This is a genomic window from Dyadobacter sp. 3J3 (assembly GCF_009801115.1).
Classification (GTDB): domain Bacteria; phylum Bacteroidota; class Bacteroidia; order Cytophagales; family Spirosomataceae; genus Dyadobacter.
In genome coordinates, this window is record NZ_VTOL01000011.1 from 1 (window position 1) to 115,343 (window position 115,343).

Sequence of the window (115,343 nt, forward strand, 5' to 3'; positions counted from 1 at the left end):
GGTAAGTGCTCTAAATTTGTCGCAGGTCGCCCGGGCTTTTTCGTTTATTTGTTTCACAGCTACAAACTTAAAAACATGGGCGGCTTTTTTTTATGCCCTTACAAATCTATTCGTGATATTGTCTATTATTAATCTCTTTAATCTTTGTACCGTGTCCGGAGATATTTCGTGAAGCTTTGCCACTTTTCTAATACTAAGACCAAGTTCTATGTCTTTGACTGCTTTTGAATATTTTCTCAATAGTTGAGCATCCGTATATAGGCGGCCGTGTCTTCTACCGAATTTCTGACCATTTCTTTTGGCCAGCTCCATTCCGCTAATTATTCTCTCAATGTGAGTTTCTCTTTCTTGTCTGGCCAGATCGGCAGTGATTGAGAAAATCATGGAAGCTGCCGGATTCAACTTCCCATTAGGTAATAATGTTTCGATATTGAACTGATGTATGTATAATGAGATTTTTAGATTAGTTAGCTCTTCAAGAACTTGATGTGTTTGGGATGGTCTACGTCCTAAACGGGATACTTCGGAGACCAGGACCTTTTGTATTTCTCCTTTCTTTGCTGCTGCCAGAAGCTCACCAATTCCTTCACGGTCATCATTGCTTTTACTTCCGGAAATTTTTTCTGCAATGATCCTCGATATTGTCCAACCTTGTTTTTCAGCATATGCTTTTAGGTCATCAATTTGACGCTGGTAGTTTTGCACATTTTTTGATACACGTGAAAAAATAACTGCGGAAGTTGATTGTTGGAGATCCAATTTCTGTTTGTTGTTAATTAGCATATAAAGTAAAGTTAATCAGGTGTACTGAAATAAACTAATGTTTAAATCAGTACGCTTTCTGCTCCTTGCTCTACATGCTGGTTTGCTAGAAACATACATTTTACTACAACAACTTTAAATCGGCACAGTTTGCTGTTAATTATGAGATTGCCAAGCAATCAATTTATAACAAATGGGAAGAAAACTTCTATATTAACCTTTCTTGTATATTAATAGCGTAGTATCGTTTTGTTTACTACATTTGTATAGATCAAATCACCAACAGTAGTATGACTCTAGGGTTAGATTAAAAGAAAGTACAAAAAGCGCCACGGGTTGTATATACCAAAATAATCTGTTCGACACTCCGTCTACCTGATTCTCACCCTTATCTGTGAGGATATTTCGAGAATAGTTTGGTAAGGTGAATAAGGATTATCTTCTATCTTTTGATTTTGGACGAATATATTGTTTCCCAAGGTGATCAATTCCGTTATAACGTAGGTATAATGCCTTAGGATTGAATATACCGGTCTAGTGGAGAAGAGAAATGTTACATTAAAGTCGTGACGGTTTTTCTCCTTTCTTTTAGTTTAACCTATTTTCCGTCTTTTAATCTAAATGACTTTATGCCTGATGTTGGTATCAGGAAAGTGAAAATAATTATAACGGCACGATAGGGGAATCACTTCAATCCTATTCTAAAATTTTTGTTAGAGATTGGAGTAATATAAATAAGGCCGTCTCACAATTTTATGAGGCGGCCTCTTTATTTACTGTACTTGTCTGCTTTACGGTATTAAGTTTTCAAACCGCAACTTCTCAAACAGATTGAAAAAAGAGTCACGTGTATCCTGATATCCGGTGAAACCAAGCTTGCGGCTTTTGGACATATCGGTCATTACTTCCATGGGCCGGCCCAGATCAAGATCGGTATGCCAGGCAGAAGCCAAACGGTTAATATGCGTTTCTTTTAATTTGTATTTGACAGCTATTTCTTTCCAGGTCGTAGCGTCATCAGCCATTTCTTTTTCTAATGAATGTATATCACCATCAAAACCCGCAGGCTCAACTTCAAACCATCCTGCTATTTGTTTCCATAACCAGTTCCAACGGAAAACGTCTCCATTGGCAACATTGAAAGCCTCATTATAGGCCGCTGGCGTTGTAGAAGCCCATATCATGTGCTCAGCCAGCAGTTTTGCATCGGTCACATCTGACAAGCCATTCCACTGCGGGCCAGAACCCGGAAAGCGAAATGGTCTTCCTGTTTCTTTACAAATGGCTGCATAAACCGCCAACGTAGTGCCCACATTCATTAAATTCCCAACCGCTTTTCCAATAACCGAATGCGGCCTGTGGATACTCCATGTAAAACCATCCCGGTCTGCGCCGGCGTACACCTCATCTTCCTGAGCATAATAGAAATTTTCCAGATCCAGTCTTGGATGCTCTTCGCGGACAGGCGTTTCAGGTAAAGTACCCGCCTGTGCATATGCCTCGAAAGGCCCAAGATAATGTTTCAGTCCCGTTACGAGCGTAACATGCTGTACCGATTTTTTGGCAGACAGGCTGTTTAATATATTACGGACCATGGCGCTGTTAACACGGATATTTTCAGCCTCTGTATCATTGCGCATCCATGTTGTAATAAAAACGTGGGTTGGTGCAATGCCGGCAAGCTTGGTTTTAAGGTCTTCTTCATTCAGTAAATCCGCTGAAATGGGTTTCAAGCCTGCAATTTCTGTATTAGGATTTCGTGCAAGACCATAAGTTGTCCAGCCTTTTTCAATCAGTTTTTCTGCGAGGTTGCTTCCAGTCATGCCGGTTGCTCCCACCACCAATGCTATTTTTTCCATGTTTGTACTTTATATTAATTTACTGTCAGGATAAAATGAGATTGGCAAAATATGTAATCAATCTGCCATGTTATCTTTAAATACTTATCCTGCGTCTGATACAAAGGTACCTGCACTAAAATGGCTGGGAAATGACCTGGAGCAAGAAGTTGGCTTGATGTGGATCAATCGGTTTTGCCTTGGGTGGCAATATTCTTTTTGATTCGGCTAATGGTTTCAGGGGCAAGGCCAAGGTAAGAGGCAATCATGTTTTGCGGAATGCGTTCAATGATCTGCGGATTTGATTCAGCCAGCTGAAGGTACCGTTCTTCGGCAGTATGGGTTATGGTACTCATCAACCGGCGGTCTTTTGTAACAATATTGTTTTGGTAAAGAATACGGAAATACCGGTCCATAATTGGAACAGCCAGGGTTAGTGTTTCGTAATTTGCCCGTGAAATCATCAATAGCTCCGAATCTTCAATCGCATCGATATTAAATACAGCAGGTACAGCCGATAAAAAGCTATTGAAATCAGATAACCACCATCCTTCCCAGCCAAAAGCGCTCATGTGTTCACCGCCTTTGTCATCCACATTGTAAATACGAAGCAGACCTTTGGCAACAAAGGCCATATTTTTGCAAACATCCCCTTCCTGTAACAAATACTGCCGTTTTCTTAACCTCTTCGAAATAAAGAAGGTTTTAATTTTTTCTTTATCAATATCCGTAAGCGAAACTTTTTCCTGAATGTGGTTGAAAAGGACATCAATCATGGTAATTTTCGATTACAAAAGCCTTTAATTCTGCCATCTTACCATTACGGAACCGCCACACGTCGCAGTAGGAATAATGAATCATTTTCCCGTCTTTGTCCATCATACTGATTTTACCAATTGCAGTAACAAACTTTCCTTCCGCGATCAGGTTTTCCACCATAAATTTTGGCGGCTCCTGGTACGCCAATGCCATATACTGTCTGACAGCTACCTTGCCTCCCAATATCTGATCACCTACAAATGTCCATTTCAAATCATCGGTGCAGAAGGACAGAAATCCCTCATAATCGCCTTCTGTGACAGCTGCATTTGCTTTTTCCAGTATTGCTTTATTATTTGATTCCATGTGATATTTCTGCTTATATCGTTACAAGGGTATAATTTTGAATTTAGTTTAGAGAAGATCCCCCTATTTACAATCACAAGTTTTTAACGGGAGATTTATGCTAATCTCCCGTTTTTTCTAATGACCTTCATTATCTGGAAAATGAATTTAAGCTTTGATAACGTACACCTGCAATCTTTGTTAGGTTTGATTCATTCTGAACGTTTTGGCTAATAGCCGATCATCTTTTGAATTAGTTTGCCCAAGCGAAGTTTATGTCAGGCAATTTAGCTTTTCTTCCAAATCACCCAGAGACATTCTACCACGAGCAAATTCAATCTCAAATAATGCACCCTGTTCTTTTTTCGTTAAAGGCCTGTCCTGAATGATCCCGATTAATTCATTCTCGAAGTCAAGTGGCGCCAAAATATTTTTCCTGGTGAAGTATGATTCGAAATACCGGATTCCAAACCTGCGCTGAGATACCGCGTCAAAATGCAGTCCGTCTTCGTTAGCCGTTAATCCATTTGCCGTTACAAAATAGCAGTTAGGCTTTGTTTCAGAGAATTTCAAAAGGGCATCATTAACTTGGTTATATTCATTAAAGTACTTACCATACCTGCCAGCGCCTAAAAAATTGCCAAGACCACCTGTAATAAATGGAATATCCAGTACTTTCAACGCACTCCGAAATGCATCAACGATAATACTCAGCTTATCGCAATACAGTGCAGAAAGGCCACCAAAACTGTCATTTTCTCCCTGGTGCCATAATATGCCATCCAACCTGCTGGTCCGCAGGGCAAGCTTTGCCTGGAACACTGCATTTTCAAAGAGTACTCCGTCAACCGCCCAGTTATCCAGGCTGGTACCACCGTCAGCACATGGGATCAAGCCGATCTCTTCCTGCTCATTTTTTAATCTCCACGCACCTGCGAAGGATGCTGCAAGTCCTATACCGGATGTAGGCCTGTCAAAATTAATGGGTTCTGTCATTGCCTGCCAGCGGCCGTTTACCAGCATTTTGATCTTATCGTCATAGATCTGCTTAACATCACTCAGGTATCCACGACCAGCCATATTTGACTGGCCCACCATCAAAAAGGAACTTACCATGATATAAATGGGTCAAATTAAAAGATTGTGCGGCAGCGGTCTGGTCGACTCTGCCACCGAAATGCCGGCTCAGTGCCAAAAGTACCCTATTATGCTGATACGGAAAAAATTGCATTGTTTATGAGTCTGAATCAGGTTAAGAAACTATACAACCAGCATAATCTTCAATATTCATTGTATTCATTTCGCACGTTATCGGCTGAGCTAGAACGGAGGCTGAGCGCTGGCAGCGGTGCTAATCAGACATCCAACTATTACGCTGCGTTTATACCGTTCCTTGAGCGTATAGCCCAACTGATTTTTAAAAGCACAAGAAAAATGTAACAGATTCTCAACCTTCGACGGAAGGACTCTTTTTTCTCTTTTCCATGGCTTAAATCTACGAAAAGGAAGTAACCAACCAAAGTCAATTGTTATGCTAATTTTAGTTTTTGCCTTTTGTAAGGTCCCCAATCTGAAAAGCTTCATAGAGTTTTTTGTTAGCCTTTGCCAATTGTTTGTTCAATGGTGCCAAGAGATCCCGCATAAACGTCTGGTCCACTTCTGTCCGCATCGGGCACTTGCCGTGTAGCATTTTTATGAGCTCAATAACAGTTTTGTAGACCAGGTCCAGACTTTGATCAGGATAGGTCTTGAATACACTTTCTATTGATGATAGTAATTCTCCTGGCAGATCTTTGATGGGCCCATAATCCGACGAGCGCTGCTTTTCGCTTGGCTGGAGCAAATAACCTATAAGTTGGGTAGGAAATGCACCAGGCTCAACAATACAACTTTCAATTGTTTATTATTTATTAAGATCAGGATACAAAAATAGATGACCTGTGTTTGTTAATCATTGTTTAAACGTCCTAATTTACTTTGTTTTAACAGCTACTTAATAAGGTTTTTGCAGCAAATGAGGCTGCCTATTTTAGACAACCTCGTTTGCTTAATTTTATATTTTCAATCAAAAAATGGCAAGTCCCAATGTTGCCTGAAAGAGGTTGCTCTTTTTGCCAAATTGTGACGCAGTTGTAGCATTAGCAAACTGAATTTTCGAGATATCTGTGAAATTGCCTTCATAACGCACATCCAGACTCAATCTTCCAAAGTCAACGCCAACACCCGCCTGATAGCCGAATGCCAACCGGTTTTTAAATTCAGCTCCTGAATTCTCGCCCGTTACTGCTTCAAATGAATCACCAATCTTACCATTATTAGACAATCTGAGAGATGCCATCGGGCCAACATTCACGCGAAAAAACTTAGCAATGCGCACTCCGAAAAGCACAGGCACATCAAAGTTGGAAAACCGTACGTCCACTTTTCCATCATTCAACACACCGTCCTCATATACATTGAACTTTCCTCCTTTTTGAGACAACAAAAGCTCTGGCTGGATATACAACGTTTTACCAAAGCGGAAGAAAACACCACCGGCAAAGCCAAGTGAACGGTTATCGTTGTCCCTGAAATCGAACGCGTTACCGCCTGGTGATAGGCTTAGATCCTTGCTGCCATTGATATTGGATAAGTTAGCACCTGCTTTAATCCCGAATCGGAAAGCTGGGTCGTACTGGGCATTTGCTGCGTAGCTAATTGTGAGCATACATAGGGCAATCATCATGTTTTTCATGTGGATATTGGTTTTAAGTAAATTGTAATTAATAAAAACTTTAAGGAACGGTGCGCTGAGGCTACTTTTTGATAATATCATTTAAGACGGCATCAAACAGGCTCGCAAATTCCCGGCTGCCGATAATATGGTCTTTATTGTCGGCGTTTCTGGCCAGGTTGTATCCCCACTCGGTGGCTGCCTTTCTTTGTGTAGGTGTACCGTGGTGCCCGTCAATAGTGAACTCGCAGTCACCTGTATTAAAAAACACTTCTGCGACTTGTTGCAACTCATTTAACTGCATCGCGGCTCCCCTTGTGTGCGCCAAAAAGTAGGCTGCGTATGCATCGGCCATTAATTCGAAGCGGCGGGAGGTTTTTGGTGTCAGTTTCATACCCGGTTTTAAAATACCTAAATCATATTGAATTAGATGCCCAACCTCATGGGCCAGAATAGACTGCGGAGCTGTCTTTCCATAACCAAGTGTGTCGAAACCCTGCAAGCTGCCATCACCAATGATAATTTTAGCCGGAACTTGACCGACATTGGCAAAAAGTGTGTCCGGTATGGCAAGTTGATTAAAAGTAAAAGCGGGATGGTCTCCGTTGCTATACTGCGGATAGATTTTGAATAAAGTGGCTAACGAGTCGGCATATTTATTAGCCTTTTCATTACTGTATCCATATATTTTTGTATACATTTTGATGACCTTACCCCTGTCTTGCAGCATGGAACCATGCGCTGCAACCGTCACGATGTTTTTCGCCTCGATATCCCAAAAGTTTTTCAGATCCTTTAAGCTCTTATTAATCTGGTCGGTATATTCACCTTTAACACCATAGTATTGGTTTTCAGAACTGTTTTCAAAGTATAAAGCGTGAAAGATAGCCAGGTTTGACAGTTGCAGCTCCTCACTCGCGTAGATGAGCGTCGGCCCTTGGCCCCAGATAGCAAATTGCGCAAAAAGCCAGGAACGTATGGGAGGATTGGTACAAGAAGTTGGTACCACTTCTGCTAAATCCGGATTGACCGGATTGACCGGATGATCAACTACGTCTTTACAGCCCGCAAACAGCATTAAGGACAAGGCAGTGAATGCCATAAAAAAACGGAGACTTTTCATAAGACCTATTATTGTTGGATAAAATTTATTATTGATAAAGTGTTTATTGGTGAGACGGCATTATTCTCCCCGGACAAAAGGATGGATGTTTATCCTCAGGATTTCATTCAACGGCGAATAGTTACGAAGAGAGCAGCCTATTTTATCGGTTCTTGGACCCGAAAGGAGTGCGCTTGATGAGGTAATCCAATGTACTTACGTATGAATCGATCTGGCTACCAAAAGAACTTCTGGATTTATTATAATAGGTGCTGCCCTGGTCCGTATAAATATCGAGTGTGACCTTCGTCGCGTAATTGGTGGTCGTGATCGCGTTATTACTCGTTATGGCCGTTCCGGACGCTTTTGTGTTTTTGCTGTTTTTGTCCTTGTCTTGTTTTTCCTTGTCCTTGTAAGTGGTTACGTTACTGCCCGTGCTGGTGGCCCCTTTGTTTACTACGTCTATGGCACCAAATACCAGATACTCCACACCGAGCATCACGGCAAGTTCCTGAGGGTCAACTGCCGCTGCGTCATTGACATCAATTTTGTTTTTTGCCAATAACCGGTTCGTAGTCATCGGGTCTTGAATGAGAACGTTGGACGTATTCTTGCGTAAGGAGCTGGCGCAATTAGCCTGCATCCGTTTGCTCATTTGACCTGGCTCATAGCCAGGATCATTGCTTAGAAATTGGAAAGGCATCACGGCAATCTTGTTCTTACGATCTGCCGGGGCTGCTTCTTTTCTTTCTCCGTCCGGCGTAATGACCTCGTCAGTTTTGCCTTGCGCAAAACAATTGGTCATTAGGCCACTAAATAGTATTGACATCAGCGTTAAAGCTGATATAAGGCAAGTACGTTTCATGATTTAAACTAAATGGTAAGGTAAAATTGGCTTTATCAGTGGTTGGATATTTACTATAAAACATCCATGAAGAGATAAATGATTATTCGTTTGAACTTGTTGGATTATTCGGAGGCATAGAAAGCAATTTGGCATTGATCATTTCAAAAAACTCTTTGCGATAAGCTTCACCTATGGTGATGGGTTGTGCTTCGTCCACGATCCGGACCATATTGCCTTCTACTGCGGTTAAGTGGCTCAGCGAAATAATAAACGACTTGTGTATGCGCACAAAACCCATTGAGGAAAGATGTTCGGCCAGTTCTTTTAATTTTAAATAGGCGGTAATTTTACGCTGATCATTCATGTGGATTGTCGCATAATTGCCTTGCCCTTCAATATAAGTTATTCTGCGGGAATCAATTTTTAAAAGCTTTCCCTTTTGTTCTGTTTTTACAAAAACATAATGATCCTGGTCATTAATCGGGCGAACATTATTCTGAATGGTCCATAACCGATTGACGGCTTTTAAGAACCTTAAAAAAGGGATCGGTTTCAATAGATAATCTACTACTGCATGCTCAAATCCGTCAAGGGCATATTCCTTGTAAGCCGTAGTCATAATCACATGGCAATCATTGCTGATAAGCTTCAAAATTTCTATTCCGGTCAGATTAGGCATTTGAACATCCAGGAACACAAGCCCTGGTTTGAGATCACCGATCATTGCCAAACCTTTTATAGGATTTGTCTCTGAACCTACTAGTCTCAAAAAATGCACATGGCTTATATGTTCTTTCAATAAATCGATGGCATGCTGCTCATCGTCAATTATAACGCAATCAATCATACCGTAAATGTTATCTTTAATGATACACTAAAATGGGTTTCACTTTCATCTATAAAGAACTCAGACCGGTTACCGTAAGTTAAATTCAGCTGCTGCCTGATATTTTGAAGGCCAATTCCATTGGAGAGTTCTTTCAATCCTTTTCCCTTTTTATTACTGATATCAAAGGTTAGTTCATCCACGCATGTATTAATTCTGATCCGCAAGGGATAGGCAGGATCATGCAGGTCACCGTGCTTGAAAGCATTCTCAACCAGCGTAATCAATACCAGTGGGACAATGCTGGTAGATTGATCATCAATCTGTTCGTCATAACCTATATTTAACTGATGATTATGACGACGCTGGTTAATCTCAACTACATTTTTCATGTGCTCCAATTCGTCCATAATATTGACTGTCCCGTCGACGCGGGTGTTCTTTCCCAAAGCATACCGCATGATGTTGGCCAGCATCAGGATAGAATCCGCAGTTTCTTTATCAACTTTGATCACCTTTCCATAAATAAAGCTCAATGAGTTAAACAGGAAATGAGGGTTAATCTGGTGCTTTAAGGCTTTCAGTTCCGCTTCCGTCTTATCCTTTTCAAGCATAATGCGCTCTCTGCCTTTGTGGACCCATTCAATCAATAATGCTACTGAAAAACTTGCAATCAGGATAAATACATAAGACATAATCAACACCCACTTCATCTTGTCTTCCGGCAAAGCAGCCGGGGTAGAATCAGCCATTTCCCGCGCCTGCGCTGCTCTTTCCATTAAGAAAAAAGTGTGATCATATGCAAACTTGACTATAAAGAACAGTAGCCCGATAATTACAGCGCTGCGAAAACTACGTTGCTTACGCATCACCGGGAGTATCAAAACAAAAATCAGAATGTAATGCGTAATGACAGACTCAACAACGAATATCAGGGTGTTGAATAAAAAGCCCGTCCGGCCAGCAAAAATGCGAGCAGTCTGCGCCGGATTTGTCACGTACGAAAGCAAAAGAAACGAACCATAAATCACCAAAGAGAATAAGGCTAATAGCGCTAATCGCTTGTAATTTGCTCTAAAAAAGTTTAAAGTCGCTTTTAGCATTGTACTGTCTTTGTGAGCTTATTTAATTATCCCGAAAAACGTTTTACTTTCCTCTTTCCTACATTGTGATATAAAAGTAGGTCAGCAGTCAACGGTGAAAAAATAAATTATGCAAACAGGTGTTTTGTAGATGCAAATAGCGCAAACATCTGTCAACTTTCGATGACGAATGCTTTTAGCTCGGCCATCTTGTCATCTTGAAAACGCCAGACGTCGCAGTAGGAATAATGGATCATTTTTCCGCTTTTCGGGTTAAATTTAAAGATTATACAAAAAAGCGCCACGACTGATTTTGTCTATGGAGATACCTTTGGGGATCAGCTTAATTTCGGAAACAACTATCCATTTTTTTAAGTTTAGTATCAGCTCTTTGGAGTCTGAGCGAGCGGGCAAGTCCTGTTTATGTTGTTAAAACCGGAATTTATAAAGATTATTGGTCATTAATTTTCGATAATCCATCATGAACAAAATTTTTGTCTGTTTAGTCGCAGTTTTTTTTGACAAGTTGTAAAACAGAAATAGAGGAGAGCTTATATCATAAACTCTGGACCGGAACCATGAGTGCTTCTGGCCAGGACGTTACCTTAAATTTTGGATTCGAAAAGCCTTTCATTGGAAATTAAAATGTAACGTTTCAATACCACAACAGCAAGTTTTTGAATTATCAGCATCTGAGTTCCAGATTATTGATGATAGCTTTTATCTGGAATTTTCCAACGGGATGGCCCCAAAGTATAAAGCAAAAATCGGTAATGGACAGATTTTGGGTAAGTGGATTCAAGGCAATTATATATTTCCGTTATTTCTGAAAAAATCTGAAAGAACGTTATTACAGCTTTATGCAGAGAATGCGGTAGATACTGCAGAGAAAAATGCACTGAATAGTAAGGACGTGGATTTTGTAAAGCTCAAAAAAATGGCTCTATTGATGAGTGATGCAGTTACAAGTGTAGACCAACTTATTCCAACTTTACAACTTGTTCTTCGAAATTTAAGGGATAAACATGGATTTGTATTTTCAACAGCAAAAGCATTTGTTATGAAACTGATGACTTTAAAAATGTAAGTCAAGCATTAGGACAGGCCGCTTATGGGAATGACAAGAATGTTGTATCCAGGCAGCTACTGTACCATTTTCATATTTTCTCTTTTGTTCTGCTCGACGGCCTGGCTGCGCTTTTTGGCTTGTTTCTCCTTGTAGCTCCGGTCGGCCCCAACATATCGGCGCGCTTCATCGCTGTTCCGTTGAGCATCACCCTTCGGTATTGGAAGGTTTCAGTTAGCTCACGTTCATATCCAAATGTTTGCTCAAAAGCTTTTTCTCAGCACGCTGTGAATCCAAGCCGATCCCGCGCCTCAATTTCTGGCTATGGCCAGCACTGTTTCCTAACCGGCCTGACAAAGGCGCGCAGGCATTATTTCAGGCACAATTTCAAAAGAAAAAAATATCTCGCTATTAAGAAGTTTCAGTTATTGGAAAAGGCGGGCTTCAATGCAGAGATCACATTTAAGCCAGCAAGTGACATTATTGTGGTAAAATGAAGGCGAACTACTATTTTAAAACCTGGATGCCAAGTTTTTCATTTTTAAACTCTTCTCCCGCGAACGAACGACAGGTATGGAGAATTCGGAACTATTGATCATCCTAATTCGGAAATTAAGCACAGGTCGTTTCGGTTGAAATTGACCAATTTAAGTACATGATTGATAATTATTTAGCATGTGCAAGGAAATAGCCTGTTACTGGTCAATCGGCCACGGAATCACATGGTCAATGAGTCCGAATTCTCCATTGCAAGCTTTGTTAAATCTTCATAAAAGTGGTTCGGGATTTGTACCTTATGGGCCACTTTATGACACCTCCATTCGGGAAGTTTGTACTTTTTGGGTAAGTCATAATTTGATCCAATTGTAGAAAGGCTTTATTTTTGAAAGCGATTTAAATTTTTGTATTTTTACAAAGTCGATGACTTGCTAACGCATTGCAAATCTGTCTATTAGTTTATTTGATTTTAATGATTTAGATATATCGCGTCATTCGTGGCGTTCAGCAAATGGGTGAGATTTAAGTGCTTGATTATATGTTAGTTATATATTAAGTTCGAATCCCTCTCTCTCTGCAACATGCCCTTCCTGCTTGCAGGAGGGGCTTTTTTGTTATTCGGGACAATTACCGGGACAAACACACACAAAAAAAATGATAAAAGACCATAATGCGACAATCCTTTCAATCGCGTTATACTGCTTGATCAGAAAGGTGACTTAACCAAAGAGTGGTATGTTGAATACTACACCTGGCACGAAGTTCTCGATGGACTGGTCAGAAAGAGAATAAAAATTCCAATGTCTTTCCAGACAAAAAAGACGCAGTAACTATGTTAGCGGAAACCTTCCAAGTGGGATTGGATCCCTAGAAATGGAAGGATTGCCGCTGGACGCGGGAATGGGATTAAATAGGACGTTAGAATCCTTAATGCTAACTTCGATAAGCTTCAGTCTAAGATTTATGAATTACATCGTAGGCTGGTGGAGGTCGATGAAGAGATAACAACCAAGATTATTCGTAACCATATAAACGGAACGGCAGCCAAATTAATACTTTTTATAGCGCTTTTTCGTGAAATTACCGTGTAGCAAAACTTGCTAATAAGGACGACCAGGCAAAAGTATAATTGAAGTTTGGGCCAGGGTGAGAATTTACTGTTGGTTCCGTTCAAAGCAATCAAGAAACCTGGTACAAGAATTATACTTGCCACCTTTAGTAATAAGGGCGAAAACTCTTTCTCAATTTCCTTACCAGGAAGCCCATAGATTGCTTCCAGTTGTTTTTCATCCCAACCCTGATCCAGAGTGTATTTTTTGAATTGCTTGTATTGCCATTCAAAAATTAAGCAGCTTTTCACCCTTCTTTTCGGCTGAAATTGTTCAGGAAAATACTGTTTTACGAATTTGCTTCTGATTTTATCTATGATGTATAATCCAGTAAGAAAGAAGATTATTGCAGCGAATAAGTAAAAGAGTACATTAAATGATTCGCTATGAAGTTAGGATTGTCTGCAACAGAAGAAAATTGACTATCCGGTTATGGCAACTATCGTAATTCCTGTCTGCAATAGTGAATATTTTTCGCCAAGGAGATTATTTAAATTTATTTTTCTTGATAAAAAAGTAAAAGCTCGCGTTTCATAAGTAAAAGCAGTAGTTTATTTTGTGAAGACTGAGTAGCATATGTGCTTTTGATTCAGAAAAGGACTTATTGAAATAAATTGCCAGTTATGGAATGTGCAGAGTGTCTTAGTCTGGAATTGACATAAGTTTAACCAAGTCTCCTTTACATGGGTCGATTATAGGTCTGCCTTCAGCACCCCTGAACAAAACAACCGGTCACGATAGGTTGGAATTCAATTTCTGTGCAACCTCCCTGGTGTAGGTGCTTCCGATAGGGATAGCGTCTTTCCCGATATAAATTTCAGTGGCTGAAAACGAATCAATATGTAACATCGCAACAATAAAGGACCTATGTACCCTCATGAACAGATCAGCAGGCAGATTTTCGGTGAAATAAGTCAGAGTTTTAAGTGTGACCACAGGACCATTTAAGGTATATATTTTTATATAATCTTTGAGGCCTTCCATGTATAAAATATCCTTGAGCAGTATTTTAATCATTTTCTTTTCTGCTTTTACATAAATAAAAGGATCGATTCGGTGCACACTTCCGTGGGTTGCCCCATGGTGGTAGTTACTACTGCCTGGATTCAACCATGTTTCGTATTTGTCCACAGCTTTTAGAAACCGCTCGAAAGAAATTGGTTTTAATAGATAATCTATCACATTCAGTTCATACCCTTCCAGCGCAAACTCAGGAAAGGCCGTCGTTATGATGGTTGCCGGAGGATTTTTTATTGTTCGCAGCAGGTCTGTACCTGTTAACTGGGGCATTTGTATATCCAGGAAAACCAAGTCAGGCCGGGTGTTTTTTATCGCCGTGAACACTTCAAGTCCATTTGTACATACAGCAACGATTTCCAGTCGGTCCAGCTGTTTGATGTGCATTTTAATGACATCCCGGGCAAGGGCTTCATCATCCGCAATAATACAAGTGATTTTTTTCAAAACTGTAATTTTAAATCTACCGAATAAATATTGGCTTTTTGTGTGATGCTTAACTCATACTGTCCAGGATAGGCCAGCTCAATACGTTTCTTCACATTTGCCAGTCCCAGTCCCGTCTCTTTTTCTTTGACCGGTAGGCTATAACTATTTTCAACTTTCAGGGTCAGAAAATTACTATCAAGCCTAAGGTCGATGGTAATCCAGCCCGAGCTTTCTTGAATGCCGTGTTTAAAAGCATTTTCAATAAAGGGAAGCAACAATAACGGTGATATTGATTTACCTGATGTATCACCTGAATATTGAAACGAAAGGTCTAACCTGTCTGCGAACCGCATTTGTTCAATACTGATATAATTTTCCAAATATGCTATTTCATCGGTTAACGAAACTGTATTTGCGCTCGCCTCATAAAGCATATAACGCATCAGGTCCGATAAACGGAGCACCATTTCTGCTGATTTTTCAGATCGCGCCAAAGTGAGGGAATATAAACTGTTCAAAGTATTGAATAAAAAGTGCGGGTTGATTTGCGCTTTGAGCAGGCTCATTTCTGCAATAAACTTTTCCTTTTCGGTTTCCCGTAGTTTTTTTTCTCGTGCATTGGCATCGACCATCATTTTTATCAGTACGGTAACAGCCAATACGGGGAAATAGCTGGAGGCGTCACTGATAATCCGGACCCAAATCCAGTAATGGGTCCCGTCGCCGCTATGACGATACGTTATAGGCCCCATTGGTAGCCAAATATGCCACCATAAAAACCGGCTAATAAGTCCTCCTGCTATTAATACCAGTAAAAGGGCAGTGAAATACAAAAAGTGTTTTTGTTTGGCATAAAAGAACGGAATGAGGATATAAAGGTTAACGTACACCACAAACATGGCAATGAGAATATCACAAATATCATCAGGATCCAGACCGAACGACCAGTTGTCATGGTGATAATATCCGTCGTCCAGGCCAGAATAAAATATAAAGACCAGCCAAAATGCGACATGAACCGCAGCAGTTTTAGAGTAATTATTTCTCAGAAAATCCATGTACCAATAAAAGCACTTATCATTAACGATTATACCTATTTATTCGCCAAATCGCACCTTTGGCCTAGATGCAAGTTTTATTTATTTGTCAAAGCTTTAACTTTTTGGCGGCCCGCTCACATCGTCATTCTTAATTTTCTTTCGCTCTCGCTGACTAAACATACTTCCAAATTCCCAGTTCAAGGTCAGCTTAACTGCCAGCGAGTAATATCGATTCGACTCGGACGATTCGAATGATCTGGAATTTAAAACCACCTTTTGTGAAATATAGGTAGAGAAGGGATTTATAAACGCCAGGGTAATGTTGATTTTTTTGTCAGGTATTTCTTTTTTCACTGCAAGACTATGAAAGTACTGACCGGATTTGTATCCCTGCAATGTAACTTTTCGACCATTATATTGACCAAATACTTGTAGAGAATAATGGGACGGCAACTTCATTGTGGTATTCAAATTAATGTCCGCAGCCCAGCCAGTGTTTACAATCTGCAATGCATCGCTATTGAAATTCAGGTAACTGACATTTAAATTTCCATTGACAGTCCAGTTCTTTGTAATTGATCCGGAAGAAGAAAGGTTTAATCCTGCCATCTTATTAGATGCCAGGTTCCTCTCCTGTGTTATAGAGATCCCGTTAGCATCTGTTTGGGTGAAACTCATGATGGCATTATTTGTCTGCTTCACGTAAAGCGAAGTGTTCAGAAAAAATCCAGATACTCTATTAAGTCCGTAAACCAATTCGGCCTGCTGTGCTATTTCCGGTTTAAGCCGCGGATTGCCGGTAGTAATATTCTTGGGATCACTCGCGTTGGCGTTGGGATTCAGATCCCAGATACTGGGTCTTGTCAGGCGCTGGGTATAGCTTAAAGTAATGGTGTGCGCATCGTTGATTTTACGGGATACCGTCGCAGTAGGAATCAAATTGATGAAATGATTACTGAACTTTGTTCCGGATTGTAAAAGATCACCTTGAATTTGCGTTTCCTCTGCACGAACTCCCGCTTCCGCATACCAATTGTTTGGGAGATTCGCCTTACCCATCATATAAGCCGACCAGACATTCTGCTTATAGCTAAACCTGTCCGAGCGAGCTGCATCGATTTGTGCTATTCCTTCCAGGTCGGGGTCAGCGACAGATACCTGATAATTATTGTCAGCGTTGCGAAGGATAGCTTTAAGCCCTGATTCGATAGAATACTTTCCTGTGCTGGAAAAAGGATGAATGTAATCAGCCTGGAAAGTCCATTCCCGGTTTTTTATCTCATTCGTGTTGTATTCCTGGTACTGTGGTTGACTGGTCATGTATGAAATGAGCGTGTAATAGGGAGCTTCGCTTTTTCTGGGGGCCATCTGTGCGAGTATGTTGAGTTGTTGTCCCGACTTTTTAAATTTTCTGAAGTAGCCTATATTAAAGTCGCCACTCAGATACCTTTCGCTCGCATCAATATGCTGTGAATATTGTTCTAAAATACCGCCGGTAGCAGAACGGGTAATTGTTTTTATGTCTTTATCACCTGGCCAGTTGCCTATACTGCTATTTATGGCGAGATTAAATTCACTGGAAGAGTCGGGGGAGAATGTAACTTGAAAATCACCTGAGCCGTGGGGCGCTGTATTATCCTGTTCCACTTGCTGTTCCAGTTGCGCCACATCAGACCCATTCCCGGGTTGTGTTCTCAAATAGGTTGAGCCTTCTTTACTTCGAAGCTGATGAAGATGACCATGAAAGGAAAAATTCCATTTGCCTATTGTGAAGGCAACGCGCGGGTTAAAAGCTTGTTCCAAATTACTAGCCGTCAGTTCCAAGGCACCATCCAGGTTCTTTCTGCCCTTCCTGGTTATGATATTAATCACACCGGCAGCACCTTCGGCGTCATACTTAGCGGATGGCGTTGTGATGACTTCAACAGATTTAATTGCATCGGCAGGCATCATATTCAGTGCATCAGCAGCATTGCGTGCCATTTGACCTGAATATTTACCATCGATTAAGATCTTTAAATTGGTACTTCCGCGCATACTTACATTACCTTGGGGGTCCACATTAAGTATGGGGGCCTTACGTAGTACATCGGCCGCAGTACCTCCTTTATTTGTCAGATCATTTGCCGCGTTATAGACAAGCATGCCAGGATGTACTTCTATGATATTCTTTTGAGCAGACACGGTAACTTCTTTGAGATTGGTTGCTACCGGGTTTAATAAAATAATCGGGATTGACAGATTAAGCGTGTTTGATAGAACCCTGACTGGCAATATCCTGGTAGCGTATCCGATGAACGATATCTGGATAGAATAATCTCCTGGTTTATCAGCCATAAGATTAAAGGTTCCGTTTTCGTCGGAAAGCGTGGAAGTTATGACATTATTCTGATTATCAATAAGTCCTATTGTAGCATAAGAAACGGGCTGCGCCGACGATGAATCCCTGACAATTCCCCCGATCATATATTTTGTCTGGGCGTGAAGAGAGGCACTCAAAAATGCAAATACCGTGATGAGCGCTGCAAGTTTAATTTTACTTATAATATACACTTGTCGCAGGTTAAAAATTCGAAAGTCCACTTTCCTTGAGTTCATACAATTTTATATGTCCAAAGGAATAAAGGATTTTATTGACGTTTTTGAATTTTAGACGACTGAGGCTAATCGTAATGTGAAGAGCACTATGTGCGGGATGAAGGTGGTTCAGCGAAGATTTACCTGCTTTTAGGCCCTTAAAATGACTGTTGATCGAAAATATCCAAAGATTAAGATAGTTGGCGGCTTTTTAGGGTTGAGACAGTGGGGATTCAATTTGCGGGAACGCTCTTCATGTAGGTAGTTCCATTAGGGCTAGCGTATTTTCCAATATTAATTTTAGTAGGGTTGAGCAACTTAATAGTTTGAGGTAAACGATTTATAGCAGATGTTGGTCGGGTAGGAGCGACGCCTGGTGGAAACCATACAATCTTCGGCAGAAAGTTCTTGTCTGTGTTCCAATGGTCCTGACTATATGCTTGTAACCTTCAACACGATCTGATAGTTTAAATTCAACCGTTGAGGTAATGCCTGCCATAATAAATTATACAATTCAAGAGTAGCAAGAACCTGTTTACGGATTTATTGACAAGGCGCAAAGCTCATCAGTAGCAAAACCAGATCTCATAGGCCCTTCAAAACAAACCTGGAATTAGGATAAAAGCTTTTTTGCTAAAAAACCGTTAGAACTCATTCTGGCTATCAGAATCATTTAAATTCAGTTTTAAGTAATGAAAAAACCATCGAATCTTCTGCCCGATTATTTTTCACATAATGTTGCCTTAATTGGCCTTCTGCCCTAAAATTCATTTTTTTTATAAGATTTAATGAAGGGAAATTGTCAGGGCCAATAAATGCTTCTATTCTGTTTAGGTTCATTTGCTCAAAACCATATTCAATTATTGGAGTAATAGCCTCCGACATGATTCCCATTCCTTTGTAATCATCATCGCTCAAAGCATATCCTATTTCAGCCCTATGATGGTCAACATACCAAGTATGAAAACCACACCAACCGATAATCTTTCCCGTAGTTTTATCAATCAATTGAAAATACAGGAACTTCCGATTGTGTGTTGAAAGTCCATTTTGGTATTTTTCTTTTTCTAGTATAAATTCTTGATTAGAATTCAGTCCTAAAAACTCAATTATCTGATGATCAGAAAACGTTTCAAATATATAATCATAGGTTTCCTGAGTGATTTTTCTTAAGATTAGCCTATCAGTTCTCAATTCTTCAAATATCATTTCTTGGGGTTTCTTTTTAAATTACTGTATTATGCAGTTGGATATGAATTTTATATTTATTTTAAAACATAAATGACCAGCCTGGTAAAATTCATGCAGGTCATTTGTAGAATTAACAAACTAATCAACCAAAAGATGGTGCAATAGTTATTTCCTTTTCTGATTATTCAATGCAATTTACAGTTCAATTTTGTCAATTGGCCTGTCATTTCCAAAATTAAAAGATAAGTTTTAACCTCTTTACTGAGTTAACTGTACATCAACTCCCCGTTATGTCCTAAAATATCTTCTACCGGCTGATAACACCAAATGAGTACTTAATTGTCAGATTTTATCTATTTGGCAAAGCTTAACAATCGATAGGGGCAGGATATTTCTTCTTACAAATTGGGTTAAATGAAGTGCTTGTTTAAATTTTATTCATATATGTTTCATGGCTTATTATTTGATCATTTTTTCGGCGGTTTTCGCGAAATTGTCCATCAGCCGGAAAAAATTTAATTCCATATATTTTTCTTTGACAATCTGCATAAGTAATGGTGCCGTTTCACCATTTATAAATGCTGGTCTGGCATTACCTGGAAAGCCCTAAAAAAGACTCAAACGAATCCAAATATCACCCAACAAAATAAACCTGCCCGGTCTGTCCGCCCATTACGCTCTTGTAATAAGCCTGTGCAACCCTATGCATTTCCACAGGAATATCGCCCGGGAAATAAGGGAAATAGGCCGGTGATTCTTCAACAACACCCGGAGCGATTGCATTAATACGAACCCCGTTTTCAAGTTCAAGCGCAGCTCCTTTGACGAAGCCGTTCAATGCGCCGTTTATGGCGCTTACCGCGGCACCATAAACGATCGGATCTTCAGCAAGACTTCCCGATGTGAGGGTGAAAGAACCTTTGGGATTGATATACTTCTGGCCAATCAGCACCAGATTGACCTGTCCCATAAGTTTGCTGTCAATACCTTTTCTGAAATCTACATCCGTCATTTGCGGAAGCGGACCAAAATGTGCGTCGCCTGCTGCGGAGATCAATGCGTCAAATGGACCCACTTGTGTGAACAGGAATTCAATAGATTCGAGGCTTGAAATTTCGACCTGAAAGTCGCCGCTTTTTGAGCCCACTTTAATAATTTCATGCGCAGATTCCAGCGCTTTTACAACGTGTTTTCCAATGGTACCTGTGGCACCGACAATGATGATTTTCATTTGATATAGTTGTTTTTGTCAAAGCTGATTCAATACCAATCTTTTAAGAGGCAGTTGCCTTTTTGTTAATTAATCTTCTGATTTAATAAACTCTCTAAAAGCTGCCTAAGGTAGTAATAAGGTTGTGTCATGGCAACTGAAAGAACTTGAAGCTGACGGAATTGTATTTCAAAAGGCTAATAATGCAGTTCAACTGAAAGTAGAATAAACATGACTAAAAAGGAATGGCTGGCAGATATTATGTTTCTGCTTTTGAATTAAATCTGGAAAATCTAATTTACTTTGAATCGTTAAAACATAAAAAACCGTCCCGAATATTTTCGGAACGGCCTTTTTATTTATTATCCGGTTAACTTTTACAAATCAAATCTGCCCAGATTCGTTACTTTGGTCCAGGCCGCAACAAAATCTTTTACAAATTTGTCTTGGGCATCAAAGCTTCCGTATACTTCTGCAATCGCTCTTAGTTCTGCATTAGAACCGAATACAAGATCGGCGCGTGAGGCCGTCCATTTTGGCTGACCAGTTGTGCGGTCGCTTCCTAAATACACATCCTTATCTTCCGAAATCGCTTTCCACGCTGTACGCATATCAAGCAGATTTACAAAGAAATCATTGGTTAGATGACCAGGGCGTGCAGTGAAAACACCATTTTTTGAGCCGTCGAAATTGATGTCCAAGACGCGCAAACCACCTACTAATACGGCTAATTCAGGCCCGGTTAGTGTTAATAATTGTGCTTTGTCAATCAGTAATTCTTCTGTTGAAGCAGAGAACTTTGCTTTCTGATAGTTACGGAAACCATCAGCAATCGGTTCAAGATAACCTACCGACTCAATGTCAGTCTGCTCCTGAGATGCATCCATGCGGCCGGGAATGAATGGAACAGTAAGGGTATTTCCTGCTGCCTTTTCAACACCGGCATTACCTGCCAGAATGATCAAATCGGCCAGGGATATTTTTTTGCCCGCTGACTGGTTGCTATTAAATTCCTCCTGAATACTTTCAAGCGTACTTAATACTTTTTTTAGTTGAGACGGATTGTTTACTTTCCAGTCTTTCTGAGGAGCCAGACGAACACGTGCGCCATTGGCACCACCACGCTTGTCTGAACCACGGTAGGTACTCGCAGAAGCCCATGCGGTAGAAACCAGTTCTGAGATGCTCAATCCGGATGCAAGTATATTTGCTTTCAATGCCGAAATGTCGCTTTCATCAACCAGTGCATGGTTAACGACAGGAATAGGATCCTGCCAGATCAGGTCCTCCTGAGGTACATCCGGACCCAGATATCTTTCACGTGGACCCATATCGCGGTGCGTCAACTTGAACCACGCACGGGCAAAAACATCTGCAAATTCATCCGGGTTCTCTAAAAAGCGTCTTGATATCTTTTCATATGCAGGATCAAGTCTTAGCGCAAGATCGCTTGTAAGCATGGTTGGTGCATGTTTTTTGCTGCTATCAAATGCATCTGGAATAATTGCCTCGGCATTTTTGGCAACCCATTGATGCGCACCTCCAGGACTTTTGGTCAATTCCCAGTCAAATGCAAACAGGTTTTCGAAAAAATTGTTGCTCCATTGCGTCGGTGTTTTCGTCCAAATGACTTCAAGTCCGCTGGTAATAGCGTCAGCACCACTGCCAGAGCCATAGCTGTTGCTCCAGCCAAATCCTTGTGATTCCAAACCAGCCGCTTCGGGTTCTTTTCCAACATGGTCAGACGTAGCTGCTCCATGGGTTTTTCCAAAACTATGTCCGCCTGCTATCAGCGCAACCGTTTCTTCGTCGTTCATTGCCATACGGGCAAATGTTTCACGAATATCTCTCGCAGAACCGATCGGATCAGGATTTCCATCAGGGCCTTCCGGATTCACATAAATAAGCCCCATGTGAGCGGCACCAAGCGGATTTTCCAGATCGCGTGAATGGATATTGCGTCCCGGATCTTCATCTGATGATACCACACCGTGCCCTGCAACACCTGCCGAACCTTGACCATAACGGTGGTCATTACCCAGCCAGGTAGATTCAGAACCCCAGTATATATCTTCATCCGGCTCCCATACGTCTGCACGACCGCCTGCAAAACCGAATGTTTTGAAGCCCATTGATTCCAGGGCAACATTACCCGTAAGAATCAGCAAATCGGCCCATGATATTTTACGACCATATTTTTGTTTGATTGGCCAAAGCAATCTGCGCGCTTTATCAAGACTTACGTTATCCGGCCAGCTATTCAGCGGAGCGAAACGCTGTTGTCCTGCACCTGCGCCGCCACGGCCATCACCCACGCGGTAGGTTCCAGCACTGTGCCAGGCCATCCGTATGAACAAAGGACCGTAATGGCCAAAATCTGCTGGCCACCAATCCTGAGAGTCGGTCATGAGCGCATGAAGATCTTGTTTAACGGCTTCGAGATCCAGACTTTTAAACGCTTCAGCATAGTTGAAATCTTCCTGCATCGGGTTTGACAAGGAAGAATGCTGCCGCAGAATACTCAATTTTAACTGATTTGGCCACCAGTCACGATTTCTGGTTCCGGCACCGCCAACCTTTTGCACGTCGTCTTTTAGGTTCAGAGTGCCATTATGAAAAGGGCATTTACTGATGTCGTCTGATTCTTTTTCCATTTTAATTAGTTCATGTATTAAGTCAACACTTACGAGCACCTTGTATTTGTGCAGAACAATAAAGTTATAATATCATAAGTAATAATCACAATCGATTAATTCTATGATTCAATAGTTAAAATCTATTAACTTGCTGTAAGGTCATAATTGAACGGATACCGAATAAAATTAGTGAAGGCAAGATACGCCTTCACCATTCTCTACTGGGCCAAGTTAAAGTCCATACATCTTTCCAGTTTGTATTAGAATTGTAACTTTTTAAGCCAAATAAGAAATCTTAGCACACAGAAACTAATGAAAATTCGTACAATCTTTAATTATTTAGTCTTGGTACTAACCGGGTAAAGCATTCTCAGCGCATTAAAAATTGCCTGATGTGTGATTGTTCCATGATCTTCCTGAGGTAAATAATCAAAGTGAACCGTCACATTTTTACTTTTGGTTTTAACTAATTTCTCAGTTAATAAATTTGCATCGACTTCCATAACGCGGGGAGTCTCACCAGGAGTCAATCCCTCTTTTCCAACGCCGATGTAAATATCCGTTTTTTGAGAAAAATCATCCTGTAAAATAGCGGAAGATTGATTTAACAATGAACCATTATCCCACCAAAGGCTGGGGCTGATGATTATGTATTTTGAAAACAATGTTGGTTTTTTAAGTAAAATTTCAGTGGCGAAAAGTCCGGCCAGTGATTGTCCTATCAGCATTTTGGATGCATTCGTTTTATACTTTTTTTCAATAAAAGGCAGTAATTCTTTTTCCAAAAAGTTTGTGAATTTGTCGGAATGACCAGCGGTTGGATATCTTTTTTTATCTGAGTCAAGGGTGGTAGGGTAGGTGAAATCTCTTTTTCGGTCAACATTGGCAATTCCGACAATAATTGATTTTGGAACACGGTCGATCCAGGAGAAATTATTGAATTGGAAAAGCCCGCTTACATGGATAAAATCTTCATCCGCTGAGCCGTCAAGAAGATATACCACTGCATATTTGGTAGTATCATTTTTATTGTAACCTTCCGGAAGATAAATATTTAATATTCGCTTTTCGGATAATATCGTTGACTGGATTTCATCAATAACACCCAAAACAAAAGGTTTACTGTCATCTTTTTGTGAAGGTTTATTTAGTTGGGCAAAAGTCAGCGTAGTTGAAATTGTAAATAAGAAAATGGTGGTTAGAAGTTTCATGAAATTATTTTAAGGTTCGTTAGCCGTTTTTGGAAGGATGAAAAATGCTTAGTTTTTAATTCGTCTAAATTACGATTTTATTATACATCGATAATCAACCGTCCATTAACAAAACTGCCGCTATTCTAACGAACAGAGGCAGTTTTGTTAATTGATGTAAGTCCAATTTGGATAAAGAACCTCTACTTGATTCCTTTCCCCGTCGCAGCCCAATAAATCCCACCATATAAGTGATCCAGAAATGACTGGTCGGAATATACAAGTCCTATGTGGCCAAGACCGGTATAAAATGCGCGGCCACCATCATATTTGTGATACCATGACATCGGATGAAAATCGCCCATTCCTTTGCCTTCATTATCACCCCATTTTGTTTTTGGGTCGTAGGTTTTTTCGTCAAGTCCGATCAGGAATTTTAGATCGTTTGATTTGTATGGTTTTTGATATTCATACCATTCGTCAGTCCAAAGCATTCTTTTTGGAAAGCGTTCAAGTCCCGGAAAATTACTATCCACAACATCCAGATAAGCAGTCTGTTGTGAAGGGTGGATTTTGAACATCATACCCACCATTTTGGTATACCAAGGCCATTCATACTCTGTATCAGCAGCAGCGTGGATGCCCACCCAGCCTTTACCCGACTGAATGAATTTTTCAAAAGCAACCTGCTGCTCTTCATTCAGAATGTCGCCGGTAGTGTTGAGGAAAATAACGGCAGCGTAATCTTTTAGTTGCTTTTCGTTGAAAACGGAAGCATTTTCCTGCCAGTCCACAGTGAAATTATGTCTTGCCGCAATTTTTCTTACGCCATCAACACCTTCATGAATGGACTCGTGATGGAATCCTGCTGTTTTCGTAAATAGCAATACTTTGAACTGCTGAGCCTGGGCGGAAACTGCACCTGCGATGACAAGCAGAAGTACCAGTGATTTTTTTAGCATTGTGAATAAAAATTAGTATGGTTTAATATGTCCCGGAATCTGAATTTTTTAACCTGACCGTTTACACGTAACATAAAGACAGAATCTAGGCTGAATATACTTTTGTGTTCAGCCGTTTATATTTTCAATCTTCTGATTTGTTATATTTAAACGGACAAATTTTCCGGAACCAACAAATTAATACCAAATCGGAATGCTAAAAATCTGCCCTATTTTTTTAATAAAGACAGATTTATCGTTTTTGCTAATTTAGATGAAGCGTTTGCGGGCCAAATTCTTCAAAATGAATGGATTGCGCCTGAATTCCTTTGGCAATAAGTTCTGTATAATGTTTTGTAATAAAAGGTCCGGGGCCGCAGATATAGTATTCTGTATTTGGTGTTAACAATTCATCTCCTAAAATATTAAGGTCTACCCAGCCTTTATATTGATTTTCTGATTCGGATTCCTGATCGGTCTCGTTATAGAAAATATGCTTTTTTACTGCCTTTTTTTCACCAGACCAGTATTCAATTGTTTCCTTAAAAGCATGTGCTTTTTTATTCCGGCAGCCATGAATCCATGTAGCAGGTTTTTTGCTTCCGCTTTTGATCAGTTCTTCCAGCATACTGATCAATGGTGTCTGGCCAACCCCGCCGCTAATGAAAACCACAGGGTGATCATTGTCGGCGGTTAGTGTAAAACTTCCAGCCGGTGCAGTAACTTCCAGTATGTCGCCGATATTTACAAAATCATGCAAACGGTTGCTGATCAGCCCGTCAGGGTTCAGGTTAAGAGCGGTTTCCTTTTTTACTGAAATCCGGTAGTATAAACCATTGGGAGCACTTGAAATACTATATTGTCTTGGCTGAAGCAAATTTAATTCAGGGATAAAAAGACGGATGCTCAGATACTGACCCGGCGCAAAACCAGCCACCGGCCCCTGATCTGAGGGGTATAAATGGAAAGATGTAATTTCGGAGGATTCGATTACTTTTTCTTTGACAACAAAAGGTTTCCAACCACTCCAACCTCCTTTTATTTTGACTTTTTCACTATACAATCTATTTTCATGACCAGACATGATCTGCGCCAACTGGTTGTAAGCGACTTCCCATGCATCCAGAATTTCTGGTGTGGCGGCTTCTCCCAAAACTTCGCTGATGGATGCGATGAGATGTTTTCCAACGATAATATAATGCTCCGGCCGAATATCCAGGCTCACATGTTTTTGTCCGATCCCATGGACCGCCGGCATCAAAACAGCAGGATTTTCAATGTTCTCTGCATAAGCAAGAATCGCCATTGCGAGGGCAGTTTGCTGTCTGTTATTTTGCTGATTGCTCAGGTTAAATACGTTTTTCAGTTCAGGATTGTGAACAAACATCCGTTTGTAAAAATGGTCAGTTAGTAAAACACCATTTTCTTTTAAAACAGGCACAGTTGCCTTAATAATGTTTTTTTGATCTGTGGTAATCATATAAGTTAATTTAAAATTAAGTATCGAAATCGGCTTTTAAATATATTAACACCTTTTTATCTTTTATATATTTAATTCCATTTCTGATTTACGATGTAAAGGTAATGCATAAATTAAATAATAAAAGATGTTTTACTCTTTTATTATTTAATTTATTTTTCATAATCAAGCACACAATATTTAAAAAAAGAGTTTTATATCTTTTACTTGTTCGATATTAAGTATCTTTGTTCTATAAATAATGGAAAAATGGTTTTTTCAAAAACATGTGAGTATGCGATAAGGGCGGTGATTTTTATTGCTCAGAAATCCGAAAACGGTGATAAGGTTGGCATCAGGGAAATTGCTGCCGGGATAGATTCTCCTGTACATTTTATTGCCAAGATATTACAGGATCTCAGCAAACGAGGACTTGTACAATCTAATAAAGGCCCTAACGGTGGTTTCTATATTGATCAGAATTCCAAGAAAAAAACCTTGGCGGATATTGTCAGGGCGGTGGATGGAGATAATATTTTTGTAGGATGCGGACTGGGTCTTAAAAATTGTTCAGAAACCAAACCGTGCCCATTGCATAACGAATTTAAAATTATTCGCAATAAAATCCAGGCCACGTTGGAATCCGCTACGATTGTTGATTTTAATAAAAGTCTTAACCTTGGTTTGAGTTTTATCAAAGAGAGGTGAGGATTCAAAATAAAAACGATGGTCTTGTGAGCCTAACACAGCCTATTTTTTATTTGTATAAAATTTAATCAACTATCGCCAACTTTGCGGCTAGCCAGCTTGAAATCCGTACTAATTTCCCTGGTAGAAGAAGAAAGAATAACCGGGTCGGTCAGAAGTTTTTTCACTTCCTGGTGAATATCCTGCCAGCACGAAACTTTTTTGATATATCTTCCCAGATTTTGTCTGCAATTAATTCCCTGTTTTAGAAGCCAGTCATTGGTTTCATAGGAAAAAACAAGAATCGGTAATTCAGGTTTATTACGGATCACATATTGAATAAATGAAATTACGTCATCCTCTTGTTTATTTACTGAAACAATGAATAAATCATAGCCGTCTTTTTGTTCACTAGCCATGAAAAGCGACTTTTGGAAGACTTTACTAATGCTTTCAGCGGTCTCAATAGTGATGTGTTTGTTTTCTTTTTCTAACCGGTGTGCTATTCCAATCTTAAAAATGGAATCACTTTCAAAAATCAAAAGATTGTACATAACAAGCTTATGTTTGAGGGGTTTTTACAGGGTTTTCGCTTGTAACAAATATAAGGTTGCAAAAGTTAATTATGCCTATAAAGACTAAAATTAATTCTATGTTTTTAAATAAAAATCGGCTTTTTTAGACGATAGGGCGCCTTCTCATGAAAATTTATTCTACTTTATCATTGATCAGTTTTGCTTTGTGCCTTTATGTCAAAGCAAAGATGTTAAGCCATCATCGATCAAAATGGAAGCGATTTCGCCACTTACCGATTCTAGTTTTGACTTTCAGTATCTGGACCTGGTTTGTGTGGGTGAGTAACCTTAATTGATCAATAATTCTTTTGTTTCTTTTTACCCCAATTTTTTTTCATCCCGGAGTAGGCTTTTTTGCTTACCGTTTTCTTTGTTTTAGGTTTTGAAATTCCCTTTTTCTTCCGCGCGTTGATGTTATTGACAAGTGAATTTTTTACACCCAGTTTATTCCTTTTGGTGTTTCTACCCTTTTCTTTTGAAATCTTTTTCATGGTAATGAAATTTGGTTTTGTACCACAGTCAATTTTCATGCCTGAAAAAAACTTATACAAGGTGTGTAAGGCCTAAATCATATTTTTGTGAAATAGGGAAGCGAAATTCATTTTCTGATAAATGTATTTCGAGCCGCCCGTCCGACGGCTTTTTCCGCCGTCGACGGGTATTAAAAAGCGATGATTACAACCAAAATATAAATAACTAAAATACCAAACCATGAAAATAGACTGACTTGACTATTTGGCTTTAACGGCAACAGATTTTTATAGCCATTGAATAAACCATTCAGAAGCCAGTTTTAAATGCTGAGGAAGAAAACGGTGCGGCTCATCAGGAGACACGTTGATTTTTAATTTTTCAGTTGCATTTTTTAATTGATAAGAATCCCGTGCAGATTTGAAAGCAATTTCAGCACCTGGCAAAGGACAATTCTGATCTTCTGCATTACTTAACAAAAGCAGTGGCCGTGGTGCAAAAAGACGGATCATGGAAGGGCAATCAAATTCATCCAGAATGCCTGGCAGTATTTTATGCCAGAGTTCTGCCACATTTTTAGCATTCACAACCGTATCTCCGAGATCTTTTGCTGCTTTTTCATGCGCAGCCCAAATGGTTCCGGCGCGTCCCTGCCAGCGATTATTTTCCAACGACCATTTGAAACTTTGTGCGGCAATTATAGGCACGGCTACTTTTATTCTCTTATCAACAGAAGCAGCCATCCAGGTCTGGATACCGCCCATGGAAATTCCTGTCATTCCAATTCTTGTGGAGTCAACGTCACTTCTGGTGATCAGATAATCTGTGAGTTTCCAGAGATCATAAACGGTATCATAGAAAAATGGATAAGTCTGCTTTTTTGGATCATTATTTTCCCAGGCTGCCATAATAGCATCCGTATAACGCTGGTTATTTTTGTTATTAATTCCTGCTCTTTCGCCATGAAAACGGGCGTCAATAGCCATTGCCATAAAACCCAGTTTTGAGAAGTGGTATAATAAATCTTTTATATCCTTATCATCCTTACTTCCGCCAGTACCATGCAGGATGATAATAACGGGCAGTTTTTTGAGCTTAGAAGAAACAGGTTTATTAATCAGAAATGGCACTTTTTCTGTTTTCTCAGAATAGAAGTATCCGTTTTCTATCAATACAGAATCAGTAATTGAAGTGACTGAATAATGGCTAATTGTTGTGGCTGGCCTTGCCAACAAAGTCCTGAAATCCAGCTCGACTTTACATTCCGGAACATATACCGGCGCCTGCCCGTATAAAAGGTTTAACTGAAATACCAGAAGCAGGCTTATAAACAAAAGAACCTGTTTCGTATGAAAGCCGGATTTTACAAACATGATTTTTAGCCAATTTTTGTAGCACTCGCATATAGAGTACCGGAGGTAAGTATAATCTAATTTGGAATAAATATTACGTAGAAGTATATCTACGAAATCTTAAATTTAATGCTACAAACAATTTTCTGGACTGATATTACATTTGGCAATAGGATGAATCAAAAACATTTTAGAATGAGCTTTGAATTTTTCCACGTATTACACACACACTTGTTCAATTATCATTAAATATGCCACCCTCTTCACATTTCAAACATACACTATTACGTAGTTAATAAAGGTATTACTTTCTGCTTTGTTATCAGTTTTTGACCTGGCAGATTTTTTTAATCATTATCTCATGTTTATTATAAACGGTTAAGGAAACATTTTTAAAATAGTAAACAGCTGTATTACAACATTTTTCTGAAATTAGGGACCCGAATCTTATAAATGCCCTCCTGACTTAGGAGGGCATAATCTGAAATAAGAAGGGTAAACAGTTATTTTAAAAACCTTACCATACGCTGACAAATCTTTTAATTATAAAGCGTAGTCACATTTTTTGCTGTGCGTTGCAAGTCAGTTTTTGTCAAGAAATAGCGTTGGCGGCTACATATTTTTATTGAGAGGGATATTAGATATGTGCATAGAGCCATGAAGCTGCGGAAACAGGTACTTTATATTGTGTTTCAAAAGTAAGCTGGAAAAACAAATTATACCGTAGCAATACTTTGATTTTTTTGTAGTAAAAATTTTGTAATTGCTTAAACTGTTAAGTTAAAAAGAATAGCGCTCTAAAACAACGGATGATCCGGTAAATAAAAATGCCCTCGGTTTTTTATGAGGCACTTAAATGTATTTAAGTTTGAGGATTAACAAAACGAGCAGGATACCTCGGGTATCCTGCTCGTTTTGTTAATTTTTTGGTAAATTCAAAAGATTAATATTGTCGGCTACTTTTTCAATGATATAAAAATCTTTCCGGCAGCCTTTTCGATAATATGTATTTTGTTGATATTCTATTTCTTACCGTACAAATTAAAAAGCCTCAATATCTTTTCATAAATCTCTGTATTTTCATATACCCCTCTAAAATCCATAGAATGCGGGCCATAGGCAAAAACCGGGACCATGACAGAAGTATGATCATTGGTGCTAAAATGTCCGTCCACATATCCTTTTTTCAAATCGCCGTCGAGTAAAGTCATACCGCCCGTTTCGTGATCTGCTGTAACGATAACAAGGGTTTCACCGTTACTATCCGCAAAACGCATCGCTTCTCCGATCAATTGATCAAAATCCAGCATTTCGGTTACTACATATGGCACTTTATTGGCGTGTCCGCCGTAATCGATCTGGGCTCCTTCAGCCATAATGAAAAATCCTTTTTTATTTTTTACAAGCGATTCCTGCGTTTTTTTAAAAGCCTCTGCCAGGAAATTACCACGCCCATTTAGTATTGAAACGGTTTTAGCGTCATTTAAAAGTACAAACGGAGTTTTTAACGTATTTAAATCCTGCCACTGATTTGAATATTGAATCCCTTTTAACTGGAGTGAATCGGAAATCTTTTCTTTATTGAAAAGTGCTGATCCGCCTCCGATCAAAATATCGACGGGTGATTTCAGGTAATCGTGAGCAATCAAAGCTTCCATGCTTCTGTCGGACCGATGTGCAAAAAAGGCAGCAGGAGTTGCATCAACAATATTCCCGGCAGATATCAGGCCTGTTTTGATACCAAGAGGTTTAATTTTGTCCGGTAAGTTAAGAAGCGGAATATTGTTTGTGTCTACCCCAATAGCTCTGTTTCTGGCTTTTTTTCCGGTAGCCATCGCCGTAGCTCCGGCGGCAGAATCAGTAATGTAACTATCTGCGGCATTGGTTTTGGAAAAGCCGATATTCAAAAACCTGGTAAGGTTTAGTTCCCCTCGATTGGCCGTTACGCCAGAATAAATCTGCGCCAATCCCATGCCGTCACCTATCAATAAAATTATATTTCTGACTTTTGATTCTTTGTCATTATTACGATACGTAGGCTGGTAAACTGGCTGAATGTTTTGGGCGGTATATTCTGCATCGGGACGGTTTCTCAGATAAGGGCCCAGTTCTTCTACCTTATCAGTATTAAGATAATCAAGCCCCATGTTCATAAGCATTTTCCAGGCGTTGACATTATCCGGAGTGGCCCAAAAACGCACTTTTTTACCTTTTTCATGTACCTTCTTGATTACAGCTTCAATGGCATTTTTATCACTTTTAACCAAAATTCCTTTTCCATTCCAGTGCGTATATTTTGTAAAATCCTGACTGATTAAACCTATTTTTTCAAGCTGTCCTTTGGTATACTGAATGTCCGGTCTGCCGTCGAAAAACAGGTAATCAGGGTATTGTTCAAATTCCTCAGGAGAAGGTACTTCACCGCTCAAAACAATTTTAACAGTTCCTTTTGGATAAAAAATATTGGTATGTGGTTTCAATTCTTTTATCAGGGCCGCGATGGTTTCCTTGCCTGGTGTTTTTAAATCGATTAGTAACTGCAAACTAAGATTCTTGTCAGGATATATACTTCCTTTATTCTTTTCAATCTGATCAAGGATCGGTTTTAAATAGAGCGCGTTGAAAGTATTTTTCGAGGTAATATATTTTTGATCGTGCGCTACAAAAATACTGTCGTTTTTCAGGAAGATATCGGCCTCAATAGAACCGAATTGCTGATAGTAAGCACGCAGGAAAGGAATGTTCTGTGCGTAGTCGTTGTGTGAATGTGCCTGTGCAGCGGTGTATTTAACCGGACTTTGTGCATCAACCGTATTAACAAAAAGAAAAGCGGAAAGGAAAGCAGGGATGATAAACTTCATAAATGGCAAGGACGTTCTGTATGAACGAAAATTAAATAAATATTAGTTTGGAATAAAAGTAGTGTGCGAAGTAAATTACCCTTATTGTAATTATAAAAATAATTGAAAAAAAATAATCAGGTAGGTTAAATGTTCCTTCAAATGTTGTCTCAAAATCCGGAGCGCCTTTGTAATATGTTGTTCGACAGTTTTTTCAGAAATAATTAATTCGGCGGCAATTTCACGGTTGGACAGTCCCTGACGGCTTCTGATGAAGACTTCCCGGCATTTGGTAGGTAACATTTCCAGTGCCCGTTCATATTTATTTTGCAAATCAGCAGTAAGAATTGTCTGGTCTGTCAGGTCGGAAATGGCGGATGCCTGGATTTCCCATTGATTGTAATGGTGTTTTCGGGTAAATTCTTTTCTGTAAAAATTGATAACAGATTTTTTTGCTACTGCAAACAAAAATGGACGGCACGCCTGTATCTGATTTTTCTGACGCTGCTGCCAGATATTTACAAATAATTCCTGGACAATTTCCTGTGCAGAAAACTGATCCCCAACTTTGGAAAAGACATAATTGAACAAAACTTTGAAATACCGTTCATAAAGCTCTTCAAACGCAAGTTCGTCGTCCTGACCAATCAGCTCGAGAATATTTTCATCAGAATAGGTAATGTACAGCTGGCTCATAAGTTTCAACGCCTCAATCTTTTCAGATTAAAGTAAGAAATTTTTAACAAAAATCAGTCTAAATTTGCTCATTCCCTTTACTTGAAAGTTAAGTAATCCGGTTGTCTTTTATTTTTTGATAATAATAAGTTAATAAACTTTAAAATGTCGTAGAGTTTAGTACTAAGCTTGTGAGAATTTGTATTTTGCCCACCTAATCTGTCAGAAGTAATACGCTTAAATTTTTATGTATAGGTACCCCGTCACTTCGCGCATTTTGCTTGCTATTGATTGTATCGTTTTCGGTTTTGACGGAAAAGATATAAAATTACTTCTTGTGAAACGAAATCTTGAACCGGAAAAGGGGAAATGGTCGCTGATGGGTGGATTTCTAAGAGAAGAAGAAGATCTGGAAGTAGGGGCGGCAAGAATTATATTTGATCTTACGGGATTGAACAATATATATGTCGAACAGCTTGAAACATTTGGTAAAGTAAACCGTGATCCGGCGGAGAGAACTGTTTCAGTCGTTTTTTTTGCTTTAATACAAATTGAAGAGCATGATTCCGAAGCCGTAAAAAATCATAATGCTTCATGGATAAGTCTTGATCAACGTCCAGGGCTAATTTTTGACCATGACGAAATGGTTAGCCAGGCTATTGAACATCTACGTTATAAGGCTGCATTGCACCCGATCGGATTTGAACTCTTACCCGAACTTTTTACAATTCCTCAATTACAGAAATTGTACGAAGCCATTTATAATACACCACTGGACAGACGAAATTTTAGTAGAAAATTGCTATCAACGGGCTTACTTATTGATACTGGGAGTAAAAACAACAATTCTGCTACAAAAAAGGCAACATTGTATAAACTGGATACGATCCGGTACAAGGAGAAATTTCATGCATTTTGGAATTTTATGCCGGATTCGATGAAGCCAGTTAAGCTATAACATTGCTTTAAAATCCTGATTAAACAATAATATTTTTTTCACTATTTCAATTGTGTCATATATACACTAAAAATAAATTTTATTATATTTACAAGCTGATTAATCACAATTGCAAAATGGATTATGATATTGTTGGTATGCGGACCCTGTATGATCGTCAGCTTTTGTAATCATTTATTTCCCGAATTTGTCCGGAATTTATAAGTATACGGTCTTATACCCTATGAAAAACAAGTACGTAATAGGCATTGATTATGGTACCGATTCGGTTCGGGCGCTGATCGTAAATGCGAATACAGGAGAAACAGCTGGGACTGCTGTGCATGAATATAAAAGATGGAAAGAAGGGAAATATTGTGATCCATCCATTTCGCGTTTCAGGCAACATCCATTGGATTATCTTGAAGGTCTGGAATCCTGCGTGACCGGCGCCTTAAAAAATGCGGGTGCTGATGTTCGTGAAAATATTACGGGAATTTCTATTGACACAACCGGGTCCACTCCTGTGGCTGTGGATAGAAACGGAACTCCGCTGGCACTTCTGCCCGAATTTGCGGACAATCCGAACGGAATGTTTATCCTTTGGAAAGATCATACCGCGAACGCAGAAGCAGAGGAGATAAATCAGCTTGCGCATCATTGGGATACAGATTATACAAAATACGTTGGCGGAATTTATTCATCCGAATGGTTCTGGGCAAAAATATTAAAAACGCTTCGGATTGATGAAAAGGTAAGGGAATCCGCATTTTCATGGGTAGAACATTGTGACTGGATTTCAGCGGAACTGACTGGTATTACCAATCCATTGACCATGCTCAGATCTCGTTGTGCAGCAGGTCACAAAGCGTTATGGCATAATGAATTTGACGGGCTCCCTTCTGAGGAATTTTTTGTCGCGCTGGATCCGCTTTTAGCCGGAATACGTGATCGTCTTTTTTCAAAAACAGACACTTCTGACAAACCTATGGGAACTATTTCGGCTCAATGGGCTGAGAAACTGGGTATCCCCTCAGATGTAATCATAGGAGTCGGGGCATTTGATTGTCACATGGGTGCTGTGGGAGCATTAATAGAGCCTTATGCGCTTTGCAAAGTGATCGGAACATCAACCTGTGATATGCTGGTCGCTCCAAATGAAGAAATCGGCCATTTGTTGATACAGGGGATTTGCGGTCAGGTTGATGGCTCAATAGTGCCTGGTATGTTGGGTATGGAAGCCGGTCAGTCGGGTTTTGGAGATATTTATGCATGGTTTGCCAAACTGATTGTTACACCGGTCTCTGAGATTTTGGGAGAAAATGCCGCCAAAGAACTTTCTGAAAAACTGCTGCCGCATTTATCGGCACAAGCCGCACTTTTGCCTGTCACTGAAAATGATGTTGTTGCCATAGATTGGCTCAACGGGCGGCGCACTCCTGATGCAAATCACACTTTGAAAGGAGCCATTTTCGGGCTTAACCTTGCCAGTGACGGGGCGAGGATCTTTAAAGCACTTGTTGAATCAACAGCGTTTGGTTCCAAGAGTATAGCCGATCGTTTTATCAGAGAAGGAGTACCGATCCGAGAAGTTATCGCTATTGGCGGCGTGGCAAAAAAATCAGGTTTTGTGATGCAAACGCTTGCTGATGTCATGAATATGCCTATTAAAGTTGCATCGTCGGATCAGGCCTGCGCGCTTGGAGCGGCAATGTTCGCTGCGGTCGCATCCGGAATTCATCAAACACTTCCAGAGGCTCAGCAGGCTATGAACTCAGGATTTGATAAAGAATATCATCCAAGGCCTGAAATGGTGCAGATTTATGAAAAACTGTACCAACGCTATCTAAAAGCAGGGGAATTCGTAGAATTTGGTACAAGGGAGAATAAGTTTGAAGATTTGAAAGTAGTTTAATACAGCAATAATTATCCAAAATATTTTAGACAGTCAGCCACAATGTTGGATTTAAAGCAATTTGAAATATGGTTTGTTACCGGTAGCCAGGATTTATATGGGGACGAAACGCTTCGCAAGGTGGATGAACATTCCCAAATAATAAGCAATTTTTTTGATAAAAATTCTGAAATACCAGTTCGTGTTGTTTTTAAGCCTGTTGTAAAATCTCCGGAAGAAATATACCGTATTTGTCAGGATGCCAATATTTCAGAAAGTTGCGTTGGTATTGTAGCCTGGATGCATACTTTCTCTCCTGCTAAAATGTGGATTCGTGGTTTGCAGATTTTACAAAAACCGTTGCTCCATCTTCATACGCAGTTTAACCGCGATATTCCATGGAAAGATATTGATATGGATTTTATGAACCTGAACCAGTCAGCTCATGGTGATCGTGAATTTGGTTATATTATGACACGGATGCGGATAAACCGAAAGGTAATCGTTGGGCATTGGCAGCAAAAGGATGTGATTGATGGTCTTGCATCATGGGCAAGGGTTGCTGCTGCCAAAAATGACTTGAACGGGGCTAGATTTGCGCGCTTTGGGGATAATATGCGCCAGGTAGCCGTAACGGATGGTGATAAAGTTGCCGCTGAGATGACATTTGGATTCTCGGTGAATACCTATGCCGTCGGTGATCTGGTAAAAGTAATTAACCAGGTTTCTGACGAGGCGGTTGATAAATTAATTACCGAGTATCTGGAACAATACCAACTGGCTACATCTCTGCATAAAGGGAAAGAAAAATATACGGCCTTACAAGATGCTGCCAGAATAGAGCTGGGATTGAAATATTTTCTAAAAGATGGGAATTTTAAAGGATATACCAATACTTTCGAAGATCTATACGGAATGAAGCAGTTGCCGGGCATTGGTTCACAACGTATGATGGCGGCTGGTTACGGTTATGCGGGTGAGGGCGACTGGAAAACTTCGGCGATGGTTCGTGCGCTCAAAGTCATGGGAAGTGGTTTACCGGGAGGGAATTCATTTATGGAAGATTATACCTATCATTTCAATCCGGATAGAAATCTGGTTTTGGGCTCCCACATGCTTGAAATTTGTCCTACCATTGCAGCTGGCAAGCCTTCCTGTGAAATCCATCCTCTGGGAATAGGAGGCAAAGAAGATCCGGTTCGGTTGGTTTTCAATGCTCCTGCCGGTCCTGCAATCAATGTATCACTTATTGATATGGGCAACAGGTTTCGATTGCTTGTGAATGAAGTAGAAGCCGTTGCAGTTGAAGAGGATTTACCAAAACTTCCCGTAGCGCGTGCGCTCTGGAAACCGGCTCCTGATATGAAAACCGGTTGCGCAGCCTGGATTTATGCCGGTGGTGCGCATCACACGGTTTTTAGTCAAAATATTGGCACGGAACAAATCGAAATGTTTGCAGAAATGGTAGGCGTTGAACTGGTCGTTATTGATAAAAATACAACACTACGTCAGTTGAAAAATGAATTGAGATGGAGCGAAGCTTACTATAAGTGACACGGCATAATACAATTTTTTCCGTATGTTAATATTGAAATCAACTGGTAAAGTACTCGGTTTTTTCCGTGTTTTAGATTAATAAAATGGTATATAAATATTTAAAAGAAGAGGTTTACGAAGCCAACATGGAAATTCCGAAGGAAGAGCTGGCTATTGTTACTTTTGGAAATGTAAGCGGAATTGACCGTGCAGCGGGTGTTATTGCCATCAAACCAAGCGGTGTACCTTATCGTAAGTTAAAGATTGATGACATAGTAATCGTTGATCTTGATAATGTTCTGGTGGAAGGAAATATGCGTCCATCGTCTGATACTAAAACGCATACTTTGCTGTACAGGAATTTCCCATCCATTGGTGGTGTTTGTCATACGCACTCAACCTATGCAGTAGCCTGGGCGCAGGCGGGAATGTCTATACCGAATCTTGGCACCACCCATGCTGATCATTTAGTCGCACCGGTTCCAGTTACCGAAGTAATGACAGATCTTATGATTCAAGGAGATTATGAACATGAAACTGGCAACCAAATTCTTGATCTGTTTAATCAGTTGGGCCTAAGTCCGGAAGAAGTTGAAATGGTATTGGTTGCTTGCCATGGACCTTTTACATGGGGTAAGGATCCTGGAAAAGCGGTTTATAACGCAGTAGTTTTAGAAGAAATTGCAAAAATGGCCTATTTAACTTTGCAAATTAACCCAAATGTAGCATCAATAAAACAAAGCCTGATCGATAAACACTTTTTCAGAAAACACGGGAAAGATGCTTATTACGGGCAAAGTAATTATTAATGGTTAAGGGTTAATTGTTAATGTGTGGAAAGCGGAGCCTGTTTATAGACAAGAATTAACAGATAATGGATGGCTAGGTGGGAATACCAAAAGATGATACCCCAAAGCTGATTTCGAAGAAATAGAGTTCTAATGACTTGTAATTAACCATTAACCATTAATAACTATTTTTTGCCTGATTTCTTAGCCAGTTCTCTCATTTGCTGAAATGCTTCCTGGCGTGTCATACGTTTCTCGCTTGACTTAGCTGCCTCAATTGAATCTTTATCAAAACGACCTTTAAAAAAATTAAGCAGTGCAATAATCATAATCTTGTTGTTAAATAATACTTTTACGCAAAACCAGAGAATGAAGAACCTCGTCTCAAAGCTAAATAAAGAAATCGATTTATTCTACTGGCAGCAGAAGCTTATCCAGAGATCTTTCAGGAAAAATGAATGTATTATATCTATACCGTTTGATTGTGTTCTTTAAGTAAATTGTCTTCGAGAATTTTTTTTAATTTTCCGCCTGGAACAAAATCTCCGTCAATCCACCTAACAAAGTTTTTGGAATGAGATTTGTATATTTCTATAGACAAAGGTTTAATTCCGCTAAATTCCACTTCTTTTACATATTCGTCGTGTAGTCTTTTAATTTCACGCAGGGTGTTACTGTCTGTTTTCATTTCCTGGGGTAGGCTGTTTAGGTCTGAGTTAAATAATTATTAACTTTAATAAAAACATACCTAAAATGTAACCAAATTTGGTAATATAAAAACAATTATATAGAAACTGTATATTGTTAAAAAAAAATCAACATTAGAAAACCTTTGATCCGTTTTTTTCTGTCAGCAGACTGATACTTAATTTGTTGCAGACCTTTTTATTTTCTGAGTAGCGATATCCTTTATCGAAGCTGACATCTTAAAATAACAAAAGGAATATAATTCTTCAATCAGGATGTCAGAATAGTTTTTAGCACACCAATTTCTAAGGGTTTTGATAACAAATCAATAATAGAAATGCTGGCTTTGGCTTTGTCGATATCCCGCGTATCGATGGTAGACGATAACATGTATATACGGATTTTATCCTTAATCTGTTCGGGAAGCAGATCAAACTCGTCAATAAATTCAAATCCATTCATGCCCGGCATTTGCAAATCCAGTAAAATGACGGTTTGGGGAATTGTTTCACCCTCTTTTGACAAATATTCAAGAGCATCCTGCGCGGAATTGAATGGTAGTACCGAATTGCCGATACCACTTTTAATTATTAGTTTTTCATAAATAAATAAATCAAAGGCGCTATCATCAATTAAGATAAAATCAAATTGAGCAGTCATAATTTCTATTTATTTATTGAAGGAATTTCTATTTCAAAAATACTCCCTTCGCCCAAAGTTGATGTTACCTTGATTTTTCCTTCCAGCTTAGTAATCGCCTCATGCACAATATAAAGACCTATTCCAGAGCCACTATTGCTTGCCCCGGCACGATAAAACATTTTAAATATTTTTTCAAGGTCATCTTCTTTTATTCCCAGACCATTGTCTTCAAAAGTAATTAAAGTACCGGCCGGTGTAGCGCGAATACTCAGTTTTATAAACGATTTCTCCTTTTTAGGATCCTGGAATTTTACAGCGTTGGTAATAAGGTTATTAAATATGATTCTCATCTTCATTACATCCGACTCAAAAACACCGGTTTGTGTAATGTTTGTGATCATTTCGATATTTTCAAATTCAGGCAGGTATTTAATAGCTTCGGTAACATCATAAACAAGTTCTTCGAAATTAATCGGAGCCATGGTGGCAACACCTCGGGCATTCTTGTAATAATCTATGATGTTGATAATAAAGGTGTCCAGTTTTTTTATGGATTGCTTGATCAGATCCAGATATTCATTTTGAGACTCGACATTCTCCTCCATCAATGCCAGATTAACAATGCCCAAAACAGACATCAATGGGGCACGCAGATCATGAGAAGCACTATAAACAAATTTATCGAGCTCTTCGTAAGCTTTTTCCAGATCAAGATTTCTCTGTTTTAATTCAGCCCGGGTATTAAAAATCTCAAATGCATGGGCTATTGCATTTTCTACATACGTATAATCCCATGGTTTATCAATAAACCTGAAAACTTCTCCTTTGTTAATAGCATCAATTGCCGCGCTGATATCCGTATGTCCGGTGATTAAAATCCTGATCGGCTCGGGAAACCGTACTCTTATTTTTTCAAAAAACTGTGTTCCGGTCATGCCCGGCATTCTTTGATCGGCCAGTACTACATGGAAATTATTCTGTTCCATAAACTCCTCAGCCTCAACTGCTGATGTAGTTGTGGTGATGTTGTACTGTTTACGGAATGAGGCCTTAAACGACTGCAGATTATGTTCTTCATCGTCTATATATAGTATGCGTATCAGTTTGTCATTCATTGATTCAGGTTAGGCTAATTTTTTAGTTATTGGGAGCGTAATCACAAATTCTGTTCCTTGGTCGACTTCTGAAATTACTTCAATTGTGCCGTAATGTACTTCAATAATTTTAAAAACGATAGATAAACCTAAACCAGTACCTTCACCTACATCTTTGGTAGTGAAAAAAGGGTTATAAATTTTTGATTTTACTTCGGGACTCATGCCGGAGCCGTTATCTTTTATGGAAATTGTTACATGCTCACTGTCTTTCATAAAAGTTGTAACCCATATGGTAGGCTTCCTGTTTGTCAGGTTACCTTTTTGAACGGCATAAATTGAATTGGTAAGTATATTCATAAATACCTGATTCATTTTTCCGCCATAACACTCCACGTTTGGAATACTTCCCAGATTTTTGTTGAGTTCAAGATTTGTTCCCATCTGATAATTAAGAATTACCAGTGTAGATTCAATTCCTTCGTTTAAATTAACAAAGTTCAGGTCTGACTCATCTACTCTTGAGAATATTTTCAGGCCCTTAACAATTTCTACGGTTCGTCTTGCGCCATCTTCCATACCGGTGAGCAGCATCCCGATTTCCGTTTTAATATAGTCCAGATCAAGTTCTTGTTTCAGCTTTTCAATTTGATTTAATTTGGTATGAACGCCTTCCAATGAATCAATTTGTTGCATCTCATCAAATTCTGTAAGTATTTCCAATACATCATCAATATCTCTTCTTAATGGACGAATATTAGAACTTACAAAATTAATAGGGTTGTTGATCTCATGAGCAATCCCCGCCGTGAGCTGTCCGAGAGATGCCATTTTTTCAGACTCGATCAATTGTGATTGGGCATCTTTGAGTTTGTTAAGCGTATCTTCTAGATCCTTATTCGTCAGTGTTAACTCTATCGTTCTTTCCGCAACTTTCTTTTCAAGTGATATATTTTGTTCCCGGATAATTTTTTCATTTTCCAGAGAGATCCTGAGAGCCTGCTCTTGTGAAAGCTCCTGTTCTTTTTTCAATATATTAATTTTGTCAGCGAGGGCAAATGAAAGCAGGATAACTTCTATAACGGTTCCGACCTGCATGCTATAATTCGTAAAATCATTATACGGCAACATATTGAGATTGCGCACAATGTATAGTATAAGTCCGACCAGGAATACCAGCCACGCAGTCAGGAAAAATTTAGCTGGTCGGTAATTTTCAAAGAAGGAAAGTCTCGCTGCCGTGATCAGCGTAACGATGGCACCAGAAAGGGCCATAATGTCAATAATCCGGAAACTTATCAGGTCAAATCCAAGAACCCGGGTAATCAGTGCTAGCAAATAACCGAAACTTACAATGGTAAGCATATGATGCAAAATCGGAGACTTGACACTGGTATGCAGGAATTTTTTAATAAATAAAATCGTAAAGATTCCGGCAAGGGCGGGAAACATCACATAAGCAAGATTGTTAAATGCTGGCGTATCCGGCCAAAGATATTTGTAGGTATAACCTGTTAATGTAAGTTGTGTTAACCCAATAAAAAGAATGTAAAGTACATAATACAAGTAACTTTCTTCTTTTACTGAAAAGTAAATAAACAGATTATACAGGATCATCACCAACAGAATGCCAATTTGAATACCGGCAAGTATCTCTTCATTCAAAGAATCCTGATAGAACTCTTTTGGTGAATTGATAATAAGGGGTAGTATAAGCTGCTCAGAAGCCAGAATTTTAAGGTAAAATGTTTTTGTTTGTCCTTGTGGTACTCTTAACTCAAAAACTAGATTAGGATCATTTATTTTTCTCTGTCTGAATGGAAGATTTTCGGAATTACTTTGCAATAACTTTCTGGTTTCACCGGAATATAAATCGCAAAGATCGATCATCGGAGATGCCAGTTCTAGCAGGATATTTTCTTCGCTTGTATAATTCCTGATTTTCAACTTTATCCAGAATGCAGATTTACTTAAACCTAAGTTTGGAATTTCTACATCGCTTTTTACAAACAGAGAGGTATCAAGTTCGGATAAAGTTTTTTTGTTTCTTTCATCTTCATAGATATCAATGAATTTTCCGATCACTATTTTTTTTCCATAAAAGTCTATAGCCTCTCCATAGCTCCTGGCAAACGGAAATAGTATAGTAAAGAAAAGTAGTAATTTTAACGATTTCATCGCAGATAATTATTTTTTGACAAAGGACTGAAAATGATCACTTCTGTTTTCTAAATATTAAGGTAAAGCGGATTTATTTTTGTCTCGTAAAAAATATTCATCTCGCCTTTTGGACCTGTTTCAAGGGTATGTTGAAGAGGGTTTAAGCGCAAATCATTAATTCTTTCCCGTTCCTCATCATTTGCAAAAGGCAGATTATCAATATCCTTAATTAACAAAGCTGTTGCTATGAGGCCTTCTTTGGGATAATAAAAAGTACCATTTTTACCAAGATCCCGTACAATCTCAAAACCGACCCGTGTACAATTCCTGAGCGTTGCCGGTGAGCATAGAGCCATGAGATATTTTACTCCGATCTGAGAGGAAATTGCTACTCCTATCCGACCAAGAAATATACTGCCGATGCCGTAACCTGCCACTTCCTTTGAATTGAACAAGCCACAAAATTCTGCAATTTTGATTTCTCCTAACTTGTCTACATAGGAGTATATTGAATCATCAATTTTTGCAATCGCGTCCTCCATAGGCATTTTTAAATTTACCGACCGGACCTGTATTCTTCCCCCACCATATATTTTTGTGCCATCTTCCGATTCCACAATGATCATATAAGTATTGGGATCATGCAACCAGATATGGTTCGCAGACGTTACTTGTTTTACTCCGTAGGATTCGAGTACTTTTCTATGTCCGTCTATGTATCGAAGGTTATTTTCAATATCTTCCGGTGCACTGTATGCTCTGATTCTCGCTATCATTTGTTGGTCTTGTCACCTGCAAAAAATGTATCGTGTAAGTGTAATCTCAATGATTTGACGGTAGGCGCTTCAGCTTTTGCAATCTTAAACATAAATACTTCCGCCATATCATCTTTCAGGGGCACCAGTTTTAAAAACTTCTGGCGAAGTTCATGCAGCTTTTCACTTTCCTTCTGATCAACTCCGGCGTTTTGGCCATGTACAATCCTTGGGAAAAGATAAAAAGGAGATATGAGCGGATGAATAGCATAACCAAGAAGTTCAGCTTTCAACCACAGGCGTTCCAGTGAAATACCACCGTTGAAGAAGTTTTCAGCATTGTATTCAGGAAGTGTGATAATCCCAAGAGCAGATGCAGATTCAATCAATTTGCGGCTAACGTCTATCAGTGCATGCCCGCCATCGATTTGTTTCAACACGCGGGCAATTTTGTGATCTTTAATCAGCGACATAGCCGCTAGTTGCGCAGGGCTCATTCCAAGTGTCTGAACGTCTATTCCATCGGCCGATTTCTCTGCTTCTTCTTTTGTCCATTTCATTTCCCTGAACACAAAATCTTTATGTCCCTCTTCATTTAGCAGTCGGATCCGGTCGCATCCTCCGATGATTTCGGCGATCTGGCGCATTTGCTCTTTGTCCCGGATTATCAATAATTCGGCTCCATCAACACTTTCTGCTGCCTCGGTGAGTAATTTAAGTTCTGTCTCTGGAATTTCAACAGGCTGAGAAGGATTCCGATTAGTAGTACGGTCATATATTACGTGGACAGATTCAGGAGAAAAAACTTTTTCAAATCCATCTTCTTTAGTCTGACTGAATTCAATAACCGCAACAAGCTGAGAAGAACTGCCGATGGGATATAGATTTTTCTTTATAAAAAGGCCGGCTTCGTTACTTTTAAGAATCAGATTTTCAAATGCTGCCCCAAAGGAAAGATTGGAGGCTATATTGTCAAAGTTTCCGAATGAATAAGCTCTATGCTCATCATGGAATAGAAATAGTTTTCCGTTTTGATAAAGCCATTTCCATGGCTGGTCATTTCCTGTAGAAGGTGCTTGGCAGGCGGCCTTTACAAGCTTTTCAATTGTCTTTAAATCAGGTATATACTTGGCGGGTTGATCGTCGAACCGGGAAGCCATCTCTTTGGAAGTAGTTATGTCAAATGGCGGAAACGGGTTACTAAACGTAGGATTGTCGTTAACATTTTTATTGCTGATCAATCCTTCTGAATCCACATAATAACGGCCGGAATCGTGAAATTGATTTAAAAGAATCCGGCGAACAACATCCGTTGTTACGCCCGCCCCAAGAGTAACGGCGCTCGCAAGCTGAGGCCAAGTTCCGATGGATTGTCCAACCTCAAGCAAAGAAACTCTTCCCCGAAGCGAGCTATTTTTTGCATCAACAATCCGGATAATTAGCGGTACTTTTTCTTCGTTGGTAAGATTTTTTAGTTTGGAAGGGTCAATATTTCCAATCAGTCCATGGAAAATTGGACGATCGGGTTCAAGATCGAACCTCTCAACATCCAGCATTCCTTTGTCGCTGGTTTCCATGACAACGGGAATTCCATGTTTTTTTGCTTCGTTCCTACATAATACCTTGATATCAAGCTCATCACATTCCTCCAATAGAAGATTTAGATTTCCGTTATCGGTAAGAAATCCTGAGATATTTTCTTCAGTAATTCCATCAAGATAACATTCTACTTTAATGAAAGGATCGATTTCAGCAATTTCACGAGCTGTGATAATCGCTTTATTTATGCCAATATTATGCAAACCGGTTTTGATCCGGTTCATATTACTCAGTTCGAGCGTATCAAAATCAGCAAGTTTTATATGTCCGCAAATACGTTCAGTAGCTAGGGTTAACGCAACGGCATTACCAACCGATAGCCCAACAATACCAATTTTTTTATTAAAAAGGGCATTTTGTTCACCTGTGGTAATTTTGTGTTTATTTCTGCTTGTCCGTACTTCAATAAACTCGTCTTCTTCAAGAATGTGTAGAATTCTTTTTGCCCAGGGATAATATACCCAAACTCCTTCTTCATCAGGGACTTTATTCTTTATCCAGTCTTCAAATAAATATTGGCAATCAGCAGCGTTTACCCTTTTTTGAGGACTTCTTATTTTGTAAAGCTCTCCTTTTTGAGATCGAAATAAATCAAGAATTGTAATGTTTGTATCAGAAATAATCTCGTTAAATTTTTCTTTGTCGGCACTCTGGGTAAGTTTAAAAATGACTGGCAAAAAAATTTGAGCGAACTCTATTTTATCCATTGTCCTGGCGTTGAGTTGTTAGTATAATCAGGATTCATCCAAATTTTGTTTCAATTTTACAATCTATTTATAATTCACTAAGAAAGATAATAATTGATAACTTATCTCACTTAATTATCTTCAGCATATTAGTTAAATGAGATTGGTCTGATAAAATTAAGAAAATGAAGTCCAAATATTTTTCAAATTGTTAATTTCGATCTAAACTACCTTATTGTTTTCAGAATATGTTAAATTATGTTCAAACATATATATTTGTAAGCACAGAATAAAATTGGAGTTATATATTATTACCTTTTTTGAAATAATTCTAGTATTTTTAGAAACATGAATTTATAAGATTAGTTCAGAGTTTACAATCAATGAAATGGAAAGCCCCGAGAAAATAAGTATCCTCTATGTGGATGATGAATTAAATAATTTAAATTCTTTTAAAGCAGCCTTCAGAAGAGATTTTAATGTGCTAACAGTTACCTCAGGAAAAGAGGGATTGGAAGTGCTGAAATCCAATAGGGTACATGTGATTATTACCGATCAAAGAATGCCGGAAATGACTGGTGTTGATTTTCTAATTGAAGTTTTAAAAGAGTATACAGATCCAATCCGTATACTATTGACCGGATATTCTGATATTAACGCGGTGATTGATGCCGTTAATAAGGGTCACATATATTATTATTTGAATAAACCCTGGGATGAGCAGCAGTTGCGGATTATTATCAAAAATGCGTACGAAATTTTTAGTTTGAGAGAAAAAAACAGAGAGTTACTCGAGAAGCTGATTGATGCAAATAACCAACTAGAATTTTTACTGAGGCAAAAACTGATATCCTGATTAATAGGATTTTCTTCTGAAACCAGCACCCTTTCTTATAAATGGTGTTAGTTTTATTTCTTTTAACATATAGCCCAAAACATAATAGAATGTTGTAAAAATCAAGGCTGAAAGAATTACTGCGGCAAGAAATAGATTCCCAAGCACCTGAATGAATGTGATTAATTCGGTCATATCCTTTATTGATGAAATATAATTATTTTGTTTTTCCAGAATAAGGCAAAAAATTATACCTATACTTTTCGGGCAGAGTATTCCCCATTAATCTAGTCCTCAGTAGCTTGCATGGCTGGTATCTTTTTTGTGAATGGTTAATAAATCTACAATCAAAGTAGACATTCATCAACTTAACGGATACGACCATGAAAAAGATAATCGCAGTTTTTTTGATCAATTCGCTCCTGGCAGTGACTTTATTAACTTCATGCAGCCATCAGATGGAACAAAAAAACAAGAAAGTAAAAACAACAGAAAACAAGACAGAAGGATATCTCTATTATCAGAATGACCAAAGCTCCAAAGGTGATTCAACGATTAAGAAGAATGTAAATAATTGATTAAATCCTGTCCGTTCTCGCGGACAGGATTTCTATTTTAAGGTTTCGCACGCTCGTATTGTACCGGCCAAATCGTTTGGTCGTGTACTTCTCCGGCTGCAAGTAAAGGAAAATATGGATTACGCAATATTTCTCTCGCCATTATAATCATGTCGGCATCGCCATTGACGAGTATCGTTTCAGCCTGGACTGAATCCGTTATCATCCCAACAGTTCCCGTCAAAATACCGGTTTGTTTTTTGATTGCAGAGGCAAAAGGAAGCTGATAACCTGGGCCAACAGGTATTTTAACAGGCGCGACCAGTCCACCAGTAGAAACATCAATCAGATCAATTCCTTTTTCTTGTAATATTGCTGCAAGTTTTATAGACTCTTCCAGATCCCATCCGCCTTCTGCCCAATCGGTTGCTGAAATCCTGGTGAACAGCGGTAAATGGTCTGGCCATTCCGATTTTATTCCTTCAATGATTAACAACAATAATCGGATACGGTTTTCAAGACTTCCGCCATATTCATCTGTACGCTTATTGCTTAATGGCGATAAAAACTGATGCACAAGATAACCGTGCGCGGCGTGAATTTCTATAACCTCAAATCCTGCGGTTAACGCCCGTTTTGCCGCAGCTTTAAAATCAGCAATTACTTTGTCAATTCCCTGCTGATCGAGCTCCTCAGGCATTGGATAATTGTCAGCAAATGCAATGGGTGAAGCAGAGAAAGTTGTCCAGCCACCATCTTCAATATTCACTTTATCTTTTCCTTCCCACGGCACTGAAGTGCTGGCTTTTCTGCCCGCATGTGCCAACTGTACACCCGCTACACAGTGTTGGGCTTTGATAAAAGTAGTAATCTGTTGAAGCTTTTCTATATGCTCGTCCTTCCAGATTCCAAGATCACCAGGAGAAATTCTCCCTTCCGGTGATACGGCTGTTGCTTCTGAAATTACCAGAGAAGCTCCGCCAACGGCTCTACTTCCCAGGTGTACCAGGTGCCAGTCAGTCGCAAATCCATCCACAGACGAGTACTGGCACATCGGTGAAACAATGATTCTGTTTTTAAATTTTACGCTCTTAATTTCAAGAGGAGAAAAAAGCTTTGACATATATTTTTTTTAGAAAAGTTATTAATTGAAGTCTGTTACTGGTTTTATGATTATACGAATCATAAATTTTCAGGCCAGTCGAAAGAATAAAGTATTTAAAGTTGCAGAAACGGTTCAGTAAGTTGAATTTTACATCGCCAGGTATAAATTTCCTAACACCGTTTCATGACAAAAAAGTCAGTTTATGCAAAGAAGTTTCAGTAGGTTCATCAATAAAATCGCATTTGTTTTTTTTCTGGTTTTGACTTTTTCTTTTTGTGAGGGAGCCGATAACTTTTTTGTCTCTTTGGAAGGAAATGATACTTATCCGGGGACCAAAGAAAAACCGTTTGGTACCATAGCAAAAGCTAGGGATGCTGCCAGGAAGTTGTCAGGTAAATCTGAGCCAACGATTATTTATCTGAGAGGCGGAACTTATGTTTTTAAAAATACGCTCGAATTCGGCGTTGGTGATAAAAATATTGTGCTAATTCCTTTTCAAAATGAGCCGGTAATTTTTTCGGGCGGGATATCCATTAATCCCAGTAAAGTAAAACGGTTGGATCAAACAGCATATGCCACTGAATTTGTCGAGAATGCCAGAAAAAAAATTGGTGTCCTCAACCTTCGTGAACTGAATATTACCGATTATGGGCAATTGCATAGCGTTGGATTTTCGAGGCCATACCTACCATCCTGGATGGAGTTGTTTATCAATGACAAACCCGGACAATTGGCCAGGTGGCCAAATGATTCGACCGTTGCAATGGGTCAGGTTATTGACAAAGGCTCGGTTCCGAGAGACGGTGACAATAGCAACCGCGGAGGCAAATTTGTTTACGGTACGGACCGTCCGGCGGGCTGGAAAAAATCAAAAGATATCTGGATATCTGGTTATTTCAATTATGGATATGCCGAAGATGCCGTTCAACTGGCTGTAATGGATACTGCCGCTAAAACTTTTACAACCGTTCAGCCTCATATTTATGGATTTAATTCAGGGAAAAACTGGAACCGCTGGTATGCGTACAATATCCCGGAGGAAATAGACCGTGACGGCGAATATTATCTTGACCGTGAAAGAGGACTATTGTTTTTTTATCTGCCAACTATTGTTACAAAGCTGGATTTGTCCATGCTGCAAGATCCGTTAATTGCGCTTGAAGGGTCACAAAATATATCTATCAAAAACATTTCTTTCGAAGTTTCCCGGGGAATGGCCGTTTATCTGGAACGGTCTGAATCCTGTATAATTTCAAACTGCGTTTTCCGGAACCTGGGATCTTTGGCGATAAGTATTGGCAAGGGGATAATGCCTTTTAAAACCCAAAAACATGAAGGAAGCGGCGAGGAATCTTCCCGTGTTTTAGGCAGTCTGGATCAGCACCAATATGAAAATACTACTTTTAACCGACAGGGAGGGAGAAATAACAGGGTCGTAAATTGTCATATTTACAACACCGGGGCAGGGGGAATTAGTCTGGGCGGAGGAGACAGGTTAACATTGACACCGGCGGGAAACAGTGTTGAAAATTGCCGTATCCATGATTTTAACCGAATTGAAAAATCATATCGCCCGGCGATTAATATCGATGGGGTCGGGAATAAAATTGCTAATTGTGAAATCTACAATGCGCCAAGCATGGCCATTTTATTACACGGGAATGACCACATTTTGGAATATTCTACCATTTATGATGTTTGCCGGGAAGTGGATGACCAAGGCGCATTTTACTATGGAAGAGATGCTTCTGAAAGAGGCCACAAAGTAAGATTTAATTATTTCCACCACCTTGGAAATTCAAATAGAACAACGGCTATCTATCATGATGACGGAGCCTGCGGAATGGAAGTTTTTGGAAATATATTTTTTAAAGCTGGTACCATTCCAGTTCTGATCGGCGGCGGACAGGATATTTCTTATAAGAATAATTTGTTCATAGACAGCCCCTTGGGGATTCATGTTGACAACCGTTTTCAAAACTGGTCTAAAAATTCTCTTGACAAAGATGGTGTGATTGATAAACGCCTTAAAGCAGTTAAATTCGATCAGCAGCCTTACTCAGTGAGATATCCGGAACTGGTGAATTACTGGAAAGACAACCCGGCTATTCCAAAAAGGCTGGTTTTTGACAACAACATTTTTGTCAGAATTACAACAACAAGAAAGGGTGAGGATAGCTGGTTTATCTGGTCGGAAAATAATAAGGTAAGTGATGTGTATCCTTACAACTGGAAAATGATGGACAGCCGGCATTTTATTCCTGATGATACACAGCTCGCCGTTCCGGAAGGCTGGCAGGTTTTACCCGTTGAGAAAATCGGAATCCTTAAAAATTATCAATAAAAAAATCCTGTTTGAAATTCCTTTCAAACAGGATTTTTCATTTAATACTGCTTTCCTCAGGCGATTTTTTCTTTGAATATTTTCATCGTTCTTTCCCAGGCAAGTTTTGCGGCTTCGGGATTGTAGCGCGTCGGGGCTGTGTCGTTCAGGAAAGCATGTTGCGCGCCTTCGTAAACGTACAACTCATATTTCACTCCGGCTGCTTTCAGGGCTTCTTCATAAGCCGGAATTCCTGCATTCACTCTTTCATCCAAACCTCCGTAATGTAATTGAACAAAAGATTTGATTTTAGGAACATCCGCCGCTTCAGGCTGGCGTCCATAATAGGCAACGGCAACTTTCAAAGTGGGTGAATTTACAGCCAGCTGATTTGCCAATCCGCCGCCCCAGCAAAATCCCACACAGCCTGTTTTGCCATTACTGTCCGGTCTGCCTTTGAGATAATCCAGTCCTTTTAGGAAATTATTGAGATTCTTTGCTGCATCAATTTTGGCAAAAGCGGCCCTCGCTTCGTCTTCATTATCCGGCGTTCCTCCAAAAGGTGCCAGCGCATCAGCCGCCAATGCTACATATCCTGCTTTGGCAATACGTCGCGCAATATCTTTGGTATGTGGATTCAGTCCCCGGTTTTCATGAATGACCAAAACTGACCCATATTTTCCTGCTTTTTTCGGTCTTGCCAAATAGCCGCCCATCGTGGATCCGTCGCCATCGTAATGAATGTCTTCGGTAATAATATCGTCATCATTTTCAGCAACCGTCGCCGCATTGGCGTAATTCACTTCCAGTAGCGGAAGCAGAGCAAGTGCAGCGGAGGTGCTTCCGGCCAGTTGAGCCAGTCTTTTTAAGAAATTATCCCGTGTTAGCGGTTTATGCGTGTACTCGTCAAAAAGATTAATAATGCGCTGATCCATTGATTTTTCGGGATTAGTTTGAAAAGTAAATTTAGGGAAACATTACACCTTTTAGCAATAATTTTGCCCGGAATAGTGAAAATAATTCGGGGTTTCTCAATAAGTGAAAATCATTTTACGAACGGATCATCAGAACACTCGGAGAATTTGAAAGCCACAGACTATGCGTTTCCACTGCTTTTTTCCAACTATCCAGACTGATCAGCATAAGATCCTGTTTTTCCAGAAATTCCTTTTCAATTTTTTTATCATGATATAAAGCGATGTGATTCAGGGTGATCTGTTCAATTGCTGAAATGGTTTCCTTTAATTCGGGATTTTGTCGAATAACACCGCTGACATCCAGAATAATTATATGGACATCGCTGTGATGAATCAGTTTTTGAGCAAAAACCAAAAGGAAACTGTCAATCAAAGAAAATATCGGAATGAAAACATTTTCAATTTTGGTCAGATTTTTTTCAACCAAAACCCCAACCGGACCTTTGACAGCTTTAATAATATGTTTGGTACGGTCATCAAAAATGCTGTCATCGAAAATTTTTTCTTTTCCGGTAATGGTATCATAAAGTCTCTCGGGGCTGATAATTTTGGTAGTAAACCCTAAAACTTTTCCCAGAATTGTCCCCTCAAAAACTGAACGACCAATACCAATTAACAATAAATCAAAGTTTCCGAGATTTGCCGTTTCGATGATATCTCGGTCAATATTTTGAGAAGGTTTGAATAAAGTAACAACAGGAAGATTTAGTTTTTTCGCTTCCTGATGGATCGGCGCAAAACTTTCCTGTTCATATTCTTCCGAATTAAACTGGTTCAAATCGTTACTTGGAGATAAATGAAGGGCAGTTATAACTGAATTTGAAGTAGCTTTTTTTACGAAACTATTTGCAAGGCGGAGCATCGTTTGTCCTCGCTCTGGACTTCTGAACGAAAGCAGGATCGTATATTTTCCGGTTTCTATTGCTGATTTAGTCAAGTCCACATTTTTTTCGGGAAAATGGCGGTTGATCATATCCAATGCGGGGCCAGTCATACAGGTCGTTACTAATGCCATGATCACCATCATCGCAAATATTTCAGGTGTCAGTATGCCCAGATCGTAGCCAATATTGAGCACCACCAGTTCCATCAGTCCCCGTGTGTTCATCAAAGCGCCGATAATAAGACTGTCACGCCAGTTTTGCCCTACAAATTTTGCGGCGAGCGAACTTCCTGCAAACTTTCCGATGACGGCCACAGCGATAATCAATCCCGTAATTTGCCATAAATACAGATCATTCAGCAGACCAATCTGGGTTCTTAAACCGGTAAAAACAAAAAACAGCGGAAGTAACAAAACGAGTGCTACGTCTTCGACTTTTTCAATAAAAATATTCCTGAAATTAAGGTTGGCCGGCATGATCACGCCAGCCATAAACGCACCGAAAAGTGCATGAATTCCGATAATTTCAGTGGCATAGGAAGATATCAAAAGAATGATAAAAAAAACCGCCACAACCGGTTTTGTCAATCCTTCTTTGGTGGAATAAATATCACCTAGTTTTTTAAGAAATGGCCTTACCAGTTTAAGCATGACAAGCACATAGGCTGCCGCCAGCAGCATGGTGTATATGGAACTGACAAACGAACCTGCTTTTACCATGGCAATCACCGCGGCTAAAATACACCAGGCCGTAATATCGTCCGTTGCGGCACAGGTAATGGCCATGGCTCCAAGCCTGGTTTTTGACAAACCTCTTTCCTGAACAATACGCGCCAGAACGGGAAATGCGGTGATACTTAATGCAATACCTGTGAAAAGTGAGAAAGATAAAAAACTGACTTCCGCAGGAGCAAAACGCTCATATATAAAAAACGCAAGTCCTATCCCAAGCGAAAAAGGAAAAATAATACTGGCGTGGCTCACAACGACAGCTTCCTGCGCTTTGTTTTTCAATACTTTAAGATCCAGTTCCATTCCAATCACAAACATGAATAATATCAGCCCGATCTGACTTAGAAATTGAAGATTTGGTAACGACTTGACAGGAAAAATAAAGTTGGAAAACTCGGGGTAATACATACCGACGAACGACGGCCCGAGGAAAATTCCCGCAGCAATTTCGCCGATTACAGTAGGTTGTTTGATTTTTTTACAAAGATAACCGAAAGCTCTGGCTACCAGGATAATCGTAATGATCTGCAAAAGCAGGATGGCCAGGGGGCTAGTTATATTTTGTTTATAAGTGTCAATAAACTGAAACCATGAAGAAGTAGTTACAGGCTCTTTTGTGATCGTCACCTTATTAATTTCTAGTAAATGACCTTTCAGGATCAGAAAATACATCAGGCCGGAAAAAATACAAATTGTAAGGGCATAGAAAATAAGATTTCGTATATTCTTCATTCGGTAGCGTTTTATTTTAATGGTTTAGGAGTGTAGTCTTGTATTTTATTTCCGACAATGAAGGCAAATTTAGCGGTTCCAGCTGCCAATATGCAACTGTGGAAACTAAGAGGCAACTAATATCTAACCAATGTGAATTACCTTTATGAAACGTTTATATAAATTCATTTCCTGAAAAAGGAAAGGGAATATATTTGAATGCAATAATTAAATCAGCATACTGATTTTTTAATATGTAACTTCAAGAAAATAGTATAGGATTAATTTATTTTACTTTTCAAAAAATAGTAAAATACACTTCTTGATGAGCGCTTTGAAAGTTTATCCTTTTACAATTAGATTGGAATAATCTCATCTGCCTTCCGTATTTCTTTCAAGCGCATGGAACAGTTTTTATTAAAAAAATAAATCACGATAAGCAGGCATGAATGAATCAGTTGTTTCCAGAGAGAAACAAGAATTATTTTTAAAAGATCTTCGTCAGAAAACGAGTGAAAGTCATGTTAATCTGGAAGAAAATCGGTTTTCCAAAGCTATTTTAGGTCCAGAGGTTAAGCTTTCTGATTATCAGCTATATATTGCTAAATTGTATGGTGTCATCAAAGCTTGCGAAAATGACATTTTTCCAGTTATTGCTTCGATTCTGACGGATATGGGTGAAAGGTTCAAGTCGCGTTTGATGCTGGATGATTTACTGAAAACCGGGTTTTCTATAGATCAAGTCACGTCTATACCCGTTTTTAAGTTCAATAAATTAAGTGTTTCAGATGCCTTAGGCGCAATGTATGTTATTGAAGGGTCTACCTTGGGTGGGAAAATTCTTTACAAACATATGAATCAGGTTCTTGGACTTAATGAACAAAATGGTGCATCCTATTTTTATGGTTATGGGCAGCAAACTGGTTTGTTATGGAAAAGTTTTATTACCACACTTGCTCAGTATGCTGTAGAGGAAAATTGTGAAGAGGAAATTATTTTCAGTGCGGTTTCTACATTTAATTTAATCGCTCACTGGCTCAATGAAACGGAAATAAACTGTTGGAATGAATATTAAAGATATTGTTAACCGGGACGTTGTAAACCTGACAAATTGTGAAAGTGAACCGATTCATATTCCCGGGAGCATTCAACCGCACGGGTTTTTGTTAGGGTTAAGAAATGAAGACCAGGTAATTGATTTTTGCAGTGCCAATTGTGTTGATTATATCAATTTAACGCCTGAACAGGTTCTGGGGAAAACTTTGGAAGATATTTTTCAGAAAGAACAGTCTGACAGGTTTTGTATTTACCGGGATTATAATAAAGATAGCCAGACTACGCCTTTTGTTTTTGTCTACAATGAGATGCAGTATAATACTTCTGTACATCTGAGTGGAAAAACCTTAGTGCTTGAATTTGAACCTTTTTTTGATGGAACCCTGAGCTTGCCGGATCTTTACAATCAGACCAGAAGTTTTGTTTCGCTGATGGAAAAACACAGTTATCTGCCTGAACTTTCACAGGATATAGCGAATGAAACCAGAGCCATTACAGGTTACGACCGGGTGATGATCTACCGTTTTGATGAGGATTATAATGGTGAAGTAATTGCGGAAAGTAAAATTGAAAATCTTGATTCTTTGGCAGGACAAAAATACCCGCATACCGATATTCCGGTACAAGCGCGAGAGCTGTATATCCGCAATCCGCTTAGGGTGATAACGGATATAAGTTACACGCCGGTTCCACTGTTTACGTTAAACGATTCGGCCGAAAAGAGCAACAAATCGCTCGATTTGAGCCTTTCGATATTAAGAAGTGTTTCACCGATCCATGTGGAATATTTAAAAAACATGGGCGTGGGAGCAACGTTGACCGTCTCACTTTTGAAAAACAATAAGTTGTGGGGCCTAATCGCCTGCCATCATTATTCATCAAAACTATTACCGCATTATACCAGATTGTCTGCTTTGTTACAAGGTCACTTTCTTACTTCTCAAATTGCTGTGAGAGAAGTAGCCGAAGAGTTTGAAATCGCACAGGCGGCAGACAAAGCACTTTTGGAATCTTTAACGATTCTTCATAAAAACGAGGATTTTATTGAAGAATTTTACAAATCCCCGTGTTTGTTAAAGTTGGCGAATGCAACGGGATTTGTGATTTATAACAAAGGGAAAATTTATAAAAACGGGAATGTACCGGAGGATGGCGATCTGATTCCGTTATTTAAAAAGCTAGCACGGCATTATCCCAATGCAGGCATGCATACTGAACAATTGATAACCATATTTTCCGAAGATGAAAATCTATCGAAACATGCGGCAGGAATTATTTATCATTCGCTAGCTGGCGGAACTCCGGATGGTGTGCTCTGGATGCGTGAGGAGCGCCGTGAAACAATCAACTGGGCAGGAAATCCGCATAAAGCAGTGGTCCACAATGAAGCCGGAGCTGTCACGCTTTCGCCTCGTAAATCATTTGAACTCTGGCTTGAAGAAGTTAGAAATAAAAGTTTGAAATGGAGAATTTCTGAAGTAAATTCCTCGTCTAGCTTTGCTTATGCGCTTCAAAAGCACATTAACCTACGATACGTTAAAAGCCAGGAAAATAAACACCGGTTGCTGAACGAAGAACTTAAAGCGGCCAATAAGGAGCTGGCCAATCTGAACTGGATCAGTACGCACGACCTACAAGAACCATTACGGAAAATACAGATATTTGCTTCAAAAGTGCTTGACAAAGAAAATCCTGATTTATCTGCACAGGTTAAGGACTCCGTTGAAAGAATGCGTTTTGCAGCCGAAAAAATGCAGGTTTTGATTGAGGATATTCTGGCTTATTCAAGGACCGGAAATACGGAAAAAGTCTACGAAAGGGTAGATTTGAATAACGTTCTCAATAACGTTGTACAAGAATTATCGGAAATTGTTAGGGAAAAAAATGGTATTATTACCTTTGGCGACTTACCTGTTTTAAATATCATTCCATTCCAAATCCATCAGTTATTCATCAATCTGCTTAGTAACGCAATTAAATTCTCGCAGGATCAGCTTGATCCGATTATTAATATTGAGGTGAAAACGGAGATCCCGGAGAGAATTTCCGGACAGCATGATAAAGAAGAATATCATGCCATTTCTGTTCAGGATAACGGAATAGGTTTTGAAAAAGAATATGAAAACCGGATTTTTGATGTTTTTCAGCGGCTTCACCCAAATCATAAATATCCAGGAACCGGAATTGGACTTGCTATTTGTAAGAAAATCATGGAAAATCATTCCGGTTTTATCAAAGCTGATTCGGAATTAGGAAAAGGTGCCAGATTCACAATTTTTTTTCCAAAAGAAGAAGTAATTTGATTTTTTGTCATAAAATTCCGCTTCCACAATTGTTTGTAAATTTTCCTTTTTTCTAAGCGTTTTGAAGCTTTGATAACGTCCCTTTCCAGTCGGTCTTTCTGAACTGGTTTATGGATTATTCTATTAAAAATTTTTCTTTCAGCCAAAGAACTGAACGTTAATAGATTGATTTCAACAAAATATAAGGCAAAATCTTTTTACTAAAACAAGCAAGACTCCAAGTTAGCTCCAAATAATTAATCTAATTGCCTTGCGTAATTTGTTTAGAACTATTATAATAAACTAACTTAGCCAGCTATAACCTCAGACTCTGATTATGGACGCAAAAACGAATACCAAACTTTATTATGATACCAACGAAGTAGCTGAAATAGTGGGCTGTGAAGCTTCTGCTTTACGTTTTTGGGAAACCAAATTTCCCCAGCTCAATCCCAAACGCGATGCACGGAATCGAAGGCGATATACAGAAACGGATATTGAAATAGTAAAAAAAATAATGCACCAGACCGGAAAGCAGGGCAGGACGATAAAAGGTGCGAGGGAACAATTGAGACGAAAAGAAGACGCGCAGATGATGATTTACAAACTTAGCCGGGTAAGACAATTTCTGGCAGAATTGCGGGATAATCTTTAAATTTTACTAATGGTCTTTTATATTGAGATGAAAAAAATATTTGTTTTACTGATACTTTTTATCGCTTCGCGTGAAAGGAGTGTTGCACAGACTTTTAGTGCATTTGATATTAAAAAGCATGTTGACCTTTTGGCATCCGATGCTTTTGAAGGAAGAGGAACGGCGACTTTGGGAGAAATAAAAGCGGCCAATTATCTGGCTGAAATATTTAAAAATGCAGGATTGAAAGCTGCCGGAACGAACGGTACTTATTTTCAACCGTTTCAGGTAACCATTGGTATCGATGGTTTTCCACACCAAATGACTGCCCGGAATGTGGTTGGTTTTCTGGATAATGGCGCAGAAAAAACCATCGTGGTTGGCGGGCATTATGACCATTTGGGGAAAGGGTATCAAAGCGGATCACTATCTCCGGATAGTAAAAATTTGATCCACAATGGGGCTGATGATAATGCATCGGGAACAGCGGGCGTTATTGAACTGGCGAAATATTTTGCAGGAAATGCGGTAAAAGAAAAACATAACTTTCTTTTTATCGGTTTTTCGGGTGAAGAACTCGGACTTTTAGGTTCTAAATATTACACGGAATCGCCGACCATTCCACTTAAATCGATATCGGCGATGATCAATATGGATATGATCGGGCGTTATAATGCGGACAAAGGTTTGATCATTTCGGGTTGGGGAACGAGTCCAGCGTGGGGGGAGATCATTCCGGATCTTGCCAAAAAACAAAATATGAAATACACGATCGATTCGTCAGGCGTGGGTGCTTCTGATCACACTTCCTTTTATTTGAAAGATATTCCGGTACTTCAATTTTTTACCGGCACACACAGCGATTATCACAAAACGAGCGATGATTCTGATAAAATTAACGCAGAAGGAGAAGCCAATATCCTGAAACTGATTGCCGGTGTTTTGGAAAAACTGGATAATGAAAAACAGGATCCGGGATTTTTAACAGCAGGAAATCCGCATGCAGGAGCTACAACTTCCAATTTTAAAGTAACCTTAGGTGTGATGCCGGATTACAGTTTTTCCGGAAAAGGATTGAAAATTGATGCCGTTTCAAAAGCACGTCCGGCAGAAATTGCGGGAATCCAGGCTGGTGATGTCATCACCAAATTGGCCGGCAAAACGATTAATACCATTTATGATTATATGGATGTGCTCGGAGAGCATGAAAAAGGCCAGCAGGTAGAAGCGGAATTTTTGCGTGGAAAGGAAACGAAGGTGGTCAAAGTCACATTTTGATCCTGATTTTGGGATTTTCTTGATTTGTGGGATTAAGTGAGAGGAATTAACAGTATATCTCTGTTGACTCCTCTCATTTTTTTATACTTACTAGACTCAGAATTTAGGCTTCAATCGCACCCCGTTTCCCCAACTCAATCACCTCCATCTGGCTTATCAAACCTTCGTGAAGATTGAAACGAAGTAACGTTCTGATCTTGTGGAAACCTTCTCTTCCGGCGGCACCGGGATTGATGTAAAGCATATTTTTCAACTCCTTATCCCGGATAACCCGGAGAATATGCGAATGTCCGCAGATAAAGATATCCGGTGTTTCAGTTCTTAAAGTGGATAAAACCACAGGGTTATATCGCGGTGGCGCCCCGCCAATGTGCGTCATCCAGACTCGGAAACCTTCCAGCTCAAAATGTAAATTTTCCTGACAACGCACCTGGATGGCCTTATTATCAATATTGCCATACACAATCCTGACTGGTTTGAAAGCTTCCAGCTGATCTATAATTTCCACGGAACCGATATCCCCTGCATGCCAAATTTCATCGCAATTGGCAAAATATTCCATGATGCGCGGATCCAGATATCCATGTGTGTCAGAAAGCAAACCTATACTTTTCATTTGGTATTAATTGTAAACGGAACGCGTCTTTTATTGATAATGTAAAATGGCACTAGCTTGTTTTCCTGACCTCGCTTTGAGAAATTCCTGTTGAAATGAAAGTTCCCGGCTGACAGAAAAAGTCTGCAAATTAAGGAATTATTATTTTAATAATTTTTATGTAACCGGTATGGTATATTTTGTATAATTAAAAATGCGTGTTTTTCTTAATAAAGGTTAAAAAGTAAAATATCGGTAACAAATTGTGTTAAAAACTAATCTATTAGTTGTAAAATATATCTTGATTTTATAATATTGCACAACCCAATCTTTATAAAGCTTTCCTTTACATACTCACATTAATTTAAATTACTTAGCCTTGAAAAAAATCTTACTACTGCTATGTTGCAGTCTTATTACTTACGCCTCGTTTGCGCAAAGTACAGGCCGCTTCTCAATGAAAGGAATTGTCACGGATACGTCCGGCAACGGATTGCCGGAAGCCACGGTCATGTTGCTGATGCCTAAAGATTCTTCCCTTGTCAACTTTGGAAGAGCTGCCAAAGACGGTTCTTTTGAATTTAAAAATCTTAAACGAATTTCTTACCTCTTAAAAGTTTCTTACGTTGGTTATTTGCCTTATCAACAGCACGTTATTCCGAACGATGGCGAGGTTATTAATCTTGGTAAGCTTGGAATGAAATTCCTGAATCAGGATCTGTATGAGGTAGTTATCAAAACGGCCAGAGCTCCATTGAGTATTCGCGGCGATACCGTTGAATATGACCCGAGGGCGTTCAAAGTGCCGCCGGGAGCGACGGTTGAAGATCTGCTACGGAAGCTGCCGGGTATGCAGGTGGATGGAGATGGAAATATCAAAGCACAAGGCGAAACCGTGAAACGTGTAACGGTAGATGGTAAGCGTTTTTTTGGTGATGACCCAAAAATGGCAACCAAAAACCTTCCTGCTGAGGCGATCAATAAAGTCCAGGTATTTAATGGAAAAACGGAGCAGTCGAAAGCCACCGGCGTGGATGATGGAAAGCGAGAAAAAACAGTCAATCTGGAATTGAAAGACAGTCACAAAAAAGGTGGTTTTGGAAAGGCGATTGCCGGGGTAGGGACGGATTCCAGGCTTGAAGGGAAAGTCAGCTACAACCGCTTTGATGACAAGCAACAATTCTCGGTTTTAGGTTTTGGAAACAATACCAATCAATCCGGAATTGCCCGAAATGATTATCAGGATTTCAAAGGCAGCCAATCATTTAACTGGGGTGATGATGGTGATTTTGGATTTGGTGGCGGTAACCGTTTTAGTTCGGACGGAGAGTCCATCACAATTCAGCCTAATTGGGGTGGTAGTAATTCTCAGGGTTTTACAAAAAACTGGGCTGGCGGCGGAAACTATAACTTCGATACAAAGAAGACAAAAGTAAGTGCGAGTTATTTTTATAATTCAACGGACGCTTTGACGGATGTGATGTCGAGCCGGGATAATTTTTTAAATAATACAACGTATAAATCCACAGATGTCAACAAAACAAATGCATTCAGTGGAAATCACAGACCAAGTTTGCGAATTGAAAAAGTGCTGGATTCGTTAAACACGATAACACTGATCAGTAATTCCAGGATCAATAATGGTGATAGCGACTATGACAGTTTTCAGCAATACTACAATAGTGGTGATACAACAAACCGCTCTACAATAAACAACAGCAGTGTCTATAACTCGTTTGCCATGTCAAACCTGCTTTTGTACCGGCATAAATTCAAGAAAAAAGGAAGGAATTTTGCTGCGAGTGTTGGTTACAATATCAACAATTCAGATGGAAGTTCGAACCAGAATTCGGTCAATGAATTTTTTCTTGACCCAAGTCAAAACAGCGCTATAAATCAGCAAAATAAAACAAAGAGCGATCGTAATCAGCTAAAAGGAAGCTTGTCTTTTATAGAGCCATTTGCAAAGAAATTTTCATGGGAAACGTTTTATAATTTCAGTCTTAGAAAAGATAAGGTGGATAGAAATGTGTTTGATGTAAAAGACAGTGGTCTGGAAATAAATCAATTATTGACCCGATATTATACCAATGACATTAATTACAACCGAATCGGGACGAGTATGAGATATTCCAATAATGGACTGAATGTGTCTATTGGAGGAGCCGCACAACAATTTGATCTGAAAGGGGAATTTGCTCAGGACCAGACCTCGACAGATTTTACGAAAGTGAACCGGACATATTTCAAAATTGTACCGAGTGTTTCGCTGAATTATGATTTAAAAAGAAACCGGTATTTGTATATGGAATATATGCAAGGTATTCAGGAACCTTCCATAAAGGATTTGCAGCCTGTTGTTGACAATAGTAATCCTTTGAATATAGTTGTTGGGAATCCAAATCTGACACCAGAGTTAAGGCACAACATTTATGGTGGTTATCAATTTTTCAATCCGGCAAATTTTACATATCTCTTCGTGAATGCGCAGTACAATTATTATGTAGACCAGATTGTTTATAATAAAACGATTGATGCCAATCTGGTTACAACAACCAAACCGATGAATGTGACTGGTGGGGTTAGCTATGGCAGTAGTATTGGTGTTTCATATCCGCTCATAAAGACAAAATTGACAATGGGACTGAACACCGGTTTTAATTTTAGTCAAAACCCGATTTATATAAATAATGTAATCAACAAGACAAAAACGGACTCATATAATTTCGGTACCCGTCTTGATTTTACTCCAAGCGACATTTTTACATTTTACACGAATGCCTACTGGAACATTGCCAATACAAGTTATTCCATCAATTCCAGTCAGAACCAAAAAGTACTCAGCGCAAATTATAGCGGCGATATGAACGTCAAGTTTCCCAAAGAAATTTATTTCAATGCTAAGCTGAACTTCAATACCTATGCAAACAATCAGTTTGGTTTTAGCCAGAAACAACCGATTCTTAATCTTTCGGTTGCCAGAATTGTGTTGAAAAACAAAAGAGGAGAAATTCGTTTTACAGCCAATGATGTGTTTAAGAGAAATCTTGGAATAACACAAAACGCCACGTCAAATTATTATTCGGAGTCGAGAGTTCGTACATTATCACGATATTACATGCTGAGTTTTACCTACAATATGCGGGGAATGTCAGCATCGGTAAAACGTAGTAACGGATTCTAAAAAAAACAATTTCGCATCATCCGCTTATTTGGTGGATGATGCTGAGTTTTATCAAGCCACAGCCATAAAAACTGATATTATATGAGACTGATCACGATCTTATTTCTACTAATCTCTTCTATTTCTTTTACCTCCAAAGCGCAAAAAATGGAGGGTGAAATATCTTACGAGCGCGTACAGCACTGGTCCAAAATTTACGCCCGCTTAACTTATCTAAGCATTGAGGAAAAGGACCGCGTTGCAATGACCATTAAAAATTATGAGGAGGATAAACAGGACATGAAGCTTTATTTTAAGGATGACAAAAGCTTCTATACCAAAGCAAAGCAAAAAGAGAATGATGGAGGTTGGTCGTCGAGTGAACAAGAATATAAAGTATATAGAGATCTGATAGGTGAAAAGAGAACCGATATACTGGAAATGTTTGGAAAGGTTTATATTGTAGAAGATTCAATACGGGCTCCTAATTGGAAGATAATGAATAAGATAAAAGAAATAAACGGCTACATGTGCATGATGGCGGTTACAGAGGATACTATAAAAGATCAAAAAATAACGGCGTGGTTTGCAGATAATATTCCGGTATCGGTTGGTCCGGATTTGTATGGAGGATTGCCCGGTATGATTCTTGAACTGGATGTAAATGACGGAGCTCTTGTTGTTACTGCTACTAAGATAGAGATGAAAGCTATCACGGAAGATTTAAATGTTCCCAAAAAAGTCAAAGGAAAAAAAATTAACGGAACTCAGTATAACACACTGGTGTCAACCCATATTAAGGATAGCATTAAATCGCATCGAAATCCGTTTTGGTCGATGCCATACTAGCGGTTTTGTTAACGTTTCTTAATTACCAGAATAAAAAATAATTATTAGGCAGGAATTAATTTTTTGTTTTTATACCTTTGCGGTCTGAAAGGACAGGTAAAGTACTGAAATACTCAGCATTATCTCTTCTAAAACAGAGATAATGCTTTTTTTATGTTGTAGATGGCCTTTTTTGAAAATCCAAAGTAATCTATGTGCCGGAAAGAATTGAATGAGCCGTGGCATGGTTTTCTTAACTCACTTCTTTAAACTAAGTTGAACTTAACAAATTTTAAATTTTTGTATAACCCTTGATAATTATGAAAAAGACACTTCTAGCTGTTGCTATGCTGTTTGTACTGGGCTCATGCGCCAGTAAGAAAAAAATGATGGCCGTTCAAAACAAAGCAAATGAAATTCAGATTCAATTAGATAAAGCAAGAGCTGATCTTAACGATTGTGATAGCAGAACTGCAAGTTTGAATAACGATTTGAAACTGAAAAACGACGATCTTACTGCTAAAAATAGTAAATTAAAAGAGTTGCAGGATCAGCTTGATTTCCTTAAAAAGAACAACAATAGTCTTCTTGACCGTATGTCTGATCTTTCGGTAATCAGCAAAGAAGGTTCTGAAAGTATCAAAAAATCTTTGGAAATGATGAACGCTCAGGGTGGTCAGATCCGCGATTTGAATGCTAGTATCCAACGCAAAGATTCGCTCAACATGGCGCTTGTTTTGAACCTGAAAAGGTCATTACAGGATGTCAGCGATGAAGATGTTCAGATTGAAGTGAAAAAAGGAGTGGTTTACGTATCACTTTCTGATAAAATGCTTTTCAAATCGGGAAGTTCTCAAATCAACACACAAGCTGAAACAGTGCTTGCCAAAGTTGCCAAGATTCTTAACGATTACAAGGAAATTGAAATCCTTATCGAAGGTCACACGGATAATGTGCCTATCGCAACAGACAAATTCTCTGATAACTGGGATTTGAGCGTTTTGCGTGCAACTTCAGTCGCTCGTACGCTTCAAAAGAAATATGGTGTTGAGCCGGTTCGTTTGATCGCTGGTGGCCGTGGAGAATATCTTCCAAAGGTTTCTAACGATTCTCCTGCAAACCGCAGCCTGAACCGTCGTACTGAAATTATCATTACGCCTAAATTGGATCAATTCTTTAACCTTTATACGCCAAACGCGGGTAAATAAGAAGATATTAGAACGAGAGACTTTAAGCCCGTCAGTTTTTGACGGGCTTATTTTTTTTGTCCTTACTATGAATTTTTTGTGCTATTTTGCTATTCAATTTAACCAACGATTCTTACTTATATGTCCCGGATTTTTTCTTTGACCTCGTGGAAAGCTACTATTTTTCTTCTTCTTATCACTGCACGGCTGGTTTTGGCCCAGCAGCTTGTCGAAGCTTCTGCCGAAAGTGTAGGCGTAAGTAGTGAACGGCTTAAAAGAATTGACAAAGTATTGCAGGAATATGTTGATAAACAACAGGTTGCGGGTTCTGTTGCAATAATTGTTAAGAATGGTAAAATTGTTTATTACAAAGGGTTTGGTTCTGATGACTGGGATACTAAAACGCCATTGAAAAAAGATGCTATTTTCCGGATTGCCTCTCAGACAAAAGCGATTACAAGCACAGCGGCTATGATATTGTTTGAAGAAGGGAAATTTTTGCTTGACGATCCGATCTCGAAATATATTCCTTCTTTTAAAAATCCTCAGATACTTGATAAATTCAATGAAAAGGATTCTACCTATACTACCAAACCGGCAAAAAGTGAAATTACTGTTCGCCAGTTGTTAACGCATACTTCGGGGATCAGTTATCCAAGCATTGGTTCGAAGGAAGCGATTGCTATATATGCCAAAAATGATATACCAAGCGGCATTGGAACGCCTCATTATAAACTTGCCGATGTCATTCCGAAACTTGGAAAATTGCCTCTTGTTCATGAACCCGGTGAGCGGTGGACATACGGACTGAATTCGGATGTGCTTGGTTATCTTGTAGAAATCTGGTCGGGGAAGTCTTTAAATGATTTTTTTAAGGAAAGAATTTTTGAGCCTTTGGGCATGAAAGACACTTATTTTTATCTACCTGAAAATAAGAAAAACCGTTTGACAAAACTGTACACGCAGGACAAAGAAGGAAAAACGATCAAAGCCGAAAACAGACCTGGTTTCAATAACGATTATCCAAATGAAAACGGGACGTTTTACGCGGGTGGCGCCGGTTTGACTTCTACGGCTTTTGACTATGCCATTTTCCTGCAAAGTTTTTTAAACGGCGGTCAGTACAATGGAAAACGGATTTTAAGTCCGGCTACGGTTCATTTAATGACTCAGAACCAGATAGGAGATGTTAATGCAGGCAGAAATAAATTTGGTCTTGGATTTTCCATAACAACTGAAAAAGAGGCGGCCCGTATTCCTGTTCCGGTAGGAACTTTTGACTGGGGCGGCATTTTCGGTACTACTTATTGGGCGGATCCAAAAAATAAGGTTGCCGCCTTACTCATGACTCAAAAATATCCAAGTTCGGTTTGGGGTGAAATGCAGGATAAATTTAAGGTGCTGGTTTATCAGGCGATTATTGAATAGGTCGGGAGGTAGTCAAGGGATTGTCCTTTATTGTCAGGAAGTGGTCATTTTATTGTCAGGTGTGGTCAGTAGATGGTCATTTATTGTCAGGTGTTGAAATCAGGATTTTGTTGGAATGGGAATTTCTACAAAATCCTGATTTCTTTTTTCTATGCACTCAATTCCTTTCGGATCTTTTTCTTGTCAATTTTCCCAACACTTGTTTTAGGAATTTCGGTAACAAAAATAATCTGGTCCGGGACGTACCATTTTTTGATCTTTCCGGATTCTACGTCTTTTTGCATTTTATTTATAATTATTTCGGGTGTCAGAATAGTCTGGAAACCGGACTTTGGGACGATAAGAGCATGAGGACGTTCTCCCCAGCGGACATCCGGCAAGCCTACCACCGCAACTTCGCCTACACCTTCGATTTGCGATAGTAAATTTTCAATATCGAGTGAAGAGACCCACTCGCCACCTGTTTTAATTACATCCTTTACACGGTCTGAAATAGTCAGATAATATGCTGAGTCAATGGATCCGACGTCTCCCGTATGTAACCAACCGTTACCCCAAAGTTTCTCCGAATTTTCAGGATCTTTAAAATAACCTTGCGTCATCCACGGTCCGCGTCCAACAATTTCACCAACGGATTTTCCATCATGTGGAAGGAAATTACCTTTATCGTCCATAATCCTTAACTCAACAAAAGGCGTAATTCTCCCTGCTTTTATCCGGTATTGCAATTCTTCCTCTTCCGAGAGATTTTGTTGCTCTTCATTTAAATGCGCAACGGATAATACCGGCGCGGTTTCAGACATTCCATAACCGGCCGAAACCGTAATTCCCATCGCTCTTGCCGCTTTTGCCAAACCGGTTGTCAGCGCAGAACCTCCGATTAAAACTTTCCATTTTGAAAGATCCGTCACTTTCGCAACATCGCAATTAATGACCATATTCAGGATTGTCGGCACGCAATGCGACAGCGTTACCTGATGTTCTGAAAGTAATGTCGCCAGCATATCCGGTTCATACCGACCGGGATACACCTGTTTATTATTCAGCATGGTAGCTACAAATGGAAAGCCCCAGGCGTGTACATGAAAAAGCGGCGTCAGCGGCATATACACATCCTGGTCAGAAAAAGGAAGCGCCCGATAACCACAGAAATAAGAAATTAATCCCATCGTGTGCAAGAACAATTGCCGGTGGGAAAAATAAACGCCTTTGGGTTCTCCCGTTGTGCCGGTTGTATAAAAGGTAGTAGCCCAGGTGTTTTCGTCAAAGTCTGGAAATTCGTAAAATTCACTTTGGCCAGAGATCAGTTTTTCATATTCACCTTCGTTTTGAAAGCCTGTTTTTATGATCTCCGCATTCTTATCTTGATAAACTTTATCACTCAGTATGACAAACCTGGTAGCGACCGTGATCTTGTCCTTAATCGCTTCCAGTATCGGGGCGAAATCTTCATGGACAAGAATAATTTTATCCTCGGCGTGATTGATCGTGTATAAAATCTGGGCGGGAGATAGCCGGACATTAATGGTATGCAAAATCGCTCCATAAGCCGGAACTGCGAAAAAGCATTCAAGATACCGGTGCGAATCCCAATCCATCACACCCACCATATCTCCGGGTTCAATACCAAGATTTGAAAATAGATTGGCAAGCCGGCGGACACGACGGTTAAACTCAAAATAATTCATCCGGAAAATGTTCCTGTATATAATTTCCCGCTGGGGATTATATTTTAAAGTTTGGGCAAGCAAAGTTTTTATCAGCAATGGAGAATCATATGCAGAGGAAGTACGCGGTATTAATCGGGTTTGAATCATAATTTTGGTACTTTTAAGGCTGTGTCCGTAAATATTGGTTAAGCGTTATCGTCGGGTACAAACCAGAATCGATATTGTTTCAAATTCTGAATTTAGCTTTATTGATTATTGTAAAAATAAAAGAAAAAACGTAACATAAATCATATCATGAGCGAAAGTATTCCGGGAAAAGAAGTTATTGAAAAGGCTCATACACTGATTACCCCCTATATTCACAGAACGCCGATTCTGACATCGCAATTTTTGAATCAATTGTCGGGAGCGGAGCTTTATTTTAAATGCGAAAACTTTCAGAAAATTGGTGCTTTTAAAGCTCGCGGTGGACTTAACGCAATTTTGTCACTTTCAGCGGAACAATTGAAAAACGGTGTTACTACGCATTCGTCCGGAAATCATGCACAGGCAATAGCCTTTGCGGCGGCAAAAGTTGGAGCGAAAGCTTACATCGTTATGCCGGAAAATTCGCCGTCGGTGAAGATTAATGCCGTAAAAGCATATGGAGCAGAAATTACTTTTTGTAAAAATACACCGGAAGAACGACAAGACGCTGTGGACAAAATTGTTGAAAATACAGGTGCGACTTTCATCCACCCGTTCAACAATTACGAGGTGATAGCGGGACAGGCAACTTCTTCCAAAGAACTTATTGAGGATCTGGGCTTCAAACTGGATGCGATTATTGCACCGGTTGGCGGTGGCGGTTTGTTAAGTGGAACATCTTTATCAACCCATTATTTTTCTCCGGAAACCGAAATTTTTGCTGGCGAACCGGAAGGCGCGGCTGATGCTGTTCTTTCTTTTAAAAGCGGAAAAATAGAAAAAGCACCTTTTGTAAAAACGATCGCGGATGGTTTGATGACGCCTTTGGGTGATAAAACGCTGGAAATTATCCGGAAATATGTGAAAGATATTTTTACCGTTTCAGATGAAGAAATTATTGCAGCTATGCAACTCATGTGGGAACGGATGAAGATCGTTGTTGAACCTTCGGGAGCTGTTGTGTTGGCGGCGATATTGAAAAATGGGGCCGTTTTTAAAGGTAAAAAGGTGGGAATCATCATTTCAGGGGGAAATGTGGATTTGGGTAAATTGCCGTTTTAATCCTGATATTTAAATTTGGAATAATAAAATTGTTTTAATGCTTATGCATATTTGATAATATTACCGTTATATGTGGAATGTAACAACGGTGTATCTACATTTGCATCATAAACTATACTTAAATTTTGAGCATGAAAAAATTACTTGTTTTATGTCTGATGGTATTTTTTGTTTCCTGTAAGGATAAGGACAAGGACGCTGTTGTGGATCCGGATTTTGCCCAGGAATTTGTCGGAAGTTATTCGACCACGACGGTTGATGGGAATGTAACAACCGTTCAGGATTGGGATATTACTTCAACCGAAAAGAACGTTCTGGCAATTAATTATACAAAAAACGTAAAAGTGACTGCGTCAGGAACTTCAGTAAGTTTTGTCCAGATTTTCCCCTTGATAGATATAAAAGCCACAGCTGCGGATAGCTTTACCATTGATGAAGTTGTTGACGTTCAGCAAACTACGCCTGGTACTTTAAGACAGCGCCTCCAAGGCGTTGCCACCAAAGTAACAAATGCAGCTGGAAAGGCTCAGCTAAATATCACCATTGATTATACAAATTCAGCAACCGGTGCGAAGGAAGAGTCCTATTTAGAATTTAAGAAGAAATAGAAATTGATTGAAGATATTATGTTTGAAGCCTGGCAGATTTACTGCCGGGCTTTTTTGTGGGTGATTTTAGTTCCTAAATAAATATGTTTAAAATGAAATTGTCTTTTATAAGGAGAATTTGGTTGTATAATGTTTCTGTTAATTACAACTAACACTCCTCGTTTATGATACCCAATATTTTTGACATTGCTACCAAGGAATTACATCAGGATGCTTTTATTGTTTGGCTTATTAAGTGGGCTGATCCTGAAAATGAAAAATATGATCCCTTACTTCACGCCTGTGGACAGGATTTTGTTAAACAACTTATTTCAAAGCAATATAATGATTCGATTTCTTCAATTATAATAGTTGAAGCTGGAAGACAATTTAAAAATATCGATGTTTGGGCTAAAATTTATACTTTAAATGGGAATTATTATTTAATTATTGAAGACAAAATATTTACGACTGAGCACAGCGATCAATTACTCAAATACAAAAAGTTAGGAGAAGAATATGCAGAAAATAATAATTTTATACCTGTTTTTATTTACTTGAAAACTGGAAGCGAATCTGCTGTGTCGATGGACTTAATTATTTTAAAGGAATTTAATCTTTTTAAAAGACAAGATTTTTTTGATTTGTTGGAGAAGCACAAAAACATAACTAACAATATTTTCACGGATTACAGAAATCGATTATCTACTCTTCACAGTAGCTATCAAGCCTTTCAAATCGAACAAATTGGTAGTTGGGACAAGAATCCGAATTGTTGGATAGGATTTTATCAGTTTTTAGAAACTCAATTTTCAGATTTAAATTGGAGCTTTGTGAATCGTCGAGATGGATCAGGTTTTTGGAACGCCTATTTCATTCCTGCTATTAACGACAGATGGTATGGCCATTCGGTTTATTTGCAAATCGAACAGGGAAAACTTTGCTTTAAAATTAATACCTCTGGCAGTGAGAAAGATAGAGTTAAGTTAAGATATTTAAGAAATGAGTTAGGTAAGATAATTATTGAAAAAGCAGCGATGCTCGAAATAAGCGAAATTCAAAAACCAAAGTATCCAGGAACTGGTGAAGCAATGACGGTTGCTGTTATTGAAATTGATGGATGGCTTGGTGAAAATGATTCTATCATTGACAAAGAGGCTGTGGTTATTGGATTAGAAAAATACAAAGCCTTTCTCCGCTATGTTTTAAACAATTAGACTGGTAGTGAGTTTTTATCGTTGGAATGATATTTTCTATTTAAAAGAAAAACCACATCCGAAACATGCTATTTCTATTCCAACTAATTTTCCTATTGATGATTCAGGATCAGCCAAGACAAGTATTACTTTTCTACAAAAATGATGGCGAAGTCCTTCTTAAAAAACAGTTGGCGGAATTTGAGAAAAATGATGCCGGGATGAAGGATCGTGATATCAAGGTTATGTCTTTCAAACCGTCATCAGAAAATAACGATCAATTTAAAAAGTGGAAAATTAAAGAAACTGATTCTTTTACTTTTATATTGATAGGGCGAGATGGAGGCGAGAAATACCGTTCAGGAAATTTCGTTTTGCATCAGGATTTGTTTGGAAAAATCGACGCCATGCCGATGAGAAGAAGCGAGATTGGGAAGCACTGAAATCAGTCAAATCCTAAGAAAATTCAATTCTTAAAATGGTTTCAGATCAATTTACCGTACCTTTAAATTCTGAATTTGCCTTATAAATACCATACCTGGGAGATTGTAAATGGAATTTGAAGAATATCTGAAAGTAAAAAAGATTGATAGTGCTGCTTTCAAAAAAGCGGATCAGGTGAGGTTTTTAGAATGGGAAACCATTTTTTCGACCATGCACCCTGACAGTTTTACAGCCCAGAAAAAATTCCTTATCAACGATATTCGCAGACGCTATCTTCTTGGTAACGAACCTGAAACGTTGAAATCCTGAAATTACTATCTTCCGCAGATTCCTACAAAATCACAATATGTACAGACATTCAAATCCTCCGTTTTTTTGAAAGGAATTGTCGGGTCAAGCAGATTGTTCAGAATTTCTGTTAATATCCGCTCTGATTTTTGGATAAAATGAACGGGGTCCAAACCTTCCGTCAATTCCAGCGGATTGGATATCAGGTTTGTCGGATCACGGAAGGAATAAAATCCGGATTTGATCAGATATTGTCCAAATTCATACGTTTTTCCGCCGATATTTAGACCTTTTTCATCCTGCATTTTCCGGTACATCAGGTATTCATACATCCAAAGTTGTCGGACATAACCAGCTTTCCGGTCAGGATCGGTCAGGATGATTTCCTCCTTACGTAGCGGATCAGCCACTTTTTGTTTTCCGGTAAGTTCTACACTTCCCGTTTTGTAATCCATCACATAAAGTGTCCATTCATTTTCATCAAGCTCGATCCGGTCAATTTTTCCCCCGATCTTAACCAGCGTATTTTCGTTTTGTAAAACAAGATGAAGTTCGGTTCGCAAGGGTTGTTCCGCTGCCAGTATTTTCTTTCTTGGCGTTTGTTTTATTTGATGATTTAGAAAGGTAAGAATCTGCTGTTCACCCACTTCATAATAGATTTTGTTCAATCCAAGATCCGTGATATAACCTTTAAATAACCGGTCAAATTCTTCTCTCAAAACCACTTTAATCTCATCGTTCGACGGATCTTTTTCTTTCAGGAAAAATGCCTGATCAATGTTTTCCAGACTAGCATGCAGCCATGTCCCGATTTTGTCCATTCCCAACTCTTCTTCCACGTCCTCAGCTTCCTGCACGCCAACAATATGTTTCAGATAAAACTGCATGGAACAGCGGATCAGCTCATTTAAATGGGTAGGATAGAGGCCTTTCCCGGAGAGATAATTTCGAATCGCCTGTAACATGGCAGCATCCTTCGGAACATCTTCGTTAAGATTTTCACTTGCAACCGTTTGGAAAGAAACCGTTTTATTTTCAATTGTGATAGCCGGATTGTACTGAGCAAGTTCAAATTCTACCTGCTGGATAAACCGACTTTTTTCGCCTCCACCCGGTGCATCATTTGTGCTGGTGTAAAGCATATGAACTTCGGAAGCACGCTGCAATAATCGGTAAAAGTGATACGACATAACGGCCTCCTGATGTTGGTGTGTAGGCAAACCAACCGCTTGTGCAGCATCAAAAGGTATCAGCGAATTCTGGCGTTTGGCTTGCGGAATTATGCCCTCATTTACGGAAAGGATAATAATTCTTTCAAAATCCAGTGCACGGGTTTCCAGCATTCCCAGAATTTGCAGAGAACTGATGGGCTCGCCGCTAAAAGGAATCCGGGTTTGACGTATCAGTTCAAACATAAAAGAACGCAGCGTTTTCAGTGTAATCACTTCCGGCCGGTCTTCCAGAGTTTGTTCAAATTGTTTTAATAATGTATAAAAAAGATACAAATATTCCGTTTCCAGAGCATTTTTATATTCCTTATAAACTTCCCGCAAAATATCGATCAGACCATAAAATGTCTGGATCACTAACTTGGAATTATTTTTGGGCCAATGCGTGAAAAGTATTTTGAACAAAGCATTTCCCTGTCCCAATTCCATCAGCTCATCGGAACTCAGATAAACTCTGTTTCCATCCGTAATCTGCCAGAGTGTTTCCTGAATGATTGTATTTGTTTTCTCCGTCAGCAACGGCCGCAAAACTGCGTGTTCGTAATGACGGATAAAAGGATGATTCAGTACTTTATTTATGGATTTATGATTGAATTTTGGAATGCGAATATTTCGTCCGCTCTTGTTCCGGAATTCAACGACGTTTTGCTGTAACTCAAAAACGCTGTCGATCAGCGTATAAAGCATGGAATTGCGCAGTGACAAACCCATGGTGATGTTGAGGTCCGTAACGCCCTCATCCAATGAATATAACATCGGAAGCAAAAGGTTTTCATCCGCCAATACAATGGCAGTAGTTACCGGTTCAGAAGGGTTGTCGCCCTTTTTCATAGCCGCATAAAGCTGACCGGCTACTTTTGTCTGAAGTGTTGCATTGGGAACACCGTAAACGGTAATGTCTTTTTTTGTTGATAGCAGATTGTCTTCCGTCCAGTTCCAGTCTCCGAAGATTTTGAGTTTCTGGTATTCCCGCAAACTTTTTCCAGCTTCCACGCCGGTATTTTCCGACATGTAGTATTGGTCCGTATCCCACAATACTTCTGCCCGGCCTGCTTTTACGAGGGCCGTCACAACCTTTTTTTCAGACTCAGTAAAAGCATTAAATCCGGCAAAATAGATCTTGTCATAATCCGTTCGTTGGAGCAAAAGGTTGTCAACGTCTTCGGCCAGCTGTCGGTACGCCATACCGCGGTATGCTTTTCCGTTTTTCAAAAGCCGGGTACGGAACGTGCTGTAAACCGTTTTTATATTTTCAAAAAGAGAAAAGTATTGTTTGCTTCCATTGCTGTTTTTTAAGGTTTTACCATCAGGCAGGTTTTCCTGCCAGCGGGTTAGCGCTTTTGCTTCGGAAAGATAATCGAACAGATAATTTGTGTTGACCAGATACTGGTCAATTTTATCAAGATCACTTAGTAAAACTGATGCCCAACCCATAAATCTGTCAAACTGGACATCAGGATCTATGGTTTTAAAAGTCTCGTATAATTCAAAAAACAAGTGAACCGGATCTTCAATTTCCAGGGTACAGATACTTTCAACAAAGTCATCAACGGCCTCCACTTTCGGGCTCATAATGGCCCTGGTTGTTTCATTTGCCAATTCCTGCATTACGAAAAACGCCGCGCGCCTTGTCGGAACAACAATGGTGATCCGGTCGAGAGACGTACCGTTTTCTTCTAAAATATGACAGGCAACTTTGTTAAGAAATGAAGGCATTTTTTGGAGCTATTTGCTTTTAGCGATTGGCTTTTAGCTTTTCGATACTAAGCCCTTTGTAAGTTTAATAATTAATTCTAAGGATTTGAATTTTTCCAAAACCGGATGAACTCTTTTTCGTAATGAAGCTCTATAAAAGCTAAAAGCTAATCAAACAACGGCCAGTTGATCCCAAAAGAAAATGCACGGCGCAAACCCAGATATCCGGGCGTTTGATAATATCCTTTTGGGCCGCCAATTCCCTGATTTACATGAGCCATTTTAAAGGCAAGGCGTATGCGTTTAATCCGGATATTGGCAAAAATATCAGCAACCACATATTGCCTAACTTCAAAGGAGTCTTGCAAGTGAAATTGCTGGGTGATCGGCATGTATGCATCAGCAAAATAAGAAGAACGGTACATTGCTGAAAGCCCTAGTTGAATGAATAATACTTTTGCATAAGTAAAATCAAAGGTCAGTTGACCACTTGCAAAATATTTTGGGATTCTAATGATATCTTCGTTCGAATTAATTGTATAATAAGCCATGCCGGAAAGAGTCCAACGATTCATATGAATGTTGGTGGTGGTGCCTATTTTTAGCAAATTAAAAACACTACCGAGCTGACGGGGAATAGAAGCCGTATCATAGTAAACATAATTGTTTACTAGATTATATTGCACTTCGGGCGTAAGTTGAATATTTCTGGTTTTCAGCGGGAGCGAGCCGTAAATGGTGTTTGTTCCTGTTAGTTTAAAGTTGTTCTGCCAGGCAAAGTTATTGCCAATATAGTTTTGTGCGATCAGGTCGGGAGAGGTGAAAATGCTCTGATAGCCTGCTTTGATCCATTTGGTATCCAGTTCTCCTTTTACTTTAAAATCCCGTCCCAGTAAATGTTCCGCCTCAGCGGTGATATGTTGCGTTGAATCTTTAAGATAATAACTCAGCCATAGGCCCACAATGTTATCAAACTTAAGACCGGTCCGGTATGCAATTGTTAAATGCCCATCTGTATTTGGTTCCTGCCCGGTCACATTCATTCCATACAAACGCTGTCTTACGTAAGCACGATAATTAAAGCCCGAAAATGTACCTTTGATACCAATTTTGTTATCGAATAATTTGTAGAAAATATCCTGGCGGATGTTAGCGGTATCATAGCGTGAAACGGGGTACACACCATTATTAAAGCCACGTTCCGCGACCTTATCGGTATAGCGGTTGATTGTACTTTTATAATCTGTTTGCGTAAAAACCTGAAAACCGTTTGCCAGTTTATACTGCTGGTAGATATGGAAAACGTGTCGCCTTTCCCAGGAATTGGCATCGTCACTTATTCTGGCCAGACCATCATAGGTGTAAATTCCGTCTCCCGTCGCGCTGTTGTCGGGTATTACACCACCTTGTTCACGCACTTTTTGGTTCAAATGGCTGTAATGAGCCAGGATCAGGTATTTACTGTCTTTGGAAAAATAATGTCCCTGCAACAGGAAAGTCCAGTTTTGTCCCAGCAAGGCCGCAGAATTGACCCCGTAAATTCCATATTGCTTATTGGAAGTAAGGCGCTGGCCTTGCATACCAAAATTAAAGCGCGGATTAACATTCTGGGAGTAGCCAAATTTCCCCAGCGTTGTTTTTCTTCCACCAGACCGGTACGTCAGATCCGTGTATTGAGAGTGCGTATCAATATATTGAATCTCATCTTCCTGAATCGCATAGGGATCATAGGCGCGCATACCAAGCTGTGCGCCAATATCCTGACGCGGCTGAAAAAATAAATTCCGTGTAGCAGTTCCGGTATTTCCCAGGTCCACAAGTTTTCCATAAGAACGGTCCACGGGAGTCCAGCGATTAAAATCCGGTAACAGCGTATCTACACGGTAACGCACTGAATCACGGTTGTTTATAATATCATTTTCATAAAAATGCAGCGTAGTTTTTGGGCCATAAATTGTTTTCGTGCTGTCATCCAGAAGTGGGCCTTTTCCTCCCTTTGAGCCTCCACCACCTCCGCCTGGCATATTGATACCACCGGGAAGTTTGACCTGGGCGGTTGCTATAATTGGCAAAAGCAAAAAGCCTGATAAAACAAGAAAAACAACAGATAATAAAATTCTCATAAACGATTCTATAATTCCACCGATTTTAGGGATAGGGTTACAAGGTGTGATTCGTAATCCAGTGATCAAATGGATCGGTATCGGCTCCGAAATTTATCTCCATTGGCAAATAAGCAAAACGATCCAAAACACCTGATTGGGCTGCAAGTGGTTTTAACTTCACCATATCCTTTTCAGTAGTTACTACAAAAGTATCGTTTTTTATGTACTTAATAAGATGTTCCAAATCCGTTGGCGTGTAATTGTGATGATCAGGAAAAATAATTTCCTCTACAACGTTATACTTGCTTCGAAGATATATAGTAAAGGGCTGTGGATTGGCAATACCGGCTGCGATTATAACATTTTTTAACAGAACAGGGGTCAAAGTATAAGAAAGCGGCTCAGAATATCGGATGGAAGCAAAAAAAATTGATACTTCCGGGCGACTGTATTTTTGTATTGAAAGTTTGATTTTTTCTTTTTCAGTATCTGGCAACTCAGCAGGACTTTTGGTGACTACAATGACATCTGCTCTTTTTGCACCGCTTCTTGTTTCACGTAATCTGCCAGCGGGAAAGGGAAAATCTTGGTAAAACGGACGGGTGAAATCACTTAATAAAATGTTGATATCACGCTGAATGGCCCGGTGCTGATAGGCGTCGTCGAGCAGGAGCAGGTTACGTTCAGGAAACTTCTCGTGTATGGCAAAGGCACCTTTTACCCGATTTTCACAAACGGAAACAATAATGTTTTTGCCAAATTTTGAAAAATATTGTAAAGGCTCGTCTCCTATATCGGATGCCGTAGAATTATCGTCAGCAAACAGCAAACCTTTGGTTTTTCTTCCGTATCCTCTGCTTAATACAGCAATCTGGTATTTTGCTGCAAGAATTTTTGTAAGATACTCTACCATAGGTGTTTTTCCTGTTCCTCCTACGGTGATATTACCAATGGAAATTGTGTATTGAGGAGCCTTTTGAGATGAGAAAATATTGACGTTATAGAGGAAATTCCGTAGCAAGGTTATCCAACCATATACCCGTGAAAAAGGTGTCAATATTATTTTTATCCAATTATGTTCTGCCATCTTATCTGCATAATTACATATTTTTTGGTTAATATTGTTCCCCGAAAAAAAACTGACACCATAAAATATGCCTTTAAGAATTGTGTTTCAACCCTATACACTTCATTTTCGAATGGAGGCCGGTACGTCTCGCGGGGTGCTGAAACAAAAAACTTCCTGGCTTTTGAAGGTGACAGACATAGAACAACCTGGCATTGAGGGATATGGCGAATGCGGTCCGCTGCCCGGGCTAAGTTTTGATGATCTTCCGGATTTCAGGGAACAGCTGATCGAGGTTTGCGAACTTTTCAATCAGCTGGATCTGGATGTTTTTCCCTTCAATCTTGCTATTATTTTACAGCAGGTTATTCCTGATCATTTACCGTCTATCAGGTGCGGAATTGAAATGGCTTTGCTGGATTTTATGAATGGCGGGCAGCGTATTCAATATAAAAATGCGTTTTCCAAAGGAGAGAAAGGAATTCCGATGAACGGACTTATCTGGATGGGATCTTTTGATCACATGACAGAACAGATTGAAGAAAAACTTGCTCAGGGTTATACCACGCTGAAAATGAAAGTGGGTGCCATCGATTTTGAACAGGAATGTCGTGTGCTGGAATCGGTGCGTTCGCGGTTTTCGGCTGAGCAGATAACCTTGCGTGTGGATGCTAATGGAGCATTCAAGCCTGAGGAGGTTTATTCAAAATTACAATGTCTTTCTGAATTTCAACTGCATTCTATTGAGCAGCCGATCAAAGCTGGTCAACTGGATTTATTAACCGAAGTTTGTGCCAATTCTCCCATTCCGGTTGCCTTGGATGAAGAACTGATCGGGATATTTGATTACAGGAAAAAGTTTGCGCTTTTGAAAAAAACGCAGCCACCCTTTATCATTTTGAAACCAACGCTTCTCGGTGGTTTTCAACATTGTAAGGATTGGATCGAAATTGCTAACAGACTTTCAATTGGCTGGTGGATGACCTCCGCACTGGAATCTAATATAGGTTTGAATGCCATTGCTCAATTTACTGCTTCCTTCGATAATCAGCTTCCACAAGGACTTGGGACAGGCCAGCTTTATCACAATAATATCGAATCTCCGCTTAAAACGGATCACGGATATTTGTTTTTTGATCAATTGAAATCCTGGGAGATTGATCTGGATGAAGAAGCGTGGTGTTGATAATTATTAAGTTCCAAGGAAGTTTAACTTTTGATATTTAGTAATTCTATTACTTCACATTCGGCAATGTTTCTTGCGCCTTCCTTGAAAAATCCTTTCGTTCCAATAATTATTTTTCCTTTGTGGTAATCAATGAAATCAGGGCTAATGATCCACATTTTTGCGGTGCCGTCTAATGGTACAGGAATATTATTTTCCATAATAATATCACCTTTCTCATTCTCGAATTCTGGCCATATCATAAATTGCAGACCTTTGTGATTGTCTTCGTGGAAGTACCAAAAGTTAGGTTTGTATCCCTGATAGACTGGCGACCATCTTCCTCCTTCCTGTAAAGTGTAAAATCGATAAGTCACCCGAAAATCGGGCTCCCGATGCATAAATTCCTGATAGGATTTGTGGAAGTCCATTTTTGTAACTTAAAGCTATGGATTACAAAATCAATTAACCCAATCAACCCCTTTTCTTAGCAATTTTAAAGTAATATCCTCTTCTGAACCTTCCTCAGGTATAAAATTATATTCCCAATTTGCCTGCGGCGGCAAACTCATCAAAATCGATTCTGTGCGACCATTCGTTTCCAGTCCGAATTTTGTTCCACGATCCCAGACCAGATTAAATTCCACATAACGTCCGCGACGAAGGTATTGCCATTGTTTTTGCTGCTCCGTGAAAGAAGCGTCGCGATGTTTCTTCATGAAGGACGTATAAACAGGGGCAAAGCTTTCTCCGATTTCTTTTACAAAAGCAAAAAGTTCTTTTTTCGATAAATTTCTTCCGTAACCTGCTTCATCCGGTTTGAGATAATCGAAAAAGATACCGCCGATTCCCCGGGTTTCATTTCTATGCTGAATAAAAAAATAATCGTCAGCCCAGGTTTTAAATTTTGGATAAAAGTCGTGGTGATGTTTGTCGCAGGCAGTTTTTAAATGCGTATGGAAAATTTTTGCATCTTCTTCAATCACATAATGTGGTGTTAGGTCAATTCCGCCGCCAAACCAGCAGGTACCATTGCTCAGTTCAAAATACCGCACATTCATGTGAATAATAGGAACCAGAGGGTTTTTAGGATGCATAACGATCGATACGCCTGTGGCTGTAAAATGAAAATCGTCGGTCTCATTGAGCTGCATTTGCTGGCGAAGGCGCGGATGAACTTCACCCTTCACACTGGAAAAATTCACTCCTCCTTTTTCAATAATATTCCCGTTCTGGATTAATCGGGTTCGTCCGCCCCCTCCGGAATGATGCTCCCAAAGGTCTTCTTTGAATTTTCCTGCGCCGTCCTCCTTTTCGATTGCCGCGCAAATGTTATCTTGTAATTGTTTGAAAAACCCTTCTATATCTTCAACTGTCATTATAAATCTGAAATTGTGCGGGGCGAAATTACGATAAATTTGAAAGCAGAATTACCTCATTTCAAATTTAAGGATTTGTATCAAACGAACTTTTAAAGTTCAGGGATTATTTTCAAGGTAGGCTGGATGTTTCGCAATAGATTGGATTCCCGTAGTTCCTACATTTCCAAGATAACGGCGTGCCGCGACCACCGTACGGGTTTCGAAATCGTCATAATTTAAGGCATCCGGTTTCATACTGCTAATCCTGACATTCCCTGATGCATGAATAAATTCCCCATTTCCCAGATACAGGGCGACATGCGTGACACGGGCATCAGGCGTTTTATTTTTTCCGCTTGCAAAAAATATCAGATCACCGGATTTTAAGTTTTTCAAAGCTTCTTCCAGATTTAACCGGCCATTTTGTAATACAGAAACCGTCTCACCTACCATCACTTGTTGCGAAGCGTCGCGCGGAATTACTATTCCATTCATAAAAAATGCAGTTTTGGTAAATCCGCTGCAATCCACACCTTTCACAGAAGTACCACCCCACAAATACGGGACACCGATCATCGTTTTGGCAATCTCAATAATCTGCTCGGGGTTTGGAGAAGGCTTTTTTAGCCATTTTGAATAATCTATCATTTGCTCATGCGGGACAAACGCAGTTCGGCCATCAGGATAAATAACTTTATAGAACCCTTTCTGCTTACTATCACTAACCAGAATATCTCCCATAACCAAATCTGAAACTCTTTGGGATTTTCGGTCAGGATTAGCAAATGCGTGGCCATAATCATCGATAAAGACAAGCTTGTCTTTTTGCTTCCAACTTTCCATTTCAGCGGCTGTCTTTAACGAAATCGCTCCTGCATCCAGCCAGGAAATATATCCATCCGGAGTGCGGACGAGATAGTAATAACCATCCTTTTTCAAAATATCAAGTGGCGTTCCAAGCAAAGCTTGAGTGGCAAGTTCGGCCGCGTTTTTAGGGTTCGAGCGGATATTTACGACGGAAAGATTAACAAGAGCGAAGATTTTTTCTCCCAAACTTTTTGCTGGAAGCGTCTGAACCGGGGTTTTAATTTTAATTCCCGCCTTTACAAGAGAATCAGAAAACTTTTGAGCTGCTTTAAGTTCTGTTGTTTCAAAATAGTTGTTACCTGTACTATCTGCCAGAAGTTGGAAAATAGCCGTTCTTTTATCAGGTGCATATTGTTTTGTGATAGCTCCTGCTATATCGGATATTTTTTTATTTTGAATTGAATCTGTGGAAATTGTTTGATTTTGCCCATTTGAAATAAATGGTAAAAGAAACAAAAAGAAAAGAGAGAATTTATTGCTTTTCATATAGATAATTAAAAGGTAAGCTAATACATAAGGGTAAATAATACAAGCTTTAAAGCTGTTTGTGGACATGGAAGAGAGCAAAACGTACTTTCAATTTTAATATTTTGATGAAATTTTTGAAATAATTAACATTTTGTTAAAGTATTAATGGTGTTGATAACGAGTGATTTATGTTTTGAATTAGAAAAGTATCAGAGATTCGGGCTTAACGTAGTTAAAATATCAGGAACCATACACAGGGGATTTTTGTCTAATACCAGCAGCCAAACGTGTGATTTATCACAGTTTATTTTCTGCGTCTTTTTGGGGGCGACTGGAATTGACAGCGGGTTGGGATTCTGTGTGTAAGCATGTCGGGAGCTGGGGGTACCTCCCGTAAATAATACCTTTCAAACAATAACTGGCGAAAATACTTACGCCATGGCTGCCTAATCCGGAGGATTTAGCAAATGCCATCATCCCTCCAACCTACGCACTGATGGTTGGGCTCCGGGGTGTCGCAAATCAGTGCTGGTTGGAATAGTGGTACGGAAATCCAACGAGACCCAAGGACCTAAGGCCAAGACGCGGGTCCGCCGTGAACCTTGTCTGGCTCGAAAATTTAATCGCGGATAAGCATGTAGAAGGCGCAGGGTTTCCCTGTTCTGGACGAGGGTTCGAATCCCTCCGTCTCCACGAAATACACTTCCAAATTATTTAAAACCCTGTTTAAATCATTTAAACAGGGTTTTTTGTTGCATCTACGGTATCAAAACTTATAAAAATTCACATAATTCAAGTGCTATTCGTGTAGTATGTTTGAGCTCAAAAAAGTGCCCGCTGTAATTGATTTAAGTATTTGTTGTTCAGTGTGTTAGATTGGATTAATCTTGTTTTTTTTGGGTAGAATCCGAACTTTGTTTCGTGCTGAATATTAAGAAGTGATGGAAAAAAACATGGGTAATTATTTTAACTAAACCAGCAAAAAACGAAAGTGGGGGAGAGCGGTTCATCTATCTTAGAATTACCATCGATGGTGGGTCAAACGAGATTTCCACAAAAAGAAAATGGGCTGTGATCTGTTGAAATTCAGGTTCTGGCCGTCCGCCAGGTATAAAAGAGTATGCCAAAATACTTAATGCCTTTCTTGACACCCCAACACAACATGTACATCAAGCTCGTCTAAAATTAATGGATTCTGGAAAAGAGTGAAATATCTCTCAAATTTCAAAAAATAGTGCTGAGCTGCGTTAAAAGAGGTTGGTTACACCGTGAGCCCTTTTCTGGTTTAGCACGGCGTGAAAGAAGTTAAGAGTTTTTGACAAAGGCAGAACTGGAAATACTTGTTGGCATAAACATTAAGATCGAAGGGGGCGCGCAAGTACGTGATATTTTTGTCTTATTCTGCTACACCGGGCTTGCTTACGTAGCTATAAAGCAACTTAGTCGTTCCGAACTTTTGAAGGACGTTGATGAGAAAGAACGGCTCATGACACAACAGCAAAAAAAGGAATCACTAACACGTCTTTCAATGCTTTGTAAGGCACTTGAAATAGTTCAGAAATATAATATGTATCCGGAATGTGTAAAGTTAGATTTAGTGCTTCCTGTTTTGAGTAACCACAAAACTAATTCTTATTTGAAAGAGTGTGCTGACATTTGTGGTATTACAAAGAATCTTACCTTACCTATCGCCAGACATACTTTAGCAACTACTGTAACTTTGAGTAATGGAGTGAACATATAGTCGCTTCTAAGATGCATTTGTAGTATTGTTTGATATTTTGAGGTATTATTCCTAAATATACAACGTAGAAAATCGGTTACTTAAAATACTAGGATACTGGAAAAATTATATCAGTTACCAAAAGATAATTTTTTTATTACCATTTGATAATTGAAATATACCTGATTGCAATTTATGTTTATGGTATAATGCCTGTTCAGGGCGCAGAATCAATATTATGTTTGCTAATATTTTGTACCGTGATGACATTATTATGCAAAAGATGTGTCCAAAACTAGTTGTACTCGTCTTTTGTGCAATCTAATTTACCACAATGTACAAAACATGCAAAGTTTTTTTGAGAACCAGAATTTCAATATTCCAATACAATCACATGTAATCGATGATTTAAGATCAGTATCCACATTGTTGACAGTAAAGGATAAATACAATATCATTATGCCGGATTCTAAGCAGAATTATATCTATCTTGTATTAAATGGTGTTGTAAGATGTTATTCTTTACATGAAGGGAAAGAATGGACAAGGTAGTTTTTTTGCAAAGGGGATCTGGCATTGTCTATTGATGGATTTCTTACCGGAGAGAAATCGAATGAATTTTTCGAAACCAGCACCTTTACGGAGCTGATCGCTGTGAAGAAGCAGGATTATTTCTGTCTTTTAGAAAAACATCAGTCATTGAAGATAGCCACTAATTACCTTCTAGATGGTTATCTAGTCCGAAGAAGACAGTATGATTACAGTATGCGATTTTTATCTGCTGACGAACGTTACAGTTGGTTTGTGAAACAGTATCCGTATATAGCTAACCGTATTCAGTTAAGGCATTTGGCTGATTTTTTAGGTCATACGGCGCAATCCCTTTCGCGTAGCAGAAGCAAATATCAGCGAAGAGGATCACAATAAAATTATATTACTTGCCAATTGGTAATTTATTTGTTGTCATTTGGCAATTGCTATCTACATTCTCCGGGTTGTAAGTTTGTCCTCTTGTTTATTAAGTGAGTCTGCCTCTTTACAATTCGTTTCCATTAAAACTCAACGGTATGAAAATTTATTTATTTAAAGATCAGAAGACCAACTACGCCAAAATACTGAAATCAAGATGTCTTTTTAATAAAGTACCATTTAAATTTACTTTTTAAATGTCATAGCTTTTGCCAGACAGACAGTATTATCCTTCTCAATTCTATTATTATAATGCCTCATCAACAATTGCCCTTCTCTGAACAACAAAAACTGACTGATAGTATCGACGCCGATTTAAACCCTATTTACTGGGCGAGCGATGCAAATGGTGACCTTAACTTTCTTAGTCCTGGATGGATTGATTTTACCGGCAGGGATATTGCTTTCGGCGAAATTCTGAAAATCAATCAATTTATGCATGTGGATGACTTAGCGGAGTATGAAGAAAATTTAGTTAGCAGTTTGACCAAAAAGGAATCTTTTAGTTTTCAGTTTCGAATGCTGACAAGAAGCGAGGAGTACCGCAGTGTTCTGGGTAGATTTGTGCCGCTTTATACCAGTGAGGGGAAATTTAATGGCTATGTAGGAATTTGTAAGGAAATAGCATAACGTGGCGATTTTTTGGATCAGCTAAGCAGAGTGGTTATGGATTTTTCTCAATTCGACCAAACTATGGAAGAGCGGTATGTCGCTAACCATAAGCTGAACAAAATAATTGGTCAGTTGCAAATGTTTTAAAGTATTGCCCGGTCGCAATGGTGTTGTTAGATGTTACCGCGTTTAAAGAGAATGGCAAAGGAATTGATTTTATATTTTCGGGATATTCACCAAAGGTGCTGGATATTTTGGGTCTATCGGGAAACGATATTACCCATAAATGTTTTTATGAATGCATGCCTATTACAAAAGATTCAGCTCCCTTAACTTTATGTGTAAAAGTGGTTGGTAGTGGTGAGACGGGGAACAATATTCATAAAAAATCCAGGGCAGGATGAATCCTTGTTAAATGTAATTGTCTCATACCAGGTAGATAATCAAAATGGTATCGTTATGATTATTACTGAAAATTAGTTTCCGAATCTAGGAGAAATATTAGGTTTTAAACCTTGCATGTAGAATTAAGAACCATTATTCATCCTAATTCTGAAAATTAATGAAATGTTTTTCGGCTGGGGTTTGCGAGTTTAATAATGGATTACCAAGTAGTTGAACTCAAAATATAATAGTTTGTTAGAGGTCAATTTGCCACAGAATCATATCGTCAAAGATCTACTTAGATTCTGTGTTGATAACCAGCTAACTATTTCAAATTATCAAAGTGACATCTCGATACCTTAAAAACCAAGAAATAAATGACTTTTCCTCACGAAGGAAAAGATATTAAAAAAAAACCGCCTAGATGCCCGGTAGATTCTAATGAAATAAAAGTACTGGTAACCGTCTTAAATAAAGCCTCGTTAGCAGGTCATAGCTTTTAAGTCATTATGGCTGCTGCGAGAAAGCTTTCGGTCGTAATTTGGAACGTGATTATCAAGGCCGAACCATATAGAAAGACTTATGTTGAAAAGAACATTTAAAAAGCAAAAGATGATAAATTTGAAACACATCGATAAAAAACCACATGCTCTTCAATTGAGAAAAGAGGAACTGGAGAAATTAATTATAAAGCAATCATTTTTAGTAATTTCAAGTCCGGTTGTAAAGAAAAAGGCTATGCCGGTCAATATTCTATTAGGTCACAGGTATGGTAATAAAAGGAGTATTGGCAAATTTTTATAAAAGAAACGATCAAGTAAAACATGTTCTACTTGATCGTTTTTAAATGATGAAAATTACTTGTTGATCATGACTTTATTCACACTGGCAGAACCATCTTTCCGACTTATACGTAAAACGTATAAACCTGCCGGGAATTCTTTAACATTGATCTCCCGCACAAGATTTCCTGTTGATTTGTATACCAAAATACCTGTTAAATTAGTCAGTTCAATATGATCCACCTTATTCCATTCTCCGGGATTGATACTGAGAGTTGTAGATACGGGGTTAGGATACAATGTGGTACTCACATTTTGTCCTGCATCAATACTACGAATTTTGCTGAATGCATAAGTATCATCCAAATCGACCATTTTTAACCGATAATAGTTTGTTCCGGAAAATGGTTCATGGTCGTAACCTGAATATTTAATAATACTTTTGCTATCGGATGCTGCTTGCACAGTTTGCAAGGTTGTCCAGGTGGCTGCGTCAGCACTTCTTTCAATCCTAAATTCTTTACTGTTTTCCTCGGAAGAAGTAGCCCATTCCAGCAAGATGTCTTTATTTTCTACTTTGGTTGCGGTAAAGCTGATCAATTTTACGGGCAGAGCGCAATCAGATACGGTTACAGAAATTGTATCATTGCAAGTTCCTCCATTGGTCCAGATAAAATGATAAATGCCCGGAGCGCTGAATCCCGTAATATCAGTTGTTGCGTTGGCTGGGTCAGCGATTACGGCTGATCCAGGGTTATCTGACTGAGCGAGCCATGCTATTCCTGAAACTTGTGAAGCTGCCATTTTTGCAATATCAGTCATACATATTTTTGGTATGTCAGGACCTGCATCTGGTTTAATACAAGCATTGTAACAAATCGCACCGTCATTGCCGCTGGATGGCTGGCCCTGGGAGCGGAGTACGGCTGTTGTATTTCCGGTTATATTTTGCACTGTGCTTATTTTGTAAATGCCACCGGTCTGGTTATCGCCTGCATATAAATTCCCCTGGGCGTCAAAATATGCGGCGCCGATTGAACCGGTACCAAAGGATGAACCACCTGACACATTTCCTATGGTGGTTACAGCACCAGTATTAGGGTTGATTTTATATAGCTGATGTGGAGCCGAGTTTGCAACAGCATACAAAAATCCATCAACAGGATTATAGGCAAAGTCAGATATGTTCACGGAGGCAGTATTTGACTTTGATAAAAGGGTTAGATACGTAGGAGAGGCAGGATTTACATCTACTCTGAACAGGTCACCGCCATTGTTATATAAGTACAAAATTCCGTTTCCATCAATTGTTCCTGAGTTATATCCGGCATTATACAATCCGGGAATCCTGAAATAATGAGGCTCTCCATCAGCCCCAATCCTGAAAATTGTTCCGGTTCCTACAACATTGTCTGTAAAATTATTGTCCTGCACACTTCCCCAAAGTTCATCATCCGTTGGATTATATCCCATAGCATTCAGGTTGGTGGCCCGGTTCGGGTTTGTTATATCTGTATAAATTGTCGTCTGTATTCCGGTATTAATATCGACAGAAATTAAATCAACTGGTCCCGCAAAAGAAGTCGTTTGCTGAATCAGGAAAGCTGTATTTACACAACCAATAGGACTGTCGCAATTGGTTACAGTAACAGTTAATTTATCATTACAAGTGCCAGTACCCCAAGTGAAATTGTAAATTCCAGCCATGGTAAAACCCTTGATCACGGTTGTCGGATCCGAGGCATTGGTAATGGTAGTAGCCGAGGGATTGCCCGGATCTGCCATCCATCCGGCTCCGCTGGCAGCAGTAGCGGCAGTCGTAATAGTTTGATTCTGGCAAATAGATTGAGCTGGTCCGGCAACGAATACTGGCTTAGTAATAATCCTGTTGGTAACGGAAGAAATACAGCCTGTTGAAATCAGTTTGGCAACGGTAGGGTAGGTTCCGGCATCAAGTCCGGAAAACAATGTTACGCCTGGTGCTCCAAAAGTGACACCGCCGTCAATACTGAACTGATAATTGGCTAGAGGTGTGAGACCTGTAAAGGTAATGCTTCCATTTGGGTTGGTACAATTGGTACTATTCACTCGATTGGCACCGGGAGCCGCCGGAGATGCTGGATCGGTTATTGTCACTTTGGTAACGGGTGAAATACAACCCGTCGATTCATTTTTTGAAACAGTGGAATAAACTCCGCCGGAAAGAGACGTAAAACTTGTTTGTCCTGATGTCCCGAAAGTTGTACCGCCATCTATGCTGAATAGAAAACCTGCGGGGCCAGGTGCTGTAAATGTAATACTACCGGCCGGCGTGGAACAACTTGAATTATTAACCTTTGTCGAAATAGGTGCCGTACATTGCCCCATGGCCATGTAAAAGGATGAGAAAGTCAATACTGAAATCAGTATCAAGCTTGTAAAGGCGTTTAGTTTCATTGGTTTGTCTCAGTTTTGAAGTGGTTATTTTCATTTTTCGCTTTTCATTTGCTGAGTACTTTGGACTGTTCTAATCGAAATTCAGGTAAAAATTGTTAAGAAATAAAGATATTTTATATCGGTACATTCGTAATACGGACTATGGAGTTATTCGTCACACGATATGCAAACTTCTCATATTTTAATCGGGTAATATGCCAAAAAGGCTTAGCCAATGAATGAGGGTTAGAAATACGGCTAATTCAAAATGTTTTTATGATAGATTTTTTGGCGGATAGCAGATAACCTTACGAGGCTATCTCGTAATTGTATTTTGTAGAAAGCATGCAAAGAAATAGAACGAAGGGAAAAGGCACTCTTTAAAATGAGAAACCAGTGAAGGACGAAAAATTACATGAGACTGCTCCGATTTAACCAGTTCTCAGTTATAATTTTTATAAGGATTGTTGCTGAATAGCAAAGTAATTGCAGATTTTTAGAAATTGGCCAGTTTGCGACAATAGACCAGGAAACTTTCTATATGAGTAAATTTTTATAGTAAAATGGTAGGCTGTGAGACAATAGTCAGAAGCTGTTTTGGTGAAATAAGTTGCAGTATTATGGATTAATCAGCCGGCAATTCCCGAATGTTCTGACCAGTTTTGTGCCATTACAAATTCAATCTCTTTACGCAATTTTTGATACTCGGATGGTTTGGTCAGATAATACGCCGCTCCCAGCAATTTAGTTTCGTCGATATCTTTCTTTGCTGTCGAAGTGGTAAGGATAATAACTGGAATATTTTTCAGATTTATATCTTTTTTTAATTCCATAAGGCATTTTCTTCCGTCCATCCGCTGCATATTTAAATCAAGAAATATAAAATCAGGCACAGGCTGTATACGGCCACGCAATTTTATGAGAGCATCTTCGCCATTGCTGGCAATCAGGCATTTAAATAATGGATTGATTTCATTGACTGCTTCACAGAAAAATTCGCAGTCATCGGCATCATCATCCACAATCATAAATGTTAAGGCGTGGGTCATTTTTATTCGTATTTGGAGCAAGGTAAGCAACTTAATCTCAATTATTTGGAAATAGTAGCTTTTTGTTTATTAGAGTTAATGACTCCGCGTGTTTTGCGTGACGGATATTGAACAAAAATTGTCCTTAATAACATCCATTTTCTACAAAACAAAATCATGGAGACGAGGTTACAGAAACCGGACGGAAAACAAAACGGTTTTTTCGACATAACATTTTCTATCTTTATGTTTCCCACAGCCATGGTATCTACGAAAAAAAGTAAAATCCAACCATCAGCCACAATACAGAATTTTCCGGTAATAGGTATAGGCGCATCCGCAGGAGGGCTTGATGCTTTCAAGAAGTTCCTGAAAGCCGTTCCTGAAAAATCCGGAATGGCCTATGTATTGGTTCAGCATCTTGACCCGTCGCACGATAGCATCCTTCCCGAAATCCTGGAAAAAGTAACGAATATACCGGTAAATGAGATTACGGATGACATTCACCTGGCACCGGATCATATTTATGTTATCCCGGCCAATAAAATTCTTACGACCTACGACGGTGTGCTTAAACTTGAACCCCGTGAAAAAATAAAGAAAAATCAGGCAATAGATGTTTTCTTCACATCACTGGCTTCGGTTCATAAAGAGCTTGCCGTCGGCATTGTGTTGTCGGGAACGGGCTCAGATGGAAGTTTGGGCCTTGAAGCGATAAAAGAACATGGCGGAATGACCTTTGCCCAGGATCAGAAATCCTCAGCTTATGGCGAAATGCCCGGAAATGCTGTTAATGCTGGCGTTGTTGATTTTGTACTGACACCCGCAGAAATGCCTGCCAAGCTTATGCAGATTGCCATTGTAGGAGAAGAAGAAGCAGATACTGATCAAGAATCCTGGAAAAACGATACCGTTTACAGGCAGGTTTTGGCATTGCTCCAGCAGCAAAGCAATGTAGACTTTACCTATTATAAGCAGACAACGATTAGACGGCGAATTGCCAGAAGAATGTCCAATGCTAAAACCGCAAGCCTGTCAGAATATTTGCAGGTTTTGCTTGGAGATAAAACGGAACAGCAGTCATTATTCCAGGATTTACTAATTCCGGTTACCTCCTTCTTTCGGGACCCGCTTACTTTTGATGCGTTATCAGAAAAAGTCTTACCGGTTTTATTTAAAAACAAGGCAGAAGAGGATCCAATTCGGATATGGGTAGCGGGCTGTTCCACAGGGCAGGAGGCATTTACAATGGCCATTTGCCTTTATGAATTCCTGGGGGACAAAATTAAGGACCAGCGTATACAGATATTTGCTTCTGATATTTCTGAAAGTGCCATACGCAGAGCCAGAGAGGGAAAATATAGCAAAACCGATGTTCAAATGCTTTCAAAAGAAAGATTGGATAAATATTTTAAAGAAAGCAACGGAGAATATCTGATTAATAAAAACATACGGGATATGTGCGTTTTTGCGATTCAGAATTTTTTAAAAGATCCTCCTTTTGCTAAAATAGATTTGATAAGCTGCCGGAATGTACTGATATACATGAATTCCTTTTTGCAGAAAAAAGCGCTCAATACTTTTCACTATGCGCTTCGGAAAAATGGATTTTTGATGCTTGGTAAATCAGAAACACCGAGTGTCGTTTCTGAATCGTTCAGCGTTTTTATCCGAAACCTTAAAATTTACACGAGGAAGTCTGTACCAGGCCGTTTTATGCACGTAGCAACCGAACGAAAAGAGGAACAGGCTGTAAAAAAAGGGATAAAAGAGGCAAAAGCAGATATGCCGCACACAGGATTCAGGAAAACTGCCGAAGCTATTTTACTTTCGAAATATACTCCGGCAAGTGTCATCGTAAATGACCAGATGGACATCGTGCATATTCATGGAATTATTACCCCATTTCTTGAACCTTCACCGGGAAAGCCTACCTATAATGTTTTTAAAATGGCGCGTGAAGGATTAGGCTTTGAGCTTAGAAATGCCTTATACAAAGCCAAATTAAACACTGCGCAGGTTATTAAAGAAGGAATACCAATAAAAATTAACGGACGGCAACAGTTGGTCAATATTGAAATCATTCCACTGGTCAATACCGTTGAACCCCATTTTCTGATCGTTTTTGAGAAAACGCCGTTGCCTGAATCGTTTCCTTTGGGCCAAGGTTCTGAAAGTACAGCTTCTCAGTTAAGGATTGACCAACTGGAAAATGAATTGGCCCAGACCAGGGAAGACATGCGCAGCATTACCGAAGAGCAGGAAGCTGCCAATGAGGAACTCCAGACGGCAAGTGAGGAATTGCAAAGCAGCAGTGAGGAAATGCAAAGCCTGAACGAGGAGCTCGAAACATCCAGGGAGGAATTGCAGTCGAGCAACGAAGAGCTGGTGATTTTGAATCAGGAATTGCTCGATAAGCAGGAGCAGCTGAATACGGCGCGTTTGTATTCCGAAGCCATTGTCACCACGATTCGGGAGCCACTGGTTATTTTGGACAAAAGTCTGCGTGTTAAAACAGCGAATACGTCTTTTTATAAGAAATTCAATTTTAACGAAAAAGATACGGAGGACAAGCTTTTCTATGAATTGCAGGACAACCAATGGGATGATCATGTGTTGCGGTCATTGCTTGAAAACATTCTTCCTCAGAAAACCAGACTTGAAGATTTTGAAATAATACTCAACTTTCCTTCACTGGGAGAGCGGACCATGTTACTGAACGCGAGGCAGATCGTAAATGAAGTAACTGCCGAAAAATTAATTTTGCTTGCCATTGAAGATATTACAGAAAGGAAAACGACCGAAATTAATCTCAAAAACTTTTCGGATGAACTTGAAACAAAAGTAAAAGAACGAACAGCCGATCTTGTACAAACCAACATGCAGCTGGAACAATTTGCCCACGCAGCCAGCCATGATTTGCAGGAGCCATTACGTAAAATCGTAACTTTTTCCAACCGTTTGCAGGCCAAACATAAAAACGAATTATCCGAAGAGGTAAGTTCTTATCTTGAAAAAATTGAAGGCGCATCCACACGCATGAGCAAGCTTATTCAGGATTTGTTAAATTATTCTTACCTGATCAACCATGATATTCTTTTTGCACCAACGGATCTGGATGAAATTTTAAAAGATATTCTTAACGACTTTGAGTTGTTGATTGATCAGAAAAAGGCAAAGATAACCAGTGATACGTTACCCATTATTGAAGCTATTCCATTGCAGATGAATCAATTGTTTTATAATCTGATCAGTAATGCACTAAAATTTTCTCTGGACGACGTTCCGCCTGTTATTCACATTTCTATCCATTCACTTTCTGAAAAAGAAACCGGAAAACGCCCGGGCCTTAATAGTAAAGTTAAATATTGTGAAATTATTTTCAAAGATAATGGTATTGGTTTTGACCAGAAATACAGTCAACAGATTTTTACAATTTTCCAGCGCCTCAACCATCCTGGCAAATATCAGGGAACGGGAATTGGCCTGGCACTTACTAAAAAGATTATCGAAAATCATCATGGTGAAATTTATGTGGAAGCAAAAGAAAATGCCGGCGCTGCATTTCATGTTATTTTACCGATACAACAATTAGAAACTAAGTAGCTTTTTGAATCCGCACTAAATAATTCATGAAAACCTGGAATATGTCTGGAATCTTATTTTCTAAATACCGATAGATTATTCCGTACTATTATTTGTTCGAAAAAGAGGAAAAGGAATGGGAATTTGACTAAATTTTAAATAAAAAAGTCTTTACTTGTAGTTTGGAAAAATGAATGGTTTTTACAGTAATTCCCAATGTACAGATTTTAAAAACGACCATGGAAAGTTTTGTAAATGAAAAAAAACTGGCAGCAAAAGAAGCCGTAAAGCTTCTTTCTGACAATCAGATTGTAGGTTTGGGATCGGGCTCATCGGCTACTCTTGCCATTATTGAAATTGGAGAAAGAGTCAAAAACGGGTTGAAAATAAAAGGTGTCCCTACTTCGGATAAATCAAAAGAACTTGCCATATCGCTGAATATTCCTTTGCTCGAAATCGGCGATGTGGATTTTATCGACATTACTATTGATGGCGCTGATGAATTCACAACCGGTCTTGATCTGATAAAAGGCGGAGGAAGTTTCTTGTTAAAGGAAAAGGTGGTTGCTTCTTTGACAAAACAGGAAATTATTATTGCCGATTCCTCCAAAAAGGTTGAACTACTGGGAAAATTCACAATTCCGGTTGAAGTAATTCCCTATGCTTCCCGCTACGTGACCGGACAATTGGAAAAGCTGAATGGTATTGGTAAAATCCGATTTACTGACAATAAACCGCTGGTTACCGAAGAAGGAAATTATATCATTGATACCGATTTTGGCCTTATTACGGATCCCGCTACACTTTCCGACAAACTTCATGCGATAACCGGCGTTGTTGAACACGGTTTATTTATAAATCTGGCCAGCATGGTAATTATGGGAAATGGAGACTCGACAGTTACTTTTTCCTGAACCAACAGAGATAGTTTTATAAAACCCTAATTGTCAAAAAAATATTTGTCAGCTGTTATGGTTTATAATTTTCAATAAAATAAATAATTTCAGCTGTTTGGCTAATTGATTAATTATAGATTTTCATTAAATTGTAAAAAAAAACAATATACGGCGAATCTTTTGAAGTTATGGGAAAAGGTAAAGATCTATTCGGTAAGTACAATGACCTGGCCAAAGAAAATGGTGTAGGCAGTGAAGATTGTCAATACGCCAATGTACTTTTTCAGGCACTTTTAATGGTAGGAGAACGAAAAGTTTTTGAATTATTGGAAGAAGCAGATGAATCAGGCAAAAAACTTGTACTGGAATATTCTAATGATCACGGCGGTGAGGAAGCTATTCCAAGCAACATCGTTTTGGTCTAATCGTTGCGCCAATATGCCGCTAAAAGCCTCCTTATTAAAGTTTCTCTAGCCATTGGTTTTTGAGTTTTTATGTAAATCGATTACTATTTGCAATTCAGGAATACGATTGGAATACAAACATTTGAAATTTTGAGTATCTTGTATTATATAATAATTTCCGGAAATCCTGGTGACAAGGTTTCCGGAAAATTTTTTGCGTACTAACCAAATAAAGAGTGTTGAGAAATTACCAAAGGTTTTTTTTGCTGTTCGGTATTGTGCTGATCGCAAGTTCATTTAAAAATGATCCGGCAACTTCCTGGATTCGTATTAATCAGCTTGGATACCTGCCAGCCGGAAGTAAGGTAGCTGTTTGGGCTACAAAAACTGAAATATTGCCAGCTAAATTTCAACTTATTAATTCACGAACCTCAAAAGTTGTTGTTTTAGGTAATGTTGGAAAAAGCTACGGAAAGTATGGGCCTTTCAAACAAACATTACGTCTCAGTTTCAGCAGTGTAAAAACACCAGGAAGCTATTATTTAAAATGCGGACAGGCAATTTCTCCGGTTTTTGAAATCGGCAATGATGTATATGCCGGGGCTGCTGATTTTGGCATACGTTATATGCGCCAGCAAAGAAGTGGTTTCAACCCTTTTCTTAAAGACTCCTGCCACACCACGGATGGTTACACCATGTACGGGCCCATGCCTGACACAACAAGAATTGATGTATCAGGAGGTTGGCATGACGCTACTGATTATCTTCAATACGCAACTACTTCTGCCAATGCAACTTACCATCTGCTTGCAGCTTGTCGTGACTTCCCGGAAGCATTTTCTGATCAGCATCTGGCAAATGGATTAGCGGGGAAAAATGGAACTTTGGATGTGTTGGATGAAGCGCGCTGGGGACTGGAATGGTTATTAAAGATGCATCCTCAAAATGACTGGCTTTTCAACCAGTTGGCAGACGACAGAGACCATGTGGGTTTCAGATTACCAACAAAAGATTCGGCAAATTATGGGGTTGGCCCCGGGAAAGGAAGGCCTGTTTATTTCGCCACTGGACTACCGCAGGGCCTGGGTAAATATAAGAATAAATCAACAGGCGTTGCCTCCATTGCCGGCAAATTTGCCAGTGCTTTTGCACTAGGTTCGTCCGTTTATCAAAAAACAGATCCGTCCCTGGCGCATACTTTGCTGTGCAAGTCATTATCTGCCTATCAACTTGGTTTGGACAAGCCGGGCGTAGCGCAGACAGCACCAAACCGCAGTCCTTATTTTTACGAAGAAGATAACTGGACCGATGATATGGAATTAGGTTCGGCAGCTTTGTACCAGCTGACGGGCGAGAAGAAATATCTCGATCAATCGCTGACATATAGCGTCAAGGAAAAAGTTACACCCTGGATGGGTGCAGATACGGCCAGACATTACCAATGGTATCCTTTTCATAATTTTGGTCACTACGAACTGGCAAAAAAGACGACGGGAAAAAGCAAAACGGAATTAATTGCCTACTACAAAGAGGGCATAGAAAAAGTCTGGAAAAAAGCTTCTCAAAATGGATTTTTTCGGGGAATTCCGTTTATCTGGTGTTCTAATAATCTGACAACTTCTTTTGCAATTCAGTGTTATTTATACCGTGAAATAAGTGGTGATAAAAAGTATGAAGAGCTTGAACAGGCCTGTTTTGACTGGCTTTTTGGCTGCAATCCCTGGGGTAAAAGTATGGTTTATGGTCTGCCTGCCTATGGTGATACCCCCAAATTTCCACATTCCTCCCTTGCTTTGCTAAATCAATATCCGCTGGATGGAGGTTTGGTAGACGGTCCGGTTTATGGAAGTATTTTTAGAAATCTGAAAGGATTAAAATTAGACAGAGAAGATCAATATGCTGATTTTCAATCGGATTATGTGGTATATCATGATGATTTTGGAGATTATAGTACCAATGAACCTACCATGGATGGAACTGCTTCCTTGATTTATTTGCTCGCAGCAAAACAGCACGAATCGAAATCAGGACATTCCTTAAAATTACCTGAAAAATCGCATGGAGCAATTATTCGCGGAGATCAGACAACGAAGAAAATAGCTTTGGTTTTTACTGGTGATGAATACGGTGACGGAGGTGAATTTATCTCTGAAAATTTAAAGAAGCAGAATATCAAAGGATCGTTTTTTCTGACAGGCAATTTTTATCGTAATAAAGAATTTCAGCCCATTATTGCAAAGCTTCAAAAAAACGGAAATTATCTGGGATCACACTCGGACAAACATTTGCTTTACTGCGACTGGCAAAAACGAGATAGTCTTTTGGTAACGAAGAAAGAATTTCAAACCGATCTGGCAAATTCATTTAAGGAATTGAAAAAACTCAATATCAATAAATCACAAGCGGGATATTTTTTACCGCCTTATGAATGGTACAATGATTCTATCGCGAAATGGAGTCGGGAATTTGGTTTGAAACTTGTTAATTATTCATCCGGCACCAGGAGTACTGCGGACTATACTTTCCCTGAAATGGGAGAGCGTTATATGGATAGTGAAGCCATTTATAAATCCATTTTTGATTTTGAAAAACAATCACAAACGGGTCTTAATGGATTTACATTACTCATTCATATCGGTACAGATCCAAGGCGCAAAGACAAATTTTACAATTATTTACCCAAGCTCATAGCTGATTTGAAAAAGAAGGGATATCAGTTTGTGAGGATTGATGAAATGCTCTAAAAATAATTAGCAGTCCATTTTCTTTATTTAAATTTAGAAAACGGACTGCCAATATTGAATTTGAATAAAAGGATTACAACGCTTTGCTACGAAATTTATATAAATTATCGACGGCTGTTTTTTTCGACTTTTTGTCTCTTGAATTGAAGAAATCCCCAATTTTCCGGGACGTGCATGTTTATGATGCCTTGCGAAGACCAGACCCAATTGTATTCAGGCATTATCTTTCCGGTATCAGGATTTGTCTTACGTACATAATTTCCGTTCTGGGCAATCTGGTGCTGCCAGTTGACGCGGGAAAAATTGATGCGCCATACTTTTTTGGGATCAGGTTTCACAAAGGCAACGTTGTCAGTGCCTAAAGATTCAAAAGGGATAGCAATTTCCAAAGTCCAGCGTTTATCCTTATCCGTTATATCATTGATAGTTCCTTCAATAGATACTGCAGATCTCAAATTTTTAATATCCCAGTTGAGCACAGGTTTTCCTCCTTTTTTGTATGGTTTTGGGAGAAAAAGATCAAATGAATTATTCAGTGCATTTATTTCCAGTTCGTAATAATTGTCGGTATCGTTATCCGGATCAATAAATACTTCAAAATCGTTTTCGAGGTAAACAATCTGATCCTTTTTATTCTGGTAAGCCCAGATATGCTCCTCATCCATTACGGCCGATATGTAAAGGTATTTCTTGTCCCAAAGCATTTTTACCCGCGTATTTTGCAAAGGCAACGGTTTCTTTTCTCCCTCAATATCTACAAACAATGAAGTCCATTCAGCACATGCCCATGACTTTTCATCCATTTTACCATCTATGATAATCTCCTGACTGGTTTGGTAGCAAACATAAGTTTTTGGAGGATAGGCTGCCTGGGAAAACAAGGAGCCAGAAATAAATAAGCCTCTCGTAAATGCAAGAATGGATACAATTTCAAATTTAAGAAGTTTCGTAATTTGAAACTTGTTTTTTACAGCGCGTAAATAAGAGTTTTTCAAAATCGGCAATAAAGAGTGATAAAAGTGGAGCAATAAACCACAATCAATCCAGAATCACGAATGAAATCAGGTGCGTAAATTAAATTTATATTAAGTTGTATAAAAATAGTGAATTTAGATTTATTTTTACCCAGATTTAGGTATTTGAAGGTTTTCAAGTAACTTTACATATACAATTACCCTCACGTTATTAATAATGGATAAGTCAAATATCTTCGTGCATATCGAGCTTTCGAAACTCGTGGCCGGTCTGACAACAAGTGCGGATCATTTGAAGCAATCTTTAAAATCGCAGGCCGGTTATTTCAACATTATTCCACCAAAATATTTTTCTGACGCCTTAGGAGCGGAATGGGTAAATATTACGGAACAGATCAAGGAAAAGGGTCCGAAATTGGATCAGGATGGTAAAGTCGTTGTCAACGCAGTGACGAATACCATTGACCAAATGTCGCCTCAGGAATGTGCTGCACTGGCAACGCGAATTGTAAAATTGAATGAAAAAGTAAAACTGGAATTTGAATAGTTTTTAAGTATTCAAATTATATTTTGTGGATAGTAGTGTCCTAAATATCCCTGACGCCTGCCGGGGATATTTATTTGAATTTATCTAATCGGATAAGTTCGGAATTTGATTTTATAGACAGCTTGTGAATTGGCAAGTATCCAGGCAAATAATTTTCGCCTGGATAGTAAACAGATTTACAGTTTTATTATCTTCTTATACATACTCCCTGGTAATTTAATCTTTGCCAAGCTATCCACACTGACCTCAAAGGAATTGAAAATGTCCTTCTCCGAACTCAACTCGCTGCTGTCTTTTACCAGGATATTTGACTTCCCGATTTTATTTTTTCCATTAATCAACAGATATCCTCCGGAATTAAGTCTGGCAGATAAATTACTTATGGAATTCTCGGTCAGTAACGTGGATTTTCCTTTTTGAATTAATGTGAAATCCGTTGTTTTCCAGCCTTTTATAATGTTAACTGTATTAGCTGCATCAACTCCTGATAACTTCGGTGCGCTAATGTAGAAGACAGGTTTCGAGTCGAAATCCAAATGGCGATCCGAAGCTTCATCGGATATTGACTTATGCGTCAGTTCCAGAGTATCACCCTTTATTTTCCAATCCAGCATTTTTCTGTCAGTGACATAATAGATTTGAAAAGTAGCGCCCGGCTGAATTTGCGTTAAACCAACTTGTTTGCCATTAATTTTTACATAACTAAATGGTTTGAGTATTTCCCTTTTATATCCGGAAAATGGATCTTTCTGATCAATTTTGTCAAATTCAGCTTTCAGTACCAGGTTTGAACCTACTACAAAAAGAAGTATTAGCGCAAGTAAACCGATAATTAAAAAATTACTTTGTTTCATGATTTTTCGAGTTAATTCGTGACAGGATAGGTTTCCGAAATGAATTTGGTGTAACGACGGGATACTTCTTCCATACTGATATTGAGCATGTAAAGTGTCCGGAAAAAATCGGGAAGTTCACTTTCCATAAATCGCTCCTTCCGGTAAGCAAGTATCCGCTCGTTTGCCTGTTCTTCTACTGAATAACCGATGCCTCTTTTTGTAAATATGATCTCTTTGTTTTGCAAAAATTCATAGGCCCGCATGACCGTATTCGGATTTACTTCCATCATACCGGCAAGATCCCTCACCGATGCAATACGTTGCCCGGCCGGCCATTTTCCAAGTAATATCTGCTCACAGATATAGTCGGCGATCTGGAGGTAAATGGATTGTTTATCTTTAAATTCCATGTGTCGAATTATTAAATTTCTTTCTCTTTCAGGCGCAGATAGGTAATGAACCAAAGGCTTAAAAGAACAAGTGCCGGAAAAATGTATAAGTAAGGCTGGAAAGTGTCAGGATAGCTTACCTGGAAATATTTGAAGTCTTTGCCAAAATTCCAGAGTTGCCACCCTGTAAGAGGAAAGGTTACCACTTTGTCAAAATTGCCTGTCATCATGTTTGCTAACGTTATTTGTAGAATCCCGACAACGACATAAACACCAATAGCAGAGGCCGCTGATTTGATGTAAGACGCTTTTGTAAAATAAATAGAACCAAGAAAAATAGAACCTTGAATCAGGGCATAGGAATAACAGATATATTGAATCAAATCATTCTGTAATGGGTGGTATTTATAACTGCCGGCTGGTAATTTACTATTGGCGTAATTTAAGGTTGAATAATGCAGTTCCAGATACAAGAGTAAGAGAGGAATGATAAAAAGCAAATTCAGGAGCAAGGCGCTTAGAAATTTTTCTATTGTAGAGGCGGGTATCATTAGGGCTGCCATTCCTGTTGCCGGCGATGCGTAGGATGTGAAAACGCTACTGGTGTAAAGGCTGCTTCCGAGAAACAAGATCATGAAAAGTGCAATGTAATGAAGCCCTTCAAAAAGACCCTTATAAGTGTTGGAAGTTGTGACTGGAAGCATGAGGAATAAAAGTACTCCAACAAGTAAAGCAGCTGTGCCCAGATTATTTTTTCCTTTTTCGGCCAGATCCAGTTTGAGCATTAAGCCAAAACGGTGAAAGTTAAATGTCTGATTCATAGGGTAAAGTTGGATAATAAGTGAACCGGAAGAAATGCCGGAAATGTGTATCGGATCAGGAAAAGCAAAAATGTCATAAGGAAGATGAATATAATTTTCATGGCCTTTAATTAAAAATAGATTTGATACGGGCAGGGTTTTCCATGACGGCATTGAACAATTGTTCCAGGTCAACGCGGCTTTCCATTTGTTCTGAATTTTCGAAAACAGCGTTGTATCCTCTTAGGGAAGGTTCTGAATAAAGTACTCTTTGATCGTATTCAACGTTTGCAAGTGTTCCAAAATAAAGTCTTTCGGCAACTATATCCAGGCTATGCTGTATCAAAATTTTACTATCTTCAAGAATGATGATTGAATCGATAAGATTGTCGAGATCTCTTACCTGATGTGTCGATATTAAGATAAGCCGCTCGGGATTCAGAACGTTTGATACTACTTTTCTGAACTGGCTTTTGGAAGGAATATCCAGTCCGTTGGTTGGCTCATCCATGATCAGCACTTTTGTATTGGTAGCAAGTGCAAAAGCGATCAGTACTTTTTTCTTCTGTCCGTACGACATACCCGTCAGTTTATTATTTTCCGGAATATCAAATTCAGCGATGTAACCCAGAAACTGATTTTTGTCGAAATTTGGATAAAACGGAGAAAGCATTTCCAGATATTTAGTCATCGTAACAGACGGAAGATAGATCTCTTCCGGAAGGAAAAAGATGTCCTGTAAAAAGGCCGGTTCACGTTTCCTTGGTTCGCGTCCTGATACATCAATCGTCCCTTCCAGTGGAAAAAGCAGACCAGCAATATTGCGCAGTAAACTTGATTTTCCTGCACCATTTTTTCCGAGCAATCCATAGATATGTCCCGGATCAAGTTTCAAGGATAAATCGGTAAATAACTTTTTCTGTTTACTGTATCCAAAAGAAACGTTGTTAAGATGAATCATAGTTTAGTAATTTAGTGTTATAGGTAAGTAATACACTAGCGAAGGTATCGTATAGAATTTTCAAAAGGAATATGCGCCGCGTTATTTTTTGTTAAAAAAATTAATTGTTCAACAAATTTTTATTTCAATCAAGAATAAAATTGATTTGGATGAGTTATTAAGCCATGTACTTTTGTGAAAAAAGTAACCATGCTGTGATTTCTGCCACTTTTTAGATTAAACATTGTCAATTTTAGCTTTCCCGGTTATCCTTTCAAAATGAATTATTTGTCCGCGTTATTTTTAATTTTCAGTAAACGAAGTAGTATCATTATCATCCTATTATACCTGTTATCAGTAAGTTATAATACAACGCAGGCTCAGGCTCCGTATGATTTCAGCAAACTTGTTGATTTGTCAAACGGCCTGAATACTGCAAGATTAAAAGTTGAAAAGGACACAAGCTGGCATAAAATGGAAGTGGGAGCCAACTTTAATCAGGGAAATTTCAGTCCGCAATGGACGGGTGGCGGCGTAAGTTCCGTAGGAATAGGTGTTTTGTTCAACGCCCTTTTTGAAAACAAAAAAGGCAAAAATTCATGGCGTAACGATCTTCAGACCCAGTACGGTTTTGCCAAAAATGAAGGGCAGGGTAGCCGTAAAAATATGGACCGAATCTTTTTTGATACAAAATACAATAGAGATCTAAGTTCAAAATGCGCGTTTTTTGCCAATATGAATTTCCAGTCTCAGTTTGCCGGCGGATTTGATTATTCCCTGAATTCAGATTCGGTGATGACTAAAAGAAAAGTTTCCAGATTTGCAGCACCCGCTTATTTTACGCAGTCAATCGGGATGGAATACAAACCAACAGACTATTTTTTCCTGGATTTCGCACCAGGTGCATTTCGTCAGACTATCGTTTGGGACAAAAATTTATATATCAACACGCCAGACCAGAATAACTATGGTGTAGCCATTGGAAAACGTATTCATTATGAGCTGGCACTGATGCAGATCGTTGCCAATTTCAATAAGGATATCACCAAACAGATGAATTTGAAGTTTCGTTATCAGCTCTATTCCAGCCTTATTGATCCATCAAAAATTGACAGTCGGTTAGACGCGTCTATGACTGCGAAACTCAATAAATATATGAATGTTAATTTTAGTGCAATTGCGGTTTACAATGAAGACCAAAGCGCCAACATTCAGTTGGCGCAAGGATTGAATATCGGCTTTTTATATTCATTCTGAGAAAAAAATCATTCACGAAATTCTGAGATTTGTCAGTATTTAAAACTTGTAATATTTTAAATACTGATAATAAAAACCTATTCCTTTTTTGTAATCCTCGGCATTGATCCGCTCATTCACTCCGTGAAAACCTTCGGGATCTGTGAATGGAATAAACCTGAAAATCTGTTGCGTCAGCTCACTGAATGATTTGCTATCCGTAGCTCCCAAAACCAGATAAGGCGTTACAATCAGTTTGCTATCCCAGCCATTTATGGTATTCTGCATGTGCGTGAAACTCGCATGATTGACGTCTGCGACCTGTTTTGGATTTGTCCCAACAGACCTTGCCGTGATTTCTACTTTATCATTTCCAATCACTTTTTTGACATAAGCAACTACGTCCTCACGGGTTGTACCAGGTTGTGTCCGGAAATTAACGGTTGCATTTGCCTGCCCGGGAACAACATTGTCCTTAATCCCGGCTTTGAAAATGGTGGTTGCCGTAGTGGTTCTGATCATGGCATTCCCCGCCGCAGAACCTTTGTAGGCGTCGAATATTAAAGGCCTGAAAATGGATCTGTTCGCCATAGCCATTTTGTTGACAAAGGACATTTCCGGGCCGACATAATCAAGAAAAGAATTGAGGACATAACCCATTTCCTCAGGGAATGGATTTTCTTTCAGTTTAACAACCGCTTTCGCCATTTCATCAATAGCAGTCTCTTTTTCAGGCATGGAAGAATGTCCTCCCGGAATATTAATCTGTAAATCAAGCGTCACATACCCTTTTTCAGCAATACCGACGATAGCGACAGGCTTTGTCAATCCGGGAATTTTATTTTTCGTGATTATTCCACCTTCATCCACCACGACGCCTGGCTTAATATTTCTTGCTTTAAAAAGATCAGCAATGGATTTGGCTCCTTTTCCGCCAACTTCTTCGTCGTGTCCCATCGCAATATAAATGTCATTTTCCGGAACAAATCCTTCTCTCATCAGTGCTTCCACACCTTCCAAAAGAGCCATTAGACTTCCTTTATCATCGATTGTACCTCTTCCATAAACAAAACCATTTTTAAGTTCACCCGCAAAAGGTCCGGCATCCCATTTTTTTATTGTTGCCTCTTCAATCGGAACCACGTCCTGATGTGCCATCATAACCAGCGGACTTCCTGCCGACGATTTCCCTTTCCAATGTAACAAAAGACTATATTTATGTACTTTTTCAACGGTTACCGTTTTAAAAATAGTTGGAAAAGATTTCATCAGAAATGAATGAAAACCAAGAAAGGCAGCGCTATCAAGTTTACTCGAATCTTCAAAGGAAACTGTTTGATAGGTAATGGCTTGCTGCAACCTGGACACGGAAGAATCGGAAGCTGCAAAAGCTGGCTTTTCAGGTGCGGAAAGTTGTTTGGATTTGAAGGTAAAAGTGTTGAAAAGAATGATGACCATGAATAACAAAACTGCAATACCAAGGAATAGGAGGACTTTCTTCATGATGACGACCAGAAAAATAGTTGATTTAGCCTTAAGTTGATATATTTATTTGAAACCACCTAATGCTTTTTGGATGAAACTGGGTGAAATGCTATTGAGTATAAGTATTTTCCCTTTATTTGCTTATTTTCAGTTGTTTATCAGTTATTTTTTTCTGCACAAAAAATCAGCACCTCGTTTTTTGAATTTTGCTTGAACAAAAAAGACATGTGCTAATAAAATTGCTGGGATGTGAAACTTACTTTTGAGAAAGAAAAGAAATGTAATTTTTTAAACTTTATACGTTATACGCAGACAAAATAGAATCTGGATTTGAAAAATACCGGATCTCTTCTAATGCTAAATTACATTTTTCGAAAGCAAACTTGCCGATGCCTTATCGAGATAAAAAGTACAATCAGGATGGCTTTGTAAAATGCTGGCCGGGAACATATTACTGATCTCGTTTTCCAGGCTGTTTTTTACTGCAAGGGCTTTTCTTTCATCCGGAACGGAGCAAATGATATGTTTTGATTTCATGATTTGTTTGACAGACATACTGATGGCCTGTTTTGGAACCTCTTCCAGCGTGGCAAACCAGCCTTCGTTCATTTGTTGTATACGGCATTGCTCATCTAGATTTACAATCAGATAAGGTTTTTTAGTATCAAAATCGGCAGGTGGATCGTTGAATGCAAGATGCCCGTTTTCCCCTACGCCTACGAGCGCTACATCAACGGGATGTCCGGTGATCAAGTCATCAAGCCGAACCGTTTCTATTTCCGCATCTTCATCTCCATTAATTAAAAAAACATTTTTCAAGACAGGCACAATGGACAGAAAACGTTCCTTGAGATATTTTCTGAAACTTGCCGGATGTGTGATTTTCATACCAATATATTCATCCAGATGAAACATCGTAACCTTTGCCCAGTCAATTCCGTCTTCTTTGATCAGTTGACTCAAAGTCTCAAACTGACTTGTACCGGTCGCCAGGATGACATTGGCATATCCTTTTTCACCAATAGCCAGGCGGATGAGCTCGGCAGTATGTTTTCCGGCCTTATGACCAAGCGCAGTATTCGTTTCAGAGATGACGATTTTCATAAATAGTTTTATACTGATTCAGGATGCCAAAGATGTTAAAATTATATCAGGATTTTACTTTTGTATCACCGCCTGTAACCAGAGAAATATCAACCGGTTTGTTTGTTTTCCACGACCCCGAGGTAAAATCCGGGATATCAATGGGCGCGGAACGGTTGGCCACCGACCACTCCGTAAGTGGCGAAATGACACTCCATGAAGCCGCATCATACACATCCTGATCCAGCGCAAGGCCATTTCTCAAACAATCGATCAGCCGCCAGTCCATCAGAAAATCCATACCTCCATGGCCACCGACTTTTTGTGCAAGTTCGCCGATTCTTTTTACGATTTCAGGCTCATATTTTTTCTCAAGCACCTTGTATTCTTCTTCGGTAAACCATTCATGGCCTTGTGATATCCGGCCCGGAAGCGGATATTTCTGCGCAGCGCCTTTTGTTCCGCTGATAAGATGTATGCGAGAATAAGGCCTCGGAGAACTTACATCGTGCTGGATCATGATCGTTTTTCCTTTTTGGGTGCGTATGGTGGTGGTGTTCATGTTTCCACGGAAAGATTTTCCGGCAAATTCTTTGAAATCGGGATCTTCAACGGCCATTTTATGTGCCCGGTCTGCAAGCATAAAATCGTTGCTGGCCATAGAAACCAGATAATCCATTTTATCACCGCGGTTTATATCCAAAACCTGCGCTACCGGCCCAAGTCCGTGTGTCGGGTACAGGTTACCGTTTCGCTCATTTTCTCTCAATCGCCATAAGTTATAACGTGTGTTTTTGTCAAAAAACGAATTGTAAATATCATGAATATATGCGCCTTCTACATGCACAATTTCTCCAAAAAATCCCTGACGTGCCATGTTTAAAGTCAGTAATTCAAAAAAATCATAACAACAGTTTTCAAGCATCATACAATGCTTTTTGGTATGCTCAGAAGTCTCAACAAGTTTCCAGCAGTCATCTACGGTGATGGCAATCGGGATTTCACAGGCCACATGTTTTCCGTGTTCCATAGCATAGGTTGCCATTTTTGCATGGAGATTCCACGGTGTACAAATATAGATCAGGTCGATATCATCCCGCTCGCACACCTTTTTCCATGCATCTTCACTTCCTGAATAAACGGTAGGATTGTGACTGGTTCCTTCAAATTTCTTTTTGGCATTAACTGCTTTTTCTGGACGAATATCACAAAGTGCCTTAACTTCCACATTTTCCAAAAAAACAATACGCTGGATGGCGCCGCCACCTCTGTTGCCAAGTCCTATATAACCAATCCGGACAGTATCGATTTTTGGTGCTGCATAACCGCTCATGTTGAATTTTTGCTTGTGAGGTTTTGAAGCGGTTTGCCGCATTTTAAAGTCATCATACTCTTTTTGATCCAAAGCATAACTTGGCTCTAAACCAGTGCCAATCAACCCAAAACTTCCTAATCCTGTCAGTTTTAAAAATTTCCGTTTGTCCATTTTTTAAGTTGTTAGGCGTTGGTCAAGTTGTTTATACAAGAATACTAAAAAACGCTGTTTAAGTACCAGCGTAAAGGATCAAATTTTCCGGAATTTTGCTTGGGGCAATCCGTCCGACGGCTTTTTTTTGATGTCTTACTGGTTAAAATAGGTCAGAAAAATATTTCTCAACCGGCACATAGCTTATAATATCGTATTCAGTTCCAATTTCACTAGTTCTTGGAAAATGTTAGTCCGGTTTACAAGGAAGAATGCGTCAATATTTCTGTAATCAGGATGTATCTTTTATTCTAAATTCTGAGGTTACATCAGATGATAAGTGATTGAGGTATAGTAAAAACCACCGATCGAAGGTCCGCCCAGAAAAGAATTGTAGTAATGATTGGTAAGATTACTGGCACCGATTTTCAGATTAAGCCTTGACCTGGTAAAATCATAATGCACATGTGCATCCAGTGTTCCGTAAGCGGCCACATTTCCATTGACGAGAAAAGATTGCCAGTAATATTTATTTTGCCATTTGTAAGTTGCATTAAATCCAAAATTACCGACCACCTGGTTTCCACCAAAAGATACGTTGGTAATCCATTTCGGAGTATTAAAGCCATCTTCCAAAGCATCATCATGAGATTTTCGGTGAAGTTTGGCATACGAAGCATTGGCTGAAAAAGTATACTTATGAAAAAATTTGTAAGATAATCCAATACTTCCCCCAAAATTATATACGGTACTTTCAGAATTGGTCCACATCCGGTAACGGTTTTGTTTCGCTTTATCATTCAGATAATAAGGAATTGAATCCTGCTTCGTGGTATTGGGCACATTAGCCTCAACCTGCGCGATAAAATGATCATATTTATTATAATAGAAATCAAGATCCACGCCCAGCTGACCTTTCAAAAAAAGTGATTTGTAGCCGGTTTCGAAGGAATTTATATGCTCCGGCTGAAGATAAGTATATTGGTTTTTGATCAGCAGACCTTTTTCTTTTTCAACGGCAACGTTTGTTGGAATTCCCTGATTAAAATCGTTTTTGACTGCCGCTTGAAATGCATCAATTGAAGTACGCAGATAGGCGTTTTCAAAAATCCCGTTGGACATCACGCGCAAACCTCCGATACGTTTTACACCACCGCTATTTACATTGGAAAATGCTTCGAAAATACTTGGGAAACGGTATCCGCTTTGGAAAGAAAACCGGAAATTCTGCTCAGCCGCCGGAGAAAAAACCATCGTAAAACGAGGATTTAATTTTAGTGTAAAATGATCGTTTTTGTCGGAACGCAGCGTCGTTGAAAGTTTGACCTTGTCATTGAAAAGCATTTTACTTGCCTGGATAAATGCACCCGTTTTACTGTAAGTGAAATTTTCAAACTCATGATCTTTAACGTAATTGACAAAATAATTTCCATCCGGATGGATCAGATAGGTTCGGTGATCAAAACCCGCCAAAAAGTCAATTCCGGTTTTTTGTTTAAAACCGGATGAGATTAAATTGGAAATATCGGCCTGTGCTTCAATGTGGAAAAGATCATCTTTTACCCGCAAAGCTGAGCCTTTGTCCCAGTTATTAATATCAGCTAATTCTTTTAATTTACTTTGAAAAGCAGGTGTTCCCGGTTCGTATCGCCCTGCATCCGCTGCTTGCCTGGCTTCCTGCAAAGCCTGAATTACGGTGGACCCTTTGCTGGTCGCAGCATTAAAACCCTGTGAAAAATCACTATACCAGAGGTCGTCACTTTTAAAATTCCGGTCCTGGTTTTCCGCAGCAGAACGCAGATTATAGGAATGTCCGGTATTTTCTCTTGTCCAGTAAGTACGAACCTGAAAATTTGAATTTCTGAATTCCAGCGCGTGCTGCTGTAACACGTAATCTTTCAGTCTGAAACGATTGGCGCGCTGGTAAATATTATCCAGATCCGCAAAGCGAAACGTGTAAGTTAACCGGTTGTCTTCATTGATTTTATATATAATTCCAACGTCTGCTTTTATATTTTGAAGATGGTAACTTGTCACATCCTTTTCTGTATATCCCGTTCTGGCAACGGAATACTGTTTTGACTGTAAAGTAATCGTTTTTCTGTCAGAAGACTCATTTCCATAACCATTTACAGGATCAAAACCCGGATTTTCGGTTCCGCCCGGAATCCCCAGTTTAGCATTAGCGGAAGCATTCAGATCGGTTTGATTGCCTGCGATCCAGTCGTAACCTTTTGTAAATGTAGTATTGACTTTAAAGGCAAGTTTGGGTGTCAGAACGTGCGCGATCCGTAGACTGGTTTCTGAAAATAATTTCGCCGAAGTTTGAGAATCGTTCAGATGGTTGACACCCAATTTTTGTTGAAAACTCACACCCGGACTCATAAAAGGATCTTTAGTGATAAAATTGGCAAGTCCGTTCAGTGCGTTGAGGCCATATAAAGCAGAGGCAGTTCCAGGAACAATTTCCACACTTTCAATATCAAGATCACCTGGCCCCATAGCATTTCCTATGGGTGCTCCCAGGTGTGGCGCCATGTTATCGACCCCGTCAACCAACTGGGTAAAACGAACATTTGTTGTATTGGCAAAACCGCGCGTATTAATGATGCGGAAACCCAGGCTGGGTGTTATAAGCTGAACACCTTTTACATTTTCAAGGGCATCAAAAAACGACGGGGCGGAGGAGAGCCGGAAAGCGGTACTACCAATTTTTTCTATACTAACCGGTGAGCGCAAAATACTTTCGCTGGTTTTGGAAGCTGTGACAACAACTTCGTCTAAATTTTTTTCCTTCGCAAAGGTTGTATCAGATTTTGCTGCCGGTAAGACATTTTTTTGAACCCCGGATTTAACTTGTGCGTATATACCTGATGATGAAGTCAGGAAAAGACTGCATAGTATAAGTTTTAACATCTTACTGTCGTTATGTTTTCAAATACATATCGAAGATGGTAAATTCCAGGCAATAATCAGAATTGCAAAATATTAATAGTGCTTATGTCTGATTCAGCACAATCATATCGTTTGATCAAATAGTGTAATTTATTGTTTATTTTGTAAAATTAATTCTACTTTTAATTAGGTATTGTATCAGAAAAGTGAAATATTGCTACAACGACATCAAATAGGAAAATTAATCCAGATCTATAATAACGGCTGTATTTGTTTTCACGAATTCTTGTAGAATAATCCGGAGGAATAAACCTTCTTAATTGCAAATGATTTAATTTTCAATTAAGGTATCACGGCTCAACGTTATAATTAGTGACTATTTGATTACTAAATGAAAAAACTTCTCCTTCTGGTGATTATTGGGCTCTGTATTAGTAGCAGACTCTGTTTTTCCCAATCTCTTGTACCCAAATTTCGACGGTTAACAACAAATCAGGGACTTTCGCAAAGCCATATCAGTACTATTCTTAAAGACAAAAAAGGATTTATGTGGCTGGGTAGTGAAGATGGCCTCAATAAATTTGACGGCTTTAAATTTACCCATTATAAACATGATGCAAATAATAAAAACAGTATAATCGATAGTTATATCCAGGATCTGCTGGAAGATAAATCCGGCAATTTGTGGGTTGCAACCTCAGGCGGCCTCGATCGCTACGACCGGGAAAAAAATATTTTTGTCCACTACGAAAATGGGAATTACGATATAAATGATATTTTTCAGGATAGCAAGGGAAGGATCTGGCTTGGGACAAGTCAGGGGCTTCTTTTGTTTAATGCTGCCACCGGTGTTTTTAAAACCTGGCACTTGGGTCAGCAGTTAAAAAGCGGTGGAAGCGCATTTGTAACCCAGGTTATTGAAGATCATGACGGAAGCCTTTGGCTGGGAACAGAGCACGGACTTTTCCGGTTTAATCCTGAAACCGGAATTTTCAAAGGATACTTTAAAAACGCTGAACAAAAGAATGGTCTGGTTTCTGACTGGATTACCGTACTCTGTAAAGATTTAAAAGGTGATATCTGGGTAGGTACACATGCCGGAGGCTTATCCTTCTACAATGCTGGCAACGATACTTTCAGGACATTTTTGCATGACAAAACAAAAAACAGTATTGCCCACAATGATATTCTTTCACTCATGGAGGCGAGTGATGGGAAAATGTGGATTGGTACTGAAAATGGCGGTATCAGTGTGTATGATATTCTCAGGAATACATTTGTCACTTATGAAAATGAGGCAGCCGATAATACGACCCTGAGTAACAATTCCGTCTATTGTATTTATCGTGATAATACTGAAAACATATGGATCGGTACTTATGCCGGCGGAGTGAATTTTATTTCCAAATATGAAGATAAATTTTTTAGTTACAGGCAAATCGTAACAAATAAAAACAGCCTTAGCAACAACAATGTATTGGCCATTTGTGTAGACAGCAGCGGCAATAAAATCTGGTTGGGTACAGATGGCGGCGGTCTGGACTTACTGGATCGGCGGACCAATTTATTTACGCATTTTATACAGACCAAGGGTAAAAATTCCATTAGTACCAATTATGTGATATCCGTCATCCAGGTTTCCAAAGACTTACTGGGGTTAGGATATCACAATGGAGGCTTTGATTTATTTAATACCAAAACCAGCGTTTTTACGCATCATATGCCTATTCCGGGCAATCCAAACAGCTTGTCGATTTCAGATGTAAACAATCTCCTGCGGGATGGAAATGGGAATCTTTGGATTGGTACATGGAAAGGTGGACTTGACTTCTATGATGTTGCCCAAAAGAAATTTACCCACTACCGAAACGATCCGGCCGATCAAACTACTTTGAGCGGTGATATTGTCACTACGGTTTTTCAGGATAGAAAAGGAGGTATTTGGGTTGGCTCGCATACAGGTTTGAATTATCTGGATAAGGACAGAAAGCATTTTAAGAGATTTCAGAACAAGGTAAATGATACGTCGAGCTTATCAAATAATAAAGTTCAGACAATCTTTGAAGTTGCAAACGGTGATCTCTGGATCGGTACAAGAGGAGGTGGGTTAAATTATTTCGATAGGCAGAAGCAAACTTTCAAGTCATATACCGAAAAGGATGGACTGGCAAGTAATGTAGTATTTGCTATTTTGAAAGACCGGAAAAATAATCTGTGGCTAAGTACTAATAAAGGGATATCATGTTTCAGTCTGCAAACCAGAAAATTCCGGAATTATGATATTTCAGACGGTCTTCAGGGAAATGAATTCCGGAATAATTCCCGTTTTCAAACTTCTGACGGACAAATGTTTTTTGGTGGTGTCAATGGTTTTAGTAGTTTTTATCCTGAGCAGTTGAAGGATAATAAGTTTGTTCCTCCTGTATATATCACTGACTTGCAGGTTTTTAACAAGGAAGTGATTCCGGGTGACAGCAGTGGTGTACTTCCAAAACACATTAGTGAAACAAAGGTAATTACCCTGTCTCACAAGCAATCTGTTTTTACGCTGGAATTCGCAGCGCTCAATTATACTTTGTCGAGAAAAAATCAATATGCTTATAAACTTGAAGGTTTTGACAATGATTGGAATAATGTGGGTACAAAACGAGCAGCTACATATACAAATCTGGATCCGGGGACCTATATTTTCAGATTACGGGCATCCAATAACGACGGTATCTGGAACAACACCGGGACATCTTTAAAAATTATCATAGAACCTCCTTTTTGGCTTACGTGGTGGTTTAAGGCTTCAAGTATTTTAGTATTTATAGGATTGTCCGTCGCGTTTTACCGGTTTCGGGTCTATCAGATTTTAAAACGCCAAAAAGACCTGGAAAGCGACGTGAAAGAACGTACCATCCAGCTTGAACACGCTATTGAGGAAGAGAAAAAAGCGGTGCAAAAGGCAGAGCTTGCCAGTCGGGCGAAAAGTTCTTTTCTGGCAACGATGAGTCATGAGATCAGAACGCCCATGAATGGTGTAATTGGCCTGGCATCTTTACTAGCGGAAACCTCTTTGAACGAAGAGCAGCAAAATTTTACAAAATCTATACAAGTCTGTGGAGAAAATCTGCTTACCGTAATCAATGATATTCTTGATTTTTCAAAGATTGAGTCAGGCAATATGGAGCTGGAAGAAGAAGATTTTAGCCTAAGGACTTGTATTGAAGGGGTGATGGATTTATTTTCAGCAAAGGCCGCCGAGTTGCACCTCGACCTTATTTACCAAATTGATCCCGAAGTACCTTCACAAATAATTGGAGACAGTCTGAGGCTAAGGCAAATTTTGATCAACCTGATAAACAACGCAATAAAGTTTACGAAAGAAGGCGAAATTTCTCTAAGGGTTAAGCAGATGAATGTATATGAAGATGATTCTCTGGAACTTGGTTTTGATATAAAGGATACAGGCATTGGTATCGCAGAAGATAAAATGGACCGGCTCTTTAAATCTTTTTCCCAGGTTGACTCTTCAACAACCCGGCGCTACGGAGGAACGGGGCTGGGTCTTGTGATCTGCGAAAAGCTGGTTGCCCTTATGGGCGGTTCCATCTCCGTGAAAAGTGCGGTGGGTAAAGGAAGTACTTTTCATTTTTCGATAAAGACCAAAAGAAGCACGCAGTCCATCCAAACCTATGTTACTTATAATATGGAGGGCCTGGAAAATAGTAACATCCTGATCGTAGACGATAATGAAACCAACTGGGGGATTTTAAAAAGCCAGCTTGAAGACTGGAAACTGGTACCTTATGTAGCAAGCTCGGGCAGGGAGGCGTTGGAAATATTGGTTCAGAACATAAATTTTAGTCTGGTTATTACAGACATGGAAATGCCTATGATGAATGGAATACAGCTTGCTTCACTTATCCGTGAACGGTATCCTACTTTGCCGATCATGCTTTTAAGCTCAAAAGGAAATGAAATACAGAAGCACAACCCGGGTCTTTTTTGTTCTATTCTGACAAAACCTGTTAAACAGCATATACTGTCCAAATATATTTTTACGGAATTGAGCAGGTACAAAAAGACTGTCATCAATCATATTGTGGACCCGGAAGTTCCTCAGAAAAAGTTAAGATCTGATTTTTCAATAAAATACCCTTTGAATATACTTGTTGCCGAGGATAATAACATTAACCAGATTGTGATTATAAATATTCTCAAAAAACTAGGTTATACGCCTGACCTGGCAATGGATGGATTTGAAGCTTTGAAAATGACAACACAGAAAAATTATGATGTCATTCTAATGGATGTTCAAATGCCGCTGATGGATGGCCTTGAAGCAACGCAACTTATAAAAAAACGCTTTCCGGATCAGCCTTTTATTATTGCAATGACGGCAAATGCTTTGCAGGAAGACAAAGAAATGTGCTTTCAATCCGGTATGGATGATTACATCAGCAAACCTATAAATGTGAATGAGCTCATGCAGATAATCGAAAAATGGGCAGTCCACTTGCAAACTATCACGCCTTGCTGATACATTCGTTAAGCCTTCGCGATTCCTGAAAAGTATGATATAATCTGTGTAAATCGCAAACATTATGTTGCGGTCTGTTTCCCGTTTTGAGATTGTGAAAATGTATTTCGGATTACTGTTATTCGTGGTATGATTATTTATATTATTATTGAGACTGGACTTATCACGAGTAATCATTTTTAATTACAAATTTATTATGAAAAAGATATTGATTTTTATGGCAATTGTTGCCGCATCAACAATGGCATATGCACAGGATTCAACTAAAACGAAAGTTGGCAGAGCTGCGGATAAAACTAAAATGGAAGTTAAGAAAGATGCAAAAGCCGTTGGCAAAGGCGTCAAAAAAGGCGCTGATGCAGTAGGTGAAACAGCTGAAAAAGGTTACGATGCTACAAAAAAAGGTGTCAAAAAAGGCGCGAATGCGGTAGGTGAAACAGCTGAAAAAGGTTATGATGCCACTAAAAAAGGTGTTAAGAAGGGCGCAGAAGTAGTAGGAGAAACAGCTGAAAAAGGCTATGATGCAACCAAAAAAGGTGTTAAAAAAGCCGAAAAGAAAATGAAAAAAGATGATAAGTAATTCATAGTTGCCCGAAACAAGTCTGCTCTAAAAGCAGGCTTGTTTTATATAAAATGAAAATGGAA

Annotated in this window: 88 protein-coding genes, 1 other RNA gene and 1 pseudogene; 34 read left to right on the forward strand and 56 right to left on the reverse strand. The window is 39.2% G+C overall.

Annotation, left to right across the window (positions count from 1 at the left end):
• Positions 1–90: 90 nt before the first annotated feature.
• From FZF08_RS22160 to FZF08_RS22210, 11 genes are all read right to left on the reverse strand, one after another.
• Positions 91–783: a recombinase family protein gene (locus FZF08_RS22160; protein ID WP_159473510.1), complete on the reverse strand. Its 693-nt coding sequence runs from the start codon at positions 781–783 to the stop codon at positions 91–93.
• 770 nt (positions 784–1,553) lie between these two features.
• On the reverse strand, positions 1,554–2,621 hold the full coding sequence (locus FZF08_RS22165; protein WP_159473514.1) for an SDR family oxidoreductase: 1,068 nt from the start codon (positions 2,619–2,621) through the stop codon (positions 1,554–1,556).
• 164 nt (positions 2,622–2,785) lie between these two features.
• Entirely contained in the window at positions 2,786–3,376 is a 591-nt protein-coding gene (locus tag FZF08_RS22170) for a Crp/Fnr family transcriptional regulator (RefSeq protein ID WP_159473516.1), read from the reverse strand.
• Entirely contained in the window at positions 3,369–3,725 is a 357-nt protein-coding gene (locus tag FZF08_RS22175) for a nuclear transport factor 2 family protein (protein ID WP_159473519.1), read from the reverse strand. The genes FZF08_RS22170 and FZF08_RS22175 overlap by 8 nt, the downstream gene beginning before the upstream one ends.
• A gap of 252 nt (positions 3,726–3,977) precedes the next feature.
• Positions 3,978–4,820 carry a sialate O-acetylesterase gene (locus FZF08_RS22180; RefSeq protein WP_159473522.1) on the reverse strand — a complete coding sequence of 281 codons (843 nt, stop codon included), beginning with the start codon at positions 4,818–4,820 and terminating at the stop codon, positions 3,978–3,980.
• A gap of 424 nt (positions 4,821–5,244) precedes the next feature.
• The gene (locus tag FZF08_RS22185; protein ID WP_159473525.1) at positions 5,245–5,547 is read right to left on the reverse strand and encodes a hypothetical protein; all 303 of its coding nucleotides are present in this window, start codon (positions 5,545–5,547) and stop codon (positions 5,245–5,247) included.
• A 222-nt stretch (positions 5,548–5,769) separates the two neighbouring features.
• Positions 5,770–6,438, reverse strand: a complete 669-nt coding sequence (locus tag FZF08_RS22190; protein WP_159473528.1) for a porin family protein — start codon at positions 6,436–6,438, stop codon at positions 5,770–5,772.
• A 61-nt stretch (positions 6,439–6,499) separates the two neighbouring features.
• Positions 6,500–7,540: a hypothetical protein gene (locus FZF08_RS22195; protein WP_159473531.1), complete on the reverse strand. Its 1,041-nt coding sequence runs from the start codon at positions 7,538–7,540 to the stop codon at positions 6,500–6,502.
• Between the two features lie 142 nt (positions 7,541–7,682).
• Positions 7,683–8,384, reverse strand: a complete 702-nt coding sequence (locus tag FZF08_RS22200; protein ID WP_159473534.1) for a hypothetical protein — start codon at positions 8,382–8,384, stop codon at positions 7,683–7,685.
• An 82-nt stretch (positions 8,385–8,466) separates the two neighbouring features.
• Positions 8,467–9,213 carry a LytTR family DNA-binding domain-containing protein gene (locus FZF08_RS22205; RefSeq protein WP_159473537.1) on the reverse strand — a complete coding sequence of 249 codons (747 nt, stop codon included), beginning with the start codon at positions 9,211–9,213 and terminating at the stop codon, positions 8,467–8,469.
• Complete coding sequence (locus FZF08_RS22210) at positions 9,210–10,295, reverse strand: sensor histidine kinase (RefSeq protein WP_159473540.1); 1,086 nt, start codon at positions 10,293–10,295, stop codon at positions 9,210–9,212. The genes FZF08_RS22205 and FZF08_RS22210 overlap by 4 nt, the downstream gene beginning before the upstream one ends.
• A 721-nt stretch (positions 10,296–11,016) precedes the next feature.
• Between FZF08_RS22210 and FZF08_RS22215 the strand changes: the two genes are divergently transcribed.
• A complete protein-coding gene (locus FZF08_RS22215) occupies positions 11,017–11,361 on the forward strand; it encodes a hypothetical protein (RefSeq protein WP_159473543.1) in 345 nt (114 codons plus the stop codon).
• Positions 11,362–11,431: 70 nt separating this feature from the next.
• Here the strand turns inward: FZF08_RS22215 and FZF08_RS32190 are convergent.
• The 10 genes and pseudogenes from FZF08_RS32190 to hmpA all read right to left on the reverse strand — a co-directional run.
• Positions 11,432–11,605, reverse strand: a pseudogene (locus tag FZF08_RS32190) (hypothetical protein); the annotation flags it as partial.
• 2,074 nt (positions 11,606–13,679) lie between these two features.
• Positions 13,680–14,411 carry a LytTR family DNA-binding domain-containing protein gene (locus FZF08_RS22220; protein WP_229216648.1) on the reverse strand — a complete coding sequence of 244 codons (732 nt, stop codon included), beginning with the start codon at positions 14,409–14,411 and terminating at the stop codon, positions 13,680–13,682.
• Positions 14,408–15,451: a sensor histidine kinase gene (locus tag FZF08_RS22225; protein WP_159473546.1), complete on the reverse strand. Its 1,044-nt coding sequence runs from the start codon at positions 15,449–15,451 to the stop codon at positions 14,408–14,410. Before FZF08_RS22225 ends, FZF08_RS22220 begins: the two co-directional genes overlap by 4 nt.
• A gap of 96 nt (positions 15,452–15,547) precedes the next feature.
• A complete protein-coding gene (locus FZF08_RS22230) occupies positions 15,548–17,986 on the reverse strand; it encodes a TonB-dependent receptor domain-containing protein (RefSeq protein ID WP_159473549.1) in 2,439 nt (812 codons plus the stop codon).
• Positions 17,987–18,679: 693 nt separating this feature from the next.
• Positions 18,680–19,219 carry a GNAT family N-acetyltransferase gene (locus tag FZF08_RS22235; protein ID WP_159473552.1) on the reverse strand — a complete coding sequence of 180 codons (540 nt, stop codon included), beginning with the start codon at positions 19,217–19,219 and terminating at the stop codon, positions 18,680–18,682.
• Positions 19,220–19,835: 616 nt separating this feature from the next.
• Positions 19,836–20,432, reverse strand: coding sequence for a short chain dehydrogenase (locus tag FZF08_RS22240; RefSeq protein ID WP_159473555.1), 597 nt, complete (start codon positions 20,430–20,432; stop codon positions 19,836–19,838).
• A 356-nt stretch (positions 20,433–20,788) separates the two neighbouring features.
• The gene (gene katG, locus FZF08_RS22245) at positions 20,789–23,065 is read right to left on the reverse strand and encodes a catalase/peroxidase HPI (protein WP_159473559.1); all 2,277 of its coding nucleotides are present in this window, start codon (positions 23,063–23,065) and stop codon (positions 20,789–20,791) included.
• A 317-nt stretch (positions 23,066–23,382) separates the two neighbouring features.
• Positions 23,383–24,258 carry an alpha/beta hydrolase gene (locus FZF08_RS22250; RefSeq protein ID WP_159473562.1) on the reverse strand — a complete coding sequence of 292 codons (876 nt, stop codon included), beginning with the start codon at positions 24,256–24,258 and terminating at the stop codon, positions 23,383–23,385.
• Positions 24,259–24,440: 182 nt separating this feature from the next.
• Positions 24,441–25,199 carry a ThuA domain-containing protein gene (locus FZF08_RS22255; protein ID WP_159473565.1) on the reverse strand — a complete coding sequence of 253 codons (759 nt, stop codon included), beginning with the start codon at positions 25,197–25,199 and terminating at the stop codon, positions 24,441–24,443.
• Positions 25,200–25,443: 244 nt separating this feature from the next.
• Positions 25,444–26,658: an NO-inducible flavohemoprotein gene (hmpA, locus tag FZF08_RS22260; protein ID WP_229216649.1), complete on the reverse strand. Its 1,215-nt coding sequence runs from the start codon at positions 26,656–26,658 to the stop codon at positions 25,444–25,446.
• Between the two features lie 249 nt (positions 26,659–26,907).
• On the opposite strand from hmpA, the gene FZF08_RS22265 reads away from it, so the two are divergent.
• Positions 26,908–27,345, forward strand: a complete 438-nt coding sequence (locus tag FZF08_RS22265; RefSeq protein ID WP_159473568.1) for an Rrf2 family transcriptional regulator — start codon at positions 26,908–26,910, stop codon at positions 27,343–27,345.
• Between the two features lie 68 nt (positions 27,346–27,413).
• On the opposite strand, the gene FZF08_RS22270 is transcribed toward FZF08_RS22265, so the two are convergent.
• The 5 genes from FZF08_RS22270 to FZF08_RS22290 form a co-directional block, all read right to left on the reverse strand.
• Positions 27,414–27,878, reverse strand: coding sequence for a hypothetical protein (locus tag FZF08_RS22270; protein ID WP_159473571.1), 465 nt, complete (start codon positions 27,876–27,878; stop codon positions 27,414–27,416).
• A gap of 317 nt (positions 27,879–28,195) precedes the next feature.
• Entirely contained in the window at positions 28,196–28,390 is a 195-nt protein-coding gene (locus FZF08_RS22275) for a hypothetical protein (RefSeq protein WP_159473574.1), read from the reverse strand.
• Positions 28,391–28,657: 267 nt separating this feature from the next.
• Positions 28,658–29,743 carry a S9 family peptidase gene (locus FZF08_RS22280; RefSeq protein WP_159473577.1) on the reverse strand — a complete coding sequence of 362 codons (1,086 nt, stop codon included), beginning with the start codon at positions 29,741–29,743 and terminating at the stop codon, positions 28,658–28,660.
• Positions 29,744–30,744: 1,001 nt separating this feature from the next.
• Entirely contained in the window at positions 30,745–32,583 is a 1,839-nt protein-coding gene (locus tag FZF08_RS22285) for an alkaline phosphatase (protein ID WP_159473580.1), read from the reverse strand.
• Positions 32,584–32,673: 90 nt separating this feature from the next.
• Entirely contained in the window at positions 32,674–33,258 is a 585-nt protein-coding gene (locus tag FZF08_RS22290) for an RNA polymerase sigma factor (RefSeq protein ID WP_159473583.1), read from the reverse strand.
• A 226-nt stretch (positions 33,259–33,484) separates the two neighbouring features.
• Here FZF08_RS22290 and FZF08_RS22295 point away from each other — a divergent pair, with 226 nt between their 5' ends.
• The 4 genes from FZF08_RS22295 to FZF08_RS22310 all read left to right on the forward strand — a co-directional run bounded on the left by FZF08_RS22295 (position 33,485) and on the right by FZF08_RS22310 (position 38,413).
• Positions 33,485–34,195 (forward strand): NrtR DNA-binding winged helix domain-containing protein, encoded by a 711-nt coding sequence (locus FZF08_RS22295; RefSeq protein WP_159473585.1) that lies wholly within the window; start codon positions 33,485–33,487, stop codon positions 34,193–34,195.
• Between the two features lie 223 nt (positions 34,196–34,418).
• Positions 34,419–36,089: a ribulokinase gene (locus FZF08_RS22300; protein ID WP_159473588.1), complete on the forward strand. Its 1,671-nt coding sequence runs from the start codon at positions 34,419–34,421 to the stop codon at positions 36,087–36,089.
• 42 nt (positions 36,090–36,131) lie between these two features.
• Complete coding sequence (gene araA / locus FZF08_RS22305) at positions 36,132–37,622, forward strand: L-arabinose isomerase (RefSeq protein WP_159473591.1); 1,491 nt, start codon at positions 36,132–36,134, stop codon at positions 37,620–37,622.
• A gap of 86 nt (positions 37,623–37,708) precedes the next feature.
• A complete protein-coding gene (locus FZF08_RS22310; protein ID WP_159473593.1) occupies positions 37,709–38,413 on the forward strand; it encodes an L-ribulose-5-phosphate 4-epimerase in 705 nt (234 codons plus the stop codon).
• A 164-nt stretch (positions 38,414–38,577) separates the two neighbouring features.
• On the opposite strand, the gene FZF08_RS31605 is transcribed toward FZF08_RS22310, so the two are convergent.
• The 7 genes from FZF08_RS31605 to FZF08_RS22340 form a co-directional block, all read right to left on the reverse strand.
• A complete protein-coding gene (locus FZF08_RS31605) occupies positions 38,578–38,721 on the reverse strand; it encodes a hypothetical protein (RefSeq protein ID WP_200837152.1) in 144 nt (47 codons plus the stop codon).
• A 140-nt stretch (positions 38,722–38,861) separates the two neighbouring features.
• On the reverse strand, positions 38,862–39,080 hold the full coding sequence (locus FZF08_RS22315) for a hypothetical protein (protein ID WP_159473596.1): 219 nt from the start codon (positions 39,078–39,080) through the stop codon (positions 38,862–38,864).
• Between the two features lie 269 nt (positions 39,081–39,349).
• Entirely contained in the window at positions 39,350–39,739 is a 390-nt protein-coding gene (locus FZF08_RS22320; RefSeq protein WP_159473599.1) for a two-component system response regulator, read from the reverse strand.
• A gap of 5 nt (positions 39,740–39,744) precedes the next feature.
• Positions 39,745–40,836, reverse strand: coding sequence for a hybrid sensor histidine kinase/response regulator (locus FZF08_RS22325; RefSeq protein WP_159473602.1), 1,092 nt, complete (start codon positions 40,834–40,836; stop codon positions 39,745–39,747).
• Between the two features lie 9 nt (positions 40,837–40,845).
• Positions 40,846–42,993, reverse strand: coding sequence for a 7TM diverse intracellular signaling domain-containing protein (locus tag FZF08_RS22330; protein ID WP_159473605.1), 2,148 nt, complete (start codon positions 42,991–42,993; stop codon positions 40,846–40,848).
• A 50-nt stretch (positions 42,994–43,043) separates the two neighbouring features.
• Positions 43,044–43,751 (reverse strand): hypothetical protein, encoded by a 708-nt coding sequence (locus FZF08_RS22335; RefSeq protein ID WP_159473608.1) that lies wholly within the window; start codon positions 43,749–43,751, stop codon positions 43,044–43,046.
• Positions 43,748–46,036, reverse strand: a complete 2,289-nt coding sequence (locus FZF08_RS22340) for an Rv1355c family protein (protein WP_159473611.1) — start codon at positions 46,034–46,036, stop codon at positions 43,748–43,750. Before FZF08_RS22340 ends, FZF08_RS22335 begins: the two co-directional genes overlap by 4 nt.
• A gap of 367 nt (positions 46,037–46,403) precedes the next feature.
• On the opposite strand from FZF08_RS22340, the gene FZF08_RS22345 reads away from it, so the two are divergent.
• Positions 46,404–46,871: a response regulator gene (locus FZF08_RS22345; RefSeq protein ID WP_159473614.1), complete on the forward strand. Its 468-nt coding sequence runs from the start codon at positions 46,404–46,406 to the stop codon at positions 46,869–46,871.
• Here FZF08_RS22345 and FZF08_RS22350 read toward each other — a convergent pair whose 3' ends face one another.
• Entirely contained in the window at positions 46,872–47,045 is a 174-nt protein-coding gene (locus FZF08_RS22350) for a hypothetical protein (protein ID WP_159473617.1), read from the reverse strand.
• A gap of 188 nt (positions 47,046–47,233) precedes the next feature.
• On the opposite strand from FZF08_RS22350, the gene FZF08_RS22355 reads away from it, so the two are divergent.
• Positions 47,234–47,428, forward strand: a complete 195-nt coding sequence (locus tag FZF08_RS22355) for a hypothetical protein (protein WP_159473620.1) — start codon at positions 47,234–47,236, stop codon at positions 47,426–47,428.
• Between the two features lie 37 nt (positions 47,429–47,465).
• On the opposite strand, the gene FZF08_RS22360 is transcribed toward FZF08_RS22355, so the two are convergent.
• Positions 47,466–48,530 carry an NADH:flavin oxidoreductase/NADH oxidase gene (locus FZF08_RS22360; protein WP_159473623.1) on the reverse strand — a complete coding sequence of 355 codons (1,065 nt, stop codon included), beginning with the start codon at positions 48,528–48,530 and terminating at the stop codon, positions 47,466–47,468.
• 184 nt (positions 48,531–48,714) lie between these two features.
• Between FZF08_RS22360 and FZF08_RS22365 the strand changes: the two genes are divergently transcribed.
• Positions 48,715–50,856, forward strand: coding sequence for a right-handed parallel beta-helix repeat-containing protein (locus FZF08_RS22365; protein WP_159473626.1), 2,142 nt, complete (start codon positions 48,715–48,717; stop codon positions 50,854–50,856).
• Between the two features lie 56 nt (positions 50,857–50,912).
• On the opposite strand, the gene FZF08_RS22370 is transcribed toward FZF08_RS22365, so the two are convergent.
• The gene (locus FZF08_RS22370; protein WP_159473629.1) at positions 50,913–51,770 is read right to left on the reverse strand and encodes a dienelactone hydrolase family protein; all 858 of its coding nucleotides are present in this window, start codon (positions 51,768–51,770) and stop codon (positions 50,913–50,915) included.
• 115 nt (positions 51,771–51,885) lie between these two features.
• Positions 51,886–54,159: a cation:proton antiporter gene (locus FZF08_RS22375; RefSeq protein WP_159473632.1), complete on the reverse strand. Its 2,274-nt coding sequence runs from the start codon at positions 54,157–54,159 to the stop codon at positions 51,886–51,888.
• 424 nt (positions 54,160–54,583) lie between these two features.
• On the opposite strand from FZF08_RS22375, the gene FZF08_RS22380 reads away from it, so the two are divergent.
• The 4 genes from FZF08_RS22380 to FZF08_RS22395 all read left to right on the forward strand — a co-directional run bounded on the left by FZF08_RS22380 (position 54,584) and on the right by FZF08_RS22395 (position 59,388).
• Complete coding sequence (locus FZF08_RS22380) at positions 54,584–55,213, forward strand: biliverdin-producing heme oxygenase (RefSeq protein WP_159473635.1); 630 nt, start codon at positions 54,584–54,586, stop codon at positions 55,211–55,213.
• Positions 55,203–57,497 carry an ATP-binding protein gene (locus FZF08_RS22385; protein WP_159473638.1) on the forward strand — a complete coding sequence of 765 codons (2,295 nt, stop codon included), beginning with the start codon at positions 55,203–55,205 and terminating at the stop codon, positions 57,495–57,497. Before FZF08_RS22380 ends, FZF08_RS22385 begins: the two co-directional genes overlap by 11 nt.
• Before the next feature lie 316 nt (positions 57,498–57,813).
• The gene (locus FZF08_RS22390) at positions 57,814–58,131 is read left to right on the forward strand and encodes a MerR family transcriptional regulator (RefSeq protein ID WP_159473640.1); all 318 of its coding nucleotides are present in this window, start codon (positions 57,814–57,816) and stop codon (positions 58,129–58,131) included.
• 27 nt (positions 58,132–58,158) lie between these two features.
• Entirely contained in the window at positions 58,159–59,388 is a 1,230-nt protein-coding gene (locus tag FZF08_RS22395; RefSeq protein ID WP_159473643.1) for a M20/M25/M40 family metallo-hydrolase, read from the forward strand.
• Positions 59,389–59,491: 103 nt separating this feature from the next.
• On the opposite strand, the gene FZF08_RS22400 is transcribed toward FZF08_RS22395, so the two are convergent.
• Positions 59,492–60,004, reverse strand: coding sequence for a metallophosphoesterase (locus tag FZF08_RS22400; RefSeq protein WP_159473646.1), 513 nt, complete (start codon positions 60,002–60,004; stop codon positions 59,492–59,494).
• Positions 60,005–60,362: 358 nt separating this feature from the next.
• Between FZF08_RS22400 and FZF08_RS22405 the strand changes: the two genes are divergently transcribed.
• The 4 genes from FZF08_RS22405 (at position 60,363) to FZF08_RS22420 (ending at position 66,589) form a co-directional block, all read left to right on the forward strand.
• Positions 60,363–63,167 carry an outer membrane beta-barrel family protein gene (locus FZF08_RS22405; RefSeq protein ID WP_310590613.1) on the forward strand — a complete coding sequence of 935 codons (2,805 nt, stop codon included), beginning with the start codon at positions 60,363–60,365 and terminating at the stop codon, positions 63,165–63,167.
• Positions 63,168–63,248: 81 nt separating this feature from the next.
• The gene (locus FZF08_RS22410) at positions 63,249–63,995 is read left to right on the forward strand and encodes a GLPGLI family protein (protein ID WP_159473649.1); all 747 of its coding nucleotides are present in this window, start codon (positions 63,249–63,251) and stop codon (positions 63,993–63,995) included.
• 299 nt (positions 63,996–64,294) lie between these two features.
• Positions 64,295–65,182, forward strand: a complete 888-nt coding sequence (locus tag FZF08_RS22415) for an OmpA family protein (RefSeq protein ID WP_159473652.1) — start codon at positions 64,295–64,297, stop codon at positions 65,180–65,182.
• A 120-nt stretch (positions 65,183–65,302) separates the two neighbouring features.
• Complete coding sequence (locus FZF08_RS22420; RefSeq protein WP_159473655.1) at positions 65,303–66,589, forward strand: serine hydrolase; 1,287 nt, start codon at positions 65,303–65,305, stop codon at positions 66,587–66,589.
• A 149-nt stretch (positions 66,590–66,738) separates the two neighbouring features.
• Here the strand turns inward: FZF08_RS22420 and FZF08_RS22425 are convergent, their stop codons facing one another.
• Positions 66,739–68,406, reverse strand: a complete 1,668-nt coding sequence (locus tag FZF08_RS22425) for a fatty acid--CoA ligase (RefSeq protein ID WP_159473658.1) — start codon at positions 68,404–68,406, stop codon at positions 66,739–66,741.
• Positions 68,407–68,553: 147 nt separating this feature from the next.
• Here FZF08_RS22425 and FZF08_RS22430 point away from each other — a divergent pair, with 147 nt between their 5' ends.
• The 5 genes from FZF08_RS22430 to FZF08_RS22450 all read left to right on the forward strand — a co-directional run bounded on the left by FZF08_RS22430 (position 68,554) and on the right by FZF08_RS22450 (position 72,043).
• Positions 68,554–69,507: a threonine/serine dehydratase gene (locus FZF08_RS22430; protein WP_159473661.1), complete on the forward strand. Its 954-nt coding sequence runs from the start codon at positions 68,554–68,556 to the stop codon at positions 69,505–69,507.
• A gap of 131 nt (positions 69,508–69,638) precedes the next feature.
• A complete protein-coding gene (locus tag FZF08_RS22435) occupies positions 69,639–70,115 on the forward strand; it encodes a hypothetical protein (protein WP_159473664.1) in 477 nt (158 codons plus the stop codon).
• A 164-nt stretch (positions 70,116–70,279) separates the two neighbouring features.
• A complete protein-coding gene (locus tag FZF08_RS22440; RefSeq protein WP_159473667.1) occupies positions 70,280–71,311 on the forward strand; it encodes a PD-(D/E)XK nuclease family protein in 1,032 nt (343 codons plus the stop codon).
• A gap of 65 nt (positions 71,312–71,376) precedes the next feature.
• Positions 71,377–71,733, forward strand: coding sequence for a DUF4174 domain-containing protein (locus FZF08_RS22445; protein WP_159473670.1), 357 nt, complete (start codon positions 71,377–71,379; stop codon positions 71,731–71,733).
• Positions 71,734–71,842: 109 nt separating this feature from the next.
• On the forward strand, positions 71,843–72,043 hold the full coding sequence (locus tag FZF08_RS22450; protein ID WP_159473673.1) for a hypothetical protein: 201 nt from the start codon (positions 71,843–71,845) through the stop codon (positions 72,041–72,043).
• Between the two features lie 5 nt (positions 72,044–72,048).
• On the opposite strand, the gene FZF08_RS22455 is transcribed toward FZF08_RS22450, so the two are convergent.
• From FZF08_RS22455 to lpxK, 3 genes are all read right to left on the reverse strand, one after another.
• Positions 72,049–74,967 (reverse strand): PD-(D/E)XK nuclease family protein, encoded by a 2,919-nt coding sequence (locus tag FZF08_RS22455; protein WP_159473676.1) that lies wholly within the window; start codon positions 74,965–74,967, stop codon positions 72,049–72,051.
• A gap of 146 nt (positions 74,968–75,113) precedes the next feature.
• Positions 75,114–77,069 (reverse strand): putative porin, encoded by a 1,956-nt coding sequence (locus FZF08_RS22460; RefSeq protein WP_159473679.1) that lies wholly within the window; start codon positions 77,067–77,069, stop codon positions 75,114–75,116.
• A gap of 37 nt (positions 77,070–77,106) precedes the next feature.
• A complete protein-coding gene (lpxK, locus tag FZF08_RS22465; RefSeq protein WP_159473682.1) occupies positions 77,107–78,138 on the reverse strand; it encodes a tetraacyldisaccharide 4'-kinase in 1,032 nt (343 codons plus the stop codon).
• Between the two features lie 67 nt (positions 78,139–78,205).
• Between lpxK and FZF08_RS22470 the strand changes: the two genes are divergently transcribed.
• Entirely contained in the window at positions 78,206–79,303 is a 1,098-nt protein-coding gene (locus FZF08_RS22470) for an o-succinylbenzoate synthase (RefSeq protein WP_159473685.1), read from the forward strand.
• Between the two features lie 23 nt (positions 79,304–79,326).
• Here FZF08_RS22470 and FZF08_RS22475 read toward each other — a convergent pair whose 3' ends face one another.
• The 3 genes from FZF08_RS22475 to FZF08_RS22485 all read right to left on the reverse strand — a co-directional run bounded on the left by FZF08_RS22475 (position 79,327) and on the right by FZF08_RS22485 (position 81,996).
• Positions 79,327–79,713: a hypothetical protein gene (locus FZF08_RS22475; RefSeq protein ID WP_159473688.1), complete on the reverse strand. Its 387-nt coding sequence runs from the start codon at positions 79,711–79,713 to the stop codon at positions 79,327–79,329.
• A gap of 30 nt (positions 79,714–79,743) precedes the next feature.
• Positions 79,744–80,661: an oxygen-dependent coproporphyrinogen oxidase gene (gene hemF, locus FZF08_RS22480; protein ID WP_159473691.1), complete on the reverse strand. Its 918-nt coding sequence runs from the start codon at positions 80,659–80,661 to the stop codon at positions 79,744–79,746.
• 99 nt (positions 80,662–80,760) lie between these two features.
• On the reverse strand, positions 80,761–81,996 hold the full coding sequence (locus tag FZF08_RS22485) for a C40 family peptidase (protein WP_159473694.1): 1,236 nt from the start codon (positions 81,994–81,996) through the stop codon (positions 80,761–80,763).
• A gap of 305 nt (positions 81,997–82,301) precedes the next feature.
• Between FZF08_RS22485 and ssrA the strand changes: the two genes are divergently transcribed.
• The 3 genes from ssrA (at position 82,302) to FZF08_RS22500 (ending at position 85,300) form a co-directional block, all read left to right on the forward strand.
• Positions 82,302–82,674: a transfer-messenger RNA gene (ssrA, locus tag FZF08_RS22490) on the forward strand.
• A 619-nt stretch (positions 82,675–83,293) separates the two neighbouring features.
• On the forward strand, positions 83,294–83,722 hold the full coding sequence (locus FZF08_RS22495; protein ID WP_159473697.1) for a hypothetical protein: 429 nt from the start codon (positions 83,294–83,296) through the stop codon (positions 83,720–83,722).
• A gap of 1,200 nt (positions 83,723–84,922) precedes the next feature.
• A complete protein-coding gene (locus FZF08_RS22500) occupies positions 84,923–85,300 on the forward strand; it encodes a PAS domain-containing protein (RefSeq protein ID WP_159473700.1) in 378 nt (125 codons plus the stop codon).
• 1,223 nt (positions 85,301–86,523) lie between these two features.
• Here the strand turns inward: FZF08_RS22500 and FZF08_RS22505 are convergent.
• Both FZF08_RS22505 and FZF08_RS22510 read right to left on the reverse strand, forming a co-directional pair.
• Positions 86,524–88,884 (reverse strand): T9SS type A sorting domain-containing protein, encoded by a 2,361-nt coding sequence (locus FZF08_RS22505; protein WP_159473703.1) that lies wholly within the window; start codon positions 88,882–88,884, stop codon positions 86,524–86,526.
• 608 nt (positions 88,885–89,492) lie between these two features.
• A complete protein-coding gene (locus tag FZF08_RS22510; RefSeq protein ID WP_159473706.1) occupies positions 89,493–89,912 on the reverse strand; it encodes a response regulator in 420 nt (139 codons plus the stop codon).
• 156 nt (positions 89,913–90,068) lie between these two features.
• Here FZF08_RS22510 and FZF08_RS22515 point away from each other — a divergent pair, with 156 nt between their 5' ends.
• The 4 genes from FZF08_RS22515 to FZF08_RS22530 all read left to right on the forward strand — a co-directional run bounded on the left by FZF08_RS22515 (position 90,069) and on the right by FZF08_RS22530 (position 97,520).
• Positions 90,069–93,497, forward strand: coding sequence for a chemotaxis protein CheB (locus FZF08_RS22515; RefSeq protein WP_159473709.1), 3,429 nt, complete (start codon positions 90,069–90,071; stop codon positions 93,495–93,497).
• A 218-nt stretch (positions 93,498–93,715) separates the two neighbouring features.
• Positions 93,716–94,390 carry a ribose-5-phosphate isomerase RpiA gene (rpiA, locus tag FZF08_RS22520; RefSeq protein WP_159473712.1) on the forward strand — a complete coding sequence of 225 codons (675 nt, stop codon included), beginning with the start codon at positions 93,716–93,718 and terminating at the stop codon, positions 94,388–94,390.
• Between the two features lie 170 nt (positions 94,391–94,560).
• Positions 94,561–94,797 (forward strand): hypothetical protein, encoded by a 237-nt coding sequence (locus FZF08_RS22525; RefSeq protein ID WP_159473715.1) that lies wholly within the window; start codon positions 94,561–94,563, stop codon positions 94,795–94,797.
• A gap of 242 nt (positions 94,798–95,039) precedes the next feature.
• Positions 95,040–97,520: a glycoside hydrolase family 9 protein gene (locus FZF08_RS22530; RefSeq protein ID WP_159473718.1), complete on the forward strand. Its 2,481-nt coding sequence runs from the start codon at positions 95,040–95,042 to the stop codon at positions 97,518–97,520.
• A gap of 104 nt (positions 97,521–97,624) precedes the next feature.
• Here the strand turns inward: FZF08_RS22530 and FZF08_RS22535 are convergent, their stop codons facing one another.
• Positions 97,625–98,515, reverse strand: coding sequence for a carbohydrate-binding family 9-like protein (locus FZF08_RS22535; RefSeq protein ID WP_229216650.1), 891 nt, complete (start codon positions 98,513–98,515; stop codon positions 97,625–97,627).
• A 196-nt stretch (positions 98,516–98,711) separates the two neighbouring features.
• Here FZF08_RS22535 and FZF08_RS22540 point away from each other — a divergent pair, with 196 nt between their 5' ends.
• A complete protein-coding gene (locus tag FZF08_RS22540) occupies positions 98,712–99,041 on the forward strand; it encodes a hypothetical protein (protein ID WP_159473721.1) in 330 nt (109 codons plus the stop codon).
• A gap of 176 nt (positions 99,042–99,217) precedes the next feature.
• Here FZF08_RS22540 and FZF08_RS22545 read toward each other — a convergent pair whose 3' ends face one another.
• The 4 genes from FZF08_RS22545 to FZF08_RS22560 form a co-directional block, all read right to left on the reverse strand.
• Positions 99,218–99,895, reverse strand: a complete 678-nt coding sequence (locus tag FZF08_RS22545) for a hypothetical protein (RefSeq protein ID WP_159473724.1) — start codon at positions 99,893–99,895, stop codon at positions 99,218–99,220.
• Between the two features lie 11 nt (positions 99,896–99,906).
• Positions 99,907–100,287: a GntR family transcriptional regulator gene (locus FZF08_RS22550; RefSeq protein WP_159473727.1), complete on the reverse strand. Its 381-nt coding sequence runs from the start codon at positions 100,285–100,287 to the stop codon at positions 99,907–99,909.
• 11 nt (positions 100,288–100,298) lie between these two features.
• Complete coding sequence (locus FZF08_RS22555; protein WP_159473730.1) at positions 100,299–101,087, reverse strand: hypothetical protein; 789 nt, start codon at positions 101,085–101,087, stop codon at positions 100,299–100,301.
• 106 nt (positions 101,088–101,193) lie between these two features.
• Positions 101,194–102,027 (reverse strand): ATP-binding cassette domain-containing protein, encoded by an 834-nt coding sequence (locus FZF08_RS22560; RefSeq protein ID WP_159473733.1) that lies wholly within the window; start codon positions 102,025–102,027, stop codon positions 101,194–101,196.
• A 258-nt stretch (positions 102,028–102,285) separates the two neighbouring features.
• On the opposite strand from FZF08_RS22560, the gene FZF08_RS22565 reads away from it, so the two are divergent.
• Positions 102,286–103,263, forward strand: a complete 978-nt coding sequence (locus FZF08_RS22565) for a DUF3078 domain-containing protein (RefSeq protein ID WP_159473736.1) — start codon at positions 102,286–102,288, stop codon at positions 103,261–103,263.
• Between the two features lie 39 nt (positions 103,264–103,302).
• Here FZF08_RS22565 and FZF08_RS22570 read toward each other — a convergent pair whose 3' ends face one another.
• The 4 genes from FZF08_RS22570 to FZF08_RS22585 all read right to left on the reverse strand — a co-directional run bounded on the left by FZF08_RS22570 (position 103,303) and on the right by FZF08_RS22585 (position 110,191).
• Complete coding sequence (locus FZF08_RS22570; protein WP_159473739.1) at positions 103,303–104,745, reverse strand: M20 family peptidase; 1,443 nt, start codon at positions 104,743–104,745, stop codon at positions 103,303–103,305.
• Positions 104,746–105,084: 339 nt separating this feature from the next.
• Positions 105,085–105,831, reverse strand: a complete 747-nt coding sequence (locus tag FZF08_RS22575; RefSeq protein ID WP_159473742.1) for a glucosamine-6-phosphate deaminase — start codon at positions 105,829–105,831, stop codon at positions 105,085–105,087.
• A gap of 46 nt (positions 105,832–105,877) precedes the next feature.
• Positions 105,878–107,296, reverse strand: a complete 1,419-nt coding sequence (locus tag FZF08_RS22580) for a Gfo/Idh/MocA family protein (protein ID WP_159473745.1) — start codon at positions 107,294–107,296, stop codon at positions 105,878–105,880.
• A 303-nt stretch (positions 107,297–107,599) separates the two neighbouring features.
• Entirely contained in the window at positions 107,600–110,191 is a 2,592-nt protein-coding gene (locus tag FZF08_RS22585; RefSeq protein WP_200837153.1) for a TonB-dependent receptor, read from the reverse strand.
• Positions 110,192–110,561: 370 nt separating this feature from the next.
• Here FZF08_RS22585 and FZF08_RS22590 point away from each other — a divergent pair, with 370 nt between their 5' ends.
• The gene (locus tag FZF08_RS22590; RefSeq protein WP_159473748.1) at positions 110,562–114,698 is read left to right on the forward strand and encodes a hybrid sensor histidine kinase/response regulator; all 4,137 of its coding nucleotides are present in this window, start codon (positions 110,562–110,564) and stop codon (positions 114,696–114,698) included.
• Positions 114,699–114,894: 196 nt separating this feature from the next.
• Positions 114,895–115,278, forward strand: a complete 384-nt coding sequence (locus FZF08_RS22595; protein ID WP_159473750.1) for a hypothetical protein — start codon at positions 114,895–114,897, stop codon at positions 115,276–115,278.
• Positions 115,279–115,343 lie beyond the last annotated feature (65 nt).

Coding starts and splice junctions, on each gene's coding strand:
- FZF08_RS22255 (WP_159473565.1), bottom strand. CDS start 25,199: ATGCTAAAAAAATCACTGGTACTTCTGCTTGTCATCGCAGGTGCAGTT.
- FZF08_RS22365 (WP_159473626.1), top strand. CDS start 48,715: ATGCAAAGAAGTTTCAGTAGGTTCATCAATAAAATCGCATTTGTTTTT.
- FZF08_RS22200 (WP_159473534.1), bottom strand. CDS start 8,384: ATGAAACGTACTTGCCTTATATCAGCTTTAACGCTGATGTCAATACTA.
- FZF08_RS22525 (WP_159473715.1), top strand. CDS start 94,561: ATGGGAAAAGGTAAAGATCTATTCGGTAAGTACAATGACCTGGCCAAA.
- FZF08_RS22180 (WP_159473522.1), bottom strand. CDS start 4,820: ATGGTAAGTTCCTTTTTGATGGTGGGCCAGTCAAATATGGCTGGTCGT.
- FZF08_RS22270 (WP_159473571.1), bottom strand. CDS start 27,878: ATGTACAATCTTTTGATTTTTGAAAGTGATTCCATTTTTAAGATTGGA.
- FZF08_RS22240 (WP_159473555.1), bottom strand. CDS start 20,432: ATGAAAATCATCATTGTCGGTGCCACAGGTACCATTGGAAAACACGTT.
- FZF08_RS22415 (WP_159473652.1), top strand. CDS start 64,295: ATGAAAAAGACACTTCTAGCTGTTGCTATGCTGTTTGTACTGGGCTCA.
- FZF08_RS22195 (WP_159473531.1), bottom strand. CDS start 7,540: ATGAAAAGTCTCCGTTTTTTTATGGCATTCACTGCCTTGTCCTTAATG.
- FZF08_RS22235 (WP_159473552.1), bottom strand. CDS start 19,219: ATGATATTTGAAGAATTGAGAACTGATAGGCTAATCTTAAGAAAAATC.
- FZF08_RS22585 (WP_200837153.1), bottom strand. CDS start 110,191: ATGTTAAAACTTATACTATGCAGTCTTTTCCTGACTTCATCATCAGGT.
- hemF (WP_159473691.1), bottom strand. CDS start 80,661: ATGACAGTTGAAGATATAGAAGGGTTTTTCAAACAATTACAAGATAAC.
- FZF08_RS22485 (WP_159473694.1), bottom strand. CDS start 81,996: ATGAAAAGCAATAAATTCTCTCTTTTCTTTTTGTTTCTTTTACCATTT.
- FZF08_RS22460 (WP_159473679.1), bottom strand. CDS start 77,069: ATGAGAATTTTATTATCTGTTGTTTTTCTTGTTTTATCAGGCTTTTTG.
- FZF08_RS22440 (WP_159473667.1), top strand. CDS start 70,280: ATGATACCCAATATTTTTGACATTGCTACCAAGGAATTACATCAGGAT.
- FZF08_RS22190 (WP_159473528.1), bottom strand. CDS start 6,438: ATGAAAAACATGATGATTGCCCTATGTATGCTCACAATTAGCTACGCA.
- FZF08_RS22355 (WP_159473620.1), top strand. CDS start 47,234: ATGAAAAAGATAATCGCAGTTTTTTTGATCAATTCGCTCCTGGCAGTG.
- FZF08_RS22575 (WP_159473742.1), bottom strand. CDS start 105,831: ATGAAAATCGTCATCTCTGAAACGAATACTGCGCTTGGTCATAAGGCC.
- FZF08_RS22430 (WP_159473661.1), top strand. CDS start 68,554: ATGAGCGAAAGTATTCCGGGAAAAGAAGTTATTGAAAAGGCTCATACA.
- FZF08_RS22450 (WP_159473673.1), top strand. CDS start 71,843: ATGGAATTTGAAGAATATCTGAAAGTAAAAAAGATTGATAGTGCTGCT.
- FZF08_RS22435 (WP_159473664.1), top strand. CDS start 69,639: ATGAAAAAATTACTTGTTTTATGTCTGATGGTATTTTTTGTTTCCTGT.
- FZF08_RS22515 (WP_159473709.1), top strand. CDS start 90,069: ATGGAGACGAGGTTACAGAAACCGGACGGAAAACAAAACGGTTTTTTC.
- FZF08_RS22425 (WP_159473658.1), bottom strand. CDS start 68,406: ATGATTCAAACCCGATTAATACCGCGTACTTCCTCTGCATATGATTCT.
- FZF08_RS22570 (WP_159473739.1), bottom strand. CDS start 104,745: ATGAAGAAAGTCCTCCTATTCCTTGGTATTGCAGTTTTGTTATTCATG.
- FZF08_RS22300 (WP_159473588.1), top strand. CDS start 34,419: ATGAAAAACAAGTACGTAATAGGCATTGATTATGGTACCGATTCGGTT.
- FZF08_RS22295 (WP_159473585.1), top strand. CDS start 33,485: ATGTATAGGTACCCCGTCACTTCGCGCATTTTGCTTGCTATTGATTGT.
- FZF08_RS22370 (WP_159473629.1), bottom strand. CDS start 51,770: ATGGATCAGCGCATTATTAATCTTTTTGACGAGTACACGCATAAACCG.
- FZF08_RS22250 (WP_159473562.1), bottom strand. CDS start 24,258: ATGAAACTTCTAACCACCATTTTCTTATTTACAATTTCAACTACGCTG.
- FZF08_RS22545 (WP_159473724.1), bottom strand. CDS start 99,895: ATGAAACAAAGTAATTTTTTAATTATCGGTTTACTTGCGCTAATACTT.
- FZF08_RS22390 (WP_159473640.1), top strand. CDS start 57,814: ATGGACGCAAAAACGAATACCAAACTTTATTATGATACCAACGAAGTA.
- FZF08_RS22380 (WP_159473635.1), top strand. CDS start 54,584: ATGAATGAATCAGTTGTTTCCAGAGAGAAACAAGAATTATTTTTAAAA.
- FZF08_RS22565 (WP_159473736.1), top strand. CDS start 102,286: ATGAATTATTTGTCCGCGTTATTTTTAATTTTCAGTAAACGAAGTAGT.
- FZF08_RS22165 (WP_159473514.1), bottom strand. CDS start 2,621: ATGGAAAAAATAGCATTGGTGGTGGGAGCAACCGGCATGACTGGAAGC.
- FZF08_RS22330 (WP_159473605.1), bottom strand. CDS start 42,993: ATGAAATCGTTAAAATTACTACTTTTCTTTACTATACTATTTCCGTTT.
- FZF08_RS22335 (WP_159473608.1), bottom strand. CDS start 43,751: ATGATAGCGAGAATCAGAGCATACAGTGCACCGGAAGATATTGAAAAT.
- FZF08_RS22595 (WP_159473750.1), top strand. CDS start 114,895: ATGAAAAAGATATTGATTTTTATGGCAATTGTTGCCGCATCAACAATG.
- FZF08_RS22320 (WP_159473599.1), bottom strand. CDS start 39,739: ATGACTGCTCAATTTGATTTTATCTTAATTGATGATAGCGCCTTTGAT.
- FZF08_RS22500 (WP_159473700.1), top strand. CDS start 84,923: ATGCCTCATCAACAATTGCCCTTCTCTGAACAACAAAAACTGACTGAT.
- araA (WP_159473591.1), top strand. CDS start 36,132: ATGTTGGATTTAAAGCAATTTGAAATATGGTTTGTTACCGGTAGCCAG.
- FZF08_RS22400 (WP_159473646.1), bottom strand. CDS start 60,004: ATGAAAAGTATAGGTTTGCTTTCTGACACACATGGATATCTGGATCCG.
- FZF08_RS22475 (WP_159473688.1), bottom strand. CDS start 79,713: ATGGACTTCCACAAATCCTATCAGGAATTTATGCATCGGGAGCCCGAT.
- FZF08_RS22395 (WP_159473643.1), top strand. CDS start 58,159: ATGAAAAAAATATTTGTTTTACTGATACTTTTTATCGCTTCGCGTGAA.
- FZF08_RS22510 (WP_159473706.1), bottom strand. CDS start 89,912: ATGACCCACGCCTTAACATTTATGATTGTGGATGATGATGCCGATGAC.
- FZF08_RS22410 (WP_159473649.1), top strand. CDS start 63,249: ATGAGACTGATCACGATCTTATTTCTACTAATCTCTTCTATTTCTTTT.
- FZF08_RS22265 (WP_159473568.1), top strand. CDS start 26,908: ATGGTTTTTTCAAAAACATGTGAGTATGCGATAAGGGCGGTGATTTTT.
- FZF08_RS22205 (WP_159473537.1), bottom strand. CDS start 9,213: ATGATTGATTGCGTTATAATTGACGATGAGCAGCATGCCATCGATTTA.
- FZF08_RS22375 (WP_159473632.1), bottom strand. CDS start 54,159: ATGAAGAATATACGAAATCTTATTTTCTATGCCCTTACAATTTGTATT.
- lpxK (WP_159473682.1), bottom strand. CDS start 78,138: ATGGCAGAACATAATTGGATAAAAATAATATTGACACCTTTTTCACGG.
- FZF08_RS22275 (WP_159473574.1), bottom strand. CDS start 28,390: ATGAAAAAGATTTCAAAAGAAAAGGGTAGAAACACCAAAAGGAATAAA.
- FZF08_RS22325 (WP_159473602.1), bottom strand. CDS start 40,836: ATGAATGACAAACTGATACGCATACTATATATAGACGATGAAGAACAT.
- katG (WP_159473559.1), bottom strand. CDS start 23,065: ATGGAAAAAGAATCAGACGACATCAGTAAATGCCCTTTTCATAATGGC.
- FZF08_RS22505 (WP_159473703.1), bottom strand. CDS start 88,884: ATGAAACTAAACGCCTTTACAAGCTTGATACTGATTTCAGTATTGACT.
- FZF08_RS22470 (WP_159473685.1), top strand. CDS start 78,206: ATGCCTTTAAGAATTGTGTTTCAACCCTATACACTTCATTTTCGAATG.
- FZF08_RS22280 (WP_159473577.1), bottom strand. CDS start 29,743: ATGTTTGTAAAATCCGGCTTTCATACGAAACAGGTTCTTTTGTTTATA.
- FZF08_RS22310 (WP_159473593.1), top strand. CDS start 37,709: ATGGTATATAAATATTTAAAAGAAGAGGTTTACGAAGCCAACATGGAA.
- FZF08_RS22385 (WP_159473638.1), top strand. CDS start 55,203: ATGAATATTAAAGATATTGTTAACCGGGACGTTGTAAACCTGACAAAT.
- FZF08_RS22445 (WP_159473670.1), top strand. CDS start 71,377: ATGCTATTTCTATTCCAACTAATTTTCCTATTGATGATTCAGGATCAG.
- rpiA (WP_159473712.1), top strand. CDS start 93,716: ATGGAAAGTTTTGTAAATGAAAAAAAACTGGCAGCAAAAGAAGCCGTA.
- FZF08_RS22555 (WP_159473730.1), bottom strand. CDS start 101,087: ATGAATCAGACATTTAACTTTCACCGTTTTGGCTTAATGCTCAAACTG.
- FZF08_RS22550 (WP_159473727.1), bottom strand. CDS start 100,287: ATGGAATTTAAAGATAAACAATCCATTTACCTCCAGATCGCCGACTAT.
- FZF08_RS22540 (WP_159473721.1), top strand. CDS start 98,712: ATGGATAAGTCAAATATCTTCGTGCATATCGAGCTTTCGAAACTCGTG.
- FZF08_RS31605 (WP_200837152.1), bottom strand. CDS start 38,721: ATGATTATTGCACTGCTTAATTTTTTTAAAGGTCGTTTTGATAAAGAT.
- FZF08_RS22175 (WP_159473519.1), bottom strand. CDS start 3,725: ATGGAATCAAATAATAAAGCAATACTGGAAAAAGCAAATGCAGCTGTC.
- FZF08_RS22285 (WP_159473580.1), bottom strand. CDS start 32,583: ATGAAGTTTATCATCCCTGCTTTCCTTTCCGCTTTTCTTTTTGTTAAT.
- FZF08_RS22580 (WP_159473745.1), bottom strand. CDS start 107,296: ATGGACAAACGGAAATTTTTAAAACTGACAGGATTAGGAAGTTTTGGG.
- hmpA (WP_229216649.1), bottom strand. CDS start 26,658: ATGATTACCACAGATCAAAAAAACATTATTAAGGCAACTGTGCCTGTT.
- FZF08_RS22455 (WP_159473676.1), bottom strand. CDS start 74,967: ATGCCTTCATTTCTTAACAAAGTTGCCTGTCATATTTTAGAAGAAAAC.
- FZF08_RS22160 (WP_159473510.1), bottom strand. CDS start 783: ATGCTAATTAACAACAAACAGAAATTGGATCTCCAACAATCAACTTCC.
- FZF08_RS22360 (WP_159473623.1), bottom strand. CDS start 48,530: ATGTCAAAGCTTTTTTCTCCTCTTGAAATTAAGAGCGTAAAATTTAAA.
- FZF08_RS22290 (WP_159473583.1), bottom strand. CDS start 33,258: ATGAGCCAGCTGTACATTACCTATTCTGATGAAAATATTCTCGAGCTG.
- FZF08_RS22315 (WP_159473596.1), bottom strand. CDS start 39,080: ATGAAAACAGACAGTAACACCCTGCGTGAAATTAAAAGACTACACGAC.
- FZF08_RS22350 (WP_159473617.1), bottom strand. CDS start 47,045: ATGACCGAATTAATCACATTCATTCAGGTGCTTGGGAATCTATTTCTT.
- FZF08_RS22170 (WP_159473516.1), bottom strand. CDS start 3,376: ATGATTGATGTCCTTTTCAACCACATTCAGGAAAAAGTTTCGCTTACG.
- FZF08_RS22420 (WP_159473655.1), top strand. CDS start 65,303: ATGTCCCGGATTTTTTCTTTGACCTCGTGGAAAGCTACTATTTTTCTT.
- FZF08_RS22225 (WP_159473546.1), bottom strand. CDS start 15,451: ATGGATTTTCTGAGAAATAATTACTCTAAAACTGCTGCGGTTCATGTC.
- FZF08_RS22215 (WP_159473543.1), top strand. CDS start 11,017: ATGGCCCCAAAGTATAAAGCAAAAATCGGTAATGGACAGATTTTGGGT.
- FZF08_RS22340 (WP_159473611.1), bottom strand. CDS start 46,036: ATGGATAAAATAGAGTTCGCTCAAATTTTTTTGCCAGTCATTTTTAAA.
- FZF08_RS22590 (WP_159473748.1), top strand. CDS start 110,562: ATGAAAAAACTTCTCCTTCTGGTGATTATTGGGCTCTGTATTAGTAGC.
- FZF08_RS22210 (WP_159473540.1), bottom strand. CDS start 10,295: ATGCTAAAAGCGACTTTAAACTTTTTTAGAGCAAATTACAAGCGATTA.
- FZF08_RS22345 (WP_159473614.1), top strand. CDS start 46,404: ATGGAAAGCCCCGAGAAAATAAGTATCCTCTATGTGGATGATGAATTA.
- FZF08_RS22560 (WP_159473733.1), bottom strand. CDS start 102,027: ATGATTCATCTTAACAACGTTTCTTTTGGATACAGTAAACAGAAAAAG.